Genomic DNA, 115343 nt, shown 5'->3' with positions numbered 1-115343 from the left:
GTGCTGATCGTTGGCCCCTCCGGCTGCGGTAAATCAACCCTGTTGCGCGCCATTGCCGGTATCTGGCCGTATGGTTCCGGTGCGATTGGGCTCGACGCCGCCAGCAGTACGTTATTCCTGCCGCAACGCAGTTATATTCCGATCGGTACGCTGCGAGAGGCGCTCAGCTATCCGCATCTTGCCGCCGAGTACAGCGATGAACAGCTGCTGAAAGCCCTGGATAACTGCCGCCTTAAACACCTTCAGCGCTGGCTGGATACCAGCGCCAACTGGAGCCAACGCCTGTCTCCAGGTGAACAGCAGAGATTAGCCTTCGCCCGTGCGATTCTGACCCGCCCGGACATTTTGTTCCTCGACGAAGCCACCAGCGCGCTGGACGACGAGACCGAGCAACTGATGTACTGCCTGTTGGTGGATGAATTGCCGGATGTGACGCTGGTTAGCGTGGCGCACCGCAACAGCGTGGCGAAGTATCATCAGAGCTGCTGGCGCTTTAGCCGCGCGGAAGAAAGCCAACCGGCACGCATGGCACTCAGCCCATTGCCGGTTGCCGGCTAAGTGCTCGGGCGCAGCCTGTACGGTTGCGCCCGGCTTTACTCAGATGCCATCGGCCTGAACGTCCTCGCATTTCACCCGACGCCTTTCGTGCCACAGGCTGGTCAGCCCACGTTTGCCGCACGCCAACGCCACTTCGCGAAACTCATCCAGGCTTAGCCCATCGCGTTCCAGCATCATTTCCGCTGCCAGCTGCATATTTACCCCGGTCAGCACTTCGCAATCACCGCGCTCGTCCGCCAGTTCGCTGGCGCAGCGAAACGGCGATCCGCCGAGCATATCGGTGAGAAACACCACGCCGTCCGCCTGCGCCACTTCGGTTAGCGCCGCATTAAGGGCGCCCCTTAACTGAGCGGTGCTCATCTGCTCCGGGAAATTGACCGCGACGCAATTTTGCTGCGGCCCCACCACCTGTTCTACCGCCTGCAGCAGGCCACTGGCAAAGCTGCCGTGGCCGGTAATCACAATGCCTGGCATCGCCCTTTCCTCACAATAAACCGATAAATTTGCCCACGACGCCAATCACCACCGTCACGCCAATCAGCTTCACCGGCGAGAACCCTCGCTTCATCAGGAAGAAAATCAGCAGCGTAAAGCACAGCGGCAACAGATTGGGCATCAGTTTGTCCAGCACGTCGGTCTGCAACGCCACACTGGCCTTGCCGGCATGCATCACCAACGGGGTGGAAAGATGGACATAGGAAGCCACCAGCGCGCCGATCACCGTCATGCCGACAATCGAGGCGGCGTGTGATATTCGTCGGGTATGGGTTTTCAGCAGCGCCAAGGCGCTGGTGCCGGCCTGATAGCCATAATGCGCCAGCCCGAACCGCAAGCCGAAGTGAAAAACGTTAAACAGCAGCAGGAAGACGATCGGCCCGAACAGGCTGCCTTCCAGCGCCAACGAGGCGCCGATCCCGGCGCAGATCGGCAGCAGCGTCAGCCAGAACAGCGCATCGCCAATGCCGCCCAGCGGCCCCATCAGCGCCACTTTTACCGCACGAATGGTAGAAATCTTCTCCTTGTTCTGTTCCATCGCCAGCACCAGCCCGGACAGGAAGGTGACGTCGAACGGGTGCACGTTGATAAACTCCATGTGCATCTTCATCGAATTGGCCAGATCCTGCGGATTGCGATGGATCTTGCGTAATCCTGGAATTAACTGATAAAGCCAGCCACCGGCCTGCATACGTTCGTAGTTGAACGACGCCTGTAGCAGTAAGGAACGCCATGCCATGCGGTTGATATCGCCACGGGTCAGCGCCTCTGCCGGCTCGCTGTCGACATAATCGTCCTGGTCTACCTGACTGGTCGCCAGGGCCTGCGCCATACGCTGTTCCGCTTTTTGCGCCAGCAGATCGTCGGAATCATTAAATGCCATCTTCAGCATCCTCCTGTTGTACGGACGGTTTGGGCGTGTCCGCCCCGGCTCGTTGGCTGTTAAAGAAATCGATCAGTGCGATCGCCAGTGCCCCCAGCGCCACCGCCAGGATCGGCAGTTTCAGGAAGGTGACGGAAATAAAGCCGAGGATGAAATAAGCCACGTAGGTTTTTTTCATCATCACTTTCATCAACAGCGAGAAACCGATCGCCGGCATCATGCCACCCGCCACCGCCAGGCCGTCCAGCAGCCAGGTCGGTGCTTTTTGCACCATGGCGCTGGCCGCATCGGCACCGAAATAAATCGGCAAAAAAGCCACGACAAAATAGAACGCGAACAGGATGCTTATGCCGAGATAATTCACCCGTTCGATACCGCGCCAGTTCAGCTCTTTCACCATCCGATCGCAGCGGTGCATCATCGGTGAAAACAGGGTAAACAGCAGCGTAATACAGCCCTGCACCGCGATAGAAAACGGCACGGCCACGCCGATCGCCACCTTGGGATCGGCCTTGGTCAGGATGGCAAACGCCGTGCCGATCACCCCACCAATCACCACGTTCGGCGGCTGGGCGCCCGCCAGCGGCACCATGCCCATCCATACCAATTCCAGCGTACCGCCCACCAGCAGACCTGTGTATACATCCCCCAAAATCAGGCCGACCAACGGCCCCAGCACCACCGGGCGATGAAAGTGGGTCAGTCCGTCAAACAGATCGACCCCCGCCAACCCGGCCAACAGTGCAATCAATAACGCATCAGTTAACATGATTTCCCCCGAACTCAGAACAGCAGCTTGCCGACCGCCTCACCCGCTTCATCCGGCACCCGGCGTACCTCGCATTCAACGCCAAGCGCCGCCAGTTCGCGAAAAGCGGCGACGTCGCTCTCATCCAGCGAGACCGTTTTATGCACCTGACGCTTCCCCTCGGCAAAATGCATGTTGCCGACGTTCACGAAGCGGATCGGCACCCCGCCCTGCACCAGCCGCAAAACATCCTGCGGCGTTTTGCATACCAAAAAGATCTTCTGGCGATCCGCCGCCTTGTGGATCACGTCGATGGTTTTCTGCAGCGTGAAGTAGCGCGTCTGCACCCCTTCCGCCACCACCATATCCATCAGGTTCTGCTGCACAGGATCGGCTGCCGCTTCATCGTTGGCCACCACCACCAGATTGGCGCCCAAGGTGTTGGTCCAGGTAACGCCGACCTGGCCGTGCACCAGTCGGTTATCGATACGAGTCATCAAGATATTCGGCATTTCAATGCACCTCCGGATAACAGGCGGCATGGTAGTCGTCGAGCACCTGCGTCACCTTATGCATTACCCAATCCTGCGGGTCGTTGCTCAGTTCCCCGGCATTCAGCGCGCGGGCCTGATCTGGCAGATACTGGCTCAACAGCGCTAACGGCACCGGATGGCGGCGCAAGTTGTCGATCAGGCTATCTACCGCCTGCTGCACCTGTGGTTGCGGCCAGTAATAACGTACCCGGTCACTCAGGCTGTAGTGGCGGTCGAGATACTGCTGATGAGGGTTGCCATGGTAGTAACGGCTCCACTGCTGTGGCTGTTCGCGCATGACCTGCTCCAGCGTGGCGCACAGCTGCGCCGACTGATGTTCACCAAGCCATTCACGTTCAATGTGATCCAGTGCGAACAGCGCTTCACGCAGTGCGAAAGTCAGTGCCGGGCCGACTTTCAGGATGGCAAAATGATCGCCCACCAGCTGTCGATAGGCCTGCGGCGGTTGGTAATCCGTCGAGTGCGCCTCGTACACCATGCCCGGCTGCCGTTCGATAAAGCGGCTCAGTTCATGGGCCCGTTGCGGTTGATAGTGCTCCACGCTGTGATGATCAAACTCAACGCCCGGCTGCACCACCAGCGCAATGGTTCGCGTCCAGGCATCGACCAGTTCGGCTTGCTGCCAGGCCAGGCGATGGATTTCAAGCGTTTGCTGCACCGCCCGTGGCGTGGTGACCTGCATACCTTCCAACGCCTCCTGTGCGCCGCCCGGCACCGGCACTTCGGTCCCTATCACATACACCGGCGGCTCACCGCCGCTTTGCTGCCAGGCGCGTTCAGCAATGGCGCACAAACATGCCGCACGGGCAGCGACGGTTTCATCATTTAGAGGGAAAGGATCGCCAGCGCAGGACATGGAACAATCGAGGTGGATTTTGCGAAAACCGGCGCGAACATAATCGTCGATCAGCGTTTCCGCCAACTGCATTGCTTCTTCTGCCGGCCGATCCTGCCAGGCGTTGGGGCCGAGATGATCGCCTCCCAGCCACAAACGATCGCGTGCCAACCCTTCCTCGTCCGCCAATCGCCACAGGGCGTCGCGGAACTGTTCCGCCGTCTGGCCGGTGTAGCCGCCAAACTGATTGACCTGATTCGAGGTGGCCTCGACCAGTACCGGCGTACCGCGCGTTTTGGCCTGCCGCAGGGCCGCTTTCAGCACCCAGGGGTGAGCGGAACAAACGGAAAAGATCCCGACCGGTTTACCGGCCTTGTGCTGCTCAACAAGCTGTAACAACTGCTGCATGAATCCCCCACGCAGGCGCCGTACTACCGATCGGCGATGACTACCTCCACGCCCAACTCGGTTAACGCCCGCTCGTAATCGTCCGGAAGAAGGCTGTCGGTAATCAGCCGATGAATTTGTCCGGCTTCGCGAATCATGCAAAAGCTCTTGCGACCAAACTTGCTGGCATCCGCCACGGCGATAATCTCGCGCGCCACCTCGCACATCACGCGGTTGAGGTGTGCCTCTCCAGGGTGAGGCGTGGTGATACCGGCAGCCAGATCGAAACCGTCGACGCCCAAAAACAGTTTGTCGAAACGGTACTGGCGCAATTGCTGCTCGGCAGCCGGACCGTAGAGCGAGTAAGAATTACGGCGCACGCTGCCGCCCAACACCATCACCTCCACCCCATCATTACCGGAAAGCTCATAGGCAATGTTCAGCGCATTGGTCATCACCACCAGATCGCGTCGTCCTTTCAGGAACGGCACTATCTGGGTGGTGGTGGAACCGGAATCGAGGATCAGCGCGTCGCCATCACGCACATAGCTTGCCGCTACGCTTGCGATCTGCGACTTCACATCGCGGTTCAACCGTCCTTTGTCATGCAGTGGACGATCGAAGGCAAATTGCTGATTGAGCATTGCGCCGCCATAGGCCCGTAGCGCACACCCTTTTCGTTCCAGAAAGCGCAGATCGTTGCGGATCGTCACCGTGGATACTGCAAACTGTTTGCTGAGCTGCTCCACACGAACGCTGCCGTGTTCGCATAACAGATCGATAATGTGTTCACGGCGCTTTGCGGTATTCACTGGCATGAGCTGCGGTCCTCAGGTTTCCGGCCAGGCCGGGGAGAAGATGGCTTTCGCTCTACTGCGCAGGCATTACAGCAAAGCGAAAGCAATGAAATTGTGATCGCGGTTACAGCGCTGTTTTAGCAGAAAAAGTGGCTAAAAACCTTTCGAATCGAAATGAAGTGAAAATTAATGGCCGCAGCGAAAGGCAAAATGAAATGTCAGGGCGAGCGCGGTAGCCGGGGTGAGAAGCCTGCCGCAATGCGCAGAACGAAAGCGTCCACGCAACGACCAGGTTGGCCGACTTTTAGTTCACCGGGTGATCGGGATCACATAATCGTAATTATGCGTATTCTGCGTGCCGCTTACGGCAGGGGAAAGGCTTGCGCACTGCTGAATCGGCCCCTTGTCAGGCCAGGGGTTCTTCCCTACACTTGCGCGCAGATATCGGCCCCTGCCGGTACGTAAGCGTTAACGTCAATCAACGCATCATGCCGTGCAGAATTGATTGACTGCATGCCCTGGTGCGAGGAACTGATGCCACAACCCACTGTAACCCCAACGCCTGCTGCGACAAAACGCAGCCGTTTACGTCACCCCTTGTTACTGGTTGCCGGCATTATGCTGGTCGCTGCCAACTTGCGTGCCGCGCTGACCAGCGTGGGGCCGCTGCTGGAACAGATCCAGCAGCAGTTGATGCTTTCCGCCACTTCGGCCGGCCTGCTTAATTCACTGCCGCTAATCCTGTTTGCCGTGCTGTCGCCGGTCACGCCCGGTCTGGCGAAGCGCATCGGCATTGAGCGTACGCTGGGCATGGCATTGCTGTTGCTGGTGATTGGTATTGTGCTGCGCTCGATGCCGCAAACCGGCATGTTGTGGTTGGGCAGTATTTTGATCGGTGCGGCCATCGCCTTTGCCAACGTGGTACTTCCCACGCTGGTGAAACGCGACTTCCCGAGCCGAGCAGCCGCCATGATTGCCGCCTATGCGGCAGTCATGTCACTGGTAGCAGCCACAGCCTCCGGCCTGGCGGTACCGCTGGCGACATTGCACGATCGAGGCTGGCGTTTTTCCCTGCTGTGCTGGAGCCTGCCGGCGCTGTTGGCGCTGATTGTCTGGCTGCCGCAACTGCGTCGCTCTTCGGCCCCGACGGCCGGTAACGCAACACCGGCTCAACCCGCCCTGTCACGTTCCCCCTGGGGCAGTGCTCTTGGTTGGCAGGTGGCGCTGTTTATGGGCCTGCAATCCATCACCTTCTACACCATTATTGGTTGGTTCAGCACCTTTGCTGCCAGCCACGGCACGTCGCCGCAACAGGCCGGTTTTGAGCTGTTTATCTATCAGGTGGTGGCGATCGTCGCCAACTTTGTCATGGTGTTTATTCTGCCGCGCGCCCGCGATCAGCGCGCCATCGCGCTATGCAGTTCTCTGCTGATTTTTATCGGCGTCGCCGGTCTGCTGCTGCTGCCGGGTTACTCTTTGGTGTGGTTGATTTTTGCCGGACTGGGGGCGGGGAGTTCTTTGGTGCTGGCGCTGTCCTTCTTTGGCCTGCGCAGCAGCCATCATCATCAGGCCACGCAGCTGTCGGGCATGGCGCAATCGGTCGGCTATCTGTTGGCGGCGCTGGGACCCACGCTGTTCGGTTTGTTACACGATCTGACTCAGGGTTGGCGATTGCCACTGATGGTTCTGCTGTGCCTGACACTGTTGCAAATGCTGTTTGGCATGTTGGCCGGGCGCAATCAGGTTATTCGTTAACCTCAGGGGGAATGGGGTGTTCCGGCCCGGATTCCCCGGCGTCGTCCTGCCAGAGGTCGTTGATAAAATCCCGTTGCTCGCTCGTCAACTGCCATGACGGGGGGATTTTGGCCGGACTTTCATCCCGGTCGCCCCCTGTGCGCTTTACGCGTTTTTTTTCCATCACCCTACTTCCTAAATAAACAGCCAATAAATCACGGCGGCGACGGCCAACCAAAACACCCCGCAGCCGATAAATACGCACAACCAAGTTTTACGTTTAATATCCGCGTCATCCTTGCCTATCACAGTCACTCCATCCAATAGATTAAACTAATCGATAATCGATTATTGATCTATTTAAACGATCAATAAAGTAGTTTGTTCCTATGGTAATTATAAAAATACATGCTACCCACTTAGAGGGATCCACGTAAATGAAGGGAGAACGCCCGAGGGGCGCGGTTCTCGGCACACAAGAATGAGTCCCGCACGGGACCTCTGGCCGTTTTTTATGATACTGATGACAAGGACAAAACAATGGGTAATACGAGCTTTATTGAAATAAAAAACTATTAAAAAACCAAATTAATCGCACGATCGACCAAGACCATGATTAACACAGGGTTAAATGGGTTATTGAAAGGGAGTTGAAGGGAAAGGATGGTCCGGGCAGCGACCGCCGCCCGAGTGATATCAATCAGTCAAGATGGGAAACCGAGTCTTTACTGGCAAGTTCACGATCGCTGCCGGTCAATTCGCTAAGGTGCCCATCGCGCATTTGCAACAGGCGGTCCGCATGCTCGAAATAGTGATCGTCATGGCTAATGGCAAACACCGTTTTACCCAGCGCGCGCAACTGCGGCAGCAATTCGCGGTAGAAGATACGTCTAAATTGAGGATCCTGATCCGCCGCCCATTCGTCTAATAGCAGAATATCTCGCTCTTCGGCCACCGCCAGCAACAGCGCCAGACGCTTGCGTTGCCCCTGGGACAACTGAGGATTAGTCACCCGAAGACCGTCAAACTCCAGCTTGTTTTTCATGTTCAGGCGATGAAGCCAGCTTTCCACCAGTTCAGCATCCGGCTGCTCGCCCTCAGGCCCCTGCAAATGCTGGAACGGATGAAAATCGGTGAAAATGGCGGAAAACAACCGGCGATAGTCATGCATGTCCGCCGGATACTGCGCAATGCCGTCCAGCAGTATCTGCCCGCTGACCGGCTGATACAGCCCGGTCAGCAGCATGGCCAGCGTCGATTTTCCGCTGCCATTGCCGCCAATCAGGAACACCAATTCGCCGCGGCGCAGCGTCAAATTCAGCGGGCCCACGGCGAATCCGGCCTTTTCTTCCGTCGCGCCATAATGGAACATCACCTCACGCAGCTCCAATGTTTGCCAGGCCTTGGTCGTTCCCGTCGGAAATTCCTCTTGATAGTCGGCGAGCCGTAAGGATTTGACCTTGTTGAAAGCCACTTCTGCGCTGATAAGCGTAGGGAATGCCCCCACCGCCTGCAGCAACGGCGTGCGCAGGAACAGCAGCGTCAGTGAATAGGTCGCCGCCACGGCGGTATCGGCCCAGCCCAGGCTGTTGGCCATATAGAACACCAGGCCTATCGCGCCCAGCATCATGATATTCGACCAGTTCACCGCGCTGAGGTGGAAGGTATCGGCACGAATAATATGATGGCGATACTCTTCGGCATCCGGCTGGTAGGCCTGGCGGTAAAGCGCTTTGGCGCGATCGCGGTTCAACGCCAGCTCTTTGCGGCCGTCAATGGCCGACTGATAGTGCTGATAGAGTCGCTCTTCAGATTCACGCACGTTGGTCAGGTGACGATAGACCCGCGATACCAGACAGCCGCTGCCAAACACCGTCACCGCGACCCAAATAGCGGTCACCGCCAGCATCTGCGGCGACAGCCAGCCCAAATAAGCTGCCGACCCCAACGTCAATATCACCCCCTGAACCAGTTCGGGCAAACGCACAAAAGCCAGGGTAATATTGCGAATATCGCTGGCCAGGCTCGCCAGCAATGCCGCACTGCCAAGCTGCTCGATCCGCTCAATATGGGTATCCATGATCCGCTTCACCAGTTGACCGCGGAGCCGAAACACGAAGTGGTGGCCCAAGGCGGTCAGCGCCAACTGCGAACCCAGCGTCACAGCCATCAGCAATGCCAGTAACCCGAGAAACTCCGGCAATACCGCCAGCGGATCGCCCGCCGCCGTCATCAGCCGCAGGTTGATAAAGGCAATGATGCCGATACCCAATGCCGCGCTGGCCATGGTTAACGCCATTACCGCCACAAACGGCCAGCGATATTGGCGGTAAACCACCCGTAGCAACTCCATGAAAAACCCTTACCCTGAAATATTGAGATGGCAGGCATTGTAAGCGGCCAAAAAGTGATATCAATAACAATTCTCATATTGTCGTCGACGATTGATTCCTGCCCGAGAGGATTTACACTGGCTGGAGATCTGGGACAAGGAAAACCAAGACTGATGCTGCCTACACATGAATATGCCAACGATCTGATCCTGTTCGCCTTAATTGTTGACTGCGGTTCTTTCAGCAAAGCCGCAGAAACGGCCGGCATCACCAGTTCGGTGGTCAGCAAGCGTATCGGACGTCTGGAGAAATCCCTCGGCGCGCGCCTGCTTTACCGCACCACCCGCAGCCTGACGCTGACGGAAAATGGCCGCAGCCTGTATCGCCAGGCCAAAGAGATCAGCGCCAAAATTCAAGATGCTTTGAATGTCGTCAGTGAAAATAGCGACGAGTTGACTGGCGTCATCCGCATGTCGGTACCGACGATTTCTGGCGAGCTGCTGCTCAGTGAGAGCGTGGCCGAATTTTGTGCGCGGCACCCGAACCTGAAGGTAGAGATGCGGCTGGAAAATCGCTTTGCCGATCTGGTCAACGAAGGGATAGATTTGGCGATCCGCACCGGCACCCTGCCGGACTCAAGCCTTATCGCACGCCACATTCTTGACTCCCGATGGGTAATAGTCTGCTCGCCCGGTTATCTGCAACAGCATGCCGAACCCCATTCGGCCGACGATCTGCTCAAGCATAATTGCCTGACCTACACCTATCAGGAAAGTGGTACCGACAACTGGCTGATGAAGCCACCGGGCGGCGGCGAAATTTATGAGCTACAGGTTAAAGGCAATTTGTCGGCCAATAACGCGCGGGCCATCCGCAAGGCGGCGATCGGCGGTTATGGCATTGCCATGGTGCCACGCTGCATGGTATTTGAGGATTTGCAGGCAGGAACACTGGTAGAAGTCTTGTCCGGGCACTGTGGCAAGATATTAGGCGTTTACGCGGTTTACCCGTATACCCGCAATTTACCCTTAAAGACCCGGTTGTTGATCGAACATATCATCGCGGGCTATCAAAATATCAGCCATTATTTTTGAGGTCGATCACAATATTATTCCCACCAGCAGTAAGATGCCGACGGGGGATTACGTCATTTTTGGGGATAATCTATGGTCAATTAACGCCTAATTAATGTGAACCAGCCCCACCCACATCTTAAGTGAAAATTCAACTCATTGATTTTTAGATAAATACAACCTCACCTTTCATATACCAATAGTCTCATTTCGTAATCATCACGCCTAAGCACTTCGATGTTAAAAAATTGCCGTATAGCACCGCCACCAATGTTGTGATTAGAATAAAAATGTTGCGGCAATTAACTATTTAGCTACATCTCCGTGAAAATAAAAATAATAACCGAAGAGGATCTTATGTCCCTTTTTTTCAGCGTTGCGCCCATCGTCCTGCTGATTTGGATGATGACCAAAAGGAATGGCGTTCCCTCTTACCTCGCTCTGCCGCTGACGGCTGCCGTCGTGTATACCGTGCAGCTACTGTGGTTCGACAGCGCCCCCCTGCTGTTGCATGCCAATATCGTCACTGCATTGGTGGCGGTTTTGACCCCTATCACCATCATCGCCGGTGCGATTTTGCTGAACAAACTGATGCAGATCAGCGGGGCGGAAAACGTGGTACGCCGCTGGTTGGAGAATATCAGCCCCAATCCCGTGGCCCAGTTGATGATCATCGGTTGGGCATTCGCGTTCATGATAGAAGGTGCCAGCGGCTTCGGCACGCCGGCGGCTATCGCGGCCCCGATTCTGGTGGGGTTAGGTTTTAACCCACTGCGGGTTGCCCTGCTGACGCTGGTGATGAACTCGGTGCCCGTTTCCTTCGGCGCCGTGGGCACCCCTACCTGGTTTGGCTTTGCCAATCTGGGCCTGTCGGACGCCAGCCTGCTGGAGATTGGCCGCCAGACCGCGCTGATCCACTTTGTCGCCGGGTTTGCGATCCCGCTGCTGGCGTTGCGTTTTATCGTTTCCTGGCGGGACATTCGCCGCAATCTGCCTTTTATTTTGCTTAGCGTCCTGAGCTGTACCCTTCCCTATCTGCTGCTGGCGCAGGTGAATTATGAATTTCCGGCGCTGGTCGGCGGCGCCATTGGCCTGGCGGTGTCGGTGTTGCTGGCCCGCGCCGGCATCGGCCTGGTACGGGTTGATAAAAACCAGGAACGCGGCCAGCCGGTGCCCTTTATCCAGGTGCTCAAAGCCATGACGCCGACCCTGCTGCTGATTGCTATCCTGATAGTGACCCGCATCCACCAATTGGGCATCAAAGCGCTGCTCAACAGTTCGGCACCGCTGTGGCAAGGGAGCCTCGGCTGGTTGGGTGAGCTGCGCGTCAGCGACGCCCTGATTATCGAGCTGCAACAGGTGCTCGGCACGCAGGCCGCTGCCAGCTACAAAACGCTGTACGTGCCCGCGCTGATCCCTTTTCTGCTGGTGGTGGTGCTGTGTATTCCGCTGTTTCGGCTGAACCGTCACCAGGTCAAACAGATGTTTAGCGAAACCGGTCAACGGATAGCCAAGCCCTTTATCGCCCTGTTGGGGGCCCTGGTGATGGTCAACCTGATGATGCAGGGAGAAAACGACGCGCCGGTGATCCTCATTGGCAAAGCGCTTGCGGCACTGACGGGGGAAAGCTGGCTGCTGTTCTCTTCTTTCCTGGGTGCGCTGGGGTCGTTCTTCTCTGGCTCTAATACCGTTTCCAACCTGACGTTCGGCGGCATTCAACAGTCGATCGCCCTGAGCAGCGGACTCAACGTCAATCTGACGCTGGCGCTGCAATCCGTCGGGGGCGCCATGGGCAATATGGTGTGCCTGAACAATATTATCGCCGTCTGTTCGATCCTCGGGATCGGCAACGCCGAAGGAAAAATCATCAGAAAGACCGTGCTGCCGATGCTGGCGTACGGAGGGATCGCTGCCGTCATGGCCCAGATCCTGGCTCTCTGATCCAAAGTACGTTATCGAAAGAAGGTAAAAAACATGATCATCTCCGCCTCAACCGACTATCGGGCCGCCGCGCAAGCCAAGCTTCCGCCCTTTCTGTTCCACTATATTGACGGCGGGGCCTACGCGGAGCATACGCTCAAGCGTAATACCGAAGATCTGGCCGATATCGCCCTGCGACAGCGTGTGCTGCGCAATATGTCGGACCTCAGTCTGGAAACCCACCTGTTCGGCGAAAAGTTGGCGATGCCGGTAATACTGGGCCCGGTCGGGTTAACCGGCATGTATGCCCGTCGTGGCGAGGTACAAGCGGCCCGGGCTGCTGCGCAGAAAGGCATTCCCTTTACGCTGTCTACGGTTTCGGTATGTCCGATAGAGGAAGTCGCGCCGGCCATCGATCGGCCCATGTGGTTCCAACTGTACGTGCTGAAGGACCGTGGCTTTATGCGCAATGCGCTCGAACGTGCCAAAGCGGCCGGGGTGAAAACGCTGGTGTTCACCGTTGATATGCCGGTCCCCGGCGCGCGCTATCGCGACGCCCATTCCGGTATGAGCGGCCCTAACGCTTCCCTGCGCCGCGTGCTGCAGGCCGTTACTCACCCGCAGTGGGCCTGGGACGTTGGCCTGCTCGGCAAACCTCACGATCTGGGCAATGTGTCAGCCTATCGCGGTAAACCGACCAGTCTCGAAGACTATATCGGCTGGCTGGGGGCCAACTTCGATCCTTCCATCTCATGGAAAGATCTGGAGTGGATCCGTGAATTCTGGGAGGGGCCGATGATCATTAAAGGGATTCTGGATCCCGAAGACGCCAAAGATGCAGTGCGATTCGGCGCCGACGGCATCATCGTATCCAACCACGGCGGCCGTCAGTTGGACGGTGTACTCTCAACCGCACGCGCCATGCCGGCGATCGCCGATGCGGTAAAAGGCGACATTACGCTGCTGGCCGACTCCGGCATCCGCAGCGGGTTGGACGTGGTGCGAATGATCGCTCTGGGAGCCGACAGCGTACTGCTGGGGCGCGCCTTCGTTTACGCACTGGCCGCCGCCGGGCAGGCCGGTGTCGCTAACCTGCTGGAGCTGTTGGATAAAGAGATGCGCGTCGCCATGACGCTCACCGGAGCAAAAACCATTGCTGAGATTGGCGCCGGCTCTCTGGTCCACGGACGCGGCTAGCCCCCTCTCCTGGCGGATCCTGAAGCCGCCAGGCACTCAGCGGATGAAAAACCCTTCGGCAAAGGCGTTGCGCAAATAACGGCTGAACTCCGTCACTGCTCGCGATACCTGCGGCGCATAGGGGCGCACTACATAAAGACTGTCGGCAAAAGCACCTATAGGGCGCCAGGCCGGCAGTACCTCAATCAACCGGCCGTCCGCCAATGCCTGCTGCGCACTGAAGTCCGGCAGCAAGGCAATACCCAGCCCTTCTGCCGCCGCATCACGTATCGATTCACTGTTGTTGGTGGCAAAAGGACCGCTGACCGGCACGCGGGTCTTTTCAGCTTGGCCCGGCAGCCCCTGTTTCGCGGCGAAGCTCCACTCCGGCGCTTCGGTACCGCGGGGATAGTAAAGGCACTGGTGCCGTTGCAGCTCCGTCGGTGACGTCGGCATACCGTGCCGTTTCAGGTAGTCCGCCGACGCCACGGCCACCGTTTCGGTTGAGCACAACCGCCAGGCGACGTGGGTGTCGGGCAAGCTGTCGCTGTGGCGGATCGCCAAATCAAAACCCTCGGTGGCCAACGACACCAGCCGATCCGAAACCTCAAGCTGCACCCGCACCTCAGGATTTTCGCGTAGAAAACCGGTAATACGCGGCACCAGTTGCTGGCGGGCAAACGCCACCGGCGCCGTGACCCGCACCGAACCGCGCAGCGGCCCGGCAGAATCGCAAATGCCGGAAAAGCTCTGTTTGATTTGTGCGAAAGGCTGGCGCAGTTCCTCGACCAGCCTCAGCCCGGCATCGGTCAGCCTGACGCTGCGAGTGGTGCGCTGCACCAACGGCACCCCTGCCAGCATTTCAATCTCTTTGATTTTTTGGCTCATGGCCGCTTTGCTGACGTCCAGCCGCTCTGCCGCACGGGTAAAACTCCCCTGCTCAGCCAATACGGTAAGCCAGTGCAAATGGGTCCACAGGGTTTCTATTTTTGGATTTTTCATCGTCGACTGTTCATTTATATAAACAATGAGTTCAAGTATAGCGCTTCTTCCCGCGCCAGCGTTTGGCTAAGATGGATCCTCAAAGGCGATGTCAAAACGCTGCCCTGCGCGCATCAATAACTATTAACCCACTGACAGGATTATTAAAATGCCATTACTCATCTTTGACGTCATCGAAGGTCGCAGCGACGCCCAACTGCAAACGCTGCTCGACGCCGCCCACCGAGCCGTCCTCAGCGCCTTTGAGGTTCCCGTGCAGGACCGCTACCAGATTGTTCATGAAAACAAGGCTAAGCATATGGTGATTGAAGATACCGGCCTTAACCTGACGCGCACCCGCAATCTGGTGGTGGTTCGAGTGATTACCAGCCCGCGCCCCGAAGAACAAAAACAGCAGTTTTATGCCGAGCTTAGCCGTGAGCTGAAAGAAAGTTGTGGGATTGAAGGCAGTGATTTGATGGTGTCCATCACCACCAACAGCAAGGGAGACTGGAGCTTCGGCAACGGCGTGGCACAATACCTGACCGGTGATCTTTAGCGCGCCGTCCCCCAGACTGAGCATCGACTGGGGGACGCACTTTCAGGGCTGCTGTTCTTCGCTATATTGGTTTTGCCACATTGCAGCATAGCGGCCGTTGGCAGCCAGCAAGGCGTCATGCCGCCCACGCTCAACAATCTCACCGGCCTCCAGCACGATGATTTCGTCGGCATCCACCACCGTCGACAGCCGGTGCGCAATCACCAACGTGGTATGGTCGCGGCTCACTTCACGCAGATGCGCCTGGATTTCGCGTTCGGTCTGGGTATCCAGCGCACTGGTCGCCTCGTCGAACACCAGGATCGCCGGATTTTTCAGGATGGTGCGCGCAATCGCCACCCGCTGCTTTTCCCCACCCGACAGCTTGAGCCCGCGTTCGCCCACCCGAGTTTCATACCCGTCAGGCAGGCTGACGATAAACTCGTGAATATGCGCCAACCTAGCCGCGCGCTCGATCTCTTCCTGACTCGAACCGGTTTTACCGTAACCAATGTTGTAGCCCAACGTATCGTTGAACAACACGGTGTCCTGCGGCACGATGCCGATTGCCGCACGTAGGCTAGCCTGCTTCAGGCTGCGGATATCCTGGCCGTCAATCAAGACAGCGCCGCCGCTGACGTCATAAAAACGAAACAACAATCGGGATAGCGTGGATTTGCCGGCCCCCGAAGCACCGACGATCGCCACCGTGTTGCCGGCCGGGATGGTGAAACTGACGTTTTTCAGGATCGGCCGACGCTCATCATAGCCAAAGCTGACCGAGTCAAAACGCACCTCCCCTGCGCGCAATTGCAGCGCCGTCGCATCCGGCCTGTCGACAATTTCCTGCTCTTCCTGCAGCAGATCGAACATGTTCTCCATGTCGATCAGCGCCTGTCTGACTTCAGCATAAATGAACCCGAAGAAATTCAGCGGTTGATAAAGCTGCAGCAGATAGGCATTCACCAATACAAAGTCGCCGACCGTCATCCGCCCCTGCACAATGCCCTGCGCCGCCATCGCCATCATCACGATCAGTCCGATGGAAATAATGGCGGTTTGTCCGAGGTTGATGGCGGTAAAACTGAACTGGTTTTTGATGGCGGCGTATTCATACAGGCGACGTGACATGTTGAACCGATCGGCCTCAAAGTCCTCGTTACCGAAGTATTTAACCGTCTCGTAATTCAGCAGGCTGTCGAGTGATTTGCTGTTGGTATCAGCGTTGGCTCGGTTGAGCTCACGTCTGAAGCGAGTTCGCCAACTGACGGCCATCACGGTGAACAGAATATAGCAGCCAACCGTCACCACAATCGCCAGCGCAAACCAGCCGTTTAACAGATGCCACATGATCACCGAAACCAAGGTGATTTCGAACAGAATGGGGAAAATGGAGAACAGCAGCCGCGAAAGCACCGTCGCCACCGCCTGAGTGCCGCGTTCGATCGACAGCGACAGCCCGCCGGTCTGCCGCTCCAGGTGAAAACGCAGGCTCAACGCGTGCAGTTGTCTGAAGACGCGTAGCCCCAGTAGCCGGGTCGCATTCTGGCTAACGTGCACGAACATCACGTTGCGTAATTCTTCAAATAACGCCCCCCCAACACGCGCCACGCCATAAGCCAGGATCAAGCCGATGGGAATGGCCAGCATTTTGGCGGTTTCACCGCTCAAGGCATCGACCATGGCTTTATAAGCCAGCGGCACCAGCGTGATACTGACCTTGGAGACCACCATAAAAACAAAGGCAATCACCAGGTAATAACGCAGCCGGGGGTTCTCTTTGGGCCACAGGTAGGGCAGCAGAAACTTCAATAAGCGGGAACGGTCCATATCAGGTATCTATTGTCTCGGTCAGCAGTGCGGCATGGTTTTGTATATTCTGGCACGTATGCCACGAAAAACCTTCGGCAATTCTCCGATGCGGCTCTTTTGAACCCTGATCACCTGAATGGCACACCTCGGTGGTGAGGAATGACATGATGTTTACATCCCTGCTGCATACATGCGCGAGCCTAATGCCCAGCCCGAAGTATCGACGCAATGGCCCCCATGGCATTAGGCTGACCATGGAGGCGCACAGCGGTTTATTTCTCCGAGTCTAAGGTTTCGTGATGCGTGATGACGTCTTGCGCCTTGTTATAGCTCTCGATAAGCAATTGATATGACGGGAAGATCAAGGTGTAGATCTCGGCCCAATGTGCCGCATCCTCACGATTCCAGGTTTGTTGAATCTCTGACGCCACAGCCCCGGTATCCATAGGGACAGCGCCGGCCTGAACCACCCGCGCCAGGGTAATTTCCTGAGCCATTTTTGAGTAGGTACCGGACGCATCGACCACGACGAACACCTGATAACCGTCGGCAATTGCGCTAATAGCCGGGAAAGCCATACAGACGCTGGTAATGGTGCCAGCAATAATCAGCTGTTTTTTCCCGGTGGCCTTCACCGCCTGCACGAAGTCGGCATTATCCCAGGCATTAATCTGGCCGGTGCGTGCCACGTATTGCGCATGCGGTGCGTTCGCATGGATTTCCGGGATCAGTGGCCCATTTGGCCCCTGTGGCACCGAAGCCGTGGTAATCACCGGCATGTTGGCCAGCGTGGCAATTTTCGCCAGAGCGGTCGCATGGCGGCGCAGGTCGGGCATCGGCATATCGCCGATGGTTTGAAATAAGCCGCTTTGGTGGTCGATCAGCAGCATTACGGCATCGGCCGGGTTGATTACCGGGCGCTGGTTATTAAAGTTTGCTGGGGCACTCATAGATCCTCACTTGTTCATCCTGAAACGTTTGCGGTCAAAGAGCTGCTTTTCCTGAACTCAGCAGGCTAAAGCGAGTCATTAAATTTAGGCGACTGGAATATGACAGTTCCGATTGTCCAAGGCTTTTCATCGATATAGCATGCACTTATGAATGGAAGCCTCATATTTAACCTAGCAATGAATCAAATCGGCAAACAGGCCAATTATTGGAAATGAGTGTTTCATCAATGGGAAAATGGTCTTTATGATAGATTTCAATGAAATGTTTATGTTTGCCAAGGTTATTGAATGCGGAGGCTTTCTTGCTGCAAGTAAGAAATTTGGTATCCCCAAGTCCACACTGTCCAGAAAAATATCCGCACTTGAACAACGCCTTAATGTCAGACTGATACAACGCTCAACCCGAAATATAATGATCACGGAAATCGGTAAGGAATATTATCAATATTGCGTGCAAATGATCGCTGCGGCAGAAAAAGCAGAAAGCCTGATCAATAACAAAAGTGACCAACCCACCGGTAAAATCAGGATTACCTGCCCCACGATTCTTATGGATCTCGGTCTGTCAAAAACCCTGGCGAAATTTATGCAGGCTTACCCTGAGGTGGTACTTCAGGTAAAAATATTCAATCGTGACGTGGATATTATTGCAGAGGGGTACGACATCTCATTTCAACTGATGGGCAAAGAATCCAAAAACAGCAATCTGATTATGCGGAAAATTGCCTCCATTTCCTCTTCTTTTATGCTGAATCCTGCCGGCAGGATCCACCCCAACCAGGTGCAAAAACCGTCAGATCTGCATCAACTCCCTACCGTTGGCTGGCTATCTTCCCATTTTCAATCCGCATGGACGTTCAACAAAGAAGGCCGGGAAGTCAAGATAAGCAATGAGTCCTGCCTGGTGTGTGACGACATCAGACTACTCAAAGAGGCGATCCTTTGCGGCAGGGCTACGGGTTGTTTGCCGCTAAAGCTGGCAAGTCAGGAAATTCACGATGGCACCCTGACAACCGTGCTGAATGACTGGCAGCTGGAGCCGCGCAAAATTGTCGCTATTTATCCTTCGCGCCAGGGCCTGCTGCCCGCCGTCAGGGCATTGATCGACTTCGTTGTCGAAGATTTCGCACAGGATGGCTGACTTATTCGATTAAAAACAACGATTACGCACAATTATCCTCCCGCACTTGACGACAGGTATTATAATTAAAAAGACAATACGAGATAGGATATCCAAACAGTTTAAGGAGATACGTCATGTTAAATATGGGTCCACGCCATTCGCTGATTATCGATGAACAAAGTTTAAAGAAACAACGTACCCCGCTGTTAATCATCTCTATATTGCTGCTGTTAGGCGGTATTTTTTGCCTTTTCAGCCCCTTCGCCTCTGGCGCCGCGCTGAGTATGGTCATGGGCATTTTCTTGCTGTTGAGCGGATTCGGTCTGATTTTCGGTATGATAGCTAACCGAGTACAAAATACCTGGCCGATGATCGGCGGTATTCTGCTAGGGGTCGCTTACCTTATTATCGGCTACGTGTTTATCACCACCCCGGCGGTAGGCATTTTCGCCATGGCGATCTATCTTGCCGTACTCTTCGCTCTGGGCGGCATCGTACGACTGATTGCTGGCTACAAATTACGTGATGTCAGCGGCAGTTGGCTGCAGTACGTGATTGGTATTTTGGATCTGATCATTGCCTGGATGCTGTTCAGCGCCGATCCTATGACTTCCGTCGTACTGGTCACCACCATTGTCGGCATCGAAATGCTGTTCAGCTCTTTTGGCCTGTTCCAGGTTGCTCGCCAACTGAAGCGCTCGTGATTTCAGGCGGGGCCACTCGGCTCCGCTTTTCTACCGCACAGCCGACAATTACCCCGATACATCGGCGGCCAAGTGCCCTAATATTAGTAAGGTTTCACGCAAAGCAGGTTCAACTACTCCCCCTGACGAAAGATTGAAATGAGATGATAACGCTATGGAATTCAAGGACTATTATACCATTTTAGGGGTCAAACCATCAGATGACATCAAGGCGATAAAAACCGCCTATCGTCGGTTGGCGCGAAAGTATCATCCTGATGTCAGCACAGAAAAAAATGCCGAGGCACAGTTTAAAGAAGTGGCCGAAGCCTACGAGGTGCTGAAAGACGACGAGCGCCGTGCTGAATATGATCAACTGCGTCAACATCGTAATGACCCTAACTTCGGCCGCCAAACCCAGCATGCTCATGCGAATGCAAATAATGCCGAAGACTTTTCCGACATCTTTTCCTCCATGTTCGGCGAACATGCGCGCGGCCAGCGTCAGCGCCAAAGCCGAGCCATGCGCGGGCAAGATATTGAAATGGAAGTGGCCGTCTTCCTGGAAGAAACGCTGGCTGAGCAAGCCCGCACCATCCGCTATAGCCTGCCGGTCTATAACGCCTTTGGCATGGTGGAGCAGGAAATCCCCAAAACCCTTAATGTGAAGATCCCTGCCGGCGTAGGCGACGGCGAACGCATTCGCCTGAAGGGCCAGGGCGGCCCGGGGATAGACGGCGGTGCGAATGGCGATCTCTACCTTATCATCCGCATTGCGCCACACCCCATGTTCGACGTCGTAGGCCACGACCTGGAAATTGTGTTGCCGATTGCCCCTTGGGAAGCTGCGCTCGGTGCCAAGGTGCCAGTCCCTACTCTCAAAGACAGTATTTTGTTGACCATCCCTGCCGGTAGCCAAACCGGACAACGTCTGCGCGTTAAAGGGAAAGGCTTGGTCAGTAAAAAAGAAACCGGCGATTTGTATGCCGTGATCAAGGTTGTGATGCCGCCGAAGCCGGACGAAAAGAGTGCTGCACTGTGGCAACAGCTGGCGGAAACTCAGACGAGCTTTGATCCGCGCAAAGAGTGGAGTAAGCAAAATGGCTAACCTAAAAGTAACCTTCACCATTACCGAGTTTTGTCTGCATACCGGTGTGACAGAAGAAGAGCTAACGGAGATTGTCGGGCTGGGGGTGATAGAGCCGCGCAACCCGGCAACGGAAGAGTGGATCTTTGACGATCGCGCCTTGATCACTTTTCATCGAGCTCAGCAATTGCACCATGAACTTGCGCTGGACTGGCCAGGTATTGCCGTCACCCTGACGTTGCTCGAAGAGATTGAGCAGTTACGTAAAGAGAACAGCCAGTTGCACCAACGGCTGGCGCGATTCGTTACCAGGCCCTGACAGGGCGAAAACAGCCCATTGCATCGCGCCCACCTTCGCTCAGAAAAACAATTTCGTTGCAATAAATCCACTGAGCGACTGGAGGGCGATAAAAATAGGCTTTAACTACTTAAAATAAGCGTTCATGTTTTTTAATAAGTACTGTTAATAAAGACATGTCATTAAAAACAGTATTGACACTCTTTTATAAATCCGTAGATTGGTAATCAACAGCAGCGTAATGATAGCAGCTGTTAATAGTAAAAGTGTTTAGTAAGTTGTTATTAAGTTATTTTGCGATAAAGGCCACGAAGTTTTTTAGTATGGGTCATCGATGCTGAGAAAAGTTACAGTCTTGCTCGATGAAGCTTTAAGGCCACGTTGTAAGTACCGACAATCGCAGGGTGTGTACCAAAACGCGATGATGTAAGGCCATGTTAGAACTGTTTTTTGTTTGCGATCAATGAGTAAGACAGTGAAAACAGATCGCAATAGAAGTGAGGCTATGCATCAAAGAATAGATATCGCGAGGGGAGATGTACGAGTTGAGATGCCATACCTTTGATTATTTTGGTAGGCGGTAATTGTTAACTGGTAAATATAGGGGAGGTTTGAGTTAACCCAATATTATCTGTGATTAACCTGTACATTTAGTGTAGAACTTTAGCAGTAAATAATAGTAAGCTCATTAATGTTAAATCAGAAGTCAATAGTACCTTAAAAGCCCTGGCTGCAACGGTCAGGGCTTTTATCATTTATGGCAACCCTGAGCGTATTAATCAGTAAATCCCTCATCGCAATACCCCTCAGAAAAACCGCAGCAACAATCTCATTTACCGCTCTGCGTAACGGTTCTTTTACGACTCCCCCCACACTTATCGTTAGGATTTTTACCTAAAAATACAGTTTAAATTCAACGTCGTTAAGATTTATCTTAAAATGCAAGCCGGATATTTATGGATCTTGATGTTCAGGGAATGAAATGGGTGACAAGCAGCGTAAGCAGGATTATCGGGTTGAGTATGGCGAAGAATGGAAGCCTGAAAAAACCTCTAAGTGGTTTTGGTTTGTGCTGTTCGCCATTCTGGGTGTTTTGATTGCCGTTTCCTAAAAGTAGCCAGCAAGAAGGTTTCCTGTATAAAGTCGGCGATATGTCTCAGCGGTCGAAACCGCTGAGCGAGTGAGAAAATATTCTATTTAATTATAGAGAAATGATTAACTTAACGGTGCTTCTCGACATTCAGCATATCCCCTAGCTTTTCTGATTTATATTGAGAATAGTTACGCTGAATTTCAGGATATTCCAGCTGGGACAGAATATCATTATAAGCCTGGTAGCAAAGTTGTTCCCGGTTAGTGCTACTGCCATTGAGCAATTCTTCCGGCATCGCCCCTTCCTTGACTATACGATTAAGGAACATTCGAATACCTTCAGAAACGGTCATGCCCATCTCTTTGAAGACCGCTTCTGCGCGTTGCTTTAAGTTGGTGTCAATTCGCGCCTGAACAATGCTATCGCGTGTCATAAAACCCTCCTGGTGACATTTTTCTCATCCTGTCAGGGCATTATTGCGCTGGAGATAGTGGATAAAAATGAGAATTCAGCTCGGCACCGTAACGCTATTGACGGTTATTGTGAGAGTAATGCCCGTAACTCTCGTAAGGTAAAGATGACATAACCGGGAGTGAGCATTTAAATGCTCTATTATTACCTCATCACCGTGCTTAAACTAACGCAGATGGATTAAACAATCATTCAGAGAAAATATCATTAACTCTATTATTTTCAAACCACTATAGATTTTATCAGGGTGCATATCCTCCAACCGTCGATTCTCGAATGCCAGGCAGGCTGCTGCGATCTCTTTCGCACAAATGGTTTGCGCAGAGCCTTTTAATCGATGGACCGTTTTGGCAACCCCAACCCGATCACCCTGCTTTGCCAAGGTTTGGGCCAGGGAAATTTCCTTTATATTTTCTTCATTAGCTTTATAAAGTAACGTTTTAATAAAAGAAATGTCGTTGCCAGCAACCTGAAAAAGCCGGTTGATATCCACATGTGCAGATAACGACAACTTGTCATCATCCATTACACTTTCCCCCGCGTTGGCTTTGTGCATTTTTCGCTCAAATCATTAGTCCAAATTATTTTTTATGCAAAACTCATAAGTTTCCATCATACTATTTAGGTCCAGCTTGGCCATGACTCTTCTTTTATAGGTCCCTACCGTTTTATCACTTATGTTCATCTGCAAACCAATATCGACCAATCGCATGCCTTTTGCCAAATAACGTAATACCTGTAACTCCTTTGCCGAAAGCGAAGCAATTGCATTCTTTTGTTTATCTTCACCGGGCTGCAAAATCTGTTGCCTTGCTTGTTTTAAAGGGAAATAGCCATAGCCGGCGCTAATTGCCGCCACAGCACTATGCAGATCGCATAGGTTATTCGCCTTGCTGATAAAACCATCCGCCCCAGCGCCCACACAGTTTTTAATATAGTAAGGTTCATCTTTCCCCGAAAGCACCAGAATAGCCCCACTGAACTGGCGTTTGCGCAAACGCTGAACCAGTTCAATGCCGCTGATAGAGTGAATGTCGATATCAACGATAACCAGATCCGGCTTGTGTTTTTCAATTAATGATAGCGCCTCAAAACCATCACCCGTTTCACTAATTACCCTGAGGCCTTCTTTTTCCAACAAAACTTTAATGGCAAAACGTGTGACAGGATGGTCGTCAACAACCAAAACACTCTTCATCGGTCACTACCTCATTATTTTCGTCAATTTACTGCTGCCCTGGAAAGCCCACTAAGATGACAGTGGACAATTGAAACCTGGCTCAACGATACGCGATTCAACATGGCATGAATGGCTAAGATTATTTTATATTAAGCCCCAAAAAACCATTAGCAGTAACAATGAATCATACTATACCCTCTCGGTCACCACCATAGAGATAATTCACTTACCCTTTGTTTTTATTAATGTTATGCGGATGTTGCCTGCCGGCTCCGTTCATTATTTTGTTGTTTAACAGATCATATCATTATTGAGAATTTCGCGCCCAGACCGTTGGAGAAAACCTGGACTCCAGACACAAAGCTTGTGTAAGGGAAATATTACACAAAATAACGTCAATGATTACAAAAAAATCAGGATTACCTTACAAAAATTGAAAGTATGTTCCGATGGGTTAAAGGAAAGCTCCACTATAATCTATCTATATCCTATCTCAATGCCTTACACCCATAATGTCTACACCTCCATTTGACAATATCCCTATAGAAACTGCACTTTATTAAGGTTCAACGGCCTCTGCCGTTTAACTATTTCCAGACTTTATGATTATCAATTAGTGCTAATTTACACCTCGTTAGCCTGGAAATTAAAATCCATGCATTCTACATAAAGCCATTGATAATCAATGCGTCGTTTTTAAACAAGGTATAAGCCGATATGTTCTTTATAACGCTTAAAAATAATTTAGTCGGCCTTATATTCTGGTTCGCATTAACCCTGTTTACACTGATCATGCCGGCACTTCACGCCGCAGAATTGACTATGGAAGAAAAAGAGTGGATCAGGTCCCACCCGGAACTGAGGGTCGGCACCTATGAAGGCGGATTACCTCCACTGGAAGATAGGGTTAAAAACCAATTAACCGGTTTTGCCCCTGACGTACTCAACGAAGTCACCAGTCGATTGAAATTAACGCTAAAGGTTAAAGAGTATCAAAATCGTCTCGATATGATGCAGGCACTGAGGCACGGTGAAATCGATGTGGTGATGAACATGTCCCCTACGTTCTCAGGCGCCAAATATCTGCGCTATAGCCAGCCTTACGGCGAGAACGATCTGATTATTGTCAGCGCCCGCGACAATCGGCACATTCTGGATCATTCAGACCTCGCCAAGGCATCGGTCGCCGTAGTCACCGGCTCACCCGAAGCTGAGCTGATCCCGGACGTTTATCCTGCCATCAGGCTGCATGAATTCGCCAACCAGACCGCGGCTCTGCTCAGCGTCGAGCAGGGCGAAACCGATGCATTCATCGGCAATCGCTACACTATCCGCTACCATATTGCCCTTAACAAAAGCGAAGCTTTCAGAACCGTGGGCAATGCCTATTTACCGCTGCAAACGTTAAGATTCGCCTTTCCACGGGAAAACTCGCTACTGGCCAACGCATTCGATGTGGCCATTACCGATATTGGCTGGCGTGAACAACAGGCGTTATTTGAAAAATGGGTCGCTCCTTTCCCTGCCCGGTTGCCAAAAACTGTACGTATCAATCTTTCTCCCGACCAGATTACCTTGCTGAACCAACTGCCACATCTGCAAGTCAGCAACCTGGAATCCTATCCGCCGTTCTCTTTCCGCAATCAGCATGGCGAACCCAGCGGCCTGGTCGAGGACTATTTCGATCTGATACGCCGCCAGCTGCAGCTTAAATCTGAACGTGTCAGGGTTCGTTCGCTGAATGAATTGATGAAAATGATCAAAGAGGGTGAGATCGATCTGGTCCCCGGTTTGCCGCCAACCGCAGAGCGCATGCAGTTTTTAGCGTTCAGCCAACCTTACGCGCGCTTTCCACTGATGATCGCTACGCGTAAAGAAACCAGCAATATCGAAGGTATCGAGAGCCTTGGCAAGGCGCGGGTAGCAATATCCGAGGACGCAGAGCCCATCCCAACGCTACTGCGTAAAAACCCGGAGCTGACGCTGATTCATACCGATACAGCCGAACAAGGTTTGCAGCTGTTAGCCGACCGCCAGGTAGATGCTTACATCGGCAATTTGGTGGTCACCGATCGCATTATTACCGAGCAATATCCCAATATATTAAAGGTCGCGGCTCCGACCGGTTACTATGCCGAACTGGCAGTAGCGGTCACCAAAAAGTACGCTTATGTCATCCCGCTGATCAACCAGGCTCTGGCAAATATCAGCACCGATCGCAAAGAGCAGATCCGCAGCGCCTGGTTCCCGATCACCTTCCATGAAGACCTCGATCTTATGGTTATCATCAGGAAAATTCTGCCCGCCATATTGGCCGTCGGCTTCATCATGGCACTGCTTATCATCGCCTATTGGCGTTTGCGCAAGGAGACCAGCCGCAGGATCCGCGCCCAGATAACCTTAGCCGACCAGCTCAGTTTCCAGCATGCTCTGTTGGAAACCATCCCTTTCCCTGTATTGGGCAAGGACCACCGCGATCGTTATATCGCGGTCAACAGCGCCTTTGAGAAACTGACCGGTCATGCGTCCGCGCATATGTTGGGCAAAACGCCAGAAGAATGCGGCTACATCGATGCCATCGTATCGCTGGAGCGCGAACCGGAAAACCGCGCGGCTTTGTCAGCCGAGGAAGGCATCCACCGTCCACTGCGCTATGCCAATGCCAAAGGAGAAATGCGAGAGGGGTTGTTCTGGCTAAAACCCTTCTTCAGCGTTGACGGGGGGCCTGGCGGCAGCGTTACCGTTTTGGTCGACGTCACGGATATCCGCCGTTCTGAAGAACGAGCTTTGATATCCGAAGCCCTGCTGACCGACGTGACCGAATCGCTGCCGGTTACCGTGTTTCAAGTCTGCCTTTCGGTCAATGGCGATATACATTTTACCTACGTAGCGGGTGCTGCAGAGGCCACCTTTGGCTTATCTGCCGAAACCATGATGGCAGACCATGAAAGCTTCCAGCAGCGGGTAAATGCCGAAGATCGATCCATGCTGCAAGAGAATTTGGTTCGCATGCAAGGTACGCTCGCCCCCTTCCAGAACGAATTCCGCATGCAGGTCAAAAACAATCAATGCTGGATCCGTGTCAATTCAGGCAAGGGCAAACGTGAGAAAAACGGGGATGTGTTATGGGGCGGCTACTTTGAAGATATTACTCAATCCCGCCGCCAGGAACGCATGCTGCTCGAGGCAAAAACCAAGGCGGAGGCCGCTGCCCGAGCAAAAGCGACTTTCCTGGCGACCATGAGCCATGAGATACGCACCCCGGTACACGGCATTCTTGGCTGGCTGGAGCTACTGGAAAGAACCCGACTGGACGATGAACAAAACAGAATGCTGGTTACGGTACAAAGCTCTGCGCAGCATTTGACCCAGGTGATTGACGATATTCTTGATTTCTCTAAGCTGGAAGCGGGCCAGGTCTCGCTGGAAAACCTGGCGATGGATATCCGGGTATTCCTGTCAGAAATGATGCAAACCCTGAACCTGCAAGCGTTGAAAAAGAGTCTGTCACTGCATCTGTATCTGGATAGCAGGGTTGCCCAAAAACTGTTGTTCGACCCAGTCAGGCTACGCCAAATTTTAATGAATTTTCTCAGTAACTCACTGAAATTTACCCATGCGGGTGACATTACGCTGCGGTTGGTTCTGCTCGGCGAGCAGAAGGGTCGGCAGTTTTTGCGTTTCAGTGTTATTGATACCGGGATCGGTATCCCTGCGGATATGCAGCAACAACTGTTCCAGCCTTTTCAGCAGGCAGAGGCTTCCACCACCCGCCGTTTTGGCGGAACCGGCTTGGGGTTGGCTATCTCCAAAGGCCTGGCACAACAGATGAACGGGACGCTCACTATGCACAGTGAGCCGGGCGAAGGGAGCACCCTCAGTTTCGATGTTCATTTCGACGTCTATACACCGTCAGCGGCGCTGCCGGAACTGTCAGGTACCCGAGCGACCCTTTGGTGTGATGACGTCGTTATCAGCCAGAACCTGCGGGAAATGCTATTGGCATTAGGCGTTACCGTCACCTGCCTGTCAGGTCCACAGACGCCGTCGCTTATCATGACCGGCTGCGATTTACTGTTTATAGAGGAAACCACGCTGACAACGCTTGCGATGCCTTCCACCACCAGGGACAACATGATCGTTTTGACTGAAAAATCACAGCCGGACAATTCGATCGATCCGCATATCCTCGACGTCACGCCATTATCGTGGGAGAAGGTTAAAAAAATCTGCGCCACTCTGCTCGTCGAGCAAAAAAAACAGGCCGTCAACGCCAACAAGCCAACGGTAGAAAATGTGCCAGATATCATCCAGAACCGCGAACATGCCCTGGCGAACGGAAGCCTGATATTGGTCGCCGAAGACCACCCTATCAGCCGAGAACTGATCAAACACCAGTTGCAAATGCTGGGTTATTGCTTCGACCTCGTCGAGGATGGCCGACAGGCTTTGCAGGCGATAGAAACTAACCGTTATGGCCTGGCGATTGTCGACTGCCATATGCCCTATATAGACGGTCTGGAATTAAGCCGCCTGGTCCGCCAAAAAGAGGCGGCGACGAAGAGTGCAAGACTGAAAATTGTCGCACTTACGGCAGGCGTACTGGAAGAACAAGAAGATCAGTGCATTGCCGCCGGCATGGACGCTTACCTGACAAAACCCATTGATATTAAAGGACTGAAGGAAATTCTCACTCGATTTATCACGCCAATAATGGTGACCGCAACAGCCCTTGGCGCAACCAACCCAAATCATTTGTTTAATGTCGACATGGCCTCCTTGAATAAGCGTTATGGTTCAGAAGAAAAAGCCAAAGTGGTCATAAGTATGATGCTGGGCAATCTGGAACATGGGCTGCATCAGTTGGCCGCCAGCCGATCTTCCACGCAGCAAGCTCTGATCGTACGCCATTTGGCATTGGATCTGGGGGCGCTTAATTGCCATATCATGGCCACGCAGGCGACAAGATTGGAGACACGGTTAAATCAGGGAAAAATCAATCTCACCGGCGATCTGCAGGATTTTAAACAGGCTATTGCGCAGTTGATCCTGCAGTTGCACATGCTATAACTGCAAAAAATAGCTTGCCGATGCTATTTTGGGAGGAAGTCTCCATCAATACTTAATTGATTGATTGATTGATTGATTGATTGATTGATTGATTGATTGATTGATTGATTGATTGATTGATTGATTGATTGATTGATTGATTGATTGATTGAGATATTTAATTGACAGATATATTGATAACCAAGCAACAATGATAACACGATCATTTGCAGTGTAGATTAATTAATATTTAAAATAACACTAAACGTTATATTCCACCCAACCAATTATTAAATAACTCACTTATTAAAACACCTACCAGATCACTTCAGCAATCAACAAGATAAACTCAACCAGTTAAATAAAAAAACAAACAACAAGAATAACTTAAAAGCTCGACAATCTTGTTTAAGAAAATAATCATAGCACCAGTGATGCAACTGTGATAAATCAGATCATAGAAAATAAGCCAAAAAAAACACAGTTACAAAGAAACCACAAAATTAATTCAAAAAATCGCCCTCATTAATTTTTATACAGGCCAGGTAAAATGGATAATAACCTACATCACTCAACTGTAAAGAAAATAAATTTAAGACTAATTCCATTCATCATGCTGCTGTATTTAATTGCATATATAGATCGTGCAAATATTTCCGTGGCCGCATTACAAATGAATGCCGACTTGGCATTAACTGCAGAAATGTATGGCATTGCGGCCGGCATATTCTTCGTCTCCTACATTCTCTTTGAAATTCCCAGCAATATTATTCTTACTCACGTAGGGGCGAAAATCTGGATCGCCCGCATAATGGTCACCTGGGGCATCATTGCCATGGGAATGAGCCTGGTGCAAACGCCTCTGCAACTCTACATTATGCGCTTTCTGCTTGGGGTGGCGGAGGCCGGTTTTACGCCCGGGATCATCTATTACCTTTCCTGCTGGTATCCTCGTAGCGATCGTGCCCGCGCCATGTCGATGTTTTATATCGGCGCAGCGCTGGCTTCGCTCATTGGTTTACCAATCTCCGGCGCTATTTTACAGATGAATGATGTGCTGAGTATCGCCGGTTGGCGCTGGTTATTCCTGCTGGAAGGTGCCCCGGCAGTGTTGTTGGGCATCGCGGTTTACTTCTACCTGGATAACAAACCGGAAGACGCCAAATGGCTGAAACCCCAGCAGCGCGCCTGGTTGACAGGCATACTCACGCAAGAAGCCAGGCAGACACCTATCCAGCAAGAGCACCATTGGCAGGCCGCGTTCAAAAACCGCAAAGTATGGCTGCTGAGCCTAATGTGGTTATTGCAAGCCTTCGGTACCATCGGCATTGGCCTGTTTCTGCCATTGATTATCAAAGGCGTGGTCAGCGAGCAAAGCAATTTCATCATTACCCTACTTTCCGCCGTCCCCTTTTTGTTCGCCTGCCTGTTTATGTATTTTAATGGTCACTATTCCGACACCCACCGCGCCCGCGCATTGCCCCTGGGGCTACCGCTAATCTTTTCCGGACTGCTGCTACTAATGGCCATATTCAGCACCAACCTGGCGTTAGCCTATGTTCTGCTGGTGTTCACCATTGCGCTGAACTGGGCGATCATCCCTATCTTCTGGGCAGTAACAACGGAAACGGTGTCCGGCGTAGCGGCAGCGGCCTCCATTGCGTTGATCAATGCCGTGGCCAATATCGTTGGGCTGGCGTTACCACCGGTTATTGGCCGAATTAAAGATATGACCAACAGCTATGATGCCGCCTTAATTATGGTAGCTATTGCGTTGGTATTAGGGGGAATTATCGGTTTGCAAGTTGGGCGCCGGAAGCACATCGCCAAACTGCCGGTACATCAGGACATGCCAGAACATTAAGGAGCAAGTATGACAAACGTTATTTTGCAGATGGCACCAGTGCCCATGCAATTGACTCAGCGCCTGCAACAGCATTTCACCTTAGTCAATTACGCCCAACTTACCCCGGAGCAACAGGTTGAACTGTTACCTCAGGTTCGCGTTTTATTAATCAACGGTGAAACATCTTTGAGCGACGCTGCCATGGCATGCTTTCCCAACCTGCAGCTGATTGCCGTTTTTGGCGTAGGGTATGAGCGAGTGGATGCCCACGCGGCCCACAAACGTAACATTCAGATCAGCAATACGCCGGGCGTGCTCACCGACGACGTTGCCGATTTGGCATTTGGGCTGATACTGGCCTGCGCCCGCCAGATTGTCGGCGCACAGCGCTTTATCGAACGCGGTGACTGGGTCGACCAGAGCTTCCGCTGGACACGCAAGGTCAGCGGCAGCCGGCTCGGCATTCTCGGTCTGGGTCGTATTGGCCGGGCTATCGCCCGGCGCGCTTCGGCGTTTAATATGTCAGTGTGTTATCACAGCCGTACTCGGCACGCGGGCTTTGAGGGTGAGTACTGTGCAACGCCGCAAGCACTGGCAGCGAACTGTGATTTCCTGGTGGTGTGCGCCCCTGGCGGAGAAAGCAGCCGCGCCCTGGTCAATGCCGAAGTATTACAGGCTCTGGGCCCCACAGGTATTTTAATCAATATCGCTCGAGGCTCGGTGGTGGATGAAGCGGCTTTGGTGCATGCCATTGAGCATAAGTTGATTGCCGGTGCGGGGCTGGACGTGTTTTGCGATGAGCCGCGAGTCCCAGGCGCGCTGTTGCAACGCGATAACGTGGTGATCACTCCCCATATGGGCAGCGCCACGCAGAGTACCCGCAAAGCAATGTCGGAACTGGTTTACGAAAATATTAGCGCCTACTTTTCCGGCAAGTCTTTGCTGACTCCAACAGATAAGCCTTAATTTCGACGGGAGGCAACACGGGTTCAATTCTAATATGCGAAAGGAATTGTTCCCTGGTCACTCAGCATTAAAACCCTTCCGGATTGTACAACCCGCACTCAATTCAGGTATGCCACTGATAGTACAAGGTTACATAGTTTTACTTAAAACACTTAAATATTACCATAACAAATAATAATTACCTGAGTTAGCACATACAAAATATAAAAAAACACACAACATTGTAATTTTCAATTAACACAATAAAAAACCATCCTTGTAATACAACAAGTTGATTTTCGAGCGCGATTACCAATAAACATGGCATATTAAGTCGAAAACTCTGTTTTATTCCATTAACGCAAAACCATATCCATAATTATCATAATTAACGATATAATCATCCAACAAAAGCATGGATCAGGCTTATCACCCATATCCGCCTTCAATCGCCTTACGCGATTATAGTTCAACGTGAATATGGCGTCTAAATACGATTTAGAGGGAAGGAACCACTTATGCTCAAAGAATCAATAACCGTATTATTATCAGACAAAAATCGATTTTTTATAGATGGCCTCCAGCAAGCACTGGAGATCTACTTCCACTCAAAAAATGTGAATGTGCGATTTACCGAAAATACCTTCGAATACAGGACCGCCGACATCATCTTTCTGGCAGCGAATCCAAGCGAAAGCACCTTGCCTCATTATCTGTATTCGCAAGCGAAGGCTTGTTGTCCATTGGTTTTCTTGATTGAGGAGGAACGAGGTTCAACGCCGGTAGCCAACAGCGCCAGCCGGATGAAATTCACTTATATCTCGCGTAACAAAAGTGTAGAGGCTCTATTTGAAGCTATTGAACGTGTTATTTTCTCTAAAATAATTCAAAATAAAAGAAATCGCTGCAGTTTTAATAACGCCTCCAGACTCGCCAAGTTCTCTACCAGAGAGTACGAAGTCATTCATTATCTTTCCTTGGGCCTACCCAACATTTCGATTTCACGAAAATTGAATCTCAGTGAAAAGACCATCAGCCAACATAAACGTAACGCGATGCGAAAACTGAATTTCAAACGTAATGCTGAACTGCATTTTTGGTTGTTGTGTGGTGGTTTGAAGGACGTTGGGAAACATATTCTGATGTAACCTTCTCACAGGGAGATCCATCATTACTTTCAAGCATCTATTTCTCCAAAGGCAGGCTAAATATGGGGATAAATACATTTTCTCTATTCGATTTACAGCATGCCTTATCGGTGTTTTCGATTGTCCGGTCAACAATAAATTACGGGTAATCGACAACTCAGCGACTGCACAACGGAAGGAAACCGCAAAGTGAGACTAAACCGTGCAACCCTGCTTGGTTTACTCAGCATGCTACTATTGCTGCTGGCGCTACTGCCATCACTTTTGAGAATCATTAACGTTTCCAATATTCCTGCGATTTTGCACTCTACGCAAGATGATAACCTGTCGCCTAATAGCCATCAGATCGGGGATATAAATCAACCGACCAGCGGAAAGCATCAAGGGCAGTTAACCGACAATTCAGCCCTGACGCCGCAAGCCGAGGTCAAAATCAGCCGGGGGGATACCGGAGTCAGATCGGTGTCTAAGCTACGCATAAAATCACTTACGCAAGAGAGCAAAACCCCAAGGATGAATCTGGCAGATTTGCAAAAAAGTGATTCTGGCTTACCGGCCGAAAACACTTTGGCCAAATTCAATTTTCAAATCATCCAGCAGGAAGTGAAAAAATTTATCAGGAAAAGAATACTGTCACGCAAAAAACTAGCGGGTTCGAATTTGGAGTAAATGGAGATGTCTGCAGAAGTGTGCTTGGAGCGGGTGAAGGGAATCGAACCCTCGTATGCAGCTTGGGAAGCTGCCGTTCTACCATTGAACTACACCCGCATCGGTGTGCGGCAGTCATTATAACCGGTTATCCCTGCCGGGCAAGCGGAGATAGCATGTAACTGCTGATGTTTTAAGCAGTTAGCAGCCATGGGCTTCTTATCCTACCCAACGGGCAAAAAAAACCGGCGCAGTTACCTGCACCGGTTGATATTTACTCTGTGAAACGTTATTTCTGCGGGCGCATGGCCGGGAACAGGATCACGTCACGGATAGTGTGACTGTTGGTGAACAGCATAACCATACGGTCGATACCGATACCCAGGCCTGCAGTTGGCGGTAAACCGTGCTCCAGCGCAGTGACGTAGTCTTCGTCGTAGAACATGGCTTCATCATCGCCGGCGTCTTTTGCATTAGCCTGGTCAGCGAAACGCTGCGCCTGGTCTTCTGCGTCATTCAGCTCGGAGAAGCCGTTACCGATTTCACGGCCGCCGATAAAGAACTCGAAGCGGTCGGTGATTTCCGGGTTGTTATCATTACGACGTGCCAGCGGGGACACTTCCGCCGGGTATTCAGTAATGAAGGTCGGTTGAATCAGATGGCTTTCCGCCACTTCTTCGAAGATCTCGGTCACTACGCGACCCAGGCCCCAGCTCTTCTCAACCTTGATGCCAATGGATTCGGCGATAGCCACCGCTTTGCCCATGTCAGCCAGATCGGCCAGATCGGTTTCCGGACGGTATTTTTTGATCGCTTCGGTCATGGTCAGCTTTTCAAACGGCTTACCGAAGTCGAACACTTCATCACCGTACTGTACCTGAGTGTTACCCAGCACTTTCTGGGTCAGGGTACGGAACAGGGATTCGGTCAGTTCGATCAGATCTTTGTAATCCGCGTAAGCCATGTAGAGTTCCATCATGGTGAACTCTGGGTTATGACGCGGAGAAACGCCTTCGTTACGGAAGTTACGGTTGATCTCGAACACACGCTCGAAACCGCCGACTACCAGACGCTTCAGGTACAGCTCTGGCGCGATACGCAGATACATATCGATGTCCAGCGCATTGTGGTGTGTCACAAACGGACGTGCGGAAGCACCGCCAGGGATCACCTGCATCATAGGGGTTTCGACTTCCATGAAGCCGCGTTCCACCATGAAGTTACGCATTGCCGCCATGATCTGAGAGCGCACCTGGAAGGTCTTGCGCGATTCGTCGTTGGCGATCAGATCCAGATAACGCTGACGGTAACGGGTTTCCTGATCCGCCAGACCATGGAACTTGTCCGGCAGCGGGCGCAGGGCCTTGGTCAGCAGACGCAGTTCGGTGCAGTGGATGGACAGCTCGCCGGTCTTGGTCTTGAACAGCTTGCCGCGTGCGCCAACGATATCGCCCAGGTCCCACTTCTTGAATTGTTCGTTGTAAACGCCTTCCGCCAGATCGTCGCGCGCAACGTACAGCTGGATACGACCGCCAACGTCCTGCAGCGTGACAAATGACGCTTTACCCATGATACGGCGTGTCATCATGCGGCCGGCTACTGTGACTTCTACGCCCAGCGCTTCCAGCTCTTCGTTGTCTTTTTCGCCGTACGCTGCATGCAGCTTGTCTGACGTGTTGTCACGACGAAAATCATTCGGGAACGCAATGCCGTTCTCGCGCAGCGCAGCCAGTTTCTCACGGCGTGACTGCAACTCGTTATTGAGATCCAACGCCTGATCGGCGCCTTGTGGTTGTTGCTCAGACATTTCTGTTCCTTATAACCCGGCTTTCAAACTTGCCTCAATGAATTTATCCAGGTCGCCATCTAATACGGCCTGCGTGTTGCGCGTTTCAACGTTAGTGCGCAAATCCTTGATGCGGGAATCATCCAGCACGTATGAACGGATTTGGCTGCCCCAACCGATATCCGACTTGTTGTCTTCCATCATCTGTTTATCAGCATTTTTCTTTTGCATCTCAAACTCATACAGCTTGGCACGCAGCTGTTTGAACGCTTGATCCTTGTTCTTATGCTGAGAACGGTCGTTCTGGCACTGCACTACGATGTTGGTCGGTAAGTGGGTAATACGCACCGCCGACTCAGTTTTGTTTACGTGCTGACCACCCGCACCGGAAGCGCGATATACGTCGATACGCAGATCCGCCGGATTGATTTCAATATCAATGTCGTCTTCCACTTCCGGGTAGATAAACACCGAACTGAAGGAGGTATGACGACGGCCACCGGAGTCGAACGGGCTCTTGCGCACCAGGCGATGTACGCCGGTTTCAGTACGCAACCAGCCAAACGCATAGTCGCCGATAATCTTGATGGTGGCAGATTTCAGCCCCGCGACGTCGCCGTCGGACTCTTCAATCACTTCCGTTTTAAAGCCTTTGGCTTCGGCCCAGCGCAGGTACATGCGCAGCAACATGCTGGCCCAGTCTTGCGCTTCGGTACCGCCGGAGCCTGCCTGGATGTCCAGGTAGCAATCAGCACTGTCGTATTCACCAGAGAACATACGACGAAATTCTAGTTGCTCCAGCTTGGCAGACAGTTGATCAAGCTCAATGACGGCTTCGTTAAAGGTTTCTTCATCGTCGGCTTCCACCGCTAATTCCAGCAGGCCGGTGACATCTTCGCCACCTTGCTCCAGTTGGTCGATGGTTTCAACGATGGCTTCGAGCGCCGCGCGCTCTTTACCCAGCGCCTGTGCGCGCTCGGGTTCGTTCCAGACGTCAGGCTGTTCCAGCTCCGCGTTGACTTCTTCTAGGCGTTCTTTCTTGGCATCATAGTCAAAGATACCCCCTAAGAACGGCAGTCCGCTCGGACAGGTCCTGAATACGGTTTTTTACCGGATTAATTTCAAACATGGTTTTTAGCGTTCTTTTTCGTTAGATGTCGTCGATGGCGAAATGCCATTAGAACCGGTAATTCTATCGGATCCAGGCGTCAGTTTATAGCGAGTTGCTCAGTTTTTGTGGGCAAGAAATGTGGCCGGGGCGAGGCAGGCTAACCCCGGCTAAAGGGAAGTGCGAATCAACGCGGCCAGAGATGCTGAATCAACAGCTGCACGTTGCGGTTGCCGCGAAACTCATTGACGTCGAGTTTGTAAGCCAGTTCGACCTCACGCACACTGCTGTCTGGCCACAGCGTGGTATCCACGTTGAAGGCGATACCGTCAAGCAGCGGTCCGCCACCGAGCGGCTCGACCATCAGCTTCAGGTGTTTTTCACCCACCAGCCGCTGTTGCAAAATGCGAAACTTGCCGTCAAAGGTCGGCTCGGGGAAAGCCTGCCCCCAGGGACCGCCCTCACGCAACAGCTCGGCGGTTTCCAGCGAAAGCTCTTGCAAAGCCAGCTCACCGTCAGACCAGATAACCCCTTCCAGCATCGCCGGATCGAGCCATTCTCCGACCAGATCGCCAAAGCGTTGGCGGAACTCGTCGAATTTGGCCTCTTCCAACGACAGTCCGGCCGCCATGGCGTGGCCACCGAACTTCATCATTAGCCCAGGATTGAGCGTATCCAGCCGTTCCAGCGCATCGCGCATGTGCAGACCGGCTATCGAACGGCCGGAGCCTTTCAAAATGCCCTCGCCCGCCGGCGCGAACGCGATCACCGGGCGATGGAAGCGTTCCTTGATGCGTGAAGCCAAAATCCCCACCACGCCCTGATGCCATTCCGGATGGTACATCGCCAGCCCGTAGGGCAAGGTGGTGCTGCTGCGTTCCAGTTGGTCGCACAGCTGCAAGGCTTCAACCTGCATGCCTTGCTCAATCTCGCGCCGCGTCAGGTTGAGCGCATCCAGATCGTTAGCCAGCATACGTGCCTGCGCAATATCGTCGCTCAGCAGCAGCGCCACGCCAATCGACATATCGTCCAGCCGCCCGGCAGCATTGAGGCGTGGGCCCAATGCAAAACCAAGATCGTTGGCCGCCAGCTGACGCGCGTCGCGGTTAGCCACTTCCAGCAGCGCACGAATGCCCGGTCTGCACTTGCCGGCGCGAATACGGTTCAGGCCCTGATACACCAAAATGCGGTTGTTGGCGTCGAGCGGTACCACGTCGGCAACCGTACCTAGCGCCACCAGATCCAACAGTTCGGCAAGATTTGGCATCGCCAGCGCCCGTTGTTCAAACCAGCCGCTGTCCCGCAGCCGGGCACGCAGCGCCAGCATCAGGTAGAAAGCCACCCCGACGCCGGCCAGGGATTTGGACGGAAACTCGCAGCCGCGCAGGTTCGGGTTGACGATCGCCTCCGCTGCCGGCAGGGTTTCTCCCGGCAGGTGGTGGTCGGTCACCAGCACCTGTATGCCTTTAGCGTGCGCCACATCGACGCCCGCGTGAGAAGAGATGCCGTTATCCACGGTCAGGATCAGCTCGGCACCGCGCGTCGCCGCTTGCTCCACCACTTCGGGGCTCAGGCCGTAGCCGTCCTCAAAGCGATTGGGCACCAGATAGTCGACGGCACTGCCACCCATACTGCGCAGCGCCAGCACCGTCAGGGCGGTACTGGTGGCGCCATCGGCGTCGAAATCCCCCACCACCATGATGCGACGATGATCGGCCAATGCCTGTTGCAGGATCCCCACGGCGGTATCAATGCCGTCCAGCTGCTGCCAGGGCAGCATGCCTTTGACGCTGCGCTCCAGCTCCTGCTCCGCCTTCACACCGCGCAGCGCGTATAAACGGCGCAGCAGCGGATGCAGGCTGGCAGGCAAATGGCTGCCGTCCGCCGTTTCACGGCGGCGAAGTTGTGTTTTGATGCTCACCGGCGATTAACCACCGGTTTTAGTTGCGGTCTGATGTGCGTCCAGCATGGCGGCCATCTCTTTCGGTCCCTGATAACCCGGGATCATCATGCCGTTTTCCAAAATGATCGCCGGGGTACCCTGAATGCCGAACTGCACGCCGAGCGCGTAGTGTTTGCTGATGTCGGTTTTACAGGTTGCCGGGGACACTGCGTCGCCTTTCATTGCCTGGTCGAAAGCTTTGGCTTTATCAGCGGTACACCAGATGGACTGCATGTCTTTTTCGGCCTGGGAATTCAACCCCTGACGCGGGAACGCCAGATAGCGGACGGTAATGCCCAGATCGTTATACTCTTTCATCTGCTCGTGCAGCTTGTGGCAATAGCCGCAGGTGATATCGGTAAACACGGTGATCACGTGCTTTTGCTTCGGCGCTTTATAAACGATCATCTGATCTTTCAGCGCTTCCAATTTGCCGGTCAGCAGTTGATTGGTGACGTTGACCGGCTCTTTGCCACTGACGTCGTACAGCGGGCCTTGCAGAATGTGTTTGCCGTCTTCGCTCACGTACAGAACGCCGTTATCGGTCAGCACGGTTTTCAGGCCGTTCACCGGTGAAGGCTGCACATCCGCCTGCTGAATGCCCAGGCTGCCAAGCGCTTTTTGAATTGCCGCATCGTCGGCATGGGCCGCGCCGGTTACAGAAGCCACCAGCAGAGAGAGCAGCATTAAACCTTTCTTCATTCTTCCAATCCTTTTGAACCCGGCGTGTCAGGCACGCGGGTGGTGCTGTTGATGTAGCTGTTTAAGTCTTTCGGTCGCTACATGCGTATAAATTTGCGTGGTCGAGAGATCGCTATGTCCCAGCAACATCTGTACGACACGAAGATCCGCCCCATGGTTCAGCAAATGGGTGGCAAATGCGTGACGCAACACGTGCGGCGACAGCCTCTCGCTGTCTATACCCGCTAGGATCGCATAGTGTTTGATACGATGCCAGAACGTCTGTCGGGTCATTTGCTGGCAACGATTGCTGGGAAACAACACGTCCAGCGCCTGGCCGTTGACCATCCACGGGCGGCCGTGTTCCAGATAATTTTCGATCCAGTACACCGCCTCTTCACCCAGCGGCACCAGCCGTTCCTTGTTGCCTTTGCCTATCACCCGCACCACGCCCTGGCGCAGACTGACGTCGCTGATGGTCAACCCGACCAGTTCGGAGACCCGCAACCCGGTGGCGTACAACACTTCCAGCATCGCCTTATCACGCAGTTCCAGGGGCTGATCGACACAGGGAGCCTGCAGCAACGCATCGACCTGCGCTTCGCTGAGATCTTTCGGCAGCCGCTGCGGCAGCTTAGGTGAGGCAAGCAGCGCGGTGGGATCGTCGGTGCGCATATTTTCACGGTACAAATATTGGAACAGGCGGCGCATCGCGCTCAGCAAACGCGCGGAGCTGGTAGCTTTGTAGCCGCCCTCCACCCGTTCGGCGAGAAACGCCTGCAGATCCAGCGCCTGCGCCTTTACCAGCGAAATGTTTTGTTGGTTCAGCCAGGCGACCAGCGCCTGCAGATCCAGCCGGTAAGAGGCCAGCGTATTCTCTGCCAGATTGCGTTCGAGCCACAGCGCATCCAGGAATTGCTCAATCAACGCATGATCTTGCTGTTGCACGCGGTCCTCTCTTTGTTACGTTTATGCCACAGGCATTATGCCTTAAACCGGTACAAATCGGGTATACTCGACGCAATTCTACCTACGGCAATATAAACGGTTTACACATGAAGATTGGTCTGTTTTACGGCTCCAGCACCTGCTACACCGAGATGGCGGCAGAAAAAATCCGTGAGATTCTGGGTGAAGACCTGGTCGACCTGCACAACCTGAAAGACGTCTCTCCCAAGCTGATGGAAGAGTACTCCATCCTGATCCTCGGCATCCCCACCTGGGACTTCGGTGAACTGCAGGAAGACTGGGAAGCAATTTGGCCGCAGTTGACCACGCTGGATTTGAAAGGGAAAATCGTTGCCATGTATGGCATGGGCGATCAACTCGGTTATGGCGAATGGTTCCTCGATGCACTCGGCATGCTGCACGATCATATCGCCCCGCTCGGCGTGCAGTTTATCGGCTTCTGGCCCATCGACGGCTTCGAGTTCACCAGCCCTAAACCGCTGAGCGCCGACGGCAAACACTTTGTCGGCCTGGCGCTGGATGATGTGAACCAATACGACATGAGTGAAGACCGCATGCAGCAGTGGTGCGAACAGATCCTATTGGAAATGGAACCCCTGCTGTAATGCCTTTGGGCGCGGTTGCCGCGCCCAATTGCTTGCCTATTTCCACAACCGGAAGCGGTTTTCCTCTTCTCCTGCTGGCGTCTCGCCGCTCAAACGTGCCGGGTCGGCCACCTGATACCAGTCCAGCTTGCGCGTCAACAGCATAATCCCCGCCAAAATCGCAAACAGCAGCCCCGCGCCCAGCACCAATGCGTTATCTTCCGACTGCAGCAGCAGGTACAGCACGCCATACAGCATCAGCAGGCTGGCGGCGAACAGCGTACCGCGTAACCGGCCGCGCAGAACCGCACTGAGATAAAAGGCTATCAGTCCACTGCAGGCGAGACTGGCCAGCAGATAGGCAGTGGCGAAACCGAAATGCTCAGAGAACGCCAGCAGGATCAGGTAGAACAGCACCAGCGCCGCACCGACCAACAGATATTGAATCGGATGCACCCGCAGCCCGGTCAGGGTTTCGAACAGGAAGAACGCCATAAACGTCAGGCCGATAAACAGCACTGCGTATTTCACCGCGCGTTCGGTCAGTTGATAGTGATCTACCGGCTCGATCAGGCTGGTGCTAAAAGCCGGCAGTTTGTCTTCGTCGAGGATCCCGTCATCGTAGTGAAAAGCACTGTTGATATTGTTAGCGAACCAGGTGCTGCGCCAGCGGGCGCTAAATCCTTTCTCCGTTACTTTGCGCTCGTCCGGCAAGAAGTTGCCGAGGAAGTTCGGATGCGGCCAGTTGCTCTGCAGCGTCAATTCGCTGCTGCGCCCAAGCGGCACCAATGACAGGCTGCTGGTTCCCGCCAGCGTAAGGGTGAAATCGGCATCCAATCCGGATTTCTGCAGCGAAGCCAATGTTAGCGGAGCATGGATCCCCTGCGGCAACACGTTTACCTGAGTGCCCGGTTCGAAGGTCGTCTGCGACTGCGCGCTGATAAGCGGCGAGATGCTCTTGATACCACGTGAATCACTCAACGAGACCAACAGGAAAGGTTGGCCAATCACGACATTGCTGCGTTGCAGGTCACTCAAATCCGGCTGACCGAATTTCACCTGAAACTTCAGCGGCCCTTGGTACACCTGCGTTTGGTAAATCCCCAGCTTGCGCACTTCCACGTTCGGCTTGCCGTTCACCTGCAGGTTTTCCGGCAGCAGATAGCGATGATGTCTGACCATTTGCACCACTTTCTGCCCCTTATCGTCGGTCTTCTCTTCCCTTTCGGTGAAAGGAATGACAATCAACGGCCCCAAAATACGCTGTGCGCGGCTGGTGCTTTCACTTACCTGCCCCACCACGCTCTGGCGGTAGCCGCTGCGCTCTTCAATCACATTCATTAACTGCGTCACCGGGATAATCATCAAAATCATCAATCCCAGCAGGGTGGCTATTTTCCAAAACAGTACCGATTTCATCATCGCTGCGCGCTCCTTGTAGGTAATGGCGCCACGATAATGGCCTTCGGTGAAAGCAGGATGTGGTTATGTGAAGGGAAAGTGAAGTCAGAGAGATAAGGTGAAAATAGCCGCCACGCCGTGCGGTTGACGATTGTGCAACCGGATAGATCCCCGGTGCAAACGCGCCACTTCCTGTACAAAGCTCAGGCCCAGGCCGCTGCTTTTCGGCTTGTCGGCCCGTGCCAGCGAATAGAAACGCTCGAACACTTTGTCCAACGCGTAATCCGGGATACCGCTGCCGTCGTCGCTGACGGTGATCCGGTAATGGCCTTCATCGCGTTCGCCACGCACGCTGATCGTGCCGCCCGCGGGGGTGAAATCCAGCGCATTGTCGAGCAAATTGGTTAATGCCTGGCCGATCAGTAACCCATCGCCGGTCAGGGTGATCTCTTCTAGAGCGTCTACCTGCAATAAAATACCGCGCCGTACCGCCTGCGCTTCCTTGCCGGCTACCGCCTGACGCACCAACGCCGCCATCGCGATCGGCGCCGGTTCCAGCCCGGGGCGGCTTTCCAGCCGCGCCTGAACCAGCAGCTTGTCCACCAGTTGCTGGATGCGCGTACTCTGTTGTTCGATATTGGTCAGAAAGCGCTGAGCGGTAGCTGGGGGTGGGAACTCCTGCAACAGCTCCGCTGCGCCGCGGATCGCCGCCAAGGGGCTTTTTAACTCGTGGGTCAGAGTGTGCACATACTGTTCGATGTAGGCTTTGCCCTCCAGCTTCACCCGCATGCTTTCGAGCGCCTGCGCCAGTTGCGTCAGCTCATGGCCGCCCATTTTTGGCAGCGGCACGCTTTCACCTTGCGCGACGCCGTCGGCGTAACGCACCAATCGACCAATCGACCGGTTAATCCACCAGACAAAACCCAGACCAATCAGCAATGCAATGCCCAGCAGCAGTGCCCCTGCCCAAAGAATGCGGCGTTCGCTGCGTTTGATCACCGGCGCCATGGTGCTGTTGGGTTTTCCGACGCTAAGCACGCCGATTATCTTGCCTTGCTCCAGCACCGGCGCGGCGACATACATCACCGAGCTGTTTTCATCCTGTGGATCACTTCGCGTACTGCGGGCGCCGTACTGGCCGCGCAGCGTCAGATACACGTCATTCCAGCGAGAATAATCCTGACCCAGTGCCCTGCCGCTAGAGTCAAAAATGACCTTACCCTGCCGATCGGTAAGATAGACATGATATTCACTGCGATCTTTGCGAATACCGGCAATATTGGCGCCAATGGGCCGTTGATTGAGTTGGGCGAATGCCTGCGCCAACTGGCCGTGTGCGACGTCGGTACGCTGCATGTCCAGACGCGCGATTTGCGCCAGCAGGTTGGCGGTATCCACCAGCGTGCCTTCGGTTGCGCGCCGCACGCCAGGCTTCACTTCCTGCACGAAAATGCTCAGCACGAAATAGCCCGCGACCGCCACAATCAGGAAATACCCCAGCAGCAGGCGCAGGCCTATTCTCATGGTTGGCGGCTCACGCTATAGCCCAAGCCACGATGCGTATGAATGGGCGGTTCGCCCGGATCGATCTGACGTAGCTTGGCGCGCAAGGTTTTGATATGGGTGTCGACAGTGCGGTCCAGGCTCTCTTCCGCCTGGGCCCAAACGCTGTCCATCAGCTGTTGACGGGAAAATACCCGGCCGGGCGCCAGCAGTAAGGTTTTTAACAGCAGGAATTCATAGCGGGTCAGCGGTAACGGCTGCTGATGGTAATAAATGGTCGCCGCCGGTTCATCCAGCCCAAAGGGGCCGAAGCTATACAGCGTGGGCTGCTGCAAGCGCTGTTGTTTTTGCAAACGACGTAAAATGGTACGAACGCGGGCGCTGACCTCTCGCGGGGAAAAAGGCTTGGCGACGTAGTCGTCGGCACCGATTTCCAGCCCGATCAGGCGATCGAGCTCGTCGCTGCGAGCCGTAAGAAAAAGAATGGGCAAATCCGCCGCCTGCGACAGCAGACGGCGACACAGTTCAAAACCGTTGATATCCGGCAAGCCGACATCGAGGATAGCCAACGCGGGCGCCCCTTGCGCCAATGCTTGCAAGGCCGGTTCGCCACGTTCGAACCAGCGCACCTGAAAGCCTTCGCTCTCGAGGGTATAAATCAGCGTATCGGCAATGCTGGGTTCATCCTCCACCAGCCACAGCGTCGGCTTCATCAGGGTTCCTCATCATCACTGGCCGGCGGATACAACAGCTGTTGGCGCAAATGTCGCCATTCGGCCTTGGCCATGCTGTCGGAGGCCAACCATAAGCGACGACGCTTTTTCCCCTGCATCGGTTGCAACGTCAGCAGAATACCGAAGCGCAGCATCCAGGGTTGCTTGACCAACTGCCATTCCTGGCCTTGCCAGCCCACACGCTGGTTCTCCAGCAGGCGTAACTCCCCCTGACGCGACGCAATGCGTTTTTGGCTACGTATGCATTCAAACACCACCAGCGTCAGCAACACCAGCCAGATTGGCCCGTAGCCTTCCGGCCAGGGTGAAATCAGGATCAGCAGGATCAGAACGCCATGCGTCAACAGCGAAAGTAACTGGGTGCGCCAGGAAATACGAACATCACATCGCCACTGGGCCACGGTCTTTATTTCGCGTCTGGATCAGTGTCACCATTCTCTGCAGTTCACTGTCCTGCGGAGCGCCATGATTCATCAGCCAGTTGAACAAATCGGGATCGTCACTCTCAAGCAGGCGGATAAACAGCGCTTTGTCTGTGTCATTCAACCGATCGTACTCATATTCGAAGAACGGCATGATCGAGATGTCCAGCTCACGCATGCCACGGCGACAAGCCCAGTGAATACGTGCTTTGTTATTAATATCCATGTTGTTATGACTAACCTCTTTTCAGCGTGGCAACGCCATCGCAGGGTTCAACCGACACACTGTATGGCAACACCGGCGCGATATAATTCCATCAGCCAAAGATCTGTCTGCAAGGGTAACCTTTGGCCGCAAGCCTATAGAGTAACAATTTGACATACTCGCCGGGAAGGACGTTCTCTGCCTAAAACGTAATTAAGCGCTAAATGTCAAAAAAAGCGCTGCTGCAGCGACAAGCGTGAATAACAGTTTGCAAAGCCCGCCGCCTCTTTTACCATGGGGCCAACACACCTTCAGGTAAGCTAACGTTAAGCAGGATCTTACTATGGCGTATAAAATTCCATTTCCACCCCGTCAGCCTTCCGCCTCTTCCCATCTGCCCCTGACCTTAATCTCGCTGGAAGATTGGGCACTGGTGACGCTGAACGGGCCCGACACGGTAAAATACCTTCAGGGCCAGGTGACCGCTGACATCGAAGCGCTGGCGGCGGACCAGCACGTGCTGTGCGGCCACTGCGACGCCAAAGGCAAAATGTGGAGCAACCTGCGTCTGTTCCACCGTGGCGAAGGCTTTGCCTATCTGGAACGCCGCAGCGTGCTGGACAGCCAACTGGCTGAAATCAAAAAATATGCGGTGTTTTCCAAACTCACCATCGCCGCCGATAACGAAGCGGTGCTGCTGGGCGTAGCCGGTTTTCAGGCGCGTGCGGCGCTGACGGGTATTTTCAACAGCCTGCCGGACGCGGAACATCCGGTGGTGCAGGACGGTGAAACCACCCTGCTGCACTTCACTTTACCGGCGGAACGTTTTCTGTTGGTTACCACCGCAGCGGTAGCCGAACAACTGGTCGCCAGGCTGCACGAACAGGCGGAACTCAACGACAGCCAACAGTGGCTGACGCTGGATATCGAAGCCGGTTATCCGGTCATTGACGCCGCCAATAGCGGGCAATTGATCCCACAGGCCACCAATCTACAGGCACTGGAAGGCATCAGCTTTAGCAAAGGTTGCTACACCGGTCAGGAAATGGTGGCGCGCGCCAAATTCCGCGGCGCCAACAAGCGGGCGCTGTACTGGCTGGAAGGCAAAGCCGGACGGGTGCCGCAGCCGGCCGAGGATCTGGAACTGCAGTTGGGTGAAAACTGGCGCCGTACCGGCACGGTGTTGAGCGCCGCCAAACTTGCCGACGGCACGCTGTGGGTACAGGTGGTGTTGAATAACGATCTGGAAGCCGACAGCAAGCTACGCGTGCGCGATGATGCCACCAGCGAATTGGCGATCAGACCGCTGCCGTATTCACTGGAAGCCTAGAGTACCTCCCGGCTTTATCTGGGGGCGCAGCCTGTTGCGCCCCTGCTGACATATCCGTTACTCGTCTAACTCCCCATCGCGTTGCACCAGGTAAATCAGCACCAGAATAATGGTGACAAAGAACCGAAAGGCGTCCGGCACTCCGTTCCATTGTTTCGACATCCACATGCCGAACCATTCGCCCCCCACCGACATAAACCCCACCTGCCAGGTCAGAAAACCGAGCGTCAGACCCACCACCGCCAGTTTTTTCTTTCTGTTGAACGCCACGGCGGGCAGTTTCAGACCACACAGCAGGCGCACACCGCCCACCCAGCAGAGCAGTGCCGTTAGGCTTTCCAAGAAAATAATGCCGATGTAACCGGCATGATGCAGCCAGGGAGACTGTATGGAACGGTAGGTGATGGTGGCATCTGGGAAAATGGTGTCCATCATAAAGACATGACGCACAAAGGCGAAGTTGGAACCGTAATCCGTAATATTGCCGAAAGCCACCAGGGTGGCAAATAGCGCAATCGCGCACACCAGCAGCGCTTTGGATAAGCGAATAATCATATTGATGAGTCCTGAAAGATTAACGTAAACACCGAAGGTGCAAAGTCGGGCTCAGGAATAAACAGAAAAATGGGCTTGCTGGATACCCGAAAGAAACAAGCGCCTCTTTTTTAACTTAAAAGAAACGCTTAATCAACATGATACTAACGCTGCAGGGGTGCACGTCAGACGTAAAGATAAATCGCCATAAAGTGGCACAGACTGCCGCCGAGCACGAAGCCATGCCAGATGGCGTGTCCAAAGCGGAATCGCTTCGAGGCGTAGAAAATCACCCCCAGGGTGTAAACCACGCCGCCGACCGCCAGCAGCGTCACGCCGCCTAAGGCCAGACGCGTCGCCAACTGATAGATCACGATCAGCGACAGCCAGCCCATGGTCAGATAGGTCACCAGCGACAGTGCTTCAAAACGGTGGGCGAACGCCAGTTTGAACAGCACACCCAGCAGCGCCAGGCCCCAGATAACCGCCATCAACCCTTTGGCCAAGGGTGAGTTCAACCCCACCAACAGAAACGGCGTGTAGGTACCGGCAATCAAAAGGTAAATGGCGCAGTGGTCAAACTTTTTCAGCCAATGCTTGGCCTTTTGATGGGGGATCGCATGGTACAGCGTGGAGGCCAGGAACAGCAGGATCATGCTGCCGCCATAAAGACTGTAGCTGGTAATGGCCGTGACATCGGCACCGCTGTCGACCGCCTGCACCAGTAGCAATACCAGGCCGACAATGCCAAAAACCAACCCGATACCGTGGCTGATGCTGTTGGCTATCTCCTCCGCCCACGGATAGGCCGCAGCGGCGATTTTTTCAGTCCCGGCTTTCACTACGCCCGTTTTTCCCATAAAGCACAACCCCTCAAAACGCTCAACATTGTTCGAAATTACCGCAAAGCAGCTTAACTGAGAATAATTTCAGTGTACACGTGTACGCTAAAATAAAACTGTGTACGCGTGTAACCATCGAAATCCCCCGCTCACTGGTCTACAATCGATCCGCTTCAACCCATCTACCTTGAGGTTTACACCATGTCATCCGCTGTACCCGCGTTAGATTTCGGCTCCATGACCCAGGTCATCCAGTTCCTGATGGAAATCGACAAGTTGAAAAGCGTGCAACGCCGCACCAAGGTGCTGGGCACCCAACGCCAGGAAAACTCAGCCGAACACAGTTGGCACTTTGCCGTAGGCGCCATGAGTCTGGCTCCTTACGCCGGTAAAGACGTAGATATTCAGCGGGTGATCCAAATGGCTCTGCTGCATGACATCGTTGAGATCGATGCCGGCGACGTGCTGGTATACGATCTGGCGGCACGTGCAGCGATCCACGATCAAGAGGTTGCCGCGGCACGGCGCCTGTTTGGTATGCTGCCGGACGCTCAACGCGAGTATTTCACCGCTTTATGGCAGGAATATGAAGATGGCGAGAGCGCTGACGCACGCTTTGCGCTGGTGCTGGACCGCACCATGCCGATGCTGATGAACCTGCATAATGAAGGCCAAAGCTGGGTCGAAAACGGCATCAGCCTGGAACAGGTGTTGTCACGCAATACGATGATTGAAGAAGTTTACCCTGAGCTGTGGAAACACCTGCTGCACCACCTGCAGGACGCCCAGCGCAAGGGCTGGTTGAAGTAACTCGATGCAGGCCGGGTGCATCCCTCACCCGGCCCCACCTTCACAGCGGCTTGTGCGCCGTTTCCTTTGCGGCAATCACCGCCCACAACGTGATCAGCAACGCCACCACCACGTAGGCCGAGATCGCCAGCGTGCTGTCGTAGGACTTGAACAGCGAAGCGATAATCAGCGGCGCAAACCCACCGCCGATAATACCCGCCAGCGTATAGGCCAATGACGAACCGGCGTAGCGCACCCTTGTCGGAAACTGTTCGGTGATAAATGCCGCCTGCGGGCCGTACATCGCCGCATGGATCAATAAACCGACCACCACCGCCAGGCAGATCAGCACCGGCTGGCTGCTGTCGAGCAGCACGAAGAACACAAACGCCCATACCATCGCCGCCAGCGCTCCGCCGATATACACCGGCCTGCGGCCAAAACGGTCCGACAGTGCGCCAAACATGGGGACGGTAATCGCGTTGCCGATCGCCCCCAGCATGGTGGCAGTCAGCGCCAGCGGGCGCGGCAGGTTCAGCACCGTGGTGACGTAGGTCAGCGTGAAGACCACCACCAGCGCATAGAGCACGTCGGAGCCGATACGTGAACCGCCGGCAATCAACAGCGGACGCCGATGTTGGGTGAAGACCTCACGGATTGGCGCATGCGTAACGTCCTTCGAAGCTTCCAGTTTCAGAAACGCCGGCGTTTCCCCTACCCCACGGCGCAACCACAGGCCAAACACCACCAGCACCAGGCTCAGCAGGAAGGGGATACGCCAGCCCCACTGTTGGAAATCTTCTGCCGACATCGCCACCGTCACCAGCGTGATCAGGCCGGTGCCAATCAGCGTGCCGCAGGAAGGACCGACCTGAGCAAAGGAGGCATTGCGCCCCCGCTGGTGCGGTTTGCCGTGCTCCATCGACAGCAGTACCGCACCGGCCCATTCGCCTCCCAACGCAATCCCCTGAATAAAGCGCAGCGTCACCAACAGCAGCGGGCTCCAGATGCCCCAACTGGCGTAACCGGGCAACAGCCCCATCAGCGCAGTAGTCACGCCCATGATCACCAGCGTCGTCACCAGCACAAAGCGCCGTCCCAGCACGTCGCCGAGATGACCGAACACGATGCCGCCAATCGGCCTTGAAACGTAACCGACCGCATAGGTGGAAAACGCCAGAATGGTACCCACCAGCGGGTCGAAAGACGGGAAAAATACGTGATTGAAAATCAGCGCCGCCATGATGTTGTAAACGGTGAAATCGTACCATTCCAACGCGGTGCCGATAGAGCTGGCGGCTGCCAGCCTGCCGGTTTTCGGTGGGTGAGCGGCAGAGTCGTCAGCGGACAGGTTCAAGGTCGGCGTTTCGGTGGTTGAAGTGCTCATGATGACAGCTCCTGAGTGGTCAGTTGCCAGCCAAGGGCATAATGCAGGGCTTCGGCAGCGGGGATTTTCAGTTGGCGGCAGGCCAGTTCACTCAGCCGCTGGCCAGCCTCGGCGCTGCTGCTTTCGATCAGCAGCATCGGCAACAGATGGCGATTCTCACGCGACTCTTTCGGCAACGGCGAACTGAGCTCTGCGTCCGGCGACAGCAGGCTACTGCGCACAAAGCCTGGTTGCTCGGCCAGCAGAGCCCCCAAATGGCTGATGCTGGCTTTCAATACCCCCGGTTGCGCCGGTGCGAGGTTAACGATAGCCAGGTAACTGCCGCAGCCCTGACCGGTCACCGCCTCCACCGCACACACCCGGCGCATCGGGTCACGCATTTTATCGAGGCTCGCCACCGACCAGGGCGTTTGCTGGGTAAACGCAGCGCGGTAGGCCGCTGAGGTAAAACTGGCCAGTGATTCGGTTTTGTACAGGCCAAGATATTTACGCCCGCCGTGCAGCGCCTGATAACGGGTGCCCGACAAAAAACCAGGCACCCGTACTCGCTCTTCCACGTGCTCGCGGTCGTACCACTGATTGAAATCCGCCTCATCCTGCGTGGCGATATCTGTTGCGACAAACAGCATTCCGTTCGGGGAACCGGTCATGGGGACTCTCCTGTTAGCTCAAAGTAAAAATCACGCGCCGGCGAGGCAGCGTTCGATTGCCAGCGCCCACCCAAGCAGCGCTTCGTCATGCAAAGGCAGTGCGGCCACCATCAGGCCAACCGGTGCCGCATCGGCCTGCTGGCACGGCAGTGACAATGCACAGCCGTCGAGGAAATTGATCACCGAAGGATTACGCAGCACGGCGCCATTGATACGGAAATAGGCTTCTTCATCTGCTTCCAACTCGGCAAGGGTCGGGGCAACGAAGGGCACCGTCGGCATCAGCAACGCATCGAATCCTTGCACTGCGGCACTCACCCGCCGCTGCCAATCGGCGCGCTGTGACCGTAATTGCTGCAGGTTGTTTTCATCCAGCGTTTGGCCGCGACGAATGCGTGACAGCACCCGGGGGTCATAAGCATCGGCATGTTCGGCAATCAACGCCCGGTGCCAGTGCCAGGACTCCAGCGCGCTAAAACCGCCGTCGGCATTGATCGCCGCCAGCTCGGCGAACTCCTGACAGGGAATAAATTCAATTTGCGCCCCAGCCTGCGTCAAACGTTGCAGGCTGAGATGAAACGCGGTGGTGACCTCCCGATCCAGGCCATCCAGCACCAGGGTTTGCGGGACGGCGAAGCGTGCCTGACTCAAATTTTTCTGCTGCGGTTGCAGCGGCCGATCGGCGATTGCCGTATCCAGCGCCAGGCACCCGGCAACGTCATGAGCAATTACGCCTATCGAATCCAGTGAAGGGGAAAGTGGCAGCAGGCCGCCGCTGCTAATGCGGCTGGCGGTGGGCTTATAGCCGGTCAGGCCGCAGAAGGCCGCCGGGATCCGCACCGAACCGCCGGTGTCGCTACCTATCGAGCCGAAGCACATGCCGTCGCTCACCGCCACCGCAGCCCCCGAGGACGAACCGCCGGGAATACGACGAGCGCTGCGATCCCAGGGATTAGCGGGCGTGCCGTAGTGGGGATTGATCCCCAGCCCGGAATAGGCAAATTCGGTCATGTTGGTTTTGCCCATCACCACCGCGCCCGCCTGCAACAAACGCGCCACCACGGCGGCATGGGCATTAGCCACTGGCGCACTGGCCAGTACGCGCGACCCGGCCGCGGTGGCTTCCCCTGCAACATCAAACAGGTCTTTGACCGACACCGGTACGCCGTCCAGCGCCGACAACGGGTTACCCGCGGCACGCCGCCGATCGGCCACCAGGGCCTGCTCCTGAGCCCATTGAGCATACACATGAGTAAAGGTGCGCCGCCCCTCTCCCTGCTCGTCCGCAATTTTCAACAATGCGTCAGCGGTTAACCGCGCGGCGGTAAATTCGCCGTTGGCCAGGCCTGAAGCGGCCTGGGATAACGTCAGCTTTTTCATCAGGCCACCACCGGCAGCTCAATGCTGCTGTAATGGTGGCTGATGGTCCGCCCCAGCACTTCATCCACCAGTTCCATACGGAATTCGGTCGCCGGCCGGATGCCGCCAATCGCCGCCACCGTACCGCAGGCCATCGCCAGACCGTCTTGCGGCTGCGGCACTGTCAGCCCACTTTCCGGTAACTGTTGGCCGCTCAGGTAGCGATCCAGCAGATCGCCCGGAGTACGCAGGCTGGCCAGACGGCCCTGCTGATAGAGCTGGAATTCGCCGTTTTCCTTGATCCACGAGCGCAGGATCAACGAGTCCCAGTGCGCGATCACCTCACGCAACGGCCAGGCGGCACGAGCCACCGGCTTGACGCAGAGCTGTTTGGACAGGGCCACGCTGTGCGCCTCCAACTGACGATCGGTATGATCCGAGGCCAGCGAGACATACAATTCACCGCGATGTGTGAAGATCAGCGGTTCCGCTTCGCCGGAGCTGGCATTGCCGATAACTTCAATACGTTCGCTCTGGCTAAGCTGGTTAACCGCCACCCGGTAAAACAGAGGAATTGCACTGGGTTGGGGCACGCCGAGCTCGGCCAGCTCCCTGATATGGTGCAGGATCGCCTCGCGATCCCGGCCGGTCCAGCCGGCAATCACCAGGTGATCGATCTCGACATCCAACACCCCAGTGCCGCTGGATTCGGGTAAAGTAAAGGTCAGTCTCATGGCGTTTGTGCCTCTTTGGTTAAAATACTGTGAAATTTCACTATATCTTTAGTTACCAAATAAGCGATTTCCGTGCCATGTTTTTGTGTACTATGTCTAAAAACTTTCGTCTTGCAGGAGCAGAACGTGATGACCCTTGACGCAGAGAGCCCGGAACTCCCGACGGCAGAGGAAGCCGGGCTGTCACTGAATGAACTCGCCTACCGACGCTTTAAGCAGGCGCTGGTGACGTTAAGTTATAAACCTGGTGAATATCTCAATACCGCTCAGGTGATGAGCGAGCTGGACATGGGCAGAACGCCGATCAATCAGGCGATCCACCGGCTGGCCAATGAAGGATTGCTGCAGGTGATCCCGCGTAAAGGGGTGATGGTTGCGCCGCTTTCGATGGATGATGCGCTGGAATTGATTGAAGTACGTTTGGCCAATGAAATGCTGTGTATGCGGTTGGCGAGCAAGAGAATTACGGCCCCCCAGATCGCCGAGCTTACGGATCTCAATCAACAAATCGAAGCCGCCAGTCAGCAACGCGATCGAGTAAAAATGATGACGTTGGATCATCAATTCCACCAGCAGTTGGCGCAAATCGCCGGTAATAATATGCTGGCCGACATTCTGAGCGTACTGCATGCCCGAGCACAGCGCTTTTGGGCCAGCACGCTATCACGCGAAGGCCACATGCGAGAGGTGATAGAGGAGCATCGGGCGATTATCGCCGCACTGGCCGCGCAGGACGATGATGCAGCCGCCAATGCGGCGCAGGCGCACATACTCTCATTCCGCAGTGCGCTACTGCACGAAGGATAAGCCACCGTTTCGACTACCTTGCATCCATGGCTGACGCGCAGAACGTTGTCATGCAAACATTTCGCCCTGTGAGCGTTTGCATGACATTTTATTAGGTATCTATATCACCTGTATTCATCCGAGAGTTACCGCCCGTTTTTATTAGCGGAGTAGCTGTTCTGGAAAGAATAAATACGAAATTATTAAATAGGAAATAATCACCAAAATTACAGGAAACTTCGAATTATTGTTGATTTATTCACATCATAAAATTAATAGGCCGCTACCTTGCTAATCTGCATTTTTGCACTTAAATGAAGGTGGGTTTCATTATTTTATCTGGGGATAATACACATGAATTTCATATCATTACAACGTGATGTCGCCGCACTTTATTTCGGTGTTTTAGGTAAGCATGCTGACAGGGCAACTCTCGAATACTTCGCAAAAAAACTGCATACCGGAGAGCTAACCGCCTCCAGCATGGCCAACGTTTTCATCAACGCTGACGACGGAAAAGCGCGGCTAGCCGCACTCGATGATGCTGAAAAAATTCAATATATTTATCATAATACCCATAGCGTCGCCGCCAATGAAGAACAACTTTCTGCGCTGCAGGCACAGCTTGATAGCGGTGTAACTTTAGGCCAACTTACCTCCAATATGGTGAACTCATTACGTGGCTATGAGGGTGATGACCCTGCTGTGTTATCCCAGCAAAAAACGCTGGAGACGACCATTGAGCAGACTTTATTCCCATCCTATACTGGAAATATTTCTGGTTATTCCGGTGCCGCAGATGTTCAGGCTATTTATTATGTATTGCATTCCGCCATGGTGGCTGACGGTATAAATTTCTGGGGTCATAAACTGGAAGAAAGGCCCGGCGACATAAATAAGATTGCTGATCTATTTGTTAATACTAGAGATTATTTAACATCATTAAACAACCACGACTTCATAAAAAGAATTTTTGAGGAAACGTTTAAGAAGACAGCAACGGAAAGTGATATAAACAAATACATTATAGGTTTGAATAATCATACATTAACCCGCGGCGACACTGTCGTCAACATGATAAATGATATTCGCAACGATACATCCAGTGAAAATTCCGCTGCAAAAAAACAATTCCTGTCAGCCACTCATGTATATCAACCAGGTGAATTACCTGAGAATAAATATTTAGAAACTGTAGCTTCACTTTATTATGGAATTACGGGGTATACGATGAATGCCGCTACGCTAGAATCATACAGTAAACAGCTGGCTGCCGGTTTAAGCACAGCAGATCTACTACGCGAACTAGCCAAAACCCCAGTATTTTCCGAGGCAGTATATTGGGAGCAAACCTATCACCAATTATTTAACACCACACTAAGCACCTTCGTTAAGGATCAAATCTGGGAAAAAAGCGGTAAGGATGCCTATGTAGCAAACAGCATCTTAATTGAAACCTTCTTGAATTTTGAAGCCGGCGAGTATAATCGAGGGTGGGTATACAACGCCAAGAGCTATGAAAAAATCGCCGATACATTAGGATACACAAAAAATGCTGTACTAACTATAGATAATAATGGCAAACTGGTCGGTGACATTAATCACCAAAGTCAACATACGCTCACAAATGTCGAGCTCTACGCATTAAGAAATGCTGAAATTAAAATAAATATTGAAACAGAAATTCCGATTTACTTTCTACCTAACATTGAATTACTCAGAGTCACCGGTGACAAAAAAGGCACTTTAGATTTCAGTAAAAATAAAACCCATGCCGATAACCCGATAAATATCATCATCGAGAACACGCATGTCTCATTTATTGGCTCCGATGGAGAAGATAGAATATTCATCGCACCCAACGCCGATATGATCAACGCCAAGTCAGAAATTCAGATGGGCCAAGGCGTCGATTGGTTACTCTGGCAGGGTAACGCCACCGCAGGTGGCGCTAATACTGTCAGCAAGGACTTTAAAGCCAGTGGTTCTCTTCTCGAAGAGGATAACAATCATAACAATATGATTTCTGCTAATTTTCTGACCAAGGATATTTATCTGACAACGGCAGAGAACGGTAAAATAAATGGCACGATAGAAAGCAATATCAACAATTTTTCGTATTTCCAAGTGATAGACCTGGCCAACTACAAAGGAACCGGCTCCATTTATCTTGATGGTCATCTGGTGGCGACAGAAGGGAAAAACGTTTTTGACATCGGTGTCATACGCTCGCTTGCCAGTATCCATAATACCCAATACGCCAACGTTGACCACTTAACACAGGCTTCCCGCCCCCCCAGCAGCTTCTGGAAATATGCAACCGGTGATTCTGGTTTGGCTTTAACCGGCTTCGCGGACAATGTCACAGTGATAAATATGCCAGTAGACGAATGGGGGCTGACTTACAGTTTCCGAACGCTCAGCGTACTGGGCGACGCCACGGCTAATAGCAAGGTTCATTTTAATTATCTGTATGACGATCGTTATATGCGCACTACCCCAGTGATGACAATTAAATTCAATGGTGAACATATCGATAAGATTGATGCTGGAACTTTGAGTTTTTCTATAAAACAATATCAGAGCCCTGATCCTGCATACAGTATTTACGGATATATCAATATCGAGTCAAACGGTTCGGCTGAAAATACTCTGCGGTTAGCTGGCGATCAAAATTCGATTGGGGCTGTCAGCATTTCCGGAAACAAGCAACTTAACTTGATCATCAAAAACGATTTCAGCAACCATTTGACTCGCATCGATAATTCCGACACCCCAGTCAATCTTCTGGTTGAGAAAGGGGGCACAGGTGGCGGAGCGCTGTATGAGCTTTTGAAATCATCTTCTTTAAAATACGCAACGATAGTCAGTGAGCTTTCTGGATACCAGCTCAATGTGGTTGGTTCGACAGAACATGACACATTTAACATTCAGGGAAACACGACTATCACACGTGAGATAAACAATCAATCTGACAGCGACACTATTATTTTTAAAGAAAGTAACATTAATAACATGGTCACGATCAAAGCTAAAGAGTCAAGTGGTGATACCACCCCAACAATCCATAATGATGATAAATTTATTGTGGGTGATACCTCCAACCCATGGATATTTTCCACTCAGGGTGACTACGCTATGACCCGCTATGGCGAATATTCGTTACGAGAGGCGGCTGCACTGTTTAACTCACTGGATTTAAGCCCTACTGCCAATGCGTTTGACTTGTTCAGTAAAACACTGTCGGTGGCAACCCATGGCGCCAGTGAAACTTCACTAAGCCAAGTTGGCGTACTGAAACTCGACAATAACAGTTTTGTCATTATTGATAGCAATAATAACCATTCCTTCGATAGCAATGACATCGTCTTTTCACTGGGGAACATGACCGTCAGTGACACCCTAAAACTGGCACATTATACCCCGCCGAAAATTGAAGTCAGCGGAGTAGCTGAGATGCCCCAGGAATCTATATTGATTGGCTAGCTTCCTAAAAACAGGGAAAGAATATTCCGACACGCTTTCCCTATTATTTCATCAGCGGCCGCCGGCGGCTTCAATAAAGCTGCCGGTGACGTAAGAAGCGGCATCGGACAGTAACCAGACGATGATTTCCGCCACCTCTTCCGGGGTGCCGCCACGCTGCATCGGCAGGCTGCTTTTTACCCGATCAACGCGCCCCGGCTCGCCGCCGCTGGCATGCATTTCGGTATAAATCAGCCCTGGCCGCACGGCATTTACGCGGATGCCCTGCGCAGCCACCTCCAGCGCCAGCCCGGTGGTAAGCGTGTCTACCGCCCCTTTGGAGGCGGCATAGTCGATGTATTCTCCCGGAGCGCCGAGGCGCGCGGCAGCGGAAGAGACATTGACGATCGCCCCGCCCTGGCCGCCATGACGCTGCGCCATGCGCTTCACCGTCTCACGGCAACAGAGAAAATAACCGGTAACGTTGGTACTCAATACCTTATTGATGCGCTCGGCGGTCAGTTGCTCAATCCCCGTCTGCTGACACAAGATACCGGCGTTGTTAACCAGCGCGCTGATCGGGCCAAGGCCGACATCCAGTGCATTGAACATCGCCACCACCTGATTTTCATCGGCGACATCCGCCCGTAGTGCCAGTGCACGACCGCCCATGGCTTCAATTTCCGCCACCACCTGCGCCGCCGCGGCCTCATCTTTCAGATAGTTAACGCCCACCGCATAACCCTGTCGGGCCAATAACAACGCCGTGGCGCGGCCAATGCCGCGGCTGGCGCCAGTAACCAATACAACTTTCGTCATGTCGTTCCTTTCTCTGGTTGGGAAGTCAGAAACTGTAGCTGGCGCTCAGGAAGGCGATGCCGGCCGTTTTTTTCTCGACGATCGGGCTTTTGGCCGCGTCGCCCAACAAAGTATAGAGACTCACACCGCCCTGAAAGGCAATTTCTGGCGTCAATTGGTAGTTCAGCACGCCGGTAAGCGTGGCTTGCTTAAAGCCGCTACCCGGTCGATACGCGGCGAATGACGTTTGCTTCGCCTGTTGCTGCGTCACGCCAAAATAACCACGCTGGTAACCCTTGTTGGCCCAGGTGGTGCTCAAATCGGTTGAAAACGTCAATGCCTCGCTCAGCGGATAAACTGCCGCGATACCCAGATCGACGTATGCAGTATGCCCCAGGTCCTCATCCCCATAACGCCGTGCTTTGGTGGCCTGCATTCCCTTAACGTAAGTGCGAAAAGGGTCAAATTTATAGCTCAGCTCAATACCGGCTTCAAAAGCGCCACCCAAATCGCCCATGCCTTTCAGCCGCTTGTTGTGACCCCGCAGCGTTTTCACCTCTTCATCACGTCCACCGTCATAACCAGCCAATAGGGCTATACCGAAGGGCCCGGATAACGGCAGCTGCCAGCGAGCACCGTTTTGCAGCCCGAGGCTGAAGTCACCCCAGGCAGACTTCTCGTAACCGGCCTCAATATCGTACAGCGGCACCGCACTGTAGTCGGAAGCTCCCTGATAGTCCGGCGCCACGGCCATGCCGCCGCTGAATTTCAATGACGCCTCTGCGCCATCTTGCGTAAGCCCCTGCAGAGGGAATAACACCAATAACGTGGCCGCGGAATAACCCAGGGTATTTTTCACCGTATCTGCCTTATTATTTAATAAAGGGTTGTAGCGCCACCAGGCGCCGCAATTGTTTTTTAATGCGTGGTTTTAAGCTTTTATAAAAATCCGATGACTCCGTATGCTGAATAAGAGGCAGGGTGGGTAACAATGGGCCGCCACGATCCCCATCTTGCGCATCGACGTGGAAAGACAGCATGGTCAATACCAACAATAAACTTGCGCCTAAGCGGGCAGCCTTCATTGAAAGATTGTCGATACGCATTTTTTCCACCTGAATGATTTATTCAGAGTCGAGCGTACTTGAAAAAGGACGGGGCTCCCTTAACGTCAAATTAATCCCAGATTAAGGTTTGCTTAAGAAGGAGCGAACAAACGGGATGACGTCGTTGTCTTCCCCTTGCGGTTGTAGTTATATAGCCGCCAGCGCCGTGACATAAACCGGATATCAAGTGAACATATTGCTTGTGGAAGACGATCTGCAATTGGGCAAAGCCCTGTGCCGTGCTTTGGAGCTGGCCGGGTTTGATTTGTGCTGGGTGCGGCTAGTCCATGATGCACAACATAAATTGTCTGAGGGCAGCTTTGATTTAATGCTGCTGGATCTCACCCTGCCAGACGGCGATGGCTTGAAAAAACTGATCGAATGGCGCGCTGCCGGCCAAAATATTCCGATCATTATTCTCACCGCCCGTGACCGCATTGAAAGCCTGGTCAACAGCCTGGATTCCGGCGCAGATGATTTTCTGGCAAAGCCTTTTGCCCTGCCTGAGCTGATATCCCGCGTAAAGGCGGTAAACCGGCGCATGGCGGGGTTTGCCTCCCAAACCTGGAGCCTGGGCAACCTGTATCTGGACCCGATGAACCACCAGGTTACGCTGGACGACGAACTACTGCTGCTGTCGAAAAAAGAGTACCGCCTGTTGCACGAACTGATGCGTTGCGCCGGTACCGTGGTGCGTAAGGCCGCCCTGGAACAGCGTCTGTTCGGCAATGGCGATAATGTAGAAAGTAATTCTCTTGAGGTGCACATGCATAATCTGCGACGAAAAATTGGCAAGGAGAGAATTATTACCGTACGCGGCATAGGGTATTTATTGAAAAAAGAGTCTCAGGGATGATTAGCTTCAAATCCTTTTTCATGCGAACCATTGTTTTCCAGGTAATGGCCATACTGGTGCTCTGGGGAATATTGCTGGGCTGGGTAAAATACCTTTATTATCCAGATGCTGAAAAGTACCTGGATAATCAGCAACGTATTGTCGCACAAGGCATCGCCAATATTCTCGATAAGACTGATATCACCGACAAAAATTACACCGATATCATTAAAGATATCGAAGTCATGTATATCGACTCGATTAAAAACGGTATGCAAGACGAGATAGATTATCGCCCGTTATTCGTTGTTTACGACAGCAGTAATCGGATGATCTACGCCTCGCCGCAACAGGACAAAGCATTATTCCTGCCCCCTTCAGTGCTGTCCGGCACCATCAGTTACGCCAACGTGAAGTGGCATATCGCCGGCAGTTGGAGCGATAAACAAAAATATCGGGTGATTGTCGGCGAATCCTTTGACAACCGGACCACCATTTTCGGCAATCCGGCGGAAAGCACCGCGATCCCTTTGCTGGTGATCCTGGCGGCGATCATTGTCACGCTGCTGATCACCGCCTACTTCAGCCTGCGGCCGCTGCGGCAAATTGCCCGTACCATCTCTGACCGTAAACCAGGCAATTTATCGCCGATCAATGTACGCGCGCAGTATCAGGAAATTCGGCCTGTGGTGCTGGAAATCAATAAGCTGATGACGCGTATCGACGCCGCCAACCAGCGGGAAAAACGCTTTATGGCGGATGCCGCCCACGAACTGCGCACCCCGATTGCCGCCGTGCTGGCACAGCTGCACCTGCTGACCCAGGTGGCGGATAAAACCGAACGGCAGGAAATTATTGGCGACATGCAACAGGGGCTGGATCGCGCCGCATCGCTGTCGCGCCAGCTGATTGATCTGGCCAAGCTGGAGTCGGAAGACTTTCCGCTCAAGATTGAAGCAGTGGATATCTACGCAGAAATCAGCAAATGCATTGCTCAACACGTGCCCTACGCAATGGAGAAGAACGTTGAGCTTTCGCTCGAGGGCAGTGAAAACGTGGTGATCGATACCGATCGCCATTCGCTGATCACCATCTTTACCAACCTGCTGGAAAACGCCATCAAATACGCACCGCCCGGCGGCAGGATCGAAGCCAACATCCGTTCGTTGTGCCCCTTGGGCTGCTATATTACCCTGCGTGACAATGGCCCCGGCGTGAGCCGGGAATACCAAAAACGCCTGTTTGAGCGTTTTTATCGCGTGCCTGGCGTCCAGCAGACCGGTAGCGGCCTGGGGTTGGCCATTGCCAAAAACCTGGCCGATAAAATCGGGGCGCAGCTAAGGATCACCGAAGGGCTTGATGAACGCGGCATCGGGTTTGTCATCGACCTACCGGAAAGTTACCTGATACCGACGGAGAACTAACCCCCCATGACCGATCCCATTTTACTGCAGCAGCACCAGCTTGATGCGCTGTGGCAGATCGACCGCAGTGAAATTATTGATACTCTTTATCGCCTGCAAGACGGGGAGTTACAGCCTTACAGTGACTATTACGATGTACGCGGCTGGGATCCACACGATCGGGAAACCTATACGCCGATCCATGAACAATGCTTTGCCCGCGGCGGGGCATTTTTCGCCCTGTTCGAAAAAGGTCAGATTGTCGCTGCTGCGGCGGTAGATACCTTGCCACGCGGCCCGCAACAGGACTTGCACCAACTGCTGTTTTTCTACGTCGGTGCCGCCCAACGCGGTAAAGGGCTGGGCAAAATCCTGTTCCGCCGTTGTCTGCAGCAGGCCAGAAAAGGCGGGGCTCAGGGACTGTACGTCTCCTCAATCCCCAATAAAAACACCGTGGATTTCTACCTGTCGCAGGGCTGCCAGGTGATTGATCAGCCGGATGCAGAGCTGTTCGCCCGCGAACCGGAAGATATCCACCTGGTTTGCTATTGCCGCTAGCCGCCTATTGGGCAATACGGATCACCGAACGCACGTCGCTTTTCTTGTTCAGATCCCAGACTTCAGCGATCTCTGATAAGCCGTGCTCCTGGGTTTCGACCGAAATCTGCCCTGCCGCCGCCAATGCCAGGATTTCGCTGGCATATCTTTTCATTTCAGCCACCGGCGGGAAGTTGCCGGTGCCGCTGCCCATGATTTGTAGTTGATTACTGCGCAACACCGCCGCCGGCAGTCGGATATCCGGCCCGGCCATCGATCCGACGTTGACCAAACGTATGCCGCGCCCACCTGCGTAGGAAGACAAATCGTGGTTGTTAAGCGTCGCAAGCAAGGCTTCGGTCGCTGCCCCCCAGATATAATCGACAATCACCTGATAGCCATGCGGCCCCGCTGCGGCGGCGAAAGCCTGTGTCAATGCAGCCCCTTCCAGTCCAAGATCGACCGTAGCATCAACGTCCAGCGCATCCAGCACGCTCTGGCGGCGACCGGCTGCGACAATTCGTCCCGCCCCCGCCTGACGTGCAGCCGCCACTGCCAGCTTACCTGACGTCCCGGTCGCGCCAACAATCAGCACCGTTTCACCGGGCTGTAACTCGGCACGCCAGTGCAGTGGCAGCCAGGCAGCAAACGCTGGGTTAATCAACGCGGCGGCGGTAGCATCATCCACGCCTTTCGGCACCGGTACCGTCCAGGAGGCGAGGCTACGTTCTGCCAGCGCACCGTGCGGTTGGCGGAAGGAGGCAAAATAGACCCGTTGACCGTCCGGCGCGTAGCCAACGCCATCGGTGCCGGGCACGATCGGCAAGATCTTCGGGCTTGAGTAATGCGTTCCGGCCACTATGGCGCGATCCAGTTGTTTGATGCCGGCCACGCTCACCGCGATCACCGTTTCCCCTTCACGCGCTACCGGTTCGTCGATATTGCCAAACACCGGTGCCTGCCCTAATGCGTTTACGATTGCTGCTCTCATCATGGATCCTCACGCCGTTCAGATGGCCCTGCGGCGATAATTGAAAAGGGACACTGCATCATGCCGTGTCCCTTGATAATACATCTAGCCGAAAAGTGTTATTGAAATTCGCTCAGCGGCAAGCTGGTTTAAACATCAGAAGCGCCAGGTCACGGCAACGTTACCCTCTAATGAATGACTGCCCTGGCGTAACAGTTCGCTGGAAACGCCGGCGCCCAAAGAGACCGCCTGGTTGAGTTGATACTGCACACCGGCCTGTGCGGCCAACGTATCACGCCCGGCCAAGGTGCTTTCGCTATCAAAGGCAGAGGCGTTATACCCCACAAATTGAGCGCGCTGGGTCACCTTGTTGCTTAACAACTCATGCTGCCAACCCAGGCGCAAAGTGGCGGACAATGCCTGTGAGCCCTGCAACGGCTGCTGGTACAGTGCCTCCACGCCGAGCGTGCTTTGCAGCGAGTCGGCGTAACGCCCCTTAATCTGCAGCGGCGCGGTACCGAACCCGGACTCTTTGATTGTGCGATGAGTAGTCGCGGTATAGTCCAGCGCCGCGACCGGGCCGAGGCTGAAGGTATCGGTTAACGCAAAATGATAGCCGCCACCCAAGGTCAATGACCCATTCCAGGCCGTCCAGTGACTTTTGCTGGTACCGCTGATGCCGGCAACATCAAACTGGCGCTTCATCTGATTATCCTCCGCCCCTATGCGGCCCAGACCGTAGGCGAAAGGCCCGGCCATCACGTCCTGCGCATAATTGAACTGCAAGCCAACATCAAATGAGGTGCTGTTCGTACGTGCCCGATCGGCGCTTTTGGCATTGACCGTTTGCCCGCCGACCGCCGCGTGGAACCCGGTGGTCAGGCCCGCTACCAGCCCGTTACGTTTCTCGGCACCGAACAGCACGCCATAACGCGATGCGTTGTAACCGGCGATATTGCCCGTATTATTTTGCCAATTGCCACCGCCGTAAGGCAGAGCAAAGCTGATCCAATCTGGCTCGTCGCCGGTGGGTGCCAATGTCAGATTGCGTTCCGGCGCAGTCAATGCCCGGGTTAACTGGCGTTCGCGGTCAAATGAGGTCTGAATCAGGCTGTTATAAGCCGACGGCTCCAGTTGAGCCAACGCGCGATTCACCTGCCGGCCTTCGGGGCTGGAGAAGTCCAGCGCGGTCAGTAACAACCGCAGGTCATCCCCCGCCGTAGCCGCAGCATGGGCTAACGCCAGACCCACATTTCGTTCATTCGCAGTCTGCGCGTACTGGCTGTAGGCCGATACGTCACGGGTTGCGCTGATTTGATATTGCCCGGCCTCCAGTGGCACCACGCGGAAACTCAGCGTCGGTGATGGTGCCTGAACGCTCAGTTGATCGAACTCACCGTTAACCTGGCCCAATTGCAGCAGGGAAGCACTGTTGATCTGCCAGTCCGAGGCATACCAACCTTTGACCGGCAGCAGCTCCAGAGCCCCGCCCAGGTTGGATTTACCGCTAACCTGGAGCTGATCCCCCTGCCCCAGACCGTCAAACATCAGTTGCAGGCGCCCTTGTGACCCTTGAAGATAATTGCCGTCGATCGAAAGTTTGCCAAAAGGAGACCCGGTGGTGAGTAAGCCGTTGTTGGTGAACAGCCCGGCATCCGACAGCCCATAGCGACTATTACCCGCCAATTGGGCGCCCGGTTGGATATCAACGCTATAGACCTGATGGTCGCCGTTCAGCGTGGTTTTCCCGCCTTCGGCCACCAGCGCAAGGTTATCCTTGCCGCGGATATTGCCGTTATAGGTGAAATCAAAACTGTTATCCGCCACCTCAGTGACCCGCCCCTGCGCATCTGGCTGCAGGCCGAAGGTTAAGCGAGTGAGGCGAGCCTGGTTATTTTCGTCCCGTTGCGCATAATCGGAAATTATGTCGCCCTGAATATCGGCGCCGCGCATCAGGTTAATCGCACCGGCCAATGCATTCACCGACTGGTAGATGGCCGCTTTGGCCCCTTTCAACGAGCCGGTGATATCGAAGTTAGACACCAGCGGCACGGCGCGGTATTGGGACAGGTCGACCCCAGCCCACCGCCAAATATACGATCCACGGTATTCGGTTTCATTACCCAGCAGGTTGTTGCCGAAATCCAGCCTGGCGGCGATGCCTTCTTTACCGGTCGCTTCCAGGCTGCCGCGTTGAATAATGCTGTGGCTATCTCCGTAAGCCACCAATAAGCCGGTGCCGTAATCGCCGTTGGCCTGCACCCGCACGCCAGGTGCAATACTGAGCGTATTCCCTGCGCCATCAATTCTGATACCTGCAGCGGCAACACCATCCGCCAAAATATCGCCGCGCTGCTCGACCCGATTATTACTGCCATAAATGTGCAACCCGACACCCCGGGCTGCGGTATTGGCCTTGCCGTCGATATACCCAGTACCTGCGGCGTTGCGCGCAAAATATCCCTGCGGGTTAACCACATTCAGACCACTGCCGTACACCGAGTGACCAAAGAAGTTACGGCGGTCGATGCCGTACCCCATGTCCTGCAGCAGCGCCAGCTCGGCTTCCATCATTATGGTGTAATTGCGGTAGTCTTGGTGGCTCATCAAGCTGCGATCCAGTTCAATGTGGGACATGTAATCATCATCCAGATCGCCCAGCACACCGAGAATACGCACCGGAACACCCGGCATGGCGCCTGCCAATACCTCCTTGACGTGGCTACCGGCGAAATAACCCCGATCCTTGCGTACGTCAAAGGCCGAAGGGTCGTCCGGCCCCTCACACTTAGTACACAAGATAGCCTGCCCCGGCTGTGCAGGGTTGCCATTGTCATCAAACAGGTGTGAACTCCAGCTACCGAACGTCGGACCAAACTGGGTCACACCATCAGCCACACCGGCATCAGCGCTGATGCCTAATGCATGAGCTATTTCATGAAAAATGATGACTTCCAGATCGGCACGGTGATCGGTGGGGATCAGTGCTGGCGAAGCCTGGCCAGGGGTAAAATCCATTTTCCCGATCTGGACGACGGCATGGGCACCGCTGTTCAATTCGCCGGCATCCTGGCCCTGCAACACTGCCTGAAGCTGGGTCAGGCTAAATGCGGCATCACTGACGTCTGGGCTCATCGCTCCCGCATTCTCGTCGTCAAAGGTGCCGACGTTGATTACGCCCGGCAATTTGCCTGGCAGGGGTTTGATAATATCGGCCCAGCGTTGCGCGGCGCTGATCACCTGAGATTTTTTAGCATCATCCAACACCCGGGTGGAGTGTTTTGGAACGCCATCATCATTTAAATAACTGCCATCGGTTGGACCGTAGAAATTCAGTTTAAACACCGTTTGGCCGCTGTTATTCCGAACGTCATAAGTCTCAATTGCCTGCGCGGAACACAAGGGTAAAGCCGCAACGATTGCGATAGCCAACTTTTTCATAGTGCACTCCCTGTCAGTAAATCTTCCCTGCAAAATAGTTTGCTGATGACAATTTAGCCGCAGGGGTTTAAACGGAAAGTAAACTGGAGAGAGTCTTAAACGATCGGGGTAACAAAATGCAGAAAAATAAAATAACCAGTAATTAATCAAATATATAAGCAAGAAAACTCTCAGGGTTTAGCCATAAAAAAAGCAGCGCATAATGCGCTGCTTCCTGATGGCAAACCTCGCCGAATAAACTTATTCGTAATCGCTCATCGGCACGCAGGAACAGAACAGGTTACGATCGCCATAAACGTCATCCAGACGCTTCACGCTCGGCCAGTATTTGTTCTCACGTACTCCGGCGATAGGGAACACCGCCAGCTCACGGCTGTAGGCGTGCTGCCAATCGCTGACCAGCTCCGCCTGCACGTGTGGCGCGTTTACCAGCGGGTTATCTTCCAGCGGCCATTCACCTTTTGCTACCCGGTCAATTTCTGCGCGAATCGCCAACATCGCATCGATAAAGCGATCCAGTTCAACCTTGCTCTCCGACTCGGTTGGCTCAACCATCAGCGTGCCCGCCACCGGGAACGACATGGTCGGCGCATGGAAGCCGTAGTCGATCAGACGTTTGGCGATATCCATTTCGCTGATACCGGTTTCTTCCTTCAGCGGACGAATATCGAGAATACATTCATGCGCCACGCGATGATCGCGACCGGTATACAGCACTGGGTACGCGTCCTTCAAACGGGTCGCAATATAGTTGGCATTAAGGATTGCCACCTGGCTGGCCTGCTTCAACCCTTCCGCGCCCATCATGCGGATATACATCCAGCTGATTGGCAGGATAGAAGCACTGCCGAACGGCGCAGCGGAGACCGCGCCCTGCTGGGTGGTCACGCCGTCGATCTGCACCACACTGTGGCCTGGAACAAACGGGGCCAGGTGGGCTTTCACGCCGATAGGGCCCATGCCTGGGCCACCGCCGCCGTGCGGGATACAGAAGGTTTTATGCAGGTTAAGGTGCGAAACGTCCGCCCCGATGTAACCTGGGGTGGTGATGCCCACCTGCGCATTCATATTGGCGCCGTCGAGGTAGACCTGGCCGCCGAACTGGTGAACGATCTGGCACACTTCACGGATGGTTTCTTCGTACACGCCGTGGGTCGACGGGTAGGTCACCATGATGCAAGACAGTTCTTCGCCCGCCTGTTCTGCCTTGACGCGCAGGTCATGCAGATCGATGTTGCCGTTCTTGTCGCAGGCGACCACCACCACGCTCATGCCCGCCATTTGCGCGGAAGCGGGGTTGGTGCCGTGCGCAGAGCTTGGGATCAGGCAAATATGACGGCCTGCTTCATTGCGGCTTTCATGGTAACGACGGATCGCCAGCAAACCGGCGTATTCACCCTGTGCGCCGGAGTTCGGCTGCATGCAAACCGCGTCATAACCAGTCAGTTGCACCAGCCACTGCGACAGTTGGCCAATCATTTGTTGGTAACCTGCCGCCTGCTCCGGTGGACAGAACGGGTGCAGTTCGGAGAATTCAGGCCAGGTGATCGGGATCATTTCCGCCGCGGCATTGAGCTTCATGGTGCAGGAGCCCAGCGGGATCATCGCCTGATTGAGCGCCAGGTCCTTGCGTTCCAGACGGTGCATATAGCGCATCATCTCGGTTTCGCTGTGATAACGATTGAACACCGGGTGAGTCAGGATCGGATCCTGACGCAGCATGGCTGCCGGGATCGACTGACTGTTTTTACTCACCGCGGCGTCCAGCGCGTCGATGTCCAGGCCGTGATCGTCACCCGCCAGCAAGGCAAACAGCGTCTGCACGTCTTCTCGTGAGGTGGCTTCGTCCAGCGTAATGCCTACGGCACCGTGAATGTCGGTACGCAAGTTGATGCCGAAGCTCAATGCACGTTCCAGCACCGCGGCCTTGTCTTTCACTTCTACCGTCAGGGTGTCGAACCAGGTTTTATGGCGCAATGCCAGCCCGGCTTGTTGCAGCCCGGCGGCCAGAATGTCGGTCAGACGATGGATGCGCCCGGCGATGCGTTGCAGGCCCTGCGGGCCATGGTACACCGCATACAGGCTGGCTATGTTGGCCAGCAGCACCTGCGAGGTACAGATATTCGAGTTGGCTTTTTCGCGGCGGATATGTTGCTCACGGGTTTGCATCGCCATGCGCAGCGCGGTGTTGCCGGCGGCATCGCGGGAAACGCCAATGATACGACCCGGCATTGAGCGTTTGAATTCGTCGCGACAGGCAAAGAAGGCGGCATGTGGGCCGCCGTAGCCCATCGGCACGCCGAAACGCTGTGCAGAACCGAACACCACGTCGGCTCCCTGTTTGCCCGGTGCGGTCAGCAGCACCAACGCCATAATGTCGGCTGCCACGCTGGTGCCGATTTTACGGTTCTTCAGCTCGGCCAGCAGTGCGCTGTAGTCGTGCAGTTCACCGGTGGTGCCGACCTGTTGCAGCAGCACGCCGAACACGCCTTGCAGCTCCAGAACTTTCTCGGCTTTATCCACGATCACTTCGAAACCAAAGGTTTCGGCGCGGGTACGCACCACGTCCAGCGTCTGAGGATGTACGTCATCAGCCACGAAGAAACGGTTGGCGTCTTTCAGCTTGCTGGCGCGTTTGGCCAGCGCCATCGCTTCGGCAGCCGCGGTGGCTTCGTCCAACAGCGAGGCGGACGCCAGATCCAAACCGGTCAAATCCAGGGTCAGGGTTTGGAAGTTCAACAGCGCCTCAAGACGGCCCTGGGATACTTCTGGCTGATACGGGGTATAAGCGGTGTACCAACCTGGGTTTTCCAGCATGTTGCGCAGGATCACCGGCGGCGTCAGCACCGCGCTGTAGCCCATACCGATATAGGATTTGTAGCGCTGATTCTGCGAGGCAATCGCCTTCAGTTCGGCCAACGCCTGATGTTCAGTTGCCGCATCGCCCACCGGCGGCGGCGCAGGCAGTTGAATGTCTGCCGGCACAATCTGTTGGATCAGCGCGCTGAGCGAGCGTGCGCCCACCGCTTCCAGCAACTGCTGCTGTTGTTCTGCAGAAGAGCCGATGTGACGTTCGATGAACGCTTCGCTGTGTTCAAGTTGGCTGAGTGTCTGAGTCATTGCTACAAATTCCTGAATTCTGGCGTGGTACGGGATATAGCCTGAACTAAAACGCCCCGGCAGAAAGACCTGGGGCGTTGCATGGATTACTCGTCGATAGAAGCCTGATAAGCACCGGCGTCCAGCAGGTTCGCCAGCTCGCTCTCGTCTGATGCTTTAATCTGGAACAGGAAACCTTCACCGTAAGGCTCGCTGTTCACCAGCTCCGGAGAACCTTCCAGTTCAGCGTTTACCGCTACGATTTCGCCGCTGATTGGCGCGTAAATGTCCGATGCCGCCTTAACGGATTCCGCCACGGCGCAATCTTCGCCTGCGGCAACGACACGGCCCACTTCTGGCAAATCAACAAACACCATATCGCCCAGCAGTTCCTGCGCGTGTTCGGTGATACCTACGGTGTAAACGCCGTTACCTTCTGAACGAACCCACTCGTGGGAGGATGCGTATTTCAATTCTGTTGGCACATTGCTCATCGCCAGCTACTCCTTCGAAGAAATAAAGTATCAATAAACAAAAATTAATTAATCAATGACTTACCGGCACGCACAAAGCCAGGTTTGGTGACCCTGACCGGCATTTCACGGTTGCGGATCTGTACGATAGCCTGTTCGCCGATACCGGCAGGGACGCGGGCCAGGGCGATGCTGAAGCCCAGGGTCGGTGAAAATGAACCGCTGGTGATCACCCCTTCATGCGTCTGGCCTGCCGCATCGGTGAAACGCACCGGCAGCTCATTACGTAATACGCCTTTTTCCGTCATGATCAAGCCGACCAGTTGTTCGGTGCCCTGCTCACGCTGTTTTTCCAGCGCGTCACGACCGATAAACTGACGATCTTCCGGCTGCCAGGCGATGGTCCAGCCCATGTTGGCGGCCAACGGCGAAATACTTTCATCCATCTCCTGGCCATACAGGTTCATGCCAGCTTCCAGACGCAGCGTGTCACGCGCGCCCAGCCCGGCTGGCTTAACGCCCGCCGCCAGCAGTTGCTGCCAGAAATCCGCCGCCTGCTCTTTCGGCAGGGCGATTTCATAACCCGCTTCGCCGGTATAACCGGTGGTGGCGATAAACAGATCCCCTGCCTGCACGCCGAAGAAAGGCTTCATGCCTTCAACCGCGTTTTTTTGTTCCGGGGTGAATAAGGTAGCCGCGCGTTCTTTGGCCTGTGGGCCCTGCACTGCAATCAGCGCCAGATCGTCACGCACCGTCAGCGTTACGCCATACGGCGCTGCGTGCTCTTCGATCCAGGCCAGGTCTTTGTCGCGAGTCGCGGAGTTCACCACCAGGCGGAAATAGTCTTCAGTAAAGAAGTAAACGATCAGGTCGTCGATTACGCCGCCGGACGCGTTCAGCATGCCGGTGTACAGCGCTTTGCCAGGCTGGGTGAGCTTGGCGACATCGTTCGCCAGCAGGTAACGCAGGAATTCGCGGGTACGGGCACCGCGCAAATCAACAATGGTCATATGGGAGACGTCGAACATACCGGCATCCTGACGCACGGCGTGGTGCTCATCGATCTGGGAGCCATAATGCAGCGGCATCATCCAGCCATGAAAATCTACCATGCGCGCACCGCACGCCACGTGCTGGTCGTACAGTGGGGTTTGCTTTGCCATCTTTTCCCTCATTCCACTCAGAAGCTGAAGATAGGGTGCTGCTACGCAATACGTCAGATTATGGCTCGTGGCCGGATTGCGTGGCGCACTGACTGCCCAACAGAAACGCTGCGTCGAAATTGACAAAAACTGCGGCAAATCGCCGCGACGCAAACGATACCTTTGCCCTGACGTTATCACCGAACGACCACATTAACCATAAGTTAAAATAGGCTGGGCGGCGTTCTGCGCCAGTAAAAAGCTGGGCTAGTGTGCAGAGTTTTAAACTGGAAAACTGCGCTTTAAGGCACAAAACCAACAATTAGAGCACCAAAAATCCGAAGTTATATAACAAACCCACGGCCAGAGACGGAATTTCGACTTTTGATAACCGGTTATGGAATTAGAAAAAGTAATGGTAAAAACAGCCTGAAATTAGATTATTTCAAATGAAGGGTTATATAAGGAAAAGCTATGAGCATAAGGCGCAGATCTGCGCCTTTGGAGAGCGATAACGCTACGGGGAAACAAGACAGAAAGACCGGCAAACCGGTCTCTCTCAGGCGGTGATCAGGCCAGCCAATCCGGCAGATCGTTCAGGCCCATAGCCTGGCGCACCAGCTTCGGCTTCACGCCCGGCAGGCTGTCAGCCAGCCGCAGCCCGACATCGCGCAGCAACTTCTTCGCCGGGTGATTGCCGTCAAACAGTTCGCGGAACCCTTGCATGCTGGCCAGCATGACCGCTGCACCGTGTTTGCGACGACGCTCATAGCGGCGCAGATACAGGTGTTGACCGATGTCCTTGCCCTGACGTTGCAGGCGGCGCAATTCGGCGATCAGCTCGGCGGCGTCCATAAAGCCCAGGTTGACCCCCTGGCCGGCCAACGGATGCACGGTATGGGCAGCATCGCCCACTAATGCCAGACGGTGTGCAGCAAAGCTACGCGCATAGCGCCCGGTCAACGGGAAGGTCTGGCGTTCGCTTTCCAACTGGCAGGCGCCAAGGCGCAGATCGAAGGCCATCGCCAACTCACGGTTAAACTGCTCGGGCTCCAGTTGCTTGAGGCGTTCGGCCTCTTCAGGAGCAACCGACCAGACGATGGAGCTTAAATGCGGATCGCTGAACGGCAGAAATGCCAGAATGCCGTCGCCGTGGAATACCTGACGCGCCGTCGCCAAATGCGGCTCTTCAGTGCGAATGGTGGCCACCAACGCATGATGGCGGTAGTCCCAGAAGGTCAACGGGATATCGGCATGCTGACGCAGCCAGGAGTGAGCGCCGTCGGCGCCGATCACCAGCCGGGCAGTCAGCATGCGGCCGTCCTCGAGGGTGATAAACGCGTCGTTTTCGCCCCAGGCTACCTGTTTGAGCGCCGCCGGGGTAATCAGCGTGACATCGCTCAGGCTTGCCGCCCGTTTCCACAACGCCTGCTGGATCACCGAGTTTTCAATGATGTGGCCGAGGTGGCTGAAGCCGCATTCGTCACCGCGGAAGGCAATCTTGCCGAAGCTGTCGCGATCCCACACTTCCATCGCGTTATAGGCACTGGCGCGCAGGTTGAGGATCTCGTCCCAGACGCCAATATGCTGCAGCAGGCGCTCGCTGGCGGCGTTGATGGCGGATACGCGCAGTGCCGGCTGTGGCGGCGGCGGTGTCATATCCGGTTGCTGATGCTCCAGCACCGCAACGCGCAGGCCGCTGCCCTGCAATCCGCAAGCCAGTGCCAGCCCCACCATACCGCCACCGGCGATAACCACGTCAAATGATTGCATGCTGCTTAATTTCCTTAAATGACGCGCTGCGCAGTGATTGCCCAGCGCTTTTGGGCGCAACACGCTGCGCCGCTACTGATTATTGCCTAGCGATCTACCCAGCCCAAAGTCCGCTTGGCAAAGGCATCACGCACCGCCGGCAATTGGGCCATCGCCATCAGACCGAGATTACGTCCGACCACCAAAGGACCGTAACGGTTGGCGAACAGCCGGATCAAACCGTCGGTGACGCCAATCGTCGCTTGCTGATCCTGCTGGCGGCGTTGTTGATAACGACTCAACAACGCATAGCCACCGGGATCTTCCCCGTCCTGCTGTGCCTGGGCCAGCGTTTCCGCCAGCGACATCACGTCGCGCAGGCCAAGGTTGAACCCCTGACCGGCGATCGGATGCAACGTCTGGGCGGCATTGCCCACCAGAGCCAGCCGATGGCTGACGTGCTGATTAGCGGTCAATAGGCTGAGCGGATAGCTGTGGCGCTTACCGGCACGCAGGATCCGCCCCAATCGCCAGCCGAACGCCTGCTGCAATTCACTGATAAAGCGTGCATCGTCCCACGCATCAACCTGTTCACGATCTTCGCGTGCATGGCACCACACCAATGAGCTACGCCCCTGGGACATTGGCAACAGCGCCAAAGGCCCGTAGCGGGTGAAACGCTCAAAGGCACGCCCTTGCGGATGCACTGCCGTGGTTACGTTGGCGATGGTGGCAAACTGCGGATAGTCACTTTGCTGCCATTGCAGATTACAGGCCTGAGCCAGCGCCGAGCGCGAGCCGTCCGCTGCCACCAGCAATTTTCCACTGATACGCCGACCATTATCCAGCAATACCTCGGCCTGCTCCGCCGTGCGCACCACATCGACCACTCTGGCCGGACAATGCAGCGTGACGCCGGGTGCCTTGGCCAGCAACGCAAACAACCGTTGCCCGGCGTCGTGCAGTTCAATCACCTGCCCTAGCGCGTCAACCTGATAATCTTGCGCGTACAGATTAACGAACCCGGCGTGACCGCGATCGCTGACGTGTACCTCGGTGATGGCCGTCGCACAATCGCGCAATGCCGGCCAAACGCCGATACGCGTCAACTGTTGGCAGGTGCCCTGCGCCAAGGCAATGGCGCGGGCGTCAAATCCCGGATGGCTACGATCGTCCGGTCGGGTGGCTTCGACCAGATCAACCGCCATTCTTCCCTGAGTGAGCGATGAAATGGCCAGCGCCAAGGTCGCGCCCGCCATGCCGCCGCCAACAATAATTACGCTCATGCCGTTACCTTGCCGCCGCCATCAGTGCTTCGATGGCGTCAGCGTCTTTCACTACGCTGGCGGTCAGGTTTTCATTACCGTTGGCAGTGATCACAATGTCATCTTCAATGCGAATGCCCATGCCGCGGTACTCTTCCGGCACGTCGGCATCCGGCGCGATGTACAGCCCTGGCTCGACGGTAAACACCATGCCCGGCTCCAGCGTGCGGTCACGGTTTGGCGTGCCGTAATGCCCGACGTCGTGCACATCCAGCCCCAGCCAGTGGCCAAGTCCATGCATGTAGAATTGACGATGGGCCTGTTCGGCAATCAGCTGCTCCACTTCGCCCTTCAGGATCTCCAGCTCCACCAGCCCGGTGATCATGATGCGTACCACCTCATCATTAACCTCACGGATACTGGTACCCGGTTTGAACAGCTCCAGGGCACGCGTCAGCGATGCCAGCACGATGTCATACACCGCACGCTGCGGCCGGCTGAACTTGCCGTTGACCGGGAAGGTACGAGTGATGTCACCCGCGTAGCCTTTATACTCACAGCCGGCGTCGACCAGCACCAGATCGCCATCGCGCAATTCACTTTCATTTTCGGTGTAGTGCAAAATGCAGGCGTTGTCACCGCCGCCGACAATGGTGTTGTAAGACGGATAACGAGCGCCAAAGCGGGTAAATTCGTGATGAATTTCTGCTTCAAGCTGGTATTCGAACATGCCGGGGCGGCATTTCTGCATCGCGCGGGTATGGGCCAGCGCGCTGATTTCACCAGCGCGGCGCATGATCGCCAGCTCTTCAGACGATTTAAACAGGCGCATTTCATGCACCCACGGACGCCAGTCGGTCACGGTCGCCGGTGCCTGAAGATTCTGGCGGAAACCCTTACGCAGCTTGTCCAGCGCGTCGAACAGGATTTTATCGGCGTAGTCGTATTGGCCCTGCCCGTGGTAAACCACGTCCAGGCCATTGAGCAGCAGGGGTAATTGATCGTTGATTTCATCGAACGGCAGCGCGCGGTCCACGCCCAGTTTCGCCGGAGCCGCTTCTTGCCCCAGGCGACGGCCAAACCAGATTTCCGCCGTCAGGTCGCGCACCCGGTTGAACAGCACGCTGTGGTTGTGCGTCTCGTCGCTCTTGACCAGAATCAACACCGAACCCGGTTCGTTGAAGCCGGTCAGATACCAGAAATCGCTGTTCTGACGGTAGGGATATTCGGTATCTGCACTGCGCGTCACTTCCGGCGCAGAGAAAATAATTGCCGCGCTGGCCGGAGCCATTTTAGCCAACAGCGCCTGACGGCGGCCGTTGAATTCCTGCTGAGTCATCACCTTCTCCTGAAATCAATCTGCCTGTGCTCACGGCCGCTAAGGACGTGAAATCGGGTGTTTAGTGCAAGGTCGGTTTGGCATTTTCCGGCGCCGTCGGCTTATGGCGGGTAAATTCGGTGTGGCACAAAATGGCCGCCACACGCACGTACTCCACCACTTCCTCCAGAGAGTGCTCAAGCTCTTCCTGGTCTTCGTCTTCGTCATAACCGAGCTGAGCGATATTGCGCAGATCGTCGATCGCCTCGCCCACTTCGTCTTTCACCTGCGCCAGCTTGGGCTGCATCATGCCCAGCCCCAGCAGGAAATGATTCACCCAACCGGCCAGCGCATCGGCGCGGTCAAACACGCTGACGGTTTCGCCTTCCGGCATCATCAATTGGAACATGAAGTCGTCGTCTTCCAGCGTTTCACGCGTTATTTCATGAAGTTGCTGTAACGGCAGGCTCAGCGCCTGCGGGAAGGCCACGCCTTCATTGGTCAGATCGTAGACCAGCGATTGCCAGCCAGCGTCGCGGCTGCCACCGCACAGCAGGCCGCTGATCAGGCCGTGCATTTCTGCTGCGGTTAACGCCACCGCTTGCTGGTTGAGAGCAACGGTCAAAGATTGGTAACTTGGAAATGTATTCTGTATAGACATGCGCATTCGTCATCGTTGGCAGGATAAGTTCGTGTTATGCTACCACCAAGGTCCGTCGCTGTACCAGATAAGCGCGACACCTCAGTGGCTAGTTATAATCGTGATGTGTCAGAACTCACACGCTGCCGGCAGGGGACGAAATGACGCTAAATACGCATTTTGAAACCCTTTTTTGACTGGTAATGTCTGACGCAGTAGATTACAACCAGGTACTGAAAAAGGGGTTGTATCTTGGTACCGAGGTATATATAGTGGCGCCCGCTTTGGTAGGCCCGGTCAGGGCAAGCTGGGGCTGGCGCGAAATTTAGGCAGGAAGGTGGCATGTCTGCACAACCGGTAGATATTCAAATTTTTGGTCGCTCTTTAAGAGTCAATTGCCCGCCAGAACAACAAGATGCGTTGAACATGGCCGCGGTCGATCTTAACGAACGGTTGCAAGATCTTAAAGTTCGCACTAGAGTCACAAATACTGAGCAGCTCGTTTTCATCGCAGCATTGAACGTTTGTCATGAACTTGCTCAAGAACGGTTGAAAACCCGTGATTATGCGTCCAATATGGAACAACGCATTCGCATGCTGCAACAGACCATTGAACAGGCTTTGCTTGAACAGGGTCGCATCTCTGAACGTCAGGATGCACAATTCGAATAACTTAAGTTGCTGAAATCTCAGGTTTTGGCAATGAGTAAAAAATTTCTCTGAGATGTTCGCCAGCGGGCCAGTCCCCTGAGCCGATATTTAGTACCAACAGAATGTGATGATCCGCGATCGGTGTGCATGCTCGGCCCGCCGAGAAGCCTTAAGATTGCGACAGCACGTTCACCTTGAACCATGGGTTCAAGGGTTACAGCCTGCGACGGCATCTCGGAGATTCCCCCTTCCTCAGCGGTATGTGTGCTGACTATGTCTTTTCAAGCCCAGTATGCCCAGCAGCGGCAAAATATCCGAAATCAAATCCGTCAGCGTAGACGCGCTCTAACGCCTGAACAACAACAACAATCCTCCCTGCAGATAGCTGAACGCATCGCTGCACATCCACGCATCCTGGCAGCGCAGAATATCGCGGTATTTTTGTCGTTCGACGGTGAGCTAAATACCCGCCCGTTGATTGAACGGCTGTGGCAGTTGAGCAAGCAGGTTTATCTGCCCGTATTGCACCCGTTCAGCAAGGGTAATCTGTTATTCCTGCATTACACCCCTGAAACGCCGCTGGTGCACAACCGCTTCAACATTCTCGAGCCCGAGCTCGACGTGCGCCACGTGCTGCCATTGGGCTCGCTCGACGTGGTACTGACGCCGTTGGTGGCCTTTGACAGCGCGGGCCAGCGCCTGGGGATGGGGGGTGGCTTCTACGATCGCACGCTGCAAAACTGGCAACACCGTGGCCCTTATCCGATAGGCCTGGCCCATGATTGCCAGCAGGTCGAACAGGTGCCGGTGGAACACTGGGATATTCCGCTGCCGGAGATTGTTACCCCCGCGCAGAATTGGGTTTGGCAGATCGTTAAATAGCAAAAGGCCGGATAAATCCGGCCTTTATTAGTTACAGCACGTTCAATCAGAACAGCAAGCGAGCACGGATAGTGCCGTCAATCGCCTTCATACGTTGCAATGCCGCATCGGCACGCTCGGTTTCCGCTTCAATATCGATAACCACATAGCCGATTTCCGCACCGGTTTGCAGGTACTGCGCGGCGATGTTCACCCCTTCTTCAGCGAAGATCTGGTTAATTTGCGTCAGTACACCCGGACGGTTTTCATGGATGTGCAGCAGGCGGCTGGCGTTAGGCCCATGCGCCGGCAGGGACACTTCCGGGAAGTTTACCGCCGACAGGGTTGAGCCGTTGTCGGAATATTTCGCCAGCTTGCCGGCCACTTCGTCACCGATATTCTCCTGCGCTTCCTGAGTGGAGCCGCCAATGTGCGGGGTCAGGATCACGTTATCGAATTCGCAAAGCGGTGAGTTGAACGGCTCGCTGTTGGTCGCAGGCTCTTCCGGGAAGACGTCGATCGCCGCGCCGGCCAAGTGCTTGCTGGCCAATACCTTGCACAGTTCCGGAATATCCACCACGGTGCCGCGCGAAGCGTTGATCAGAATCGAGCCCGGCTTCATCAATGCCAGCTCTTCTGCACCCATCATGTTTTTGGTTGATGGGGTTTCCGGCACGTGCAGCGTCACCACATCGCTCATATTGAGCAAGTCTGACAGGTGGCGCACCTGCTGAGCATTGCCCAACGGCAGCTTGTTCTCGATATCGTAGAAGAACACTTTCATGCCCAGGCCTTCGGCCAGGATGCCCAGTTGGGTACCGATATGGCCGTAGCCGATAATCCCCAACTTCTTGCCGCGCGCTTCAAACGAGCCCACGGCCAATTTTTGCCATTCGCCGCGGTGCGCTTTGGCGTTGGCGGATGGAATGCCGCGCAGCATCAGCAGCAGTTCGCCCAGCACCATTTCGGCCACGGATCGGGTATTAGAGAAAGGTGCGTTAAACACCGGAACGCCGCGTTTGGTCGCCGCCTTCAGATCAACCTGGTTAGTGCCGATGCAGAAACACCCTACCGCCACCAGCTTTTCTGCAGCGGCGAAGACTTCTTCGGTCAGATGCGTACGCGATCGGATGCCGACGAAGTGAGCATCGCGGATGGATGCCTTAAGCGCTTCGGTGTCTAACGCACCTTTGTGATATTCAATGTTGGTATATCCGGCTGCCAGCAGATTATCTACCGTGCTCTGATGAACCCCTTCCACCAACAGGAATTTAATCCTGTCTTTCTCCAATGATACTTTTGCCATTTACCCGACCCTATGTTCAGACTTCAGAAGCGGCTGTTGTTAACAGCACGCATCCAACATAACAAAAATAACGCGGGCAGCAATACAAACGATTGCCCGCCCGTCAGTACAAGGCTCAGCGATGTTGGCGGTTTGTGGCAGAAAATGCCATAGGGAAAGAAATAGACAGAAGCTTTGTGGAGCTAACGCTGACAATGTGACATATGTCACCAAATTTGGCGCTTTAAAGAAAAGATATTTTAGCCAGTGAATTATGCGGTCCGCTGGGATCCAAGATCGTATTCCAGAGGGGCGCCATGGCGACGCCCCTGCTAACACATGCGGTTATTCGACGACTTTCACACCTTCAGGCGTGCCGACCAGCGCCACATCGGCGCCGCGGTTGGCGAACAAACCGACGGTCACCACGCCGGCGATACCGTTGATTTTGTTTTCCAGCGCGATGGCGTCGACGATGCTCAGGTTGTGCACATCGAGGATCACGTTGCCGTTATCGGTCAGCACATTCTGACGATATTCCGGCAAGCCACCCAGCTTCACCAGTTCACGCGCCACATAGGAACGCGCCATCGGGATCACTTCGACCGGCAGCGGGAACTTGCCCAGCACGTCGACCTGCTTGCTGGCATCGACGATGCAGATAAATTTGCGCGCGATGGCGGCAATGATTTTTTCGCGAGTCAGCGCGGCACCGCCGCCTTTGATCATCTGCATCTGGCGGTTGATTTCATCCGCACCATCAACGTAAATATCCAGAGAATCCACTTCGTTGCTGTCGAACACGTGGATGCCGAGGCTTTTCAGCTTGGCGGTGGAGGCGTCGGAGCTGGACACCGCCCCTTCGATCTGATGCTTGATCGAGCCAAGCGCGTCAATAAAGTGGGCGGCGGTGGAGCCGGTACCTACCCCAACGATGGTGCCAGGGGTTACGTAATCCAGCGCGGCCCAGCCAACCGCTTTTTTCAGTTCATCCTGCGTCATAATATGTCCATTGCCTCTGTACGAAAACGTGTGCGTATTATAGGGTAAATCGCTATTTTTCACTCAGGCAGGATCACACTTCTTCACCCTAAGCCGCATTTTTAGGCGCGTCGCGGTAAAGTCGCGCGGTGATTTTCCACCTGTAAAACACCCCAGATGTGGCATAGTGCCTGTATCTATTACTGTAAGGGATATCTTTCCGATGAAACGCCCAGACTATCGAACGCTGCAAGCGCTGGACGCGGTGATCCGTGAGCGCGGCTTTGAGCGCGCCGCGCAAAAGCTTTGTATCACCCAATCGGCAGTATCCCAGCGCATTAAGCAGTTGGAAAACCTGTTCGGCCAACCGCTGCTGGTCCGCACCGTACCGCCGCGCCCGACCGAGCAGGGCCAAAAATTGCTGGCGCTGCTGCACCAGGTCGAGTTGCTGGAAGAGGAGTGGTTGGGCAACGACACCGGTATCGACACGCCGTTGCTGCTGTCGCTGGCGGTCAACGCCGACAGCCTCGCCACCTGGCTGCTACCGGCGTTAAAACCGGTGCTGACGGACTCTCCTATCCGCCTGAACCTGCAGGTGGAAGACGAAACCCGTACTCAGGAACGCCTGCGGCGCGGTGAAGTGGTCGGCGCGGTGAGTATCCAACCGCAGCCGCTGCCGAGCTGCCTGGTAGACCGGTTGGGTGCGCTGGACTATCTGTTTGTCGCCTCGAAGGGTTTTGCCGAGCGCTACTTCCCGAACGGCGTCACGCGTTCTGCGCTGCTAAAAGCGCCGGCGGTGGCGTTCGACCATCTCGATGACATGCACCAGGCTTTCCTGCAGCAGAACTTTGATCTGTCGCCGGGCAGCGTTCCCTGTCATATCGTGAACTCATCGGAAGCCTTCGTGCAGTTGGCTCGTCAGGGCACCACCTGCTGTATGATCCCGCATTTGCAGATTGAGAAAGAGTTGGAGTCGGGTGAGCTTATCGACCTGACACCAGGCCTGTTCCAGCGCCGCATGCTGTTCTGGCACCGCTTCGCGCCGGAAAGCCGCATGATGCGTAAAGTGACCGATGCCCTGCTGGAGCACGGTCGTCAGGTTCTGCGTCAAGATTAAAAGGTAAAAAGGTTCGCCGCAGCGAACCTCAGATTACTAACAAAGCTGTTTTAAGTCCGAGATTCCCGGATCTCGCGTACCGAGGGGCTATTACGGGATGCATCCCTGTATCCCATCCTCCGGGCCGACTGGAAGTCATTCCAATTTGCTCCCGGCAAATTGGTCAACGGCCAAGGTCGTAACGACCACGTCAGCACGCTCTCGCTAATAACAGGTTTTATCAGCAGTTTGAAAAACCTGACTTATACCCTAAATAATCGGAGTTGCATCACAACAAAACCAAGGGTTTTGTTGTGATGCGCTTGCGTTGGCCCCGACGGGGCGAGGCTTTGCCGAGTAACGCGGCCAGGGCGGTCACCCCAGATGCAGCTTCAAGTATGACGGGTATGTTACTGCGCCGTGTTGCGCTGCAGCTCGAAGACTACATCGACCTGATCGTCAAAGTGAATGCTCTGCTGCTCGTAGGTTTGCGCCACGTCGCTTTCCGCAGCGGCTCCCGCCGCTTTGTACATGCGCGCTACCGGCATCGGCTGGTAGTTGGCGACGTGATAACGAATGCTGTAAACCGGCCCCAGTTTCGCGTTGAAGCCTTTCGCCAGTGAAGCCGCCTGCTGCGTGGCGTTCTCGATGGCTTTCTGACGCGCCTGTTCGCGGTAAACATCCGGTTTGGCTACGCCCAACTCAACGGCGCGGATCTCGTTCAGGCCAGACTTCAACGCGCCGTCCAGCAGCTCGTTCAACTTATCCAACTGACGCAGAGTTACCTGCACCTGACGAACTGCACGGTAGCCTTTCAGCACCGACTCACCGGTTTTCAGGTAATCGTATTCCGGCTGGGTGCGCAGGTTTGCGGCGCTGATGTCTTTCTTCTCGATATTGTTTTTCTGGAGGAAATCAAAATATTGCGCTACGCGCTCATCGACCTGCTTCTTCGCCTGTGCCGCGTCTTTAGAAGAAACGCTGACCTCGATCGCCAGGGTGGCGATATCTGGAGTGGCGTCAACGCTTGAAGTGCCAGAGGTCACCACGTGCGGCCCTTCCGGCACTTCAGCCGCTTGCAACGCCAGCGGTAACGTCCCTAATCCAATCATTGCGGCCATAGCCAATGCTTTAAGCTTCACAGAGTCTCCTTGATGACAGGCTGTAACTGATTACCGGCCTTTCTCGACTGAAAACGGCCGGTTCCTTGGCATCAAACGTAGCATATCGCACGGGCTTTTGAATTCGGATTAGTGACAAATTCTTATAAACTTGCGCCCTGCCAGGCCAATTGCAATGCGATGCCCCACATCACCACGCCGACCAGCGTATTGATGACGCGCTGTGCCATTTGGGTCTTCAACCAGGGTGCCAGCCAGGAAGCCAACAGCGCCAGCGCGAAGAACCAAAGAATCGACGCGCTCACCGCCCCCAGCGCAAACCAGGAACGAACGTCCGGCGCCAACTGACCGCCCAGGCTGCCCAACACCACAAAAGTATCGAGATAAACGTGCGGATTAAGCCAGGTTACCGCCAGCATGGTCACCACCAGCCGCCAGCGACTCTGCTTCAGTTCCTCGGCCGTTGCCAGCGCCAATTGGCGGCTGAACGCGGTGCGAAACGCCCCCCAGCCGTACCACAACAGAAAGGCAACCCCGCCCCAGGTGACCAACGCCAGCAGCAACGGCGAACGACTCAACAACGCGCTCCCGCCGAAAATCCCCCCGCAAATCAACACAACATCGCTCAATGCGCACAGTGAGGCGACCATCAGATGATACTGACGGCGGATGCCCTGGTTCATGACAAAAACATTTTGCGGGCCCAGCGGCAGGATCATCGCGGCGCTCAGGGCAAAGCCCTGCAGAAAGACAGCTAGCATGGTATTCCTCACAGAAAGAGTGCGCCGGTCAGCGGCGCGTGTCGGTCAACACGCGCATCATAGGAGGAAAAAATTATTAGGTGAAATTGATATTTCTAATCAACTATCAGCAATGCTAATAATCAGGCGGGAATGACAAAACCCAGCTCCTGAGAAATGCGCTGTGCGGTTGCCAGCACTGGCTTAATCAGGGCTTTAACGCCGATTTGCTGCAGTTTGGCGGTCGGCAACGATACCGATACCGCGTAGGGCACCCGCTGTTGAATATCAAACACCGGCGCCGCTACGCAGGACACGCCCAGCTCATTTTCTTCGCGATCCATCGCCATGCCCTGTTTGCGAATGTCGGCCAATTCCTCATACATCTTCGGTAATTCGGTAATGGTATTGCGCGTCAGCGTCTGGATCTCATGCTGATGTGTCTGCCAGTAGTGTTCCGGATAATCACTGTTGCCGTAGGCCATAAATATCTTGCCCATCGCCGAGCAGTACAGCGGCATATGCTGACCGATATAGGCACGAGTGCGCATCATGCCGGTGGTGGGCTCCAGCTTGTAGATCAAAATAACGTGGTCGTCTTCACGGCTGGAGAAGTTTACCGTCTCCCCCACCTCAAGATTGAGCTGCTCCAGATGTGGTGCGGCAACGTGGATAATATTCAGCGAAGAAAGCGCTTTCTGGCCGACCGAAATGAACTTGGTGGTCAGGCGATAGCTGCCGGGCGACGGCGCCTGTGTCACATATCCGCTGGTATGCAACCCTTGCAGCAGGCGATGGACGGTGCTTTTGTTCATGCCGGCCAACTCAGACAGGTGCGCCAGTGGGCAGCCGTTAGGGAAGTTGCTCAGGATCTCAATCAGTTGCAATCCACGGAACAGGCTTTGACTGCCCAGGGGTTTGTCTTTCTTGTCATCTTTCTCTTCGACAGCTTTCAAGCTCATTGCGCAATTTCTCCAGTGTCGAACCGCCGGCCAACGCCACGGTGTGGCAAACGGCCCCTTTGCCGGGAATGTTACCCCAAGGCCCGCATCAGGTGAAGACGGAACGCCGTTTCATTGTCAGCAGCAGGTTAAAAATGCGCAACATTCTGCTAACCCCTGAAGTGAGTTGTACGTCACAATTCCGCAAAGATATAAATAACCAGTTGTTTTAAAACAAGAATTAAAACACCTCCGGCTTTGCTTTAGATTGGCGTTCGGCATATTATTTTTGAAATTGAATTTCGCATATTGAAATTTAACGGACATATAAACACCAGAATGCATAAATCCGATTGCGTATTTCACTATCAGGGGCGCATCACATGACACCAGATAATGCGGAACAACCCATTCTAACCCTCAGCCATATCGTTAAGCGCTTTGGCGGCAACGTTGCGGTAAACGACGTCAGTCTGCAGGTGATGCCGGGCGAAGTCCTGGCCCTGCTGGGCGAAAATGGCGCCGGCAAATCGACGCTGATCAAAGTGCTGGCCGGGGTGTATCCACGCGACGGTGGCGACATTCAGTTTCAGGGGACCAGCATAGCCTCCGCCGCGGCGATAAAAAGTGACAGTCGCCAACCTATTGCCTTTATTCATCAGGATCTCGGGCTGATCGAATGGATGACGGTAGCGGAGAACATGGCGCTGGTGATGGGATTCCCACGCCGCTTCGGCCTGATCGACTGGCGAGCCATTCGCCGCCGCGCCGCTCAGGCGCTGCAGGATGTCGGCATCGCGCTGGATCCCGACGCCAGGGTGTTCGAACTGTCGCGCACCGAGAAATCGCTGCTGGCGATCGCCCGGGCGGTGGCCGTTAACGCCGAACTGCTGGTGTTGGATGAGCCGACCGCCTCGCTGCCCGCCAACGATGTGCGTCATCTGTTTGCCGTCATTAACCGGCTGCGCGACAAAAAGGTCGGCATGATTTACGTCACCCATCGACTGGACGAAGTGATCGAGATTGCCGACCGGGTATGCGTCATGCGCGACGGCCGCTATGTGGCGGGCGGCAATACCGCCGACTATTCGCTGCGGGATCTGGTGCAGATGATCGTCGGTGAGGCAATGGCAGAAGATCAGCGCGAGCCCCTGCCGGAAAATCAGCCGCCGGTGTTGCAGCTCAATCACGTGGTGGTGGGCGATATCGGCCCGGTCAGCTTTAACCTGCAGCCCGGTGAAATGCTGGCGCTGGCCGGCCTGCGCGGCGCAGGCCAAGAAGAGATTGGTCGCCTGCTGTTCGGCCTGCGTCATGCCGATGAAGGTGAAATCCGCTTTCGCGACCAACCCTATAGCGCCAGTAGCCCACAACAGGCCATGGCCTGCGGCGTTTCGCTGGTGGCGGGTGACCGTACCGGCGAAAGCCTGGTGATGTCGATGAGCGTGCGTGAAAACCTGTTTATCAACCCTTGTGCCAGTGGCCACAAGCTGCTTTCCCGCTACAGCCGCCGGGCCGAAATCGGCGCCAGTTGGTGGAAAGTACAGCTGTTCGACGTGCGGCCCAAGGACGTCAATATCGATATCAGCGCCCTGTCCGGCGGGAACCAGCAAAAGGTGGTGATGGCGCGCTGGATGCACCTCGGTGCCCCATTACTGATCCTGGAAGATCCCACCGCCGGTGTAGACGTAGGGGCCCGGGCGGAAATCTACCATCTGTTAAATAAATCCCTGGCTGACGGCATCGCGGTGTTGGTGATCTCCAATGACTTTGAAGAGATCGCCCATATCTGCAACCGCGCACTGGTATTCAACCGGGGAAAAGTGGTCGGCGAGCTGAAAAATCAGCAGGTGTCATTCGCCAATTTATTGGAACTGGCCTCCGCCAGCTCCGGGGAACCCCTCGCGACAACGTTAGAATCTGAGGTAGGCCATGTCTAAAACATCTGTTAAATCAACGGCACTGGAGCAAAGAGTCAGCCTGTCGCAGGACGGTGCCGGCCCCTGGCTGATGCAGGTTCTCACCCGCTACGGCCTGCTGCTGCTGTGCGTTGCGCTGGTGGTGCTATTTTCGCTGATCGCACCGTCTTTCGCGTCCATGCTGACGCTGCAGGCAATCCTCTCCAGCAAAGCCAAGATTGCGCTGCTGGCACTGGCGGCGACCATCCCGATGATCGTCGGCAAAATTGACCTTAACGTCGGTTTCGGCATCGTGCTGTGGCATATCCTGGCCATCACCCTGCAGGTGGAATACGGCTTTTCGTGGCAGATGGCGGTACTGACGGTGCTGGCCCTTTCCGCTCTGTACGGCCTGCTGAACGGCATTCTGGTGGCACTGGCGGACATCGACAGCTTCGTCGCCACGCTCGGATCCGGCACCGTGCTGTATGCCATTGCGCTGTGGCACTCCGGCGGGAGGCAGATCGTCGGCGATCTGCCGGATGCTTTCATCGCCCTGCACCATACCGAGATCGGCGGGATCCCGATCGTCGCATTCTACGTGCTGATCGTCGCCGTGGTGCTGTGGTTAATCACCGAACATACCCCGCTTGGCCGCTGCATGTACGCCGTGGGCGGCAATCCGGCAGCGGCACGGCTGAACGGCATCTCGGTCAATCGCTTTACCATTGGCGCCTTTATCGCCTCCAGCGTGCTGACTGGCTTCAGTGGCGTACTGATCGCCGCCGAACAGGGCGTTGGTCAGGCCAGCGTCGGCATGGACTACCTGCTGCCGGCGCTGGTCGGCGCCTTCCTCGGCAGCACCACCATTCGCCCGGGCCGGGTTAACGTCTGGGGCACCGTGGTTGGCATTGCCATTCTGGCTATCGGCATCGCCGGTATCCAACAGTTCGGCGGTGAATTCTGGGTCGAGCCACTGTTCAACGGTGCGACGCTGTTGCTGTCGATCACCCTGGCGGGCTATGCCCAACGCCGCCGGTTACTCAATCAAAAAGCGGTACAACGCAGCCCAGCCGCTACGGCTGATAAAAATAACCAAAAAGCGATCAATCCTTAACCAGGAGTGCACCGAATGAAACGTCTTTGGATATTACCGACTACCCTGCTGCTGGCCAGCGCTGCTTCATCCGCCTGGGCCGACGCCTATCTGGAGCAGGCCACCGCAGCGGTCGCCAAGGCGACTGCCAGCGTGACTCAGTGGGACGGCCCCACCAGCGGGCCACAGCTGCAAGCCAACAAGAAAATCATCTTTATCGCTTCGGACATGAAAAACGGCGGTGTGCAAGGGGTGCAGGAAGGGCTGAGCGAAGCGGCGAAAGCCGCGGGCTGGAAGCTGGAAACCCTCGACGGCGGTGGATCGGTGAAAGATCAGCTGGCCTCGCTCAATCAGGCCATTGCTCAAAAGCCGGACGGCATAGTGATCGGCGGCTGGAACCCTAACGTCGCCAAGATCCCGCTGAAAAAGGCCATTCAACAAGGCATAGTGCTGACGGCCTGGCACGCGGTGCCGGAGCCGGGGCCAATCGCCAAGTACAGCGTGTTCTATAACGTCACCTCTGACTCTAACGAAGTGGCGCGCATTGCCGCCCAATATGCCGTGGTGCAGTCCGGCGGCAAAGCCAGCGTGCTGATCTTCACCGATTCGCTGTACCAAATCGCGCTGGACAAGGCCAACGTGATGAAGGAGGAGATCGGCAAATGCAGCGGCTGCAAGGTGGTTGAGTTTATCGATACCCCGCTGGCGGACACCGCCAACCGCATGCCCGCCATGACCTTCAGCCTGCTGCAGAAATACGGCGATCAATTCCAGTACGCACTGGCGATTAACGATTTGTATTTTGACTTTATGGCACCGGCACTGAAAACCGCTGGTAAGGGCGGTACCCATGCGCCATACAGCATTTCCGCCGGCGACGGCTCGATTTCGGCCTATCAGCGCATTCGTTCAGGCGGCAGCCAGTCGGCCACGGTGCCGGAGCCGCTTAAACTGCACGGCTGGCAACTGCTGGATGAGTTCAACCGCGCCTTCGCCAAACAGCCACCTTCCGGCTACGTGACCCCGGCGCACCTGGTGACCCGCGACAACATCACCGCCGACGGCGGCGCCAGTAACCTGTATGACCCGCAAAATGATTATCAGGGCCATTACAAAGCCATTTGGGGCGTGAAGTAAGCGGAGGTCAGCATGAACGAACTGATGGCGGGCCCGCCGCTCGAACGCCTGTGCTCACCGGCCATTTGGGCCGAGGGGCCGGTGTGGCTGCCCGCGCAAAACGCGGTGGTGTTCAGCGATGTGAAAGGCAATCGCATGTTCCGCTGGTCGCGACAGGGAGAACTGAGCCTGTGGCGCTCCCCGTCGCATTATGCCAACGGCAACGCACGGGATGCCGTTGGCCGCGTGGTCAGCTGCGAGCACGGACGACGCGGCATCAGCCGAACCGAAAACAACGGTGAGGTACAAATGCTGGTCGATCGCGTTGACGGTAAGCGTTTCAACTCACCCAACGATCTGGCGGTGCGTTCCGACGGCACCCTTTGGTTTACCGATCCGCCCTACGGCATTATCGGTGACGAAGAAGGTTACAAGTCGGAAAGCCAGATCGTTGGCTGTTACCTTTACTGCTTCGATCCCCGCGACGGTTCGCTGAACATCGCGGCCAGCGATCTCCAGCGCCCTAACGGCCTGGCGTTCTCGCCGGATGAGTCTCTGTTGTACGTGGCGGATATGTCGATCGTCGATTTCCCAACCCTGGGCCGCAGAGAGCTGCGGGTGTATCAGGTTAACGGACGTGAACTGAACGCCGGACGCCGTTTTGCCACCGTGGCCCCCGGCTTCCCGGACGGCTTTTGTGTCGATGCGTTAGGAAACATTTTTTGCAGCTGCGCCGACGGCATACTGATCTTCGACAGTCAGGGAACACAGCTCGGTAAGATCGAAGTGCCAGAGCGGGTCTCCAACTGCACGTTTGGCGGACCAGACGGCAATGAGTTGTACATCACCGCCACCACTTCGCTGTACCGCAAGATACTGAATACGCGAGGGTAATTAGTCATAAAGGCCAAAGCAGAGCGGGCAGTTACCGCTCTGCTTTGCCACGCCTAAAACACCGCAACGGCCAAAAACGTGTCTGCGATCACAAAACCACCAAGTTAATTTAACCACTTGTTTTATATAAATAACTTTCTCTTCCCTCGCTTTGACTTCACCTGGCCGCAGGTATAGCATTTATTTGAAATGCAATTTCGTATATTGAAATTCAAAGAACACAAAACAAACAAAAATGCCGTAGCGGAGAACCAGCATGAGAGTGAGTTACACCGATCTGAAACAGGAATTCAAACGCGTGCTGCTGTCGCGGGGCGTGGCGGAAGCCACCGCCGATGACTGTGCGGGCATGTTCGCCGACACCTCTGCCAACGGCGTTTACTCCCACGGCGTTAACCGTTTCCCACGCTTTATTCAGCAGTTGGACGCCGGCGATATCGTGCCGGACGCCGAACCCAGCAAGCTGTTGTCGCTCGGAGCCATTGAACAATGGGACGCGCATCAGGGTATCGGCAATCTCACGGCGCGCCGGATGATGGATCGCGCCATGCAATTGGCCGACAGCCACGGCATAGGCCTGGTGGCCCTGCGCAATGCCAACCACTGGATGCGCGGCGGCGGTTTCGGTTGGCAGGCGGCGGAGAAAGGTTATATCGGTATCTGCTGGACCAACTCAATTGCCGTTATGCCACCCTGGGGCGCCAAGGAGTGCCGGATCGGCACCAACCCGCTGATCGTCGCGGTGCCGGGCAACCCCATCACCATGGTGGATATGTCGATGTCGATGTTCTCCTATGGTGCTTTGGAGCTAAATCGGCTGGCGGGCAAAATGCTGCCGGTGGACGGCGGTTTCGACAACGACGGTCAATTGACGCGCGATCCTGCCACCATTGAAGAGAACCGCCGCATTTTGCCGATGGGCTACTGGAAAGGATCCGCGCTGTCGATCGTGCTCGATATGATTGCCACCCTGCTGTCTGGCGGATCCTCAGTGGCGGAAGTGACCGAAGACAACCGCGAAGAGTATGGCGTGTCGCAGGTCTTCATCGCCATTGAGATCGAACGCTTGATCGACGCCGCCACCCGCGATGCCAAACTGCAGCGCATCATGGACTACATCACCAGCGCAGAACGCGACAACCCGGAGATAGCCATTCGCCTGCCGGGCCATAAATTCCCACGTATTCACGCGGAAAACATGCGTGACGGCATTCCCGTGGATGAGCGCGTCTGGGCGCGCATTCAGGCGCTTTAACAGGAGAGTCACCATGATATTCGGCCATATTGCCCATACTTCGCCGGAACAGTACCCAGCGCCGGTGGCCAAAGCCATCGCCTATCTGCAAAGCACCGATTTCAGCGCCCTGCCCGCCGGTCGGTATCAGGATCCTGCCACCGGCTACGTGGTACAGGTGCTGGATCTGCAGACCCACCAGCCGAGCGATCTGCGACCGGAGGTACACCGGGAAAACGTCGACGTGCAGTTTCTGGTCAGCGGCACCGAATTGATCGGTGTGGCGGCGGATCGCGGTAATAACCCGATCCACCAGGATTTGCTGGCGCAGCGCGACATTCTTTTTTATCAGGACGTCGCCGATGAATCCTGGTTAACCCTGCGGCCCGGAAATTTTGCGGTATTTTTCCCGCAGGATGTGCATCGCCCGGCCTGTATTAACCAACAACCCGGCGATATTCGCAAAGTGGTGGTGAAAATACCGCTGGCATTATTTAGCGCTTAATTAGCAGCAAACGAAAACCTGCAAAAAACACCGGTCCTCAGGCCGGTGCGGGCGCCCTTGTGCCCAACGCAAACCAAAACAATAAAGCCCGACCCTACAAAATAGCGAAAGGTGTATAGATGAATACAGCCTCTGTTTCCGTTAGCCGCAGCCAGGTCATTCCCAAATTACGCTGGTTGAGAATAGTGCCGCCTATTCTTATTACCTGCATCATCTCCTACATGGACCGGGTGAATATTGCCTTCGCCATGCCCGGCGGCATGGACGATGAACTCGGCATCACCGCTTCCATGGCCGGCCTGGCCGGCGGCATCTTCTTTATCGGCTATCTGTTTTTGCAGGTGCCGGGTGGCAAGCTGGCGGTGTACGGCAACGGCAAGAAATTCATCGGCTGGTCACTGCTGGCCTGGGCGGTGATCTCGGTACTGACCGGGCTGGTCAGCAATCAATATCAGCTGTTATTCCTGCGTTTCGCATTGGGCGTCTCCGAGGGCGGCATGCTGCCGGTGGTGCTGACCATGATCAGCAACTGGTTCCCGGACAAGGAGCGCGGGCGCGCCAACGCCATCGTGATTATGTTCGTGCCCATTGCCGGTATTCTCACCGCGCCGCTGTCCGGCTGGATCATCACCGCCTGGGACTGGCGCATGCTGTTCCTGGTGGAAGGCGCGCTGTCGCTGGTGGTGATGGTGCTGTGGTATTTCACCATCAGCAACCGCCCGCAGGAGGCCAAGTGGATTTCACAGGCTGAAAAAGACTACCTGATCAAAACGTTGCATGACGAACAGCTGCTGATCAAAGGCAAAACGGTGCGTAACGCCTCGCTGCGCCGGGTGCTGGGCGACAAGATCATGTGGCAGTTGATCATGGTGAACTTCTTCTATCAAACCGGGATCTACGGCTACACCCTGTGGCTGCCGACCATCCTCAAGGGGCTGACCAACGGCAACATGGAGCAGGTCGGCATGCTGGCCATCCTGCCCTATATCGGCGCCATCTTCGGCATGCTGATCATCTCCACCCTGTCCGATCGTACCGGCAAACGCAAAGTGTTCGTCGCATTGCCGCTGGCCTGCTTCGCCATCTGTATGGCGCTGTCAGTGCTGTTAAAAGATCACATCTGGTGGTCTTACGCAGCGCTGGTTGGCTGCGGCGTCTTTATCCAGGCCGCCGCCGGGGTGTTTTGGACCATTCCTCCCAAACTGTTTAACGCCGAAGTGGCCGGCGCGGCACGCGGCGTGATCAACGCACTGGGCAACCTGGGCGGCTTCTGCGGCCCGTACATGGTCGGCGTTTTGATCAGCCTGTTCAGCAAGGATGTCGGCGTTTACAGCCTGGCGGTATCGCTGGCCATCGCGTCGGTACTGGCACTGATGTTGCCGAATAAATGCGACCAGAAAGCGGGGGCCGAATAATGGAATATTGGTTGGGGTTGGACTGCGGCGGCACCTTTATCAAAGCCGGGCTGTATGACCGCCGAGGTAGCGAGCTGGATATTGCCCGCCGCAATCTTGAGATTATCGCGCCACAGCCCGGCTGGGCGGAACGGGATATGCACGCGCTGTGGAGCACCGCCGCCGAGGTGATCCGGGAAGTCTTGGCCCGCAACGAGGTTGCCGCCGGTGATATTCAGGCAATCGGCATCTCGGCACAGGGCAAGGGCGCGTTTTTATTGGATAAACGCGGCCTGCCACTGGGCAACGCCATGCTGTCTTCCGATCAGCGCGCATTGACACTGGTGCAGGAGTGGCAAAAACAGGGCGTGCCGCAGGCACTCTACCCGCAGACCCGACAAACGCTGTGGACCGGCCATCCGGTGTCATTGCTGCGCTGGGTCAGGCAACACCAGCCGGAACGCTATCGCCAAATTGGCAGCGTTTTGATGGCGCACGATTATCTGCGCTACTGCCTGACCGGCGAGCTGGCCTGCGAAGAGACCAATATCTCCGAATCCAATCTTTATCAGATGGCCGACGGCCGCTATGACCCGGCGCTGGCGCAGTTGCTGGGGATTGGCGACATCATGCCCGCGCTGCCACCGATCGTCGGTTCCGCCGAAATCGCCGGGCGCGTCAACGCTACTGCTGCCGCCGCCACCGGGCTGCTGCCGGGAACGCCGGTGGTTGGCGGGCTGTTTGACGTGGTGTCTACCGCACTGTGCGCCGGGCTGCAGGACGAAACCCGACTCAATGCTGTGATGGGTACCTGGTCGGTCACCAGCGGCATCACCGACCGCATTACCGCAGGGTTCGATCATCCCTTTGTTTATGGCCGTCATGCCGAAGCCGGCAAATACATCGTGCATGAAGCCAGCCCCACCTCCGCCGCCAACCTGGAGTGGTTCTGCCGACAATGGGGCCTGCAAGACTACGCCCAACTCAATGACTGGGTAGCGGCGTTGCCCAAGGCCGACAGCAGCCTGCTGTTCGCACCCTTCCTGTATGGCTCCAACGCCGGGCTGGGCCTGAGCGCCAGCTTCCACGGCCTGCAGGCTTTCCACCAGCGCGAGCACCTGGTGCAGGCGATTTACGAGGGGGTGGTGTTCTGCCATATGACCCATCTCAACCGCATGCGGCAACGTTTCCCTGCGGCCACCGCGCTGCGCGTCACCGGTGGCCCAGCCAAGTCAGTGCCCTGGATGCAGATGTTTGCCGACGTCAGCGGCCTGCCGGTCGAACTGCCGCAGGTGGAAGAAACCGGCTGCCTGGGCGCCGCGATGGCGGCGATGGTCGGCAGCGACGCATTCAGCGACTTCACCGCTGCCCAACGCGAGCTGGCGCCACGTATTGAGCGGGTGTTGCCGGATGCTTCAGCAAGCGCGGCCTACGGCAAAAAATACCAACGTTATCAGGCGCTGATTGCCGCGCTGCAAACGCTGCAATCCACACAGTAAGGAGGCTTTATGAGCAATAAACCGCGCCTGCAGCTGGCGCTCGATCACACCCGGTTAGATGCCGCTCTGCAGACGGCAGAACGCCTGCGGCCCCACGTCGACATCATCGAGGCCGGCACCATCTTATGCATCAGCGCCGGTATTCAGGCGGTGAGCGCACTGCGCGAGCGCTGCCCGCAACATACGCTGGTGGCCGACCTGAAAGTGGCCGATGCCGGTGGCACGTTGGCGCAACAGGCCTTCGGCCACGGTGCCAACTGGATGACCGTCATTTGCGCCGCCCCGTTGGCCACCATGGCCAGTGCGCTGGAAGTGGCGCAACGACACCAGGGCGAGATTCAGATTGAGCTGTTCGGCCGTTGGACGTTGGAGGATGCCCAACAGTGGCGCGACCTCGGTATCCGCCAGGCGATATACCACCGTGGCCGCGACGCGCAGGCCAGCGGGCAAACCTGGAGCCATCAAGATTTGGATCTGATGAAGGCCTTGTCTGATCTGGGCATTGAATTGTCGGTGACCGGCGGTATCACGCCGACCGATTTGCCGCTGTTTAAAGACATCGCCGTGACCGCTTTTATCGTCGGCAGAGCGCTGGCGGAGGCTGCCGATCCGCTGGCCGCTGCCGGTCAGTTCCGCTCGGCCATTGATGACATCTGGAGAAGTTGATATGCGTCAGCACCCCTTGGGAATTTATGAAAAAGCCTTGCCGAAGCACCTGACCTGGCCCGAGCGGCTGGCGCTGGCCAAGGCCTGCGGTTTTGATTTTGTCGAAATGTCGGTGGATGAAAGCGACGAGCGGCTGGCACGTCTGAGCTGGAGCAAGGAGCAGCGGTTGTCGTTGGTCAGCGCCATGCTGGAAACCGGCATCAGCATCCCGTCGATGTGCCTGTCCGGTCATCGCCGCTTTCCCTTCGGCAGCCATGACGATGCGCTGCGTCAGCGTGCCTTCGAGATGATGGAACAGGCGATTCAACTGGCGAAGGACGTCGGCATCCGCACCATTCAGCTCGCCGGCTATGACGTCTATTACGAGCCGCAGGACGAAAGCACTCTTGCCCGCTTCACCGAGGGTATGCAGTGGGCAGTCGAGCGCGCCGCCGCAGCGCAGGTGATGCTGGCGGTAGAGATCATGGACACCGCCTTTATGAACTCCATCAGCAAATGGAAGGCCTGGGACGCCTGCCTGGCCTCCCCCTGGTTCACGGTTTATCCGGACGTCGGCAATCTGAGCGCCTGGGGCAATGACGTGGCCCAGGAGTTGGCGCTGGGCATTGACCGCATCGCCGCCATCCATTTGAAAGACACTTACCCGGTTACCGATAGCTCGCCGGGACAGTTCCGCGACGTGCCGTTTGGCGAAGGCTGCGTCGATTTTGTCGCCGTATTCCGCACCCTGAAACAGCTTAACTACCGCGGTGCTTTCCTGATTGAAATGTGGACCGAAAAAGCCGAAGAGCCAGTGGCCGAGATTGTGCAGGCCCGCCGGTGGATCGAACAGAAAATGCAACAAGGGGGTATGACATGCTAACGCTGCCGCAGCTTAAACAACAGGTGCTGGAAGCCAACCTAGACCTGCCGCGCCATAACCTGGTGACCTTCACCTGGGGTAACGTCAGCGCCGTGGATCGCGAACGCGGGCTGGTGGTGATCAAACCTTCCGGCGTGGAGTATGAACACATGACCGCGGAGGACATGGTGGTGGTCGATCTCGCCAACGGGCACACCGTCGAGGGCACCAAAAAGCCCTCCTCTGACACCGCTACCCATCTGGCGCTGTACCGTGAATTCGCCGATATCGGCGGTATCGTTCATACCCATTCGCGCCACGCCACCATCTGGGCTCAGGCAGGATTGGATATCCCCGCCTGGGGCACCACCCACGCCGATTACTTCTACGGTGCGATTCCCTGTACCCGACTGATGACCGAAGACGAAATTGAGCATGAATACGAGCTGGAAACCGGCAAGGTCATTATCGATACCTTCCGCCGTCGCGGCATCAACCCGAATGCCATTCCGGCAGTATTGGTCAATTCACACGGGCCGTTCGCCTGGGGCAAGGACGCGCACAGCGCGGTGCATAACGCCGTGGTGCTGGAAGAAATTGCCTACATGGGGATTTTTTCACGTCAGCTGACGCCGGGCATCCACAGCATGCAACCGGCACTGCTGGATAAACATTACCTGCGCAAACACGGCAAAAATGCCTACTACGGGCAATAAGCCGGCAACGCCTTTCAGTAGCCCCTTTGGAAGCCAGACGCCGTTCGGCGTCTGGTGAAAGCCCCGCTGCCGGGTTAGCCGTTCCCCCTCCTTTAGCAAGGGGCCGGGCGGCGACAACTGACTGGCGGCCAAAAATTCGTTATTATCCGCTCCCACTTTCCCGCCGGGCAGCCTGATGTCTAAGATTATCGATACCTTTATTGCCCCGCCGTGCCATGACCAGATAGAAACGCTGTATCAGGACGAAAGTCTGGTGCTTATCAATAAACCCGCCGGGCTGCTAAGCCTCTCGGGGAAAAACCCGCAAAACCTCGATTCGGTACATCATCGGCTGGTGCAGCTATTTCCTGGCTGTACGCTGGTCCACCGCCTTGATTTCGGCACTTCCGGGCTGATGGTGATAGCGCGTAATAAAGCGATCAATGCCGCCCTTTGCCAACAGTTCAGTCAGCGTACCGTCACCAAGGTGTACAGCGCATTGCTCTGCGGGCACCTGAACGACGACGAAGGGGTGATAGATGCGGCAATTGCCAAAGACCCGGCGCTGTTCCCGCTGATGTCGATTTGCTCAATCCACGGCAAGCCCGCTCGCTCACGCTATCGGGTCGTTGAACGCACTTATCGCGAGTTGAAAGACGGGACGTTACTGCCGTTGACGCGGGTACAGTTAATCCCGGAGACCGGACGCACCCATCAGCTGCGTATCCACTGCCAGCAGTTGGGCCATCCTATTTTGGGCTGTGACCTGTATGGCGGCCGTCTGCTGCCAGGCACCGAAGGGACGCCGCGATTGATGCTGCACGCCAGCGAACTGCATTTCGTTCATCCTGTCAGCGCAGAGAAGATCAAAGCCCACCATGCTTGCCCGTTCTGAGAACCGAGTATTTAAGCCGTTTTGTCTGAAACAGAACGGCTCATCTCAGCGCATCGCTGCAAGCCGCTGGCTCTGGTGTATACTCAGACTTTCTGCACCATGCCAGCCACAGCGGCTTTGGTTCAGGCCCGTTTCAGCAAGAGCCTGACGCCTGCACAGCCCTCCAGCCAGCTCCACACAAGCCTAATTAAAGTGGAACCCCCATGAGCCAAAATACCGCTCGTATCAGCGAGATCATCGACAACGCGAAAATCTCGCCCTATCAAATCCTGATCCTTACCCTGTGTTTCCTGATCGTCCTGCTGGACGGTTTTGACACCGCCATCATCGGCTATATCGCCCCGGCGTTACGCGAAGAGTGGCAACTGCTGCCTGCACAGTTATCGCCGACGTTTGGCGCGGGATTGTTCGGCCTGCTGCTCGGCAGCCTGATCTTCGGCCCGGTTGCCGATGCCATAGGGCGCAAGCGCGTGCTGCTCGCCTCCATACTGATCTTTGGCGGAGGCACTCTGGCCTCGGCCTATACCAGTTCAATCGAGTCGTTGACCCTGCTGCGTTTAATCACCGGTATCGGTTTGGGCGGGGCGATGCCCACCTGCATCACCCTGAGCTCGGAATACTCGCCGGCACGTCGGCGGATGATCATGGTCACCCTCAGTTGGAGCGGTTTCACCGCCGGTCTGGCGCTGGGCGGCATCCTTGCCGGGCAGGTTATTCCGGCCTTCGGCTGGCGTGGTTTGCTGATGCTCGGTGGCATCGCGCCATTGTTGCTATTGCCGTTGCTGGCCTGGCAGATGCCCGAGTCAGCGCGCTTTATGACTGCCAGCCCGAAACATGCCGATAGCCTGCGCCAGGTGGTCGAGCGTATCACCGGCAAAAGTTGGGCCGGCGTGACGATTATCGATGATGAACGCCCCGCACTGGCCAGATCGCCAATCTCCCACCTGTTTATCGAAGGTCGCGCAGTGCGCACTTTGCTGCTGTGGGTGGCATTCTTCTGCTCGTTGTTTGTGTTTTATCTGCTCACCAGTTGGCTGCCAAGCATCCTCAAGGATACCGGGTACGATATCGTCCACGCTTCGCGCATCGGGGCGATGGTGCCGCTGGGCGGAACCCTCGGTGCCATCCTTATGGCGCTGCTGATGGACCGCGTCGGCCCCTACCGGGTATTGGCCCTGTCGTACCTGGGTGCCGCGCTGGTAATTGGCGCTACCGGTTATCTGATGGGGGACGCCTATACGCTGGCGGTCGCCGTATTCCTCATCGGTTTCGGCGTGGCCGGTGCGCAGAACGGCCTGAATCTGGTCTCCGCTACCCTTTACCCTACCGCCGCTCGCGTCACCGGAGTCAGCTGGGCGATGGCGAGCGGTCGCTTCGGCTCGATAGTCGGTTCAATGCTTGGCGCCTGGATGATCGTCGCGGCAGGGACGTCGGAGATGTTCTTCATCTGGCTGGCGCTGCCGGTACTGGTGGGCTCTGCCGCTATTTTCCTGCTCTACCGGCTCAGCGTGAACCGCCGCGTCCCTGTGCCAGACTCCGCGTTATCAAACTGATAAAACGAAAAAGCCGAGGCGACATCCGCAGGATGCAGCCTCGGCCAGCAATAAAAAAAGGGGCCGTGGCCCCTTTTCTCTTGTTCTGCTTTATTCCGCTTTCGCGGTAGCCGCTTCTTCAGTGCGGTACAGATGAACATCCATCTGCGGGAACGGAATGCCGATATTGTTGGCATCCAGCGCGCGCTTGAAGTTCTCCATCAGATCGAAGTATACGTTCCAGTATTCCGCATTGGTGGTCCAGGAACGGGTGACAAAGTTCAGTGAAGATGGCGCCATCTCGTTCAAGCGTACGGTTACGCCTTTGGCGTGCATGATGCGCTTGTCGGCAGCGATCACATCACCCAACACTTTTTTCACCACGTCGATATCGGCGTTATAAGCCACGCCAACCACGATGTCTACGCGGCGGTTTGGCTCGCGGGAATAGTTGATGATGTTGCCGGCGATGATTTTGCCGTTCGGCACCACGATGGTTTTGTTGTCTGCGGTACGCAGCGTGGTGGAGAAAATCTGCACCTGGTCGACGGTACCGGCTACGCCGCCCAGATCGACATATTCACCGGCACGCAGTGGACGGAAGGCCACCAGCAGCACGCCTGCAGCGAAGTTGGACAGTGAGCCCTGCAGCGCCAGGCCGACGGCCAAACCTGCGGCACCCAACACGGCGATCACCGAGGTGGTCTGAACGCCAACGCGCCCCAGCACGGCGATAAAGGTGAAGGCCAGAATGCCGTAACGCGCCATGGCAGACAGGAAGTCGGCAACCGTGGCGTCAATACCACGCAGCTTCATCACCCGGCTTAATGCATTGCTGACTACGCGTGCAATGATCGAACCGATGATGAAAATAACGATCGCCGCGACGATGTTCACCGCGTACTGAATCAATAAGTCCTGGTTCTGCACCAGCCAGTTACCGGCACCATTAATGCCATCTACTACATTCAGATCTTTCATTCGTGTCGTCCTAACTTGTCCCTAAGGGGATAAACTCGCAAAAAAACTGACATCAGCCGTCAGTCGGAAACCACCGCCTTAGGTTAACCAACATTTCCACCGCATGCCAACCGTAAGCGTCAAAAATAGCCGAAACAGCCGCCACGCTTCTTCTATGCTGAACACAGCGCTATCGCCTTTATAACGATAAGGAACTTCATCGGTTATGCACATTCCATCGTCAATCAAACACTACTGGCAGGTTCGGCCAAGGCTGCTGCTGTCCGTCGGTGCGGGCATTTTGTGCTACCTGCTGCTGCCCGCCACGCTTTCTGAGCTGCAGCGACTGATGCTCGGCTGGAACGTTTTGGCCTGGTGCTATCTGCTGTTTCTCTGGCGACTGATGCTGATCAGCACGCCAAAGCACATCCGCCAACTGGCACGGGCACAGGATGAGAGCGCCAGTATGGTGCTGGCACTGGTCAGCATCGGCTGTCTGGTGAGCATTTTATCCATTCTGTTTGAGCTGAGCACCGCCAAACAGGTCAGCGATTCGCTGAAGACGCTGCATCTGGCGCTGACCGGCGCGACGCTGGTGGTGTCCTGGTTACTGCTGCCCACGGCATTTACCATGCACTATGCCCACCAGTTTTATCGTCAGGGTGCACAGCAGGATCCGCTGCCGCTGTTGTTTCCCGGCGACCTTAAGGAGCCTACCTATTGGGACTTTGCCTATTTCTCGTTCACCATCGCGGTGGCTTCGCAAACTGCCGACGTGGCCGTCGGTGCGGCCGAGGTGCGCAAAGTCGCTCTACTGCAATCGGTGATTTCCTTTGTTTTCAATCTGGTGATCCTGGGGCTGTCGATTAACGTCGGCGCCAGTCTGTTGGGCTAGCAACAAAAAAGGCTCCCCGAAGGGAGCCTTTCAATATGGTTAACAGCTGACCGAGATTACAGAACGTCTACTGCGTTCAGATCTTTGAAAGCCTGTTCCAGACGAGTAATCATGGAAGTCTGGGCTGAACGCAGCCATACGCGTGGATCGTAGTATTTCTTGTTCGGCTGGTCGGCGCCTTTCGGGTTGCCCAACTGGCCCTGCAGGTAAGCTTCGTTCGCTTTGTAGTACTGCAGGATACCGTCCCAGGTTGCCCATTGGGTGTCGGTATCGATGTTCATTTTGATCACGCCGTAACCTACGGATTCTTTGATCTCTGCGTCGGTAGAACCGGAACCGCCGTGGAACACGAAGTTCAGGCTGTTGTGCGGCAGATTGAATTTCTTGGACACGTAGTCCTGAGAATCACGCAGGATGGTCGGAGTCAGTTTAACATTGCCTGGCTTGTATACGCCGTGCACGTTACCGAAGGACGCTGCGATGGTGAAGCGTGGGCTGATGGCGTTCAGTTTTTCGTACGCGTAAGCCACGTCTTCCGGTTGGGTGTACAGAGCGGATGCGTCCATATGGCTGTTGTCCACGCCATCTTCTTCACCGCCGGTGCAGCCCAGTTCGATTTCCAGGGTCATACCGATCTTCGCCATGCGAGTCAGGTATTTGCTGCAAATTTCGATGTTTTCTTCCAGGGACTCTTCAGACAGGTCGATCATGTGAGAAGAGAACAGTGGCTTACCGGTAGCCGCGAAGTGTTTCTCGCCAGCGTCCAGCAGGCCGTCCAGCCATGGCAGCAGTTTCTTCGCACAGTGGTCGGTGTGCAGAATAACCGGCACGCCGTAATGCTCAGCCATCTGGTGAACATGATGTGCACCAGAGATAGCGCCCAGAATTGCTGCACCCTGAGGAACGTCAGTCTTCACGCCTTTACCGGCGATGAACGCGGCACCGCCGTTAGAGAACTGTACGATTACCGGAGCACGCACCTTCGCTGCTGTTTCCAGCACGGCGTTGATGGAGTCGGTACCTACGCAGTTCACTGCTGGCAGAGCAAAGTTGTTCTCTTTAGCTACTGCGAATACTTTCTGAACGTCATCACCAGTGATGACACCCGGTTTTACGAAATCAAAAATTTTAGACATGTTACTTTGTCCTGTTTCGTCGGCCGTAGATGGATGTAAATCGATTTTTCATGCCGCGCCGCATTATGCCGCGCGGTATAAAACAAACGGGCGGCTTTCGCCTCCCGTTGTCTGAATTACTGCTTAGCGCGCTCTTCCAGCATCACAACCGCCGGTAACGCTTTACCTTCCACGAATTCCAGGAAGGCGCCGCCGCCGGTTGAGATGTAGGAAATCTTGTCAGCAATGCCGAACAGGTCGATTGCTGCCAGGGTGTCGCCGCCGCCTGCGATAGAGAAGGCTTCGCTGTCTGCGATAGCGCGAGCGACAATTTCGGTGCCCTTACGGAAGTTAGGGAACTCGAATACGCCAACCGGGCCATTCCACAGAATGGTTTTGGCGTTCTTCAGGATAACGGCCAGACGCTCGGCTGAGACGTCGCCCATATCCAGAATTTGCTCGTTGTCCTGAATTTCGTTCGCCTGCTTCACGGTTGCAACCGCAGTTTCAGAGAACTCGGTCGCCACGCGCACGTCGGTCGGAACTGGAATGTCGCAGGTTTCCAGCAGTTTCTTGGCGTTGTCGATCAGATCAGGTTCGTACAGAGACTGGCCCACGTTGTTGCCCTGCGCCGCCACGAAGGTGTTGGCGATGCCGCCACCGACGATCAGCTGATCGGCGATTTTGGACAGGGAATCCAGTACGGTCAGTTTGGTGGAAACTTTAGAACCACCCACGATGGCAACCATCGGACGGGCTGGGTTGCCCAGCGCTTTACCCAGCGCTTCCAGCTCTGCAGACAGCAGCGGGCCGGCACAGGCAACAGGCGCGAACTTGCCCACGCCATGGGTGGAAGCCTGTGCACGGTGTGCGGTGCCGAAGGCGTCCATCACATACACGTCACACAGTGCCGCATATTTCTTGGACAGGGTTTCGTCGTCTTTTTTCTCGCCCTTGTTGAAACGGACGTTTTCCAGCACGACCAGCTCGCCTTCTGCAACATCAACGCCATCCAGGTAGTCTTTAGCCAGACGTACCGGGTTTTTCAGGTGTTCTTTCAGATAGTTGACAACAGGCAGCAGGGAGAATTCTTCGTTGTACTCGCCTTCGGTAGGACGACCCAGGTGGGAAGTTACCATCACGCGGGCGCCTTGTTTCAGCGCAGCTTCAATAGTCGGCAGGGAGGCACGGATACGTGCATCGGAAGTCACTTTACCGTCTTTCACTGGAACGTTCAGATCGGAGCGGATCAGAACGCGTTTACCTGCCAGATCCAGATCGGACATGTTAATTACAGACATGGTGAACCCTCTTGGTTGATTCTCTATAAAGTTGCCTGAGCGGCGCACCGGCCAGTGCCGATGCCGCCGTACTAGAAACCGCTTGCGGCCATTGCCCGTGTTGTATCCAACATCCGGTTGGCAAAGCCCCATTCATTATCACACCAGACCAAGGTCTTGATCAGGTGTTGTCCGCTGACCCGAGTCTGCGTACCGTCGACGATAGCGCTGTGCGGGTCATGGTTAAAATCGATCGAGACTAATGGTAGTTCCGTATAGTCAACTATACCACGAAAAGATCCCCGTGCGGCCATTTGCAACAGCTGGTTGACCTCTGCCACTTTCACCGCCGAACTGACGCTGACGCTGAGATCGATGGCCGTCACGTTGATGGTTGGTACACGTACGGAAATCGCTTCAAAACGATCGCAAAACTGCGGAAAAACGCGGGTAATACCGGCGGCCAGCTTGGTGTCGACCGGAATAATCGACTGGCTCGCCGCGCGGGTGCGCCGCAAATCCTGGTGATAGGCATCTATCACTGGCTGATCGTTCATTGAGGAGTGAATGGTGGTCACCGTGCCCGACTCGATGCTGTAGGCATCGTCCAGCAGTTTGATCACCGGAATAATGCAGTTGGTGGTGCATGACGCATTGGACACGATGCGGTGTTCCGCCAGCAGCGTCTGATGGTTGACGCCAAACACGATGGTGGCGTCCAGATCGTTGCCGCCGGGGTGAGCGAACAACACTTTTTTCGCCCCCGCCGCCAGATGGGCCTCGCCATCCGCCCGACTGCCGTACACGCCGCTGCAGTCCAGCACCACATCAACGCCCAGCTCGCCCCAGGGAAGCTGTTCCACCGCCGGCTGATGCAGCAAACGAATGGTATCGTCCCCGACGGTCAACATGTCGCATTCCTGGCGAACATCCCAGGCAAAACGGCCATGGCTGGAGTCGTATTTCAGCAGGTGGGCCATCCCCTCGGCGTTCGCCAATTCGTTGATCGCCACCACGGAAATTTCCGCTCTTCGTCCCGATTCATACAGTGCGCGTAAAACGCTGCGGCCTATGCGGCCAAAGCCGTTTATCGCTATGCGGATTGTCATGCTGCTCCTGAAAAAGGGCCTTCTCACACCGGGCATGCTCACCCTATCTGAGAGAGCGCTGATAGGTTATCAAGCTCACTCGCATAGAGTACTTTAGCGCACCGCCTGCTGTGAATCGCCACGTCGCATTATTCCTTCCATCAGCCGCGTGTTCATCACCTTCACTCCGGCGTTTCAGTTGAATTCCGATACAACTGAAACGCTTCAGCTGAGCATAAACCAAAGTTTTGCCAAAAGGAACAGATGCGACAGCTCGCCTGACAACTGATCGACACTTTGCGGGAATAAAATGATCTGGCGCACACTTTTGCCTCCTCCTTGCCCTAGCGACGCGCCAGGTATTCCGACAACAACGAGGCTTCGCCATAGTGTTGGCGGAAATAATCGCGCAAAAATTCGACGGTCACCCGCACCTTCGCCGAGGTCGCCAGGCGTGAAACGTACACCGCCCAAATATCTGCCGGCTGGTAGTAGTCCGGCAGGATATGCACCAGCCAGCCATTTTCAATACTCTCCCGTACGTCCCAGAAAGAACGCAGCGCCACACCCTGTCCGTCCAGGCACCATTGATGCACAATTTCACCGTTGTTGGATGACAGCCCGCCGGTCACCTTCACCGCCTCCTCCCCTTGCGGCCCATGAAGTCGCCACAGGCCAAAAGGATGGTCACGCTCTTTAATTGCCAGACATGCGCGTCCGGAAAGCTCGCTCAAGGTTTTCGGTGTGCCGTAACGCTGCAGGTATTCCGGAGACGCGCACAAAATGCGTTGGTTCTGCGCCAGCTTGCGGGCAATCAGATTGGGGGCAATGTCATCACCGATGCGGATATCCAGGTCAAAACCTTCGCTGACCAAATCCACCAGCCGATCGGAAACGTCCAGCCGCAGTTCAAGCGCCGGGTATTCCAGCGCCAGCGCCGACAGTGCAGGGCCGACAAAACGCCGACCGAAGCCGAAACTGCTGACAATACGCAACGTACCTTGCGGTGCCTTACGGGCGTCGGAAAGCTCATCCATCATTTGATCGACGTCGTTCAGAATGCGTTGTGCCCACTCGTAAATGCGCTCGCCATCTTCGGTGATCGCCACCCGGCGCGTAGTACGGTGCAGCAACGACACGTCCAGCGCCTTTTCCAACAGCGCAATACGTTTGCTGATGAATGCCGGTGAAACGCCCAGCTCGTCGGCGGCGGCAAAACCGGCGCGTCGCGCCACCAACACAAACACCCGCAGGTCACTCAGGATAGGTAGATTATTCATGATTCGTGTTTTATGTTTCACCGTTTCCAGCATTGATTAACAGTTAGTCAATTATAGGATGGAAGGGATGTCAATCGCCCCTCTTCACAAGTGAGATCCTATGAGCAAAAGCTATAAAATCGCCGCCATACCGGGAGACGGTATTGGCCAGGAAGTGATGCCGGAAGGCATTCGGGTGTTGCAAGCTGCTGCCGCGCGTTGGGATTTGTCCCTAGAGTTTGAAACCTTCGAATGGGCCAGCTGCGATTATTACCTGCAGCACGGGCAGATGATGCCGGACGATTGGTTCGAGCAACTACAAGGCTTCGACGCCGTCTATTTTGGTGCCGTCGGCTGGCCGGACAAGGTGCCGGACCATATCTCGCTGTGGGGCTCATTGCTAAAATTCCGTCGCGATTTCGATCAGTACGTCAACCTGCGTCCGGTGCGCTTGTTCCCCGGCGTGCCCTGCCCGCTGGCAAATAAGAACCCGGGGGATATCGATTTTTACGTGGTGCGTGAAAATACCGAAGGGGAGTACTCGTCGCTCGGCGGCCGAATGTTTGAAGGCACAGAACGCGAAATGGTGATCCAGGAGTCGGTGTTCACCCGCCACGGCGTCGACCGCATTTTGAAATACGCCTTTGAGCTGGCGCAACAACGCCCGCGCAAGACGCTCACCGCCGCCACAAAATCCAACGGAATGGCGATCAGCATGCCGTATTGGGATGAACGCGTAGCCGCCATGGCGCAGCAGTATCCGAACATTCGCTGGGACAAACAGCATATCGATATTCTGTGCGCGCGCTTCGTGCTGCAACCCGAACGTTTCGACGTGGTGGTGGCCTCCAACCTGTTCGGCGACATCCTGTCCGATCTTGGCCCGGCCTGCGCCGGCACTATCGGTATCGCGCCTTCGGCCAACCTTAACCCCGAGCGCAATTTCCCTTCACTGTTCGAGCCGGTGCACGGTTCCGCACCGGATATTTTCGGCAAAAACATCGCCAACCCTGTCGCCATGATCTGGGCCGGTGCCATGATGCTGGACTTCCTCGGTAAGGATGAACCACGCTATCGCCAGGCGCACGACGGTATTCTCGCCGCCATCGAACAGGTTATCGCCTGCGGGCCACGTACCCCGGACATGCACGGCGATGCCACCACCCAACAGGTCGGTCAGGCGATCGCCGCCCTGCTTTAGCCTCAGGCCTTGGGGAAAATCCACAGGTGCTCTGCCGGCAAGGACAGCCGGCAAAGCGTCTGTCCACGCACTTCGGTGCCATAAGCCCGCACCACGAAATCTTCAGCAACGGTGCGGAACAGGTATTCCCAACGATCGCCCAGGTACATGCTGGTCAGCAGTGGCAACTCCAGTTGGTTGCCCTGGGGATCCTCACCCAGGCGCACGCGTTCTACCCGGATCACCGCCGTGGCTTCATCGCCAACCTTTACCCCTGCGCCTGCCATGCCCCACAGCGCCCAATCTTTCCCTTCGATGCGCGCTTTGCCCTCGCTCATCTCGGTGATTTTGCCGAACAGGCGGTTATTGCTGCCCATAAACTCGGCGGTAAACAGGGTCGAGGGGGAGCCGTACATTTCCTGCGGCGTGCCCTGCTGTTCGATCTTGCCGTTGTTGAGCAACAAAATGCGATCGGAAATGGCCATCGCCTCGTTCTGATCGTGGGTCACCATCAGCGCCGACAACCCCAGCTTGATAATCAGTTCACGCAGGAACACCCGCGCCTCTTCGCGCAGCTTGGCATCCAGGTTGGATAGCGGCTCATCCAGCAGGATCACCGGCGGGTTGTACACCAACGCCCGACCAATCGCCACGCGCTGCTGCTGGCCGCCGGACAGCTGATGCGGATGGCGTTTGCCCAGATGCCCCAGTCCCAGTTGATCCAGCACCCCTTGCACCCGCTGGGTAATTTCCGCCGTGGAAACTTTGCGTAATTTCAGTGGATAGGCGACGTTCTCAAACACGGTTTTATGCGGCCACAGGGCATAGGACTGGAATACCAGCCCGAGGTTGCGCTCCTCCGCCGGGATCTCGCTGCGCGCAGTGCCGTCGTACACCTTATTGCTGCCAATGATAATGCTGCCCTGCGTTGGCTTTTCCAGCCCGGCGACCGCCCGCAACAGCGTCGTTTTACCGCTGCCCGACGGCCCCAGCAGCGAAACCACCTCGCCGCGCTTGAGCTGCATCGAAACGCCTTTCAGCACCGGGTTGTCGCCGTAGGTCAAATGCAGGTTCTCTACCGAAAGTTCAATCATGTAATTTCACTCCAAAGCGCAAGGCGATCCCCAGCCCCAGCACCACCAGCAGGATGTTAATGAAGGAGAGCGCGGCCACGATATCAATGGCACCCGCCGCCCACAGCGAAACCAGCATCGAACCTATGGTTTCGGTGCCTGGAGACAACAGGTAAACCCCGGTGGAATACTCTCGTTCGAAAATCAGGAACATCAGCAACCACGAGCCGATCAGGCCGTAGCGCGACAGCGGAATAGTCACGTGACGAGTGATCTGCCCACGGGAGGCACCGGCACTGCGCGCAGCCTCTTCCAGTTCAGGGCCGACCTGCAACAGCGTCGAGGAGATCAACCTCAGGCCGTAGGCCATCCACACCACGGTATACGCCAGCCAAACGCTGAAGATGGTGCTGCGCAAAGAACGTAGCCAGACAATCAGGTTTTCCCGCAGCCATTCGGCGACCGGCAGGGCCGATAACCAGCCCTCTTTCAACGACTTGTCCAGCCACATCGGCAGGAACAGGAACACCCACAGGAACGCCAGCCCCGCCAGCAAACCCGGCACCGCACGCGGTACCAGCACGCTGTAATCGAGAAAACGGGTAGCACCGTCGGGTTTGCGGTGCATGGCAATGCCGATGAACAGATAACAGACTACCGCCAGAGCACCGCCGATCACCCCTATCGCCATCGAGTTGACGATGGCTCGCAACAGGTTGGGTTGCTGCCAGATGGTGCGGAAGGTATTGAGCGACAGCTCGTCCCAGATAGAAACACCCACGCCCCAGTTGGAAATAAAGGCACGCAGCACCACGCCAACCAGTGGCACACCTATGGTCACCGTCAGCCAAAACACCACCACCGCACCGGCGACCCAGCGCCATTTGCCCAGCGGCAGCGCCCGCGCCTGCGACGCCTTGCCCTTGACGGTGACGAAACGGTTGGCGGTACGCATCAGACGGCGCTGCAACATCACCAGCGGAATGGTGATGCAAATCAGCACCACCGCCACTGCCGCCATCAGGTGGTAAGACGGCGTGCCCAGCTTGTTGGTCAGTTGATACAGGTAGGTCGCCAGCACCAGGTTCCCTTCCGGATCGCCCAGCACCAGCATCAGGCCGAACACCTCCAGCCCGAGAAAGAACAGCAATACGCCGGCATACAGAATCGAAGGGCGCACCATCGGCAAGCTGACGGCCGTCATGACCTGCAAGGGCGAAGCCCCTGCCGTACGAGCGGCCTCCTCCACGTCGGAGCCGACGCTGCGCAAGGCCGAGGAAATATAAAGATAAGCGTGCGGTACGTGGGTTAATCCGGCAATGACCACAATGCTGGCCATCGAGTAGATATTCCAGGGCACAAAGCCCAGCAGCGATTCCGCCCATAGCGAGAAGAAGCCGACCGGCCCGGCGGCCACCACGTAGCCAAAGCCCAGCACCATCGGTGAGACAAAGATCGGCACCAGGATCAGCGGTTCAATAAACCGACGACCGGGCAAATCGGTTCTGACCATCAAAAAGGCCAGAATACCTCCCAGCGGAATGGCGATCACCACTAAGCCAAAGGCCAGGATAAAGCCACTTTTCAGCGCCTTGTAAAAGTCGGGATCGGTAAAAATAAACTCGAACGCCTCAAGGCTAAAAACCTTGGAGGGCGAAAAAAAAGGTGCGGAGAGAAAACTTTGAATCACGATAAATGACAGCGGCACATAGATAACCAGCGCGGTTATCACCACCACCAAGCCACGCGGCAGGCTCTGCCACTTTCTGCGCCATGTATTCATAATCTATCCCAATGGTTGTAAACATCGACCACCAAAGGGCGCGCGCCTCCCTGGCAGACGCGCGTCCGGAGCCTGTCCTAATTTATTTTGCCGCGGCGGTACGCCATTGCTTGATGTAGTCCAACCGTTTGGCCGGCTGCAGGTACTCCAACAGGCTCTCGTCCACCGGAATAGGCTTCAGCGCGTTGCCAAGCATTTTGGTCATGCCGTCGATGTCGTTTTTGCCTTCAATGTCATTACGGATAGAGGGAATATCCGCCTGGTTGGCGAGAATGCTCTGGCCCTTTTCCGACAATACGTAGTTAAGCCAAAGTTTTGCCGCGTTGCTGTTGGCAGCCTCTTTGCTGATAAAGGACACGCGCGACAGCACCAGGGTGTAATCTTTCGGGTAAGCGATGCCCAGAGAAGGGTCAGTTTTGGCGCGGGCTTCGGCGTAGGAACCCAGAATGTTGAAACCAATCAGGTTTTCACCGGACGATACCCTTTCCATCATGGTACCGGTGGACGACTGCACGGCCAGACCGCCTTTGGCAACGTCAGCCAGCGTAGCAAAATAGTTCGGGTCGGCCTTGAAGTCCTGCACCGACAGCATGAAGCCCAACCCTGATTTTTCAATGTCATAGGTCGTGACTTTCTTTTTAAACTTGTCGGTTTGACTGGCGATCAGCTTTGCCAGCGCAGCGTGCGAGTCCGGCACATCCCCCTGCGGGATCAGCCGTTTGTTATAAATGAAGACCACCGGCTCATAGGTGGTGCCGTAGGCTCTCTCTTTCCAGACCGCCCACTTGGGCAGTTGGCCCTGTTCAGGCGAGGCGTATTCTTGCGCATAGTCGGTTGCCAACTTCAGCGCGGTATCCATCGACGAACTCCACACCACGTCACCGCTGGTGCCACCCGCCGCCTGTTCGCTGATATAGCGGTTATACAGCTCGGTGCTGTTCATGTCGTTGTATTCGACCTTAACGCCCGGATACAGCGCTTCGAACCCCTGAATCAACGGTCCTGCGGCTTTGGTATCCGTGGTGGAATACACCACTACCTTGCCCTCTTTCTTCGCGCCATCCACAATTTTCTGATAGTCGGCTGGATAGCCTGCAGGGAACTCAGCGTAAGCAGGCACTGCACCCAGTACCGCCATCGCCACCACCGACGCGCCGATTCTTGTTAACATAATCAACTCCTGGTTACATTTAATAAACTAAAAATTAACATATAGTTAATAAGTGTTCTTAAGCAACGCCGTTGATTTTTTATCTTCGTATTTTGTGAGGTTGGGCGATTTTTGGGCAAGAAAAAGCCCGGCAAGATGCCGGGCTCAGATTGATGACAAAGTCCTTTGCAGTTAAAAATTCCGATCTTGGGACGAATAAAAACAAAGGATTATGTCTTCAGATTTACCCCAAACAGCCGAAAACCACGTTTTTCGGCTGTTTGTCATTAGACTAAGCCCGGCAAGGTGCCGGGCCTGGGGTAATGCGACGCGAGATGCCTTATTTCAGCAGTGCCTGCGCCTTGGCCACCACGTTATCCACGGTGAAGCCGAACTCTTTGAACAGCTGCTCTGCCGGTGCCGACTCACCAAAGGTGGTCATGCCCACGATAGCGCCGTTCAGGCCCACGTACTTGTACCAGTAGTCCGCGATACCCGCTTCCACCGCCACGCGGGCAGTGACCGCCGCCGGCAGCACGGATTCACGGTAAGCCGCGTCCTGCTTGTCGAAGGCGTCGGTAGACGGCATCGAGACCACGCGCACCTTGGTGCCCGCCGCGCTCAGCTTGTCTGCCGCTTCCACGGTGATGCCCACTTCCGAACCGGTGGCAATCAGGATGACGTCCGGCGCACCGGCACAGTCCTTCAGCACGTAGCCGCCGCGGTAAACGTTGGCCAGCTGCTCCGCGGTACGCGGCTGCTGGGTCAGGTTCTGACGCGAGAAAATCAGCGTGGTCGGGCCGTCATTGCGCTCGATGCCGTACTGCCAGGCAATCGCCGATTCCACCTGGTCACACGGACGCCAGGTGCTCATGTTCGGGGTCACGCGCAGACTGGCAATCTGCTCAACCGGCTGGTGTGTCGGGCCGTCTTCGCCCAGACCGATGGAGTCGTGGGTATAAACGAACACGTTGCGGATTTTCATCAGCGCCGCCATGCGCACCGCGTTACGGGCATATTCCACGAACATCAGGAAGGTCGCGGAGTACGGCAGGAAGCCGCCGTGCAGCGCGATGCCGTTGGTGATGGCGGTCATGCCGAACTCGCGCACGCCGTAGTGGATGTAGTTACCCGCCGGATCAACGTTCAGCGCTTTCGAGCCGGACCACATGGTCAGGTTGCTTGGCGCCAGGTCAGCGGAGCCGCCGAGGAACTCAGGCAGCACCTTGCCGAAGGCTTCCAGCGCGTTCTGCGAGGCCTTGCGGCTGGCGATGTTGGCCGGGTTGGCCTGCAGCTGCTCGACGAAGGCTTTGGCGTCGGCTTTCCAGTTGGCCGGCAGTTCGCCGTTCATGCGGCGTTTGAACTCGGCAGCCAGTTCCGGGAAGGCCTTGGCGTAGGCGGCGAACTTGTCGTTCCAGGCCGCTTCTTTCGCCTTGCCGGCTTCTTTGGCGTCCCACTGGGCATAGATGTCCTGCGGGATTTCGAAGGCGGCGTATTTCCAGCCCAGGGCTTCGCGGGTGGCGGCCACTTCGGCGGCGCCCAGCGCAGCACCGTGCACGTCGTGGGTACCGGCCTTGTTCGGGGAGCCGAAGCCAATCACGGTTTTGCACATCAGCAGGGACGGCTTGTCGGTGACCTTGCGGGCTTCTTCAATCGCGGCCTTGATGGCATCCGGGTTGTGGCCGTCCACGTGACGCACCACGTGCCAGCCGTAGGCTTCAAAGCGCTCGGCGGTGTTGTCGGTGAACCAGCCTTCCACGTGACCGTCGATGGAGATGCCGTTGTCATCGTAGAACGCGGTCAGTTTGCCGAGTTTGAGGGTACCGGCCAGGGAACAGACTTCGTGAGAGATGCCTTCCATCATGCAGCCATCGCCCATAAAGGCGTAGGTGTGGTGGTCGACCACGTCATGGCCCGGGCGGTTGAACTGCGCAGCCAGGGTGCGTTCGGCAATGGCGAAGCCGACGGCGTTGGCGATGCCCTGGCCCAGTGGGCCGGTGGTGGTTTCCACACCAGGGGTGTAGCCGTATTCCGGGTGACCCGGGGTTTTGGAGTGCAGTTGGCGGAAGTTTTCCAGCTCGCTCATCGGCAGGTCGTAGCCGGTGAGGTGCAACAGGCTGTAAATCAGCATGGAGCCATGGCCGTTGGAGAGGACGAAGCGGTCACGGTCAGCCCAGTGCGGGTTGGTCGGGTTGTGGTTCAGGTAGTCACGCCACAGGACTTCGGCGATGTCCGCCATGCCCATAGGTGCACCCGGGTGGCCGGAATTTGCTTTTTGTACGGCGTCCATGCTGAGTGCGCGGATGGCGTTGGCAAGCTCTTTACGAGAGGACATGTTTTACTCCAGGTCGGATTAAAAAATCAGTCAAGTTTTCTATTTTCTCAGACTCCGCATTAAAACGGCAATCCCTAATACCAAATGAGAGCGAGTTCACAACTTATTAGCACAATTGGTCGGTTTTTCGGAATAACACTATTTTCCCGATTGTCGGCGTACACTAGTCTCAAGCGGCAAGATTTCCCTAAACTAAAATGACACGACCCCCTTGTTACTCTCACAGGAAAATGGCTTTATGAAGATCCGTACCTCTTTGATTGCATTAAGCATTGCCACTTTGGTAAGCGGCTGTCAAAACCTGAACACCGATACCCTGATGCAGTCTGGCGCGCAGGCGTTCCAGGCCGCGACGCTGAGCAATAACGACGTAAAAATCCTGAGTGATAAATCCTGCGCAGAGATGGACAGCAAGGCACAAATCGCGCCGGCCGACAGTACCTATGCCAAACGCCTGAACAAAATCGCGGCGGCGCTGGGAGATAATATCAACGGCACGCCGGCCAACTATAAGGTCTACGTCACAAAAGACGTGAATGCCTGGGCAATGGCCAACGGCTGTATCCGCGTTTACAGCGGGCTGATGGACATGATGACCGACAATGAAGTGGAAGGCGTGCTGGGCCACGAAATGGGCCACGTGGCGCTGGGCCATACCCGCAAAGCAATGCAGGTCGCTTACGGCACCGTGGCATTGCGTACCGCAGCGGCCTCGACCGGCGGCATCATAGGGTCGCTGTCGCAGTCACAGTTGGCGGATATGGGCGAGAAGCTGGTTAACGCTCAGTTCTCCCAAAAACAGGAAAGCGAAGCCGATGACTATTCGTTCGATCTGCTGAAACAACGCGGCATCGACCCGAACGGCCTGGTCACCAGCTTTGAAAAACTGGCTAAAATGGAGGCCGGCCGTCAGAGCAGCATGTTTGACGATCACCCCGCTTCCGAAGCGCGCGCACAGCATATTCGCGAGCGCATCGCAGCAGGCAAGTAAAACACAACGCCCGGCAGATGCCGGGCGTTTTTCATTTCATCAATACAGCGTCTTTTGCGGTGGCCCGGCGAAGGTTAGCGGCCCAATGCTGTTCATATCCACTTCCACCACCGACGGCCCCGGATAATTAATCGCTTCCGCCAGCACGCCGTTGAACTGCGCCTCGCTGTCCACTTTCCACGCCTTCAGCCCCATCGCCTCGGCAACCTGGGTAAATGCGGGAGTGTGCAGTTCGTTATAATACTGACGGCCGGCAAAATACTTGTCCTGAATGCCCCGCATCACGCCGTAGCCGCCGTCGTTCATGATCAACAGGGTTATATTGGCCTGCTCCTGCGCCATGGTTGCCAGTTCGCCCAGGCCTAACGCCAGCCCCCCGTCCCCGACCAGCCCCACCACCTTGCGCTGTGGGTTGGCGATCGCCGTGCCAATCGCCATTGGCAGGCCCATGCCAATCGCCCCGGCCAGCGAGTGAATGTTGCAAAGCGGCGAAATGGCGCGGAACAAACGGCTGCCCCACACGCTGCCGGAAACGGTGATATCACGTACCAACAGACCGTCCTGCGGCAACGCAGCGGCGATGGCGTCGTTCAATTTTGCATACTCTCCCGACTGCTGGCGCAGCGCACTTTCCGCCTGCTGTATCGCCGTGGCTATCTCGGCATCCCACTCGGCATTCACTTTTTCACCCGGGTTCAAACGAGCAGCCAGCGCGTTAAGCAAGCCGCCGCAGTCACCGTTGATTTGCTCGTCGGCCAGATAGTTGCGGTTGGCCGCCGCCGGATCGATATCAATTTGAACCAGCGGGCGCGGCAGCGGCAGCGTCCAGGTACGCGTCTCATTGCTGCGCAAGCGTGAACCGGCCACCAGCGTCAAATCACACTGCGTCAGGATCGCCTCAATGCTCGGTGAGTTATGGAACGCACGCAGGCTGCGCGGATGACTATCAGGCAGGATACCGCGCCCATGGGTGCTGGAGATCACCACCACGCCGGCATCTGCCAATTTGCGTACCGCATCGGCGCAGGCCAGCGCACCGCCACCCAACCACAGCAATGGGCGTTTGGCCTGTTTCACCCGCTGATACAGGCGCTCAACCGCCTCGCCACTGGCCGCCGGCAGCGGCGCAGGCGCCACGGGCTGGCTCAGCACCGAACTGGAAACCAGGCTACTTTGAATATCGATCGGGATCTCGACCGCCACCGGGCCACAAGGCACCGTCTGCGCATCGAGGATAGCCCGTTGGATCACGGCCACCGCCTGTTCCGCTGAGTTGACCCGATATGCGCGTTTGGAGCAGGCGCGCAGGAAACCCAGCTGATCGCGGGTCTCATGAATGAACCCGGCGTCGGCATCCAGATAGGCCTTCTCCACCTGGCCGGTAATGTGCAGCAACGGCGTGTTGGCATTCAGCGCTTCGATCATGGCACCGACCGCATTGCCGGCCCCCGCACCCGTACTGGTCAAGGCTACGCCCAGACCGGAGAAACGGCCGTGGGCATCGGCCATGGTGACCGCGCCCGCTTCGCCACGCGCCGGTACGAAACGGATGTTGCCACGTTGCCCTACCGCATCGGCAATCGGCAGATTATGAATCGAAATGATGCCGTACATCGCCGACACCTCGTACTGTTCCAGAGTCCGGGCTATCGCCTCACCAACCGTTATTTTATCGCTCATCATCTGCCTTCTTATTGTGTTCGTTGTAGGGGTTACGCACCGTCGCTCAAAGCTAATCGCTCCAGCGGTTCGCCTGATGGCTCAGCGCCAGGTAAAGGCTTTTCTGCTGCATATAGGCCTTGATGCCGTGCAGACCCTTTTCGCGGCCCAGACCGCTCTCTTTGAAACCGCCGAAAGGCGTAGAAATAGAGAATGTTTTGTAGGTGTTGATCCACACGGTGCCGGTTTCCAATTGCTCCGCCAGCGCCATCGCCCGCGGGAAATCCCGGCTCCAAATCCCGGCGGCCAACCCGTACACCGAATCGTTGGCTTGCTCGATCAACTGTGGCTCGTTATCGAACGGCAGCGCCACCAGTACCGGGCCAAAAATCTCTTCCTGGCAAGCGCGGGCACGGTTGCTCAACCCTTCGATAATCGTTGGCAGGTAATAGCTGCCGCCGGCCAGCAGCGGATCGGCCGGCGCTTCGCCGCCTATCACTACCCGGCCGCCTTCTTGCTGCGCCAGCGCCACATAATCCGCCACGCTTTGGCGATGCTTGTCGTTAATCAGCGGGCCGAGGTGCACGCCCGGCGTCAGCGGATTGCCGACCCGCAGCCCGGCCGCCAGCTCGCTCAGGCGCGCCAGCAGCGGCTGGTATAGCGAGCGGTGCACAAACAGCCGCGAGCCGGCAATGCAGGCCTGGCCGGCGGAGCTGAAAATGCCGTAGCAGATCCCGCGAGCCGCCTGTTCCAAATCGGCGTCCTCCAGCACGATGGTCGGCGACTTGCCGCCCAGTTCCAGCGAGGTAGGGATCAGCTTCTCGGCGGCGATATGCGCCAAATGGCGACCGGTATTGGTCCCCCCGGTAAAAGAAATCTTTTTCACTAACGGGTGACGCGCCAGCGCCTCGCCAATCACCGAGCCTTTGCCCGGCAGCACGCTAAGCAGTCCGGCGGGCAGGCCTGCCTGCTCAAACAGTTCCGCCAGTTTTAGCGCCATCAGCGGTGTCGCTTCGGCCGGTTTGAGGATCACCGCATTGCCCGCCGCCAGTGCGGGGGCCACTTTTTGCATCTCACTGGCGATCGGCGAGTTCCACGGCGTAATGGCCGCGATCACGCCCAGCGGCTGATACTGGCTCAACGTCATGATCTCCGCGCTGCGCTGGGTCGGCAGTTCGCCCTCCAGCACCTCGCAGGCAGCGGCAAAGTAGCGAGCCGTCGCCGCCGCGCTGGCCACCAGCCCACGGGTTTCCGCCAGGGGTTTGCCGTTGTCGCGGGTCTGCAGCTGCGCCAGCTCTTCCA

102 protein-coding genes, 1 tRNA gene and 1 other RNA gene (2 of these 104 running past the window's edge) are annotated in these 115343 nt (G+C 55.5%); 44 read left to right on the top strand and 60 right to left on the bottom strand.

Annotated features, from left to right (window positions below; genetic code table 11):
• Positions 1-558 carry the 3' end of an ABC transporter ATP-binding protein/permease gene (locus tag M2407_RS15760; RefSeq protein WP_201896044.1) on the top strand. 1179 nt of this gene lie to the left of the window's left edge, so 558 of the gene's 1737 nt are visible here — the last part of the coding sequence; its start codon lies off the left edge, out of view; its stop codon occupies positions 556-558.
• A gap of 39 nt (positions 559-597) precedes the next feature.
• On the opposite strand, the gene agaF is transcribed toward M2407_RS15760, so the two are convergent.
• From agaF to agaR, 6 genes are read right to left on the bottom strand one after another with little or no spacing between them, the layout of a single operon-like run.
• Complete coding sequence (gene agaF / locus M2407_RS15755) at positions 598-1032, bottom strand: PTS galactosamine/N-acetylgalactosamine transporter subunit IIA (RefSeq protein ID WP_020828420.1); 435 nt, start codon at positions 1030-1032, stop codon at positions 598-600.
• 10 nt (positions 1033-1042) lie between these two features.
• The gene (locus M2407_RS15750) at positions 1043-1936 is read right to left on the bottom strand and encodes a PTS system mannose/fructose/sorbose family transporter subunit IID (RefSeq protein ID WP_046372743.1); all 894 of its coding nucleotides are present in this window, start codon (positions 1934-1936) and stop codon (positions 1043-1045) included.
• Positions 1926-2705, bottom strand: a complete 780-nt coding sequence (gene agaW / locus M2407_RS15745) for a PTS N-acetylgalactosamine transporter subunit IIC (RefSeq protein WP_142814503.1) — start codon at positions 2703-2705, stop codon at positions 1926-1928. The genes M2407_RS15750 and agaW overlap by 11 nt, the downstream gene beginning before the upstream one ends.
• A 14-nt stretch (positions 2706-2719) precedes the next feature.
• Positions 2720-3196: a PTS N-acetylgalactosamine transporter subunit IIB gene (agaV, locus tag M2407_RS15740; protein ID WP_044553202.1), complete on the bottom strand. Its 477-nt coding sequence runs from the start codon at positions 3194-3196 to the stop codon at positions 2720-2722.
• Position 3197: 1 nt separating this feature from the next.
• The gene (locus tag M2407_RS15735) at positions 3198-4481 is read right to left on the bottom strand and encodes a D-tagatose-bisphosphate aldolase, class II, non-catalytic subunit (protein WP_259218570.1); all 1284 of its coding nucleotides are present in this window, start codon (positions 4479-4481) and stop codon (positions 3198-3200) included.
• A 23-nt stretch (positions 4482-4504) separates the two neighbouring features.
• Positions 4505-5278: a transcriptional repressor AgaR gene (gene agaR, locus M2407_RS15730; protein WP_037418365.1), complete on the bottom strand. Its 774-nt coding sequence runs from the start codon at positions 5276-5278 to the stop codon at positions 4505-4507.
• A 513-nt stretch (positions 5279-5791) separates the two neighbouring features.
• On the opposite strand from agaR, the gene M2407_RS15725 reads away from it, so the two are divergent.
• The gene (locus tag M2407_RS15725) at positions 5792-7012 is read left to right on the top strand and encodes an MFS transporter (RefSeq protein WP_128865146.1); all 1221 of its coding nucleotides are present in this window, start codon (positions 5792-5794) and stop codon (positions 7010-7012) included.
• On the opposite strand, the gene M2407_RS15720 is transcribed toward M2407_RS15725, so the two are convergent.
• The 3 genes from M2407_RS15720 to M2407_RS15710 all read right to left on the bottom strand — a co-directional run bounded on the left by M2407_RS15720 (position 7002) and on the right by M2407_RS15710 (position 9344).
• Positions 7002-7175: a hypothetical protein gene (locus tag M2407_RS15720; RefSeq protein WP_165366299.1), complete on the bottom strand. Its 174-nt coding sequence runs from the start codon at positions 7173-7175 to the stop codon at positions 7002-7004. The two genes, M2407_RS15725 and M2407_RS15720, sit on opposite strands and share 11 nt — an antisense overlap.
• An 11-nt stretch (positions 7176-7186) precedes the next feature.
• Positions 7187-7300: a YmiA family putative membrane protein gene (locus tag M2407_RS15715; protein ID WP_122080111.1), complete on the bottom strand. Its 114-nt coding sequence runs from the start codon at positions 7298-7300 to the stop codon at positions 7187-7189.
• A 391-nt stretch (positions 7301-7691) separates the two neighbouring features.
• Positions 7692-9344, bottom strand: a complete 1653-nt coding sequence (locus tag M2407_RS15710) for a multidrug ABC transporter permease/ATP-binding protein (protein ID WP_259218567.1) — start codon at positions 9342-9344, stop codon at positions 7692-7694.
• A 153-nt stretch (positions 9345-9497) separates the two neighbouring features.
• Here M2407_RS15710 and M2407_RS15705 point away from each other — a divergent pair, with 153 nt between their 5' ends.
• The 3 genes from M2407_RS15705 (at position 9498) to lldD (ending at position 13514) form a co-directional block, all read left to right on the top strand.
• On the top strand, positions 9498-10418 hold the full coding sequence (locus tag M2407_RS15705) for a LysR family transcriptional regulator (protein WP_122080113.1): 921 nt from the start codon (positions 9498-9500) through the stop codon (positions 10416-10418).
• Positions 10419-10754: 336 nt separating this feature from the next.
• Complete coding sequence (locus M2407_RS15700) at positions 10755-12338, top strand: L-lactate permease (protein WP_174574711.1); 1584 nt, start codon at positions 10755-10757, stop codon at positions 12336-12338.
• Positions 12339-12371: 33 nt separating this feature from the next.
• On the top strand, positions 12372-13514 hold the full coding sequence (gene lldD, locus M2407_RS15695; RefSeq protein WP_020828431.1) for an FMN-dependent L-lactate dehydrogenase LldD: 1143 nt from the start codon (positions 12372-12374) through the stop codon (positions 13512-13514).
• A gap of 36 nt (positions 13515-13550) precedes the next feature.
• Here the strand turns inward: lldD and M2407_RS15690 are convergent, their stop codons facing one another.
• A complete protein-coding gene (locus tag M2407_RS15690) occupies positions 13551-14495 on the bottom strand; it encodes a LysR family transcriptional regulator (RefSeq protein ID WP_142814497.1) in 945 nt (314 codons plus the stop codon).
• 148 nt (positions 14496-14643) lie between these two features.
• On the opposite strand from M2407_RS15690, the gene M2407_RS15685 reads away from it, so the two are divergent.
• The gene (locus tag M2407_RS15685) at positions 14644-15033 is read left to right on the top strand and encodes a tautomerase family protein (protein WP_142814496.1); all 390 of its coding nucleotides are present in this window, start codon (positions 14644-14646) and stop codon (positions 15031-15033) included.
• A gap of 42 nt (positions 15034-15075) precedes the next feature.
• Here the strand turns inward: M2407_RS15685 and M2407_RS15680 are convergent, their stop codons facing one another.
• Together M2407_RS15680 and M2407_RS15675 are read right to left on the bottom strand one after the other, a co-directional pair.
• Positions 15076-16842 carry an ABC transporter ATP-binding protein/permease gene (locus M2407_RS15680; protein ID WP_259218562.1) on the bottom strand — a complete coding sequence of 589 codons (1767 nt, stop codon included), beginning with the start codon at positions 16840-16842 and terminating at the stop codon, positions 15076-15078.
• Positions 16843-17096: 254 nt separating this feature from the next.
• Positions 17097-17774 carry a hydrolase gene (locus M2407_RS15675; RefSeq protein WP_217331836.1) on the bottom strand — a complete coding sequence of 226 codons (678 nt, stop codon included), beginning with the start codon at positions 17772-17774 and terminating at the stop codon, positions 17097-17099.
• A 244-nt stretch (positions 17775-18018) separates the two neighbouring features.
• Here M2407_RS15675 and M2407_RS15670 point away from each other — a divergent pair, with 244 nt between their 5' ends.
• From M2407_RS15670 to M2407_RS15650, 5 genes are all read left to right on the top strand, one after another.
• Complete coding sequence (locus M2407_RS15670; RefSeq protein ID WP_259218560.1) at positions 18019-18915, top strand: LysR substrate-binding domain-containing protein; 897 nt, start codon at positions 18019-18021, stop codon at positions 18913-18915.
• A 116-nt stretch (positions 18916-19031) separates the two neighbouring features.
• A complete protein-coding gene (locus M2407_RS15665; RefSeq protein ID WP_128865153.1) occupies positions 19032-19601 on the top strand; it encodes an HdeD family acid-resistance protein in 570 nt (189 codons plus the stop codon).
• 154 nt (positions 19602-19755) lie between these two features.
• Entirely contained in the window at positions 19756-20688 is a 933-nt protein-coding gene (gene cbpA / locus M2407_RS15660) for a curved DNA-binding protein (RefSeq protein ID WP_020828438.1), read from the top strand.
• The gene (gene cbpM, locus M2407_RS15655; RefSeq protein WP_020828439.1) at positions 20681-20986 is read left to right on the top strand and encodes a chaperone modulator CbpM; all 306 of its coding nucleotides are present in this window, start codon (positions 20681-20683) and stop codon (positions 20984-20986) included. The genes cbpA and cbpM overlap by 8 nt, the downstream gene beginning before the upstream one ends.
• Before the next feature lie 961 nt (positions 20987-21947).
• Positions 21948-22076, top strand: coding sequence for a hypothetical protein (locus M2407_RS15650; protein WP_255417479.1), 129 nt, complete (start codon positions 21948-21950; stop codon positions 22074-22076).
• A 109-nt stretch (positions 22077-22185) separates the two neighbouring features.
• Here the strand turns inward: M2407_RS15650 and M2407_RS15645 are convergent, their stop codons facing one another.
• The 3 genes from M2407_RS15645 to M2407_RS15635 form a co-directional block, all read right to left on the bottom strand.
• Positions 22186-22491 (bottom strand): type II toxin-antitoxin system RelB/DinJ family antitoxin, encoded by a 306-nt coding sequence (locus tag M2407_RS15645; protein WP_122080120.1) that lies wholly within the window; start codon positions 22489-22491, stop codon positions 22186-22188.
• Between the two features lie 204 nt (positions 22492-22695).
• Entirely contained in the window at positions 22696-23055 is a 360-nt protein-coding gene (locus tag M2407_RS15640; protein ID WP_162302911.1) for an Hpt domain-containing protein, read from the bottom strand.
• A gap of 45 nt (positions 23056-23100) precedes the next feature.
• A complete protein-coding gene (locus M2407_RS15635; protein ID WP_128865154.1) occupies positions 23101-23727 on the bottom strand; it encodes a response regulator in 627 nt (208 codons plus the stop codon).
• Between the two features lie 804 nt (positions 23728-24531).
• Between M2407_RS15635 and M2407_RS15630 the strand changes: the two genes are divergently transcribed.
• From M2407_RS15630 to M2407_RS15610, 5 genes are all read left to right on the top strand, one after another.
• Entirely contained in the window at positions 24532-28779 is a 4248-nt protein-coding gene (locus tag M2407_RS15630) for a transporter substrate-binding domain-containing protein (RefSeq protein ID WP_259218559.1), read from the top strand.
• A gap of 529 nt (positions 28780-29308) precedes the next feature.
• Positions 29309-30622 carry an MFS transporter gene (locus M2407_RS15625; protein WP_201896037.1) on the top strand — a complete coding sequence of 438 codons (1314 nt, stop codon included), beginning with the start codon at positions 29309-29311 and terminating at the stop codon, positions 30620-30622.
• A gap of 9 nt (positions 30623-30631) precedes the next feature.
• Entirely contained in the window at positions 30632-31570 is a 939-nt protein-coding gene (locus tag M2407_RS15620; RefSeq protein ID WP_259218558.1) for a 2-hydroxyacid dehydrogenase, read from the top strand.
• A 497-nt stretch (positions 31571-32067) separates the two neighbouring features.
• Positions 32068-32697 carry a LuxR C-terminal-related transcriptional regulator gene (locus M2407_RS15615; RefSeq protein WP_122080126.1) on the top strand — a complete coding sequence of 210 codons (630 nt, stop codon included), beginning with the start codon at positions 32068-32070 and terminating at the stop codon, positions 32695-32697.
• 189 nt (positions 32698-32886) lie between these two features.
• Positions 32887-33366, top strand: a complete 480-nt coding sequence (locus M2407_RS15610; protein ID WP_259218557.1) for a hypothetical protein — start codon at positions 32887-32889, stop codon at positions 33364-33366.
• Between the two features lie 25 nt (positions 33367-33391).
• On the opposite strand, the gene M2407_RS15605 is transcribed toward M2407_RS15610, so the two are convergent.
• The 6 genes from M2407_RS15605 to xerD all read right to left on the bottom strand — a co-directional run bounded on the left by M2407_RS15605 (position 33392) and on the right by xerD (position 39810).
• Positions 33392-33465, bottom strand: a tRNA-Gly gene (locus M2407_RS15605).
• 169 nt (positions 33466-33634) lie between these two features.
• Complete coding sequence (gene lysS / locus M2407_RS15600; protein ID WP_020828465.1) at positions 33635-35152, bottom strand: lysine--tRNA ligase; 1518 nt, start codon at positions 35150-35152, stop codon at positions 33635-33637.
• A gap of 9 nt (positions 35153-35161) precedes the next feature.
• Positions 35162-36260, bottom strand: a protein-coding gene (prfB, locus tag M2407_RS15595) for a peptide chain release factor 2 (RefSeq protein ID WP_104410945.1) whose coding sequence is annotated in 2 segments (ribosomal slippage) — positions 35162-36184 and positions 36186-36260 — 1098 coding nt in all. Because the reading frame shifts where the segments join, the coding sequence is not laid out codon by codon here.
• A 166-nt stretch (positions 36261-36426) separates the two neighbouring features.
• Positions 36427-38160 (bottom strand): single-stranded-DNA-specific exonuclease RecJ, encoded by a 1734-nt coding sequence (recJ, locus tag M2407_RS15590; RefSeq protein ID WP_259218555.1) that lies wholly within the window; start codon positions 38158-38160, stop codon positions 36427-36429.
• Positions 38161-38166: 6 nt separating this feature from the next.
• Positions 38167-38883, bottom strand: coding sequence for a bifunctional protein-disulfide isomerase/oxidoreductase DsbC (gene dsbC, locus M2407_RS15585; RefSeq protein WP_020828469.1), 717 nt, complete (start codon positions 38881-38883; stop codon positions 38167-38169).
• Positions 38884-38910: 27 nt separating this feature from the next.
• Entirely contained in the window at positions 38911-39810 is a 900-nt protein-coding gene (gene xerD, locus M2407_RS15580; protein ID WP_020828470.1) for a site-specific tyrosine recombinase XerD, read from the bottom strand.
• A gap of 107 nt (positions 39811-39917) precedes the next feature.
• On the opposite strand from xerD, the gene fldB reads away from it, so the two are divergent.
• The gene (gene fldB / locus M2407_RS15575) at positions 39918-40436 is read left to right on the top strand and encodes a flavodoxin FldB (protein WP_020828471.1); all 519 of its coding nucleotides are present in this window, start codon (positions 39918-39920) and stop codon (positions 40434-40436) included.
• A 36-nt stretch (positions 40437-40472) separates the two neighbouring features.
• Here fldB and creD read toward each other — a convergent pair whose 3' ends face one another.
• From creD to sdhE, 5 genes are all read right to left on the bottom strand, one after another.
• Complete coding sequence (gene creD, locus M2407_RS15570; protein WP_259218554.1) at positions 40473-41837, bottom strand: cell envelope integrity protein CreD; 1365 nt, start codon at positions 41835-41837, stop codon at positions 40473-40475.
• 84 nt (positions 41838-41921) lie between these two features.
• Positions 41922-43340 (bottom strand): two-component system sensor histidine kinase CreC, encoded by a 1419-nt coding sequence (gene creC, locus M2407_RS15565; protein ID WP_046372715.1) that lies wholly within the window; start codon positions 43338-43340, stop codon positions 41922-41924.
• The gene (gene creB, locus M2407_RS15560) at positions 43337-44032 is read right to left on the bottom strand and encodes a two-component system response regulator CreB (RefSeq protein WP_129984121.1); all 696 of its coding nucleotides are present in this window, start codon (positions 44030-44032) and stop codon (positions 43337-43339) included. The genes creC and creB overlap by 4 nt, the downstream gene beginning before the upstream one ends.
• The gene (locus M2407_RS15555) at positions 44032-44454 is read right to left on the bottom strand and encodes a protein YgfX (protein WP_020828475.1); all 423 of its coding nucleotides are present in this window, start codon (positions 44452-44454) and stop codon (positions 44032-44034) included. The genes creB and M2407_RS15555 overlap by 1 nt, the downstream gene beginning before the upstream one ends.
• Positions 44435-44701 (bottom strand): FAD assembly factor SdhE, encoded by a 267-nt coding sequence (gene sdhE, locus M2407_RS15550; RefSeq protein WP_020828476.1) that lies wholly within the window; start codon positions 44699-44701, stop codon positions 44435-44437. Before sdhE ends, M2407_RS15555 begins: the two co-directional genes overlap by 20 nt.
• A 322-nt stretch (positions 44702-45023) precedes the next feature.
• Between sdhE and ygfZ the strand changes: the two genes are divergently transcribed.
• Positions 45024-46010: a tRNA-modifying protein YgfZ gene (gene ygfZ / locus M2407_RS15545; RefSeq protein ID WP_201896034.1), complete on the top strand. Its 987-nt coding sequence runs from the start codon at positions 45024-45026 to the stop codon at positions 46008-46010.
• Positions 46011-46067: 57 nt separating this feature from the next.
• Here the strand turns inward: ygfZ and M2407_RS15540 are convergent, their stop codons facing one another.
• Together M2407_RS15540 and trhA are read right to left on the bottom strand one after the other, a co-directional pair.
• On the bottom strand, positions 46068-46565 hold the full coding sequence (locus M2407_RS15540; RefSeq protein WP_020828478.1) for a DUF2165 family protein: 498 nt from the start codon (positions 46563-46565) through the stop codon (positions 46068-46070).
• 164 nt (positions 46566-46729) lie between these two features.
• Positions 46730-47404, bottom strand: a complete 675-nt coding sequence (gene trhA / locus M2407_RS15535) for a PAQR family membrane homeostasis protein TrhA (RefSeq protein ID WP_020828479.1) — start codon at positions 47402-47404, stop codon at positions 46730-46732.
• A 183-nt stretch (positions 47405-47587) separates the two neighbouring features.
• Between trhA and M2407_RS15530 the strand changes: the two genes are divergently transcribed.
• Entirely contained in the window at positions 47588-48196 is a 609-nt protein-coding gene (locus M2407_RS15530) for an HD family hydrolase (RefSeq protein ID WP_048760837.1), read from the top strand.
• 40 nt (positions 48197-48236) lie between these two features.
• Here the strand turns inward: M2407_RS15530 and M2407_RS15525 are convergent, their stop codons facing one another.
• Genes M2407_RS15525 through M2407_RS15510 form a run of 4 tightly spaced genes read right to left on the bottom strand, consistent with a single transcriptional unit; the run spans position 48237 to position 52305 of the window.
• On the bottom strand, positions 48237-49562 hold the full coding sequence (locus M2407_RS15525) for an MFS transporter (protein WP_046372712.1): 1326 nt from the start codon (positions 49560-49562) through the stop codon (positions 48237-48239).
• The gene (locus tag M2407_RS15520; protein WP_128865161.1) at positions 49559-50212 is read right to left on the bottom strand and encodes a DUF4286 family protein; all 654 of its coding nucleotides are present in this window, start codon (positions 50210-50212) and stop codon (positions 49559-49561) included. Before M2407_RS15520 ends, M2407_RS15525 begins: the two co-directional genes overlap by 4 nt.
• 30 nt (positions 50213-50242) lie before the next feature.
• A complete protein-coding gene (locus tag M2407_RS15515) occupies positions 50243-51592 on the bottom strand; it encodes an amidase (RefSeq protein ID WP_259218552.1) in 1350 nt (449 codons plus the stop codon).
• The gene (locus M2407_RS15510; protein WP_128865163.1) at positions 51592-52305 is read right to left on the bottom strand and encodes a DUF2848 domain-containing protein; all 714 of its coding nucleotides are present in this window, start codon (positions 52303-52305) and stop codon (positions 51592-51594) included. The genes M2407_RS15515 and M2407_RS15510 overlap by 1 nt, the downstream gene beginning before the upstream one ends.
• 129 nt (positions 52306-52434) lie before the next feature.
• On the opposite strand from M2407_RS15510, the gene M2407_RS15505 reads away from it, so the two are divergent.
• Entirely contained in the window at positions 52435-53112 is a 678-nt protein-coding gene (locus tag M2407_RS15505; protein ID WP_046372709.1) for a GntR family transcriptional regulator, read from the top strand.
• A gap of 333 nt (positions 53113-53445) precedes the next feature.
• Positions 53446-56577 (top strand): hypothetical protein, encoded by a 3132-nt coding sequence (locus M2407_RS15500; RefSeq protein ID WP_259218551.1) that lies wholly within the window; start codon positions 53446-53448, stop codon positions 56575-56577.
• 51 nt (positions 56578-56628) lie between these two features.
• On the opposite strand, the gene M2407_RS15495 is transcribed toward M2407_RS15500, so the two are convergent.
• From M2407_RS15495 to M2407_RS15485, 3 genes are read right to left on the bottom strand one after another with little or no spacing between them, the layout of a single operon-like run.
• On the bottom strand, positions 56629-57375 hold the full coding sequence (locus M2407_RS15495; RefSeq protein WP_142814472.1) for an SDR family oxidoreductase: 747 nt from the start codon (positions 57373-57375) through the stop codon (positions 56629-56631).
• A 25-nt stretch (positions 57376-57400) separates the two neighbouring features.
• A complete protein-coding gene (locus tag M2407_RS15490; protein WP_128865166.1) occupies positions 57401-58213 on the bottom strand; it encodes a MipA/OmpV family protein in 813 nt (270 codons plus the stop codon).
• 13 nt (positions 58214-58226) lie between these two features.
• A complete protein-coding gene (locus M2407_RS15485; protein ID WP_198640103.1) occupies positions 58227-58460 on the bottom strand; it encodes a hypothetical protein in 234 nt (77 codons plus the stop codon).
• 187 nt (positions 58461-58647) lie between these two features.
• Here M2407_RS15485 and M2407_RS15480 point away from each other — a divergent pair, with 187 nt between their 5' ends.
• From M2407_RS15480 to M2407_RS15470, 3 genes are read left to right on the top strand one after another with little or no spacing between them, the layout of a single operon-like run.
• Complete coding sequence (locus M2407_RS15480; protein WP_048760848.1) at positions 58648-59316, top strand: response regulator; 669 nt, start codon at positions 58648-58650, stop codon at positions 59314-59316.
• The gene (locus M2407_RS15475) at positions 59313-60719 is read left to right on the top strand and encodes an ATP-binding protein (protein WP_128865168.1); all 1407 of its coding nucleotides are present in this window, start codon (positions 59313-59315) and stop codon (positions 60717-60719) included. Before M2407_RS15480 ends, M2407_RS15475 begins: the two co-directional genes overlap by 4 nt.
• Before the next feature lie 6 nt (positions 60720-60725).
• A complete protein-coding gene (locus M2407_RS15470) occupies positions 60726-61256 on the top strand; it encodes a GNAT family N-acetyltransferase (RefSeq protein WP_128865169.1) in 531 nt (176 codons plus the stop codon).
• A gap of 4 nt (positions 61257-61260) precedes the next feature.
• Here M2407_RS15470 and M2407_RS15465 read toward each other — a convergent pair whose 3' ends face one another.
• From M2407_RS15465 to M2407_RS15425, 9 genes are all read right to left on the bottom strand, one after another.
• Entirely contained in the window at positions 61261-62226 is a 966-nt protein-coding gene (locus tag M2407_RS15465; protein ID WP_149573844.1) for a zinc-binding alcohol dehydrogenase family protein, read from the bottom strand.
• 135 nt (positions 62227-62361) lie between these two features.
• A complete protein-coding gene (locus M2407_RS15460) occupies positions 62362-65646 on the bottom strand; it encodes an autotransporter domain-containing protein (protein WP_259218550.1) in 3285 nt (1094 codons plus the stop codon).
• 240 nt (positions 65647-65886) lie between these two features.
• The gene (gcvP, locus tag M2407_RS15455) at positions 65887-68766 is read right to left on the bottom strand and encodes an aminomethyl-transferring glycine dehydrogenase (RefSeq protein ID WP_020828493.1); all 2880 of its coding nucleotides are present in this window, start codon (positions 68764-68766) and stop codon (positions 65887-65889) included.
• 86 nt (positions 68767-68852) lie between these two features.
• Positions 68853-69239 carry a glycine cleavage system protein GcvH gene (gene gcvH / locus M2407_RS15450; RefSeq protein ID WP_020828494.1) on the bottom strand — a complete coding sequence of 129 codons (387 nt, stop codon included), beginning with the start codon at positions 69237-69239 and terminating at the stop codon, positions 68853-68855.
• Between the two features lie 44 nt (positions 69240-69283).
• Positions 69284-70381, bottom strand: a complete 1098-nt coding sequence (gcvT, locus tag M2407_RS15445; protein ID WP_048760857.1) for a glycine cleavage system aminomethyltransferase GcvT — start codon at positions 70379-70381, stop codon at positions 69284-69286.
• Between the two features lie 549 nt (positions 70382-70930).
• Positions 70931-72133, bottom strand: a complete 1203-nt coding sequence (gene ubiI / locus M2407_RS15440) for an FAD-dependent 2-octaprenylphenol hydroxylase (RefSeq protein WP_046372700.1) — start codon at positions 72131-72133, stop codon at positions 70931-70933.
• Between the two features lie 86 nt (positions 72134-72219).
• Complete coding sequence (ubiH, locus tag M2407_RS15435) at positions 72220-73398, bottom strand: 2-octaprenyl-6-methoxyphenyl hydroxylase (RefSeq protein ID WP_020828497.1); 1179 nt, start codon at positions 73396-73398, stop codon at positions 72220-72222.
• A gap of 4 nt (positions 73399-73402) precedes the next feature.
• Positions 73403-74716, bottom strand: a complete 1314-nt coding sequence (gene pepP, locus M2407_RS15430; RefSeq protein WP_259218548.1) for a Xaa-Pro aminopeptidase — start codon at positions 74714-74716, stop codon at positions 73403-73405.
• Positions 74717-74777: 61 nt separating this feature from the next.
• Entirely contained in the window at positions 74778-75356 is a 579-nt protein-coding gene (locus tag M2407_RS15425) for a YecA family protein (RefSeq protein ID WP_041414927.1), read from the bottom strand.
• 321 nt (positions 75357-75677) lie between these two features.
• Between M2407_RS15425 and zapA the strand changes: the two genes are divergently transcribed.
• The 3 genes from zapA to M2407_RS15410 all read left to right on the top strand — a co-directional run bounded on the left by zapA (position 75678) and on the right by M2407_RS15410 (position 76868).
• Positions 75678-76007, top strand: coding sequence for a cell division protein ZapA (zapA, locus tag M2407_RS15420; protein ID WP_012146623.1), 330 nt, complete (start codon positions 75678-75680; stop codon positions 76005-76007).
• A 41-nt stretch (positions 76008-76048) separates the two neighbouring features.
• A non-coding RNA gene (gene ssrS, locus M2407_RS15415) (6S RNA) lies at positions 76049-76231 on the top strand.
• A 28-nt stretch (positions 76232-76259) separates the two neighbouring features.
• A complete protein-coding gene (locus tag M2407_RS15410) occupies positions 76260-76868 on the top strand; it encodes a 5-formyltetrahydrofolate cyclo-ligase (RefSeq protein ID WP_020828500.1) in 609 nt (202 codons plus the stop codon).
• Between the two features lie 46 nt (positions 76869-76914).
• Here M2407_RS15410 and serA read toward each other — a convergent pair whose 3' ends face one another.
• Positions 76915-78153: a phosphoglycerate dehydrogenase gene (gene serA / locus M2407_RS15405; RefSeq protein ID WP_020828501.1), complete on the bottom strand. Its 1239-nt coding sequence runs from the start codon at positions 78151-78153 to the stop codon at positions 76915-76917.
• A gap of 324 nt (positions 78154-78477) precedes the next feature.
• The gene (gene rpiA / locus M2407_RS15400) at positions 78478-79134 is read right to left on the bottom strand and encodes a ribose-5-phosphate isomerase RpiA (protein WP_020828502.1); all 657 of its coding nucleotides are present in this window, start codon (positions 79132-79134) and stop codon (positions 78478-78480) included.
• 202 nt (positions 79135-79336) lie between these two features.
• Here rpiA and M2407_RS15395 point away from each other — a divergent pair, with 202 nt between their 5' ends.
• A complete protein-coding gene (locus M2407_RS15395) occupies positions 79337-80230 on the top strand; it encodes a LysR family transcriptional regulator ArgP (RefSeq protein ID WP_020828503.1) in 894 nt (297 codons plus the stop codon).
• 389 nt (positions 80231-80619) lie between these two features.
• Here the strand turns inward: M2407_RS15395 and M2407_RS15390 are convergent, their stop codons facing one another.
• The 3 genes from M2407_RS15390 to M2407_RS15380 all read right to left on the bottom strand — a co-directional run bounded on the left by M2407_RS15390 (position 80620) and on the right by M2407_RS15380 (position 83032).
• Positions 80620-81351, bottom strand: coding sequence for an oxidative stress defense protein (locus tag M2407_RS15390; protein WP_071888896.1), 732 nt, complete (start codon positions 81349-81351; stop codon positions 80620-80622).
• A 122-nt stretch (positions 81352-81473) separates the two neighbouring features.
• On the bottom strand, positions 81474-82091 hold the full coding sequence (gene argO / locus M2407_RS15385; RefSeq protein WP_020828505.1) for an arginine exporter ArgO: 618 nt from the start codon (positions 82089-82091) through the stop codon (positions 81474-81476).
• Positions 82092-82213: 122 nt separating this feature from the next.
• Positions 82214-83032 carry an IclR family transcriptional regulator gene (locus M2407_RS15380; RefSeq protein ID WP_020828506.1) on the bottom strand — a complete coding sequence of 273 codons (819 nt, stop codon included), beginning with the start codon at positions 83030-83032 and terminating at the stop codon, positions 82214-82216.
• A gap of 362 nt (positions 83033-83394) precedes the next feature.
• On the opposite strand from M2407_RS15380, the gene M2407_RS15375 reads away from it, so the two are divergent.
• From M2407_RS15375 to M2407_RS15315, 13 genes are all read left to right on the top strand, one after another.
• Entirely contained in the window at positions 83395-84948 is a 1554-nt protein-coding gene (locus tag M2407_RS15375; protein WP_115058081.1) for a sugar ABC transporter ATP-binding protein, read from the top strand.
• Entirely contained in the window at positions 84941-86023 is a 1083-nt protein-coding gene (locus tag M2407_RS15370) for an ABC transporter permease (protein ID WP_046372694.1), read from the top strand. The genes M2407_RS15375 and M2407_RS15370 overlap by 8 nt, the downstream gene beginning before the upstream one ends.
• Positions 86024-86038: 15 nt before the next feature.
• On the top strand, positions 86039-87139 hold the full coding sequence (locus M2407_RS15365; RefSeq protein ID WP_259218547.1) for a substrate-binding domain-containing protein: 1101 nt from the start codon (positions 86039-86041) through the stop codon (positions 87137-87139).
• 12 nt (positions 87140-87151) lie between these two features.
• Positions 87152-88012 (top strand): SMP-30/gluconolactonase/LRE family protein, encoded by an 861-nt coding sequence (locus M2407_RS15360; RefSeq protein WP_130015841.1) that lies wholly within the window; start codon positions 87152-87154, stop codon positions 88010-88012.
• Between the two features lie 256 nt (positions 88013-88268).
• Positions 88269-89267, top strand: a complete 999-nt coding sequence (gene yiaK / locus M2407_RS15355; protein WP_259218546.1) for a 3-dehydro-L-gulonate 2-dehydrogenase — start codon at positions 88269-88271, stop codon at positions 89265-89267.
• A gap of 13 nt (positions 89268-89280) precedes the next feature.
• Complete coding sequence (locus tag M2407_RS15350) at positions 89281-89751, top strand: YhcH/YjgK/YiaL family protein (protein ID WP_020828512.1); 471 nt, start codon at positions 89281-89283, stop codon at positions 89749-89751.
• A gap of 119 nt (positions 89752-89870) precedes the next feature.
• The gene (locus M2407_RS15345; RefSeq protein ID WP_259218545.1) at positions 89871-91166 is read left to right on the top strand and encodes an MFS transporter; all 1296 of its coding nucleotides are present in this window, start codon (positions 89871-89873) and stop codon (positions 91164-91166) included.
• On the top strand, positions 91166-92644 hold the full coding sequence (locus M2407_RS15340) for an FGGY-family carbohydrate kinase (RefSeq protein WP_310445708.1): 1479 nt from the start codon (positions 91166-91168) through the stop codon (positions 92642-92644). The genes M2407_RS15345 and M2407_RS15340 overlap by 1 nt, the downstream gene beginning before the upstream one ends.
• A gap of 9 nt (positions 92645-92653) precedes the next feature.
• Positions 92654-93310, top strand: a complete 657-nt coding sequence (ulaD, locus tag M2407_RS15335; RefSeq protein WP_020828515.1) for a 3-keto-L-gulonate-6-phosphate decarboxylase UlaD — start codon at positions 92654-92656, stop codon at positions 93308-93310.
• A gap of 1 nt (position 93311) precedes the next feature.
• Positions 93312-94172, top strand: coding sequence for an L-ribulose-5-phosphate 3-epimerase (locus tag M2407_RS15330; RefSeq protein WP_044553295.1), 861 nt, complete (start codon positions 93312-93314; stop codon positions 94170-94172).
• Positions 94166-94867, top strand: coding sequence for an L-ribulose-5-phosphate 4-epimerase (gene araD / locus M2407_RS15325; protein WP_020828517.1), 702 nt, complete (start codon positions 94166-94168; stop codon positions 94865-94867). Before M2407_RS15330 ends, araD begins: the two co-directional genes overlap by 7 nt.
• 175 nt (positions 94868-95042) lie before the next feature.
• Entirely contained in the window at positions 95043-95741 is a 699-nt protein-coding gene (locus tag M2407_RS15320; protein WP_149573827.1) for an RluA family pseudouridine synthase, read from the top strand.
• Positions 95742-95944: 203 nt separating this feature from the next.
• On the top strand, positions 95945-97294 hold the full coding sequence (locus M2407_RS15315; protein ID WP_217331816.1) for an aromatic acid/H+ symport family MFS transporter: 1350 nt from the start codon (positions 95945-95947) through the stop codon (positions 97292-97294).
• Between the two features lie 90 nt (positions 97295-97384).
• Here M2407_RS15315 and mscS read toward each other — a convergent pair whose 3' ends face one another.
• Complete coding sequence (gene mscS / locus M2407_RS15310; RefSeq protein ID WP_020828520.1) at positions 97385-98254, bottom strand: small-conductance mechanosensitive channel MscS; 870 nt, start codon at positions 98252-98254, stop codon at positions 97385-97387.
• Between the two features lie 205 nt (positions 98255-98459).
• On the opposite strand from mscS, the gene M2407_RS15305 reads away from it, so the two are divergent.
• A complete protein-coding gene (locus tag M2407_RS15305) occupies positions 98460-99128 on the top strand; it encodes a DUF1345 domain-containing protein (protein ID WP_020828521.1) in 669 nt (222 codons plus the stop codon).
• A gap of 56 nt (positions 99129-99184) precedes the next feature.
• Here the strand turns inward: M2407_RS15305 and fbaA are convergent, their stop codons facing one another.
• The 4 genes from fbaA to M2407_RS15285 form a co-directional block, all read right to left on the bottom strand.
• Positions 99185-100264 carry a class II fructose-bisphosphate aldolase gene (gene fbaA, locus M2407_RS15300; protein ID WP_020828522.1) on the bottom strand — a complete coding sequence of 360 codons (1080 nt, stop codon included), beginning with the start codon at positions 100262-100264 and terminating at the stop codon, positions 99185-99187.
• Positions 100265-100380: 116 nt separating this feature from the next.
• Positions 100381-101544 carry a phosphoglycerate kinase gene (gene pgk / locus M2407_RS15295; RefSeq protein ID WP_020828523.1) on the bottom strand — a complete coding sequence of 388 codons (1164 nt, stop codon included), beginning with the start codon at positions 101542-101544 and terminating at the stop codon, positions 100381-100383.
• Between the two features lie 71 nt (positions 101545-101615).
• A complete protein-coding gene (gene epd, locus M2407_RS15290; RefSeq protein ID WP_020828524.1) occupies positions 101616-102632 on the bottom strand; it encodes an erythrose-4-phosphate dehydrogenase in 1017 nt (338 codons plus the stop codon).
• Between the two features lie 323 nt (positions 102633-102955).
• Positions 102956-103912 (bottom strand): LysR substrate-binding domain-containing protein, encoded by a 957-nt coding sequence (locus tag M2407_RS15285; protein ID WP_259218542.1) that lies wholly within the window; start codon positions 103910-103912, stop codon positions 102956-102958.
• 79 nt (positions 103913-103991) lie between these two features.
• On the opposite strand from M2407_RS15285, the gene M2407_RS15280 reads away from it, so the two are divergent.
• Entirely contained in the window at positions 103992-105071 is a 1080-nt protein-coding gene (locus M2407_RS15280) for a tartrate dehydrogenase (protein ID WP_259218540.1), read from the top strand.
• Between the two features lie 2 nt (positions 105072-105073).
• Here M2407_RS15280 and M2407_RS15275 read toward each other — a convergent pair whose 3' ends face one another.
• The 4 genes from M2407_RS15275 to tkt form a co-directional block, all read right to left on the bottom strand.
• A complete protein-coding gene (locus tag M2407_RS15275) occupies positions 105074-106144 on the bottom strand; it encodes an ABC transporter ATP-binding protein (RefSeq protein ID WP_046372679.1) in 1071 nt (356 codons plus the stop codon).
• A complete protein-coding gene (locus tag M2407_RS15270) occupies positions 106137-107906 on the bottom strand; it encodes an iron ABC transporter permease (protein WP_020828532.1) in 1770 nt (589 codons plus the stop codon). The genes M2407_RS15275 and M2407_RS15270 overlap by 8 nt, the downstream gene beginning before the upstream one ends.
• Before the next feature lie 82 nt (positions 107907-107988).
• Positions 107989-109044: an ABC transporter substrate-binding protein gene (locus M2407_RS15265; RefSeq protein WP_369982361.1), complete on the bottom strand. Its 1056-nt coding sequence runs from the start codon at positions 109042-109044 to the stop codon at positions 107989-107991.
• Between the two features lie 352 nt (positions 109045-109396).
• Positions 109397-111391 carry a transketolase gene (tkt, locus tag M2407_RS15260; RefSeq protein ID WP_259218539.1) on the bottom strand — a complete coding sequence of 665 codons (1995 nt, stop codon included), beginning with the start codon at positions 111389-111391 and terminating at the stop codon, positions 109397-109399.
• Between the two features lie 238 nt (positions 111392-111629).
• On the opposite strand from tkt, the gene M2407_RS15255 reads away from it, so the two are divergent.
• Entirely contained in the window at positions 111630-112382 is a 753-nt protein-coding gene (locus M2407_RS15255) for a M48 family metallopeptidase (protein WP_020828534.1), read from the top strand.
• Positions 112383-112421: 39 nt separating this feature from the next.
• Here the strand turns inward: M2407_RS15255 and M2407_RS15250 are convergent, their stop codons facing one another.
• Both M2407_RS15250 and M2407_RS15245 read right to left on the bottom strand, forming a co-directional pair.
• Complete coding sequence (locus tag M2407_RS15250; protein WP_259218538.1) at positions 112422-114062, bottom strand: thiamine pyrophosphate-binding protein; 1641 nt, start codon at positions 114060-114062, stop codon at positions 112422-112424.
• 52 nt (positions 114063-114114) lie between these two features.
• Positions 114115-115343, bottom strand: partial view of an aldehyde dehydrogenase gene (locus M2407_RS15245; RefSeq protein WP_259218537.1) — the 3' portion only. 241 nt of this gene lie beyond the right edge of the window; the window shows 1229 of its 1470 coding nt (coding positions 242-1470); its start codon lies off the right edge, out of view — the gene reads right to left on this strand; its stop codon occupies positions 114115-114117.

The sequence above is a fragment of the Serratia sp. BIGb0234 genome (genome assembly GCF_024809915.1).
Classification (GTDB): Bacteria; Pseudomonadota; Gammaproteobacteria; order Enterobacterales; family Enterobacteriaceae; genus Serratia; species Serratia liquefaciens.
The sequence above is the reverse complement of the archived record's forward strand: the minus strand, read 5'-3'. Positions and strand labels throughout refer to the sequence as shown.

Coding starts and splice junctions, on each gene's coding strand:
- agaF (WP_020828420.1), bottom strand. CDS start 1,032: ATGCCAGGCATTGTGATTACCGGCCACGGCAGCTTTGCCAGTGGCCTG.
- M2407_RS15750 (WP_046372743.1), bottom strand. CDS start 1,936: ATGGCATTTAATGATTCCGACGATCTGCTGGCGCAAAAAGCGGAACAG.
- agaW (WP_142814503.1), bottom strand. CDS start 2,705: ATGTTAACTGATGCGTTATTGATTGCACTGTTGGCCGGGTTGGCGGGG.
- agaV (WP_044553202.1), bottom strand. CDS start 3,196: ATGCCGAATATCTTGATGACTCGTATCGATAACCGACTGGTGCACGGC.
- M2407_RS15735 (WP_259218570.1), bottom strand. CDS start 4,481: ATGCAGCAGTTGTTACAGCTTGTTGAGCAGCACAAGGCCGGTAAACCG.
- agaR (WP_037418365.1), bottom strand. CDS start 5,278: ATGCCAGTGAATACCGCAAAGCGCCGTGAACACATTATCGATCTGTTA.
- M2407_RS15725 (WP_128865146.1), top strand. CDS start 5,792: ATGCCACAACCCACTGTAACCCCAACGCCTGCTGCGACAAAACGCAGC.
- M2407_RS15720 (WP_165366299.1), bottom strand. CDS start 7,175: ATGGAAAAAAAACGCGTAAAGCGCACAGGGGGCGACCGGGATGAAAGT.
- M2407_RS15710 (WP_259218567.1), bottom strand. CDS start 9,344: ATGGAGTTGCTACGGGTGGTTTACCGCCAATATCGCTGGCCGTTTGTG.
- M2407_RS15705 (WP_122080113.1), top strand. CDS start 9,498: ATGCTGCCTACACATGAATATGCCAACGATCTGATCCTGTTCGCCTTA.
- M2407_RS15700 (WP_174574711.1), top strand. CDS start 10,755: ATGTCCCTTTTTTTCAGCGTTGCGCCCATCGTCCTGCTGATTTGGATG.
- lldD (WP_020828431.1), top strand. CDS start 12,372: ATGATCATCTCCGCCTCAACCGACTATCGGGCCGCCGCGCAAGCCAAG.
- M2407_RS15690 (WP_142814497.1), bottom strand. CDS start 14,495: ATGAAAAATCCAAAAATAGAAACCCTGTGGACCCATTTGCACTGGCTT.
- M2407_RS15685 (WP_142814496.1), top strand. CDS start 14,644: ATGCCATTACTCATCTTTGACGTCATCGAAGGTCGCAGCGACGCCCAA.
- M2407_RS15680 (WP_259218562.1), bottom strand. CDS start 16,842: ATGGACCGTTCCCGCTTATTGAAGTTTCTGCTGCCCTACCTGTGGCCC.
- M2407_RS15675 (WP_217331836.1), bottom strand. CDS start 17,774: ATGAGTGCCCCAGCAAACTTTAATAACCAGCGCCCGGTAATCAACCCG.
- M2407_RS15670 (WP_259218560.1), top strand. CDS start 18,019: ATGATAGATTTCAATGAAATGTTTATGTTTGCCAAGGTTATTGAATGC.
- M2407_RS15665 (WP_128865153.1), top strand. CDS start 19,032: ATGTTAAATATGGGTCCACGCCATTCGCTGATTATCGATGAACAAAGT.
- cbpA (WP_020828438.1), top strand. CDS start 19,756: ATGGAATTCAAGGACTATTATACCATTTTAGGGGTCAAACCATCAGAT.
- cbpM (WP_020828439.1), top strand. CDS start 20,681: ATGGCTAACCTAAAAGTAACCTTCACCATTACCGAGTTTTGTCTGCAT.
- M2407_RS15650 (WP_255417479.1), top strand. CDS start 21,948: ATGGGTGACAAGCAGCGTAAGCAGGATTATCGGGTTGAGTATGGCGAA.
- M2407_RS15645 (WP_122080120.1), bottom strand. CDS start 22,491: ATGACACGCGATAGCATTGTTCAGGCGCGAATTGACACCAACTTAAAG.
- M2407_RS15640 (WP_162302911.1), bottom strand. CDS start 23,055: ATGGATGATGACAAGTTGTCGTTATCTGCACATGTGGATATCAACCGG.
- M2407_RS15635 (WP_128865154.1), bottom strand. CDS start 23,727: ATGAAGAGTGTTTTGGTTGTTGACGACCATCCTGTCACACGTTTTGCC.
- M2407_RS15630 (WP_259218559.1), top strand. CDS start 24,532: ATGGAAGAAAAAGAGTGGATCAGGTCCCACCCGGAACTGAGGGTCGGC.
- M2407_RS15625 (WP_201896037.1), top strand. CDS start 29,309: ATGGATAATAACCTACATCACTCAACTGTAAAGAAAATAAATTTAAGA.
- M2407_RS15620 (WP_259218558.1), top strand. CDS start 30,632: ATGACAAACGTTATTTTGCAGATGGCACCAGTGCCCATGCAATTGACT.
- M2407_RS15615 (WP_122080126.1), top strand. CDS start 32,068: ATGCTCAAAGAATCAATAACCGTATTATTATCAGACAAAAATCGATTT.
- lysS (WP_020828465.1), bottom strand. CDS start 35,152: ATGTCTGAGCAACAACCACAAGGCGCCGATCAGGCGTTGGATCTCAAT.
- dsbC (WP_020828469.1), bottom strand. CDS start 38,883: ATGAAGAAAGGTTTAATGCTGCTCTCTCTGCTGGTGGCTTCTGTAACC.
- fldB (WP_020828471.1), top strand. CDS start 39,918: ATGAAGATTGGTCTGTTTTACGGCTCCAGCACCTGCTACACCGAGATG.
- creD (WP_259218554.1), bottom strand. CDS start 41,837: ATGATGAAATCGGTACTGTTTTGGAAAATAGCCACCCTGCTGGGATTG.
- creC (WP_046372715.1), bottom strand. CDS start 43,340: ATGAGAATAGGCCTGCGCCTGCTGCTGGGGTATTTCCTGATTGTGGCG.
- creB (WP_129984121.1), bottom strand. CDS start 44,032: ATGAAGCCGACGCTGTGGCTGGTGGAGGATGAACCCAGCATTGCCGAT.
- sdhE (WP_020828476.1), bottom strand. CDS start 44,701: ATGGATATTAATAACAAAGCACGTATTCACTGGGCTTGTCGCCGTGGC.
- ygfZ (WP_201896034.1), top strand. CDS start 45,024: ATGGCGTATAAAATTCCATTTCCACCCCGTCAGCCTTCCGCCTCTTCC.
- M2407_RS15540 (WP_020828478.1), bottom strand. CDS start 46,565: ATGATTATTCGCTTATCCAAAGCGCTGCTGGTGTGCGCGATTGCGCTA.
- trhA (WP_020828479.1), bottom strand. CDS start 47,404: ATGGGAAAAACGGGCGTAGTGAAAGCCGGGACTGAAAAAATCGCCGCT.
- M2407_RS15530 (WP_048760837.1), top strand. CDS start 47,588: ATGTCATCCGCTGTACCCGCGTTAGATTTCGGCTCCATGACCCAGGTC.
- M2407_RS15525 (WP_046372712.1), bottom strand. CDS start 49,562: ATGAGCACTTCAACCACCGAAACGCCGACCTTGAACCTGTCCGCTGAC.
- M2407_RS15520 (WP_128865161.1), bottom strand. CDS start 50,212: ATGACCGGTTCCCCGAACGGAATGCTGTTTGTCGCAACAGATATCGCC.
- M2407_RS15515 (WP_259218552.1), bottom strand. CDS start 51,592: ATGAAAAAGCTGACGTTATCCCAGGCCGCTTCAGGCCTGGCCAACGGC.
- M2407_RS15510 (WP_128865163.1), bottom strand. CDS start 52,305: ATGAGACTGACCTTTACTTTACCCGAATCCAGCGGCACTGGGGTGTTG.
- M2407_RS15505 (WP_046372709.1), top strand. CDS start 52,435: ATGACCCTTGACGCAGAGAGCCCGGAACTCCCGACGGCAGAGGAAGCC.
- M2407_RS15500 (WP_259218551.1), top strand. CDS start 53,446: ATGAATTTCATATCATTACAACGTGATGTCGCCGCACTTTATTTCGGT.
- M2407_RS15495 (WP_142814472.1), bottom strand. CDS start 57,375: ATGACGAAAGTTGTATTGGTTACTGGCGCCAGCCGCGGCATTGGCCGC.
- M2407_RS15485 (WP_198640103.1), bottom strand. CDS start 58,460: ATGCGTATCGACAATCTTTCAATGAAGGCTGCCCGCTTAGGCGCAAGT.
- M2407_RS15475 (WP_128865168.1), top strand. CDS start 59,313: ATGATTAGCTTCAAATCCTTTTTCATGCGAACCATTGTTTTCCAGGTA.
- M2407_RS15470 (WP_128865169.1), top strand. CDS start 60,726: ATGACCGATCCCATTTTACTGCAGCAGCACCAGCTTGATGCGCTGTGG.
- M2407_RS15465 (WP_149573844.1), bottom strand. CDS start 62,226: ATGAGAGCAGCAATCGTAAACGCATTAGGGCAGGCACCGGTGTTTGGC.
- M2407_RS15460 (WP_259218550.1), bottom strand. CDS start 65,646: ATGAAAAAGTTGGCTATCGCAATCGTTGCGGCTTTACCCTTGTGTTCC.
- gcvP (WP_020828493.1), bottom strand. CDS start 68,766: ATGACTCAGACACTCAGCCAACTTGAACACAGCGAAGCGTTCATCGAA.
- gcvH (WP_020828494.1), bottom strand. CDS start 69,239: ATGAGCAATGTGCCAACAGAATTGAAATACGCATCCTCCCACGAGTGG.
- gcvT (WP_048760857.1), bottom strand. CDS start 70,381: ATGGCAAAGCAAACCCCACTGTACGACCAGCACGTGGCGTGCGGTGCG.
- ubiI (WP_046372700.1), bottom strand. CDS start 72,133: ATGCAATCATTTGACGTGGTTATCGCCGGTGGCGGTATGGTGGGGCTG.
- ubiH (WP_020828497.1), bottom strand. CDS start 73,398: ATGAGCGTAATTATTGTTGGCGGCGGCATGGCGGGCGCGACCTTGGCG.
- pepP (WP_259218548.1), bottom strand. CDS start 74,716: ATGACTCAGCAGGAATTCAACGGCCGCCGTCAGGCGCTGTTGGCTAAA.
- M2407_RS15425 (WP_041414927.1), bottom strand. CDS start 75,356: ATGTCTATACAGAATACATTTCCAAGTTACCAATCTTTGACCGTTGCT.
- zapA (WP_012146623.1), top strand. CDS start 75,678: ATGTCTGCACAACCGGTAGATATTCAAATTTTTGGTCGCTCTTTAAGA.
- M2407_RS15410 (WP_020828500.1), top strand. CDS start 76,260: ATGTCTTTTCAAGCCCAGTATGCCCAGCAGCGGCAAAATATCCGAAAT.
- serA (WP_020828501.1), bottom strand. CDS start 78,153: ATGGCAAAAGTATCATTGGAGAAAGACAGGATTAAATTCCTGTTGGTG.
- rpiA (WP_020828502.1), bottom strand. CDS start 79,134: ATGACGCAGGATGAACTGAAAAAAGCGGTTGGCTGGGCCGCGCTGGAT.
- M2407_RS15395 (WP_020828503.1), top strand. CDS start 79,337: ATGAAACGCCCAGACTATCGAACGCTGCAAGCGCTGGACGCGGTGATC.
- argO (WP_020828505.1), bottom strand. CDS start 82,091: ATGCTAGCTGTCTTTCTGCAGGGCTTTGCCCTGAGCGCCGCGATGATC.
- M2407_RS15380 (WP_020828506.1), bottom strand. CDS start 83,032: ATGAGCTTGAAAGCTGTCGAAGAGAAAGATGACAAGAAAGACAAACCC.
- M2407_RS15375 (WP_115058081.1), top strand. CDS start 83,395: ATGACACCAGATAATGCGGAACAACCCATTCTAACCCTCAGCCATATC.
- M2407_RS15370 (WP_046372694.1), top strand. CDS start 84,941: ATGTCTAAAACATCTGTTAAATCAACGGCACTGGAGCAAAGAGTCAGC.
- M2407_RS15365 (WP_259218547.1), top strand. CDS start 86,039: ATGAAACGTCTTTGGATATTACCGACTACCCTGCTGCTGGCCAGCGCT.
- M2407_RS15360 (WP_130015841.1), top strand. CDS start 87,152: ATGAACGAACTGATGGCGGGCCCGCCGCTCGAACGCCTGTGCTCACCG.
- yiaK (WP_259218546.1), top strand. CDS start 88,269: ATGAGAGTGAGTTACACCGATCTGAAACAGGAATTCAAACGCGTGCTG.
- M2407_RS15350 (WP_020828512.1), top strand. CDS start 89,281: ATGATATTCGGCCATATTGCCCATACTTCGCCGGAACAGTACCCAGCG.
- M2407_RS15345 (WP_259218545.1), top strand. CDS start 89,871: ATGAATACAGCCTCTGTTTCCGTTAGCCGCAGCCAGGTCATTCCCAAA.
- M2407_RS15340 (WP_310445708.1), top strand. CDS start 91,166: ATGGAATATTGGTTGGGGTTGGACTGCGGCGGCACCTTTATCAAAGCC.
- ulaD (WP_020828515.1), top strand. CDS start 92,654: ATGAGCAATAAACCGCGCCTGCAGCTGGCGCTCGATCACACCCGGTTA.
- M2407_RS15330 (WP_044553295.1), top strand. CDS start 93,312: ATGCGTCAGCACCCCTTGGGAATTTATGAAAAAGCCTTGCCGAAGCAC.
- araD (WP_020828517.1), top strand. CDS start 94,166: ATGCTAACGCTGCCGCAGCTTAAACAACAGGTGCTGGAAGCCAACCTA.
- M2407_RS15320 (WP_149573827.1), top strand. CDS start 95,043: ATGTCTAAGATTATCGATACCTTTATTGCCCCGCCGTGCCATGACCAG.
- M2407_RS15315 (WP_217331816.1), top strand. CDS start 95,945: ATGAGCCAAAATACCGCTCGTATCAGCGAGATCATCGACAACGCGAAA.
- mscS (WP_020828520.1), bottom strand. CDS start 98,254: ATGAAAGATCTGAATGTAGTAGATGGCATTAATGGTGCCGGTAACTGG.
- M2407_RS15305 (WP_020828521.1), top strand. CDS start 98,460: ATGCACATTCCATCGTCAATCAAACACTACTGGCAGGTTCGGCCAAGG.
- fbaA (WP_020828522.1), bottom strand. CDS start 100,264: ATGTCTAAAATTTTTGATTTCGTAAAACCGGGTGTCATCACTGGTGAT.
- pgk (WP_020828523.1), bottom strand. CDS start 101,544: ATGTCTGTAATTAACATGTCCGATCTGGATCTGGCAGGTAAACGCGTT.
- epd (WP_020828524.1), bottom strand. CDS start 102,632: ATGACAATCCGCATAGCGATAAACGGCTTTGGCCGCATAGGCCGCAGC.
- M2407_RS15280 (WP_259218540.1), top strand. CDS start 103,992: ATGAGCAAAAGCTATAAAATCGCCGCCATACCGGGAGACGGTATTGGC.
- M2407_RS15275 (WP_046372679.1), bottom strand. CDS start 106,144: ATGATTGAACTTTCGGTAGAGAACCTGCATTTGACCTACGGCGACAAC.
- M2407_RS15270 (WP_020828532.1), bottom strand. CDS start 107,906: ATGAATACATGGCGCAGAAAGTGGCAGAGCCTGCCGCGTGGCTTGGTG.
- M2407_RS15265 (WP_369982361.1), bottom strand. CDS start 109,044: ATGGCGGTACTGGGTGCAGTGCCTGCTTACGCTGAGTTCCCTGCAGGC.
- tkt (WP_259218539.1), bottom strand. CDS start 111,391: ATGTCCTCTCGTAAAGAGCTTGCCAACGCCATCCGCGCACTCAGCATG.
- M2407_RS15255 (WP_020828534.1), top strand. CDS start 111,630: ATGAAGATCCGTACCTCTTTGATTGCATTAAGCATTGCCACTTTGGTA.
- M2407_RS15250 (WP_259218538.1), bottom strand. CDS start 114,062: ATGAGCGATAAAATAACGGTTGGTGAGGCGATAGCCCGGACTCTGGAA.